Source organism: Roseovarius sp. BRH_c41, assembly GCF_000961715.1.
GTDB lineage: Bacteria > Pseudomonadota > Alphaproteobacteria > Rhodobacterales > Rhodobacteraceae > Roseovarius.
Genome location: NZ_LADY01000037.1, coordinates 57,297 through 172,639, shown reverse-complemented (window position 1 = coordinate 172,639; position 115,343 = coordinate 57,297). Strand labels below are relative to the sequence as shown.

The window sequence follows — 115,343 nt, the reverse complement described above, 5'->3', positions numbered from 1 at the left end:
TGTCAGGTTGGCACCAAACATGTCTTCCACAATTACTGTTTTAGAGTTTTCATCCGTCTGATCGTAAACGCGAAGCATTGCTTTGGCACCTTGAAATGGTCGGTAGGTTGCGAGCTCCGCTCCCTAAAGAAAACGACAACCAAAGGAAGGTGGCATTTTTATGTCGAACAACTTCGGATTGCAGAACCTGATTACTAGGCAGCCGACTCATAAAACTCGATCCACAGTCTGACCGACGCCAGTTTGATCATCGACAGGAAGTTGCGTGACGTCTTTTCGTATCGGGTTGCGATACGACGGAACGAGGCTTTCAGCCTGCCAAAGAAACGCTCGATTTTGTTGCGTTCCCGGTAGATTTCAGCATCGAATTCGGCGGGCAGTTTACGGTTTGCCTTGGGAGGGATCACGTCGATAGCACCCTGTTCCCAGATCATGTCCCTGATCCAGTCTGCGTCATATGCCTTGTCCGCGAGCACGTGTTGACCAGGCTGTAGGTTGGCGAGCAGCGTCTTGCACGGCGGCGCGTCATGGGCTTGACCGGGTGTCAATTCATATCGGATCGGCAGCCCATCCTGATTGGTAAGTGCATGTATTTTCGTCCCTAATCCGCCCCGTGAACGACCTAAACAGCGGCGCGGGTCTTTTTTTGAGTGTTGTGGCGGAATGATGCGCGCGCACGCTGGTCCCGTCGACCATCACCATGTCAACGTTATGCGCGTCGGCGATGGCGTCCATGATCCGGTCCCAGTGGCCCGCATAACTCCACCGGTTGAAACAGTTGTAGACCGTGGTCGGTGGGCCGTATTGCTCTGGTAGATCAGCCCAAGGGATGCCGGTGCGCAGGACGTAGAAAATACCGTTGATCACGCGGCGGTCATCAACCCGCTTCTTGCCCCTTGTCTTGTTGGGCAAGACCGCCTTGATGAATTCCCATTCAAGATCGCTCATGTCTGATCGTGCCATTTGCATCCTCCCGCCCGATGTTCGCCCGGGAGTGAATCACAAACCTATACAGTTAAACAAGAATTAATGGGTGTACTGCCTAGTGAATTGAGTCAAAGAGAAATCCTTCACCGTTCTCAAATGTCGTTTCAACGATGATGCGCACTTCCACAGCTGGATGAACGCGCGCCGGGGTGGACTTCTGGTCCCGGATGCGGCAAAGCGCTGGACTTGACTGCACCCCGCTTGCGCCAGCTTCTCTCTTGTACCGATCCCATGAGGCTAATTGGCATCGTCAAGTTGTCGGAGTTCCCGGCAGCGAAAGCCAGGGCGTTTGACCTCAGGCCGCTTTCAGCTCACGCGTGATGTCGTCACAGACCCAATGGGCGTCGGCTCTGGTCTGGCGATAGGCGGCGGCTGGATGTGTATGGCGGCGCGGGCGAAAGACGGTTTGGACCTGATCATGAGCGGAAAGAAATTGCTGGGCTTGTTTTGGCGATTTGAATCTTCCCATGATCTTTTCTCGTCGTCGGGTGGGGCGGTGCGATCCTTCAGATCGATTGTTGAGACCTTTATGGCTGCGGTGCTCGATGCCCAGAGCGAGGTCTTTCAGGGCGGCCCCGTAGCTTCGAAGTTTGTCCGTGACAACAACTCGCGGTTGGCCAAAGGTCTTGAACAGTTTGCGGAAGAACCGATTTGCGGCGTGGCTGAATGAGGATGTCCAGCACATCGCCATTGCTATCAACAGCGCGCCACAACCAATATTTCTTCCCGTTGATCGGAATGACAACTTCGTCGAAGTGCCATTTGTCCGCCGCCGCCGGACGATCCCGCCGGATCATTTTGGCATATTGCGACCCGAATTTTGCAACCCAAGCGCGGACCGTTTCATAGCTGACCACCACACCGCGCGCGGCCAGAAGGTCCTCGACATCGCGCAAGCTCATTGGAAATCTGAAATATTCCCAGACGGCGTAGGCGATGATTTCAGAAGGGAATCGATGCCCTTTGAAAGCGCCGGATTGCTTGGATTTGGTCATGAGGATACCTACCCCCACGGGCGCTGCCCCGCAACTTGACGATGCCCGCTGGATCAATCCCGAACTTCACGGCTGGTGGGTTGGGCGGGATTTTCACATAGCCGTCGATGTCGCGACAGGCGCATTGAAGCACTATGAAAGTTTCCTGCGCCACTTCCACGCTTGTTACCACCCTCAATACAACGGCAACCAACCAGTCATCCACCCGCAGCCTGCCGGGATCGCGGTGACAGACACGGGCGCGACGTTTGTGGGCTGGCACGCGATCACACTAATCCGGGTAGGTTTGGACCCAACTGGGCAGATGCGCGTTTACTTCTTCAATCCCAACAATGACAGCGGACAAGATTGGGGCCACGGTATCGTTGTCTCGACACAGGGCAGCGGAGAACGGTTCGGGGAAGGTTCGCTACCCTTCGAGGATTTTGCCGCTCGGCTCTACTTGTTCCACGATGACGGGCTGACGCCCCTTCCGACAGTGCCGGTGCCGGACGACCAGATTGTTAGTATCGCGACCAAAGGGCGAAAAAGCTGGGCTGCTGGCCGTATCGATCTTTGTCCGACAACGCCCCAGTAAAGTGATAGTGCAGGCCTCATCCGCAGACTTGCGATTGAAGCCCGGGCGGAGATCTGCGCCTGCGGAGTGCCGCATACGCAGAGGGCTTCAGTAGGTCTCTACGACTTCGCTATATTCTCCACGCAACTGGATGGTCATCGTGATAGGCGCGCTGTCCCGGTTCCGCCAGAACCACCCGTGGTCACCGGCAAAGGGCGCTTCGATGCTGCCTTCGCCCGAAGTCTGGCCGCTGCCACGCTCATAGTCGACCGATTCACCGCCGCTGTGAGCGTGCAGGTCAAAGTTGACCCGCCCTCCGGTTGCAGTCCAGGAATATTCGGCCACGTTTCCGGCTTCCATCGTCATCTTGATTTCAGCAGTGCCGTCGGGTTCCAGAACGAAGGTTACGGTGTCCTGCCTCGTCTGCTGCGCGTCCTGCGCGTAGGCAGTTCCGACGAACAGGCCGAAGACGGCGTCGATAACGCTGGAGGACTGGTCCCGTGCACGCTGTTCGTCGAGCAAGCGATCCGCCTCGGCTTCTTCGGCAAGCTGGACCTAAATCTCCCCCATTCCCTTTCGTGCATTTTGTCGGGTGAGCAGGGTGCCAGAGCGAGAGACCACGGTGGTAGAAACGGCCCAAGCTATCAATTGGTCGCTCCGTCGGGTCCCATGACTGCCCTATGTCGACAATCTCCTCCGCGCAGCCGATCAATTAAACGCCGCTTCTCTGCTTAAGCCCAGTGTAAAGAGCATTCAGATCTCGATGCGGATCGCGGACAAAGGCATGCCGTCTCCATGCTAGGAATTGTTTACGGTTATTCAGCATCTAAGCCTATTGTCAGTCCGTCTGTGATCATCTTTCATAATTTGTCTTAATAACTCAGTATCCATGTCCGCCACAAACCCACAAACCCACAAAACCACATTTATTCATTTATGGGTCACGGTGGGTCTTGCCGGATGGGTAGCCAATGATGGTGCCTATGGCCGGATCAACAATTTTCTCAAAGTCTTCTTGCAGCCCTTGCGTTTGGATTATTGCAAGAATGCGAATTTCTGCGTCCGGGCAGACAACCCGAAGGAGTTCCGCGCAAGCAAAGCTTGTTCGCCCTATGGTCACAACATCATCCACGATGGTGATCTTGTTCGGCCCGAAGAACGGTCTCTCCGCCTCGATGCTTTCCAGGTAATAGGGACAGACGAACGCCGGGAATTGCTTGTTAGGCGCTGCGTCTTAGCGCTTGCGCCTCGAACCTTCTTAGCGTGTAACGCGACAGATGGTAGTCGTTATCCTCGCTCTCCAGTTCTGGGAACAGCGCTACGATCTCGTCGCGCTCAGTCGGGTTGACTGCGTTGAGCGATTGCGGGCCGGGGTAAAGGCTCTCAACAGGGCTTGCTTCGGCAAAAATGATCTGGTGCCCATCGAACAACAAATGCCAATATTCTATAGTTTTGAACGGGACGATGCAGATTGTGTCGTCATCAACCAAGTGTTTGGCGGCCACCAGCACCTGAGGTTCGCCAAAGAGCAATTCGGCATGTGCTCCCGAAACCAATATACGGTGATTTTGCGAAACCCAGAGATCTCGCACATTGCCAATTGCCCCGCGCTTTATGCGCACCGGTGCGTTCGCGCAGACCCCCGCAACGGAGGCGCCGCCAATCCAACGAATTGGTTTTGCGCCCTCATCCATTGTGTTGACCAGATCTCCCACTTGCAGCGTTTCAATAGATTGCGGACCTGTGGGCGTCTCGATCAGAGTGCCGGAAACAAAGCATACGATGCTGTTCTCGGCCAGAATATTGAGTTTACTGGAAAAACTTCCGTCGGATAGTTCGCCTTCGGCTATGACGCCATCCCCATTCAGGTCGATATCCTCATTGGTGGGCACCTTGAGAGGGCCATTTGTTGAGGCCAGAGTGCCTAGGATATCGAAGCCGGCCACAACAGCCATCTCTCCAAGGATGGGCGCAGATGGGTCGATCGAGGTTAGTGATGATGCGTTGAATTCCAGATAGCGGTCGCCCATCGTATTGCGCCCAAAATCGATATCCGCTCCGCCGCCAGCTGGAGACGTGTATTCGTATTTTGCGATATCGTAGAAATAATCCGAGGCATTATCATACACCGTTATGCCCACAATCACCGAACCGTCATTTAGCACGCCACCCCCATCTACGCCCGTTACGTTGTAAACGACGATGTCATCGCCCTCAAAGACAGCCATGCCATTATGGATCATCAACTCGCCACCACCCTTGGCGTTCGAGTTTGTTTGCGGATCGCCAATGATGCTGAATCCGTTCAACAATAGCCTTGTATCGGCCATAACTTCTGTTTTCCGCCTCAATTGCCCGCGTCTTTTGCGCGGTTTTATTTATATTTCCACCCTCGACTTCGAGCATTACGGCAAAATAATGGCGCAATTAAGGCGGCATCCATTCATGCTTTAGCGCAGCAGACCGATGGGACCAGATGTTAGGTGTTGGTTGCGCGACCAAAAAATTCTGACGCGCCGGGCGCGGACTTGATCGAGGTATGCCCCGGCATTTCCGGTGGGCTTTCGATCGGGACGGATTTAGGTCAGGAAAAGGAGGACTTGCTATGACCGGGGCAAAGGTATTGTGTGACTTTATGCAAACACTGCTTTGGGCGGTCCTATGCGCGAGCCACGCAGAACGCAGATGGGTGACTGGATCAAGACGATTATCAACGTCGTGTTTGGGGTATTGGTTGTATTGGTAGCCGACGGCTCGGCGCGGCTGGTCACAACTGAATTTTGGCCACTTGCAGTGGTTATGCCTGTCCTAGTCGCAGGGCTAGTCCTGTTCGAGAAGGGGTTCAACGGATTGATTGATTGGGGATTTCCAAGCGAGGTTCAGCCTGCGCGCAAGTCTAAAGCGCAAGGTTTTGCACGATTTGCGCGGCTTCTGAGCCTTCCAGTCGGCATCGCGATCGGTTTAATCTTGGCACTTTTCGGTTTGACTGATGCGACCCTTGCGATGGTTTGATATTTTGCATGGATCTGGGCTCGCTCACCGTTGCAATTGGAACAACTGTCTGACCTCAGCACCCGTGGGACAGATTTAAGGATTTGAACCAAGGATGAATTTTGCCCAATCATCCATCATCTCGCGCCGCTTATCCAACATATAAGTGCGCCTAGAGGCACGCTCCACGTCGCTAGCTATGGTGTGTGCGAGCGCAATCTCTGCCATGTCGCGTGGGTAGCTAGTGCGCTCTGCTGTCCAGTCGCGGAAACTGGATACTGTCAATGGAGGCTCCGGCTTTGACACAGCTTTAGTTAATTCCACTTTTACCAACGCCGTGATCACGGAAACGTTAGAGGGATTCACAATCTCTGATGCCGACGGCACCGACGAATTTGTGGGCATTGAGCAGTTCATGTTTTCGGATATGATGATTGCTGCGCAAGACTTGATCGAAGAGCCTTTTGTTCCGGATGTCATTGTCACCGGAACTTTGGGGTCAGATTTCCTCGCCGGCACTCCGGACAACGACAGTATTACAGGTGGTGATGGCGATGATTCCATCCCGGCCGGCGATGGCAACGATTTCGTCGACGCGGGCCCAGGCAATGACCAAGTTGGCGGTGGTTTTGGCAATGACACCATCATTGGCGGCGATGGCGATGATGTGATGGGTGCCGGCTTTGGCGTTGACAGCGTCTCGGGCGGCCTTGGCAATGACGTGGTGGCGGGCGGTGCTGGCAAGGATACGCTGGATGGCGGTGATGGCAATGACAGCATGTCCGGGAGCTTTGGCAACGACCTTATCCGTGGCGGAGACGGTGCGGATGATATTGGCGGTGGCACAGGGCGTGACACGATCGACGCGGGGGCGGGTAACGACCGGGTCGGTGGCGGGGAGGGCGACGATTTAATCTCTGGCGGTGCGGGCAATGACTTCCTTGCAGGCGGTGGCCGCAACGACACCATCGACGGTGGCACGGGCAATGACACTCTCAATGGTGGCGCTGGTAATGATGTAATGACCGGTGGAGCGGATGCGGATCAAGTCGTGTTCTCGGCGTTCTTCGATGGCGAAGCGGATGTGATCACCGATTTCGAGGATGGCATCGACCGCTTCTTCATCCGGATTGTGAACCCTGACACGGGTGAGACTAACATCAGCAACGGTAACAACTGGCTCCAGGGCTTTGTGGCGGCTTTGGGGATCGTCGATACAGCTGCAGGGGCGCAGTTGAACGTGAACGGCAATACCATTCTGGTCGAAGGCACCGCGGCGGCGAGCCTCACTGTGGATGACTTCAGTTTCTTGTGATGAGTAAGAAACCCGCCAGGCTCGGCTGGCGGGCACGATGAACCAGAAGCTCACATGTGCTCGCGTGCTTCCCAATGCCCTGACACGAGAGAGGTAAATCGCCTCTCTCATTTATAAGGACCGCTAGACCAGTTGGGCCATTGGGACCAAATGAACCGGATGAATCTGAAAAATGCATTAGTTTCAATGCGGTCCAAGTGGTCCAACCGGTGCAAGCCAAAGCTAACAAATTTCAAAGTTATCAATTCTTAAGAAGGCACGTCGTTTCAGGCATCCGCGTAAGCAAGGTCTCGATCCACAGGAACAAAGTTCAATTTGGAAGTCTTAGCCGAGGAATGGCTCGATTTCGCGGTATAGACCTCTGCCCAAACGCGTGGGAGCGGAGGCTAAGAACCTCAAAAGTGGTTATTTGGTCTTCCGCGCACGTGCAAAAGTGTTACCGATAGAAACATTTGGCACCATGACGGCTGAAATAGCCGCAACCTTCCGATCGACTATAAAGTTCAGTCTGCATTGACCATACCTAGGACCTCGGCGACGAGAGGATTTGGAAACCGGCGTCGCAGCGTGACGGCAAGAAACCACTCTGATATGCTCTGGAGCTGGGCGCGCTCGACCAGTAGGCCTGAACGAAGTTCGTCTTGCACGACTATCGGCGGCAATACCGCAAGGCCAGCACCTGCCCGAGCCAGAAGGCGGAGCGTGGCCATATCGTCGGCCTCGGCCGCAATGTGCGGCACGACGCCAAGGCGCTCGATCAAACCATCAAAGGCCGCGCGTAAGGCTGACTCCGGTGTTGGCAGGATCAGCGGTTCGCTTGTCAGCAGGGCGGTCAGCGATAGTGGAACTGCCGTATCGCGCGGAAATCCGACAACGCTGACTGGCTGTTCCGTCAATGCCTGCACAAGATAGGGGCTTGCAGCGTCGCGGGCAGGCGCAACGTTGGTCAAAACAATGTCAAGCGACAAAGCCTCAAGCCCACGAATTAGATCGGATTGTGCCCCCGAGCGAAGCACCAGCTCCACATCCCGCCGCCCGATTAGCGGTGTGACAAAGCCGATCAGGAAATTGCGCGACAGCGTCGATAGCGCTCCGACGCGCAACGCCCGGCGCACATTTCCTGATTGGGCCAACGTGGCGGTCAAATCATCCGCGGTGCGAAATATCGCCTCCGCATGATCGAGCGCAATACGCCCCGCTTCGGTCAGCAGGAGGCCGCGCCCGCGACGTTCAAAAAGATCGTGGCCAAGTACCGTTTCTAGTGTGCGAAGCTGTATCGAGACGGCCGATTGCGACAGGTTCAGTGTCCGTGCCGCACCGGTTAGTGTGCCATCTCGTGCTACGGCGCGAAAGAGCCGGAGATGGTGCAGATTCATCAAGGTCTCACTTCTAAAATATAGAACGATATGAATTAAAATATGAATTTTTATTCATGCATGGCAAGCCGTATTCCTGCGCAAACGATTTGCACAGGAGATCAGTCAGATGTTTCTGCCGATATTTTCGCTCCTTATGCCGCTTGCGGTTCTGTTGACGGCCTTGCTGTTTATCGCCCGGCCGGGCCGCCGCCCGGGGCACCTGCCGCGCGTTGCGGAGGCGGCGACGCTTGTTGCTCTTGGGATTGCGGGCGCAAATCTTTTGCAACTCTTTGCCGCTGGATCCCTGAGCCTCGCGATGGCCAACGGTCTAGTCCTGCTGCGTCTGGATGCGATCAGCGCCACAATGGCAGTGCTCGTAGCATTTGTGGGCTGGGTCGTGGTGCGGTACTCCCGCACCTACCTTGATGGTGAGGCACGCGAAGGCGCGTTTCATGGCTGGATGCTTGTGGCGCTGGCGGCGGTCCTGACCCTTGTGCAGGCGGGCAGCATGGTGGTTCTGATAGCAGCCTTCGTCGCCGTCGGTCTTGTGATGCGGCAACTGCTGCTTTTCTACTCCGAACGGCCTGAGGCGCGGCGTGCTGCGGCCAAGTTCACACTGGTCTGGGGCGCGGGAGACGTGGCGCTGATCTTGGCGGCGCTGCTGCTGGTATCGGCCTTTGGTACATTGAACGTTGCTGCACTGAATGAGGCAGCGGCGGGTGGTCTGCCCATAGTGGCGCAAATTGCAGTGGCGCTGTTGGTGCTTAGCGCCGCGTTCAAAACTGCCTGCTTTCCGCTGCATGGCTGGCTGACGGAGGTTATGGAAGCGCCCACCCCTGTCTCGGCGCTGCTACATGCGGGCATCATCAACGCGGGTGGCGTGCTGTTGATCGTCACTTCCGGCCTAGTTGAAGCCAGCCCCGGTGCGATGGCCGCCCTAGTCCTACTGGGCGGCTTCACGGCGTTGTTTGGCAGCGCGGTCATGCTGACGCAAAGCGCTGTCAAGACCGCGCTGGCTTGGTCGACTGTGGCGCAGATGGGCTTCATGCTGCTGCAATGCGGCCTAGGGCTATGGCCATTGGCGCTGCTGCATATCGTGGCCCACTCGATTTACAAGGCGCATGCTTTTCTCGCGTCCGGGTGCGCCGTTCAGGCGGTGGTGCAAGTTCGACTTCCTGGTGCAATCGCCGTTCCAAACCTGCGCGCGGTGGGGCGGTCTTTCGCTCTGGCACTGCTACTCTATGCCGTGGTGGCGCTTGGCTTTGGTTGGGCGGTTGGCCCGAAATCCGCGCAGTCCCTTGCACTCGGTGCCATCCTGATCTTCGGCGTGGCCTATCTGGTGGCCCAAGGGTTGGCAGATGCGGCCCCGCGCGCGCTCACCCTGCGCACGGCGCGCGCCTCGCTTGGCGCGGCTGTCGCCTATTTCTTCTTTCAGACCTTGGCCAAGCTGCTCTGGGGGCCGCACCTGCCTGCAGCACCCGTGCCAGGGCCGCTGGAATGGGCAATGATCGTGCTGGCAGTGGCCTCCTTCGGGCTTGTCGCCGTGGCGCAGGCGCTGTTCCCGCTCTGGGCACATCACCCGGCAACGGCGGGTCTGCGCGTGCATATCGCAAACGGACTTTATCTAAACGCACTGCTTGACCGCGCTATCGGCGGTCTGAAAACCGGCAAGTCAAATTGATTTCATCGAGGAAACTAATAACATGTTTTTGAAACACAGCGAAATCGAACCCGCGTCCGTGTTGCACGTTCTTAAGAGGGCCGCAGCTTCGGCGCGCGCTATCCCGCCGGCGTTCCCTTTGGATGGCACTGTTGCTGTCAATCCGTTTCTCGGCCAGTTAAACGAGGATTTGCCCCATGCAGCCGCACGATTGGCGCGGGTGGCGGGAGTACGGCTAACCGCGGCGCGCACTGAACTGGCGGCCAAGGTCAAGGCAGGCGTCATCACCGATGATGATCTTGCTGCAGCACTTTGGTTTAGCACATCGCCCGTCAAGCCCGTTGATCTGGCGTTGTTGAAGGCCAAATTGGCGACCGAAAGTCCGGCACAGCAGGCCCTGCCGACAGTCGCCGACCTTGCAGCAAAAGTGACCGGAACCGATTGGCCTGCCGTGATCTCGCGCAGCTTCGGGCTCTGGGCTGCAGGGCATTTCGACCGGGGGCAGGCGTTCTGGACGCCCGCACCTGCTTTGGGTGCCTTTGCGGCCTGGCGGGCTTGGGCTACGCATGACATGACACCCGAGATCGCCGGGTTGAGCTGCTTTTGCGCCCATGTGGCGGCAGCGCCTGACACATCGGAGTGTGCCGTCCTTCGGGCAGCCACCGCACTTGATTTGACGGAGGATGCGGCAGAGACGGCGTTCCACCGGCTGTTGATGGATCTTGGCGGCTGGTCGCAACACGCACGCTGGCTGTCGTGGCAAGCCGAGATGGCGGGCGGTTTGGACGAGACGCTGACGGACCTGCTGGCGATCCGTTTGATCTGGGACGAAGCCCTGCTGGCGCATTTCCCCGAACTAGCGGATGAGTGGCATAGGACGGTCGCTGCCCATGCCGCGCCGATTGCCCCGACTGCGGATCAGGTTCTCGACGCGATCCTTCAGGATGCGGCGGAACGTGCGTATCAACGGCAGCTGTCCGGGATGCTCGCCAAGCCCAAACGAGTCATCGAACGGTCCGCCGTGCAGGCGGCCTTTTGCATCGACGTGCGCTCCGAGGTGTTTCGCCGCGCGTTCGAGGCGCAGAGCCCTGAGATCGAGACCATCGGTTTTGCGGGTTTCTTTGGCCTGCCATTGGCGCACAAGGTGCAGGGCACTGATCTGGCGCGGGCCCATCTGCCAGCACTGCTTACCCCAGCGATTACCACCTCAAGCCATGGCGACGCCGCGACCGAAGACGAGTTCCGTATCGCCGCCCGCGCCACACGTGCCTGGGGTCGGTTCCGGCAGGCAGCGGTGTCGTCCTTCGCTTTTGTCGAAGCGGCAGGGCCTTTATATGGGTGGCAACTGGTCAAGGATGCTCTGGGGCTCGGGGCTAAGGGTCTGACGCCTGCGCTTGCGCCGCATGTCGTCGGCGGGCTGACAGCGGCGCAAAAGGCCGATACCGCTGCGGCGGTTTTACGTGCGATGAGCCTGACCACGGGTCATGCGCGACTTGTGCTGCTGCTTGGCCACGGGGCACAGATGACCAACAATCCCCATGAAAGCGCCTATCATTGCGGGGCCTGCTGTGGTCAGACCGGGGAAGTGTCGGCGCGGGTTTTGGCGACGCTGCTCAATGATCCGGAAACTCGCAGGGGCCTGTCCGAACGTGGCCTTGAATTGCAAAATGACACGCTGTTCATGGCCGGGCTGCATGATACCGTGACGGATGATATCACCCTCTATCTTGACGGGACCGAAACAGATCACGGTGCAGATATCGCGCAGGCGCAGAAATGGCTGAAGGCGGCTGGCGTCATGGCACGGAAAGAGCGTGCCTTGCGCCTGCCGGGGGCCACGCCACAGACGATTGCTGCCCGTGCGTTGAACTGGGCAGAGGTGCGCCCCGAATGGGGCCTGGCGGGCTGTGCGGGATTTATTGCGGCATCGCGTGGCGTCACATCGGGGTCTGACTTTCAGGGGCGCACTTTTCTGCACAATTACGACTGGAAGGCCGATAAGGATTTTTCCACACTTGAATTGATTATGACTGCACCAGTCGTCGTCGCAAGCTGGATCAACTTGCAATACTATGGCTCCGCCGTGGCGTCTTCGGCATTTGGGGGTGGCAACAAACTGATCCACAATGTTGTCGGCGGTATCGGAGTGCTGCAAGGTAATGGAGGCATCTTGCGTCCGGGCCAGCCTTGGCAGACGATCCACGACGGTGACAAGATCATGCATGACCCGCTGCGCTTGTCTGTGATGATCGAAGCGCCGAAAGAGGCGATCATCGATATTTTGGACCGTCACCCACAGGTGCGTGCCCTTTTTGACAATGGCTGGTTGCATCTTTTCGTGCTTGATAATGGCCATGTCGCAGCGCGCTACCAAACCGGCTTGACGTGGATCAAGATGCAGAATCCTGTCGAGGCGACATGACATTCCCTCCAACGGAAACCACTCCATGCCTGTGGGAAAAGATCAGCAACGCGGGCGTGATCCAGATCGAGATGTCGAAATCGCACGAGACGGCGCACAAAACCAAGGGTAAAATAAACTTGAAAGCGAGTCGTGATGACCATGTTCCGGTATAATTCAATCGGAGAGAATGCAGAGTTCATGTACCGGACTTGCATAGCTGGGCTGCTTTATTTTGTAGCGTTGACAACGTGCGCGATGGCTCAATATGGCGGGCTGCCCATTTCTCAAGGCACTCTGAACTATGACCAAGTCAATAAGCTCACGTCTGGCCAATCCTTGACCAATCCAGCATTGGGACAGTCCACGCATTTCAAGGATGGAACCCATGCTTTCAAATATGAGGAGCATTCTCAAACAGTCTTAGGGGTTTTTGAGGTTAATCCGGATGGCAAAGTCTGCGTCGATTTTAAAAGCAACACCAACCGCTGCGGTATCTTCCTGAAAGACCGCGGTCTATTCTTTCTGATCACCAAAGAGGGAGACCGCTTTCCGGTGCATTTCGAATTGAACGTCGACTAGCCACACGACCTCGCATGAGGTTACCTGCGGTGACCTGTGGAAGGCTCCAGTTCCGCAATGGGAATAGCGTTAAGCCCACCCGTGATAAGCACTAAGAAGGCAACGACCATCGCGGCCGACCCCAAGTGCATGGGCGCACAGGTGGGCATGACCAGTGTCCTTCATACTTGGGGATCCGCGCTGACCTATCATCCGCATCTCCACATGATCGTCCCCGGCGGCGGCCTGTCGCCAGACGGCGCCAGGTGGGTCGCCTGCCGCCCGGGGTTCTTCCTGCATGTGCGGGTGCTATCGCGGCTGTTCCGACGCTTGTTTCTGGAAGGGCTGATGGATTTGCACCGCGCAGGCCAGCTCACCTTCTTCGGCGATCTCGCCAGTTTGTCAGAAGCAAAGGCGTTCGCTACCTGGCTCGCCCCATTCTGCAAATCCGAATGGGTAGTCTACGCCAAGCCACCGTTCGGCGGCCCGGAGGCGGTGCTGGCTGACCTGAGCCGATACACCCACCGGGTCGCGATCTCGAATGCGCGCTTAGTCAGTGCCGATGCCCAGACCGTCGCTTTCCACTGGAAGGATTACCGCATCAAATCTGGCGACCGGCAAAAGGTGATGCGGCTGGCCACGCCGGAGTTTATTCGCCGCTTCCTGATCCAAGCCCTGCCTGACGGCTTCCACCGCATCCGGCACGATGGTCTGCTGGCAAGCGCGACCCGCAGGGCCAACATCACAAAGATCTGCGCCTTGCTCTGCGTCCAGTGCCCGGGCAAGGGTCACCGCGTCGGAACCCGAAGCCGACATCATCCCATTCACCCTGCGCGAACCATGCCCCTGTTGCTGTGGCCCCATGCGCGTCATCGAGATCTTCGGCCGCGGGCAAAAACCAATGTCGCGCGCGCCGCCACAGGAGCAGGCCGCATGACACACCGCCTGTCAGATGCCAGACAACGCCAGCGGCTGCGCCCCGCAGACCCGGTGACGACAGGCTGTGCCCATGTTCATTCGGCGCAACGCACGGCAGCAGTCACTCCAGAACAATCAGCTATGTTTGGAGCATCGAACTCGTTCGCGCCCGTCTCAGGCACCACGCACACCATCAGCCGTGCCACTGATACAGGCGGTGCCCCGACGTCTGCACACTTTCCCCATAGGTCGATCCAAGACCCCCGCGGCTTCCTCCTTGGGAGGTTTTCCAAGGAGGGTCGTGGTCGCACCAATGCGCAGCGTTCCGCTGCGACCCGCACCAGAACACCTTCACCAGAGCCGCCGTTGGAGGCAGAGGTCTGCGCTGCTGTGCGGCTTCACCAAACTGGCCGTTCGTGCACTGCACAGCATTTTCACGGGGTAGATGACCGCAGTGCGGGACTTTCCTGCCTCTTGCTGCGACAGCTCGGTCGAGGTTGCGCCTGTCGGGGGACCGCTTCTGGCGCAGTCACTCGGCGGCTGAGTGCAGTTGCTCAGGCATGACCCCCTCTGCCGCGGCTTCCGCGCGCAACCAGTTTCGAAATGCGGCGATCCTCGCGTCATCCGCGCGTGCTTCGGGACAGGCGATCGCGTAGATCGCCATAGGAGACGTTGTCACGTCGAAGAGTCGCTGTAAACGCCCTGAAACGATTGTGCGGCGGACCATGGCATCGTAAGCCAGTGACACGCCCTGATGCTGCTCGACCATGGTCGTCGCAAGCTCGCAATTTGGGTACGTTGGCCCGGGCGGCAGGTCAGCGCCTGCAAGGCCCGCTGCGGCAAACCATTCGTGCCAGGCATCGTCCGTCTGGTCGTAGAAGAGCGTGAGGCGCAGCAGATCCTCTGGGTGCTGCACGTCCTCACGCTCCCGCAATGCCGGAGAGATGACCGGATACCGGGACGAGGCCATTAGCGGCGCGACGCGCAAGCCGGGCGTCGGGCGGTCAGACCACTGGATCACGACGTCCGCGTCGTTGGTCGCGAAGTCGAGCGACGGCGCGCCGTTCGAGACCCGTAGCCGGATGTCACTGGCAAATTCAAGCTTGGGCAGGCGAGGCACCAGCCAGCGCGCCGCAAAGCCCGGCGTCGAGAGAACGCGCACGGGTTGTGGCGCCGCGCGCACGGCCTCTGTCTCTTCTATGAGCGCGTCCAGCAGGTTGGTGAGCTTTCCGGCATAGGCCTCGCCCGTGAGGGTGAACGCGATACGGTTGCCCCAACGCTCGAAAAGCTGCGTGTCGAGGAAACCCTCCAGAGCCTTTATCTGGTGGCTGACGGCCGAGGGCGTCAGGCACAACTCGACCGCGGCGGCCTTGACCGACATATGCCGTGCGGTGGCCTCGAAGGCGCGGACGGCTGCGAAGGGAGGAAGCTTGCGTCCCATCTCTCTGCCTGAACTGAGCTAACGCGTGGCTGAAAAGTGATCGTTCGGTCTCGTAACAAACACAGGGTAGCATGAGACTACAGATTCTCAAAATCAAGCAAAGGAGGGAATGATGCTCCGCTCCATTTTCGCCGTGGCACTCGCCACGGCCCTGATAGCCCTTTGCCCGACGCAGCCGCGCGCCGAGAATGAACCGGGTTCGTCGGTTACCTGGTTGCTACACGCGGACAGCATGACCACACTCGTCTACTCGCTCGATGCATGGCTCGATGAGCAGTCCCCCTGGCCGCGGCGCCATATAGTCCCACGCGTTCGCCTCGTTAACAAGTGGCAGGCGGCGGCAAGGCAGGGTGCAACGGGAAGTTTTCAGCATGGTAGTCTTCGGGGTCTCTATGACCCGGACCGCTCCGAGATCCTGTTGGTGCGCCCCTGGGACCCGCGCAAGGCAGTGGATGTTGCCGTCTTGCTGCACGAACTCACTCATCACCGGCAGGCGCCGCATCACTGGTATTGCCCGGCCGCACAGGAGTTGCCGGCCTACCGGCTGCAAGAGCAGTGGCTTTCGGACCATGGCCATTCCCTTGATGTGAACTGGGTGGCCGTAGTTCTCGACGCCGGATGCACTCCGCGGGACTTCCATCCAGAATGAACGGCCGGATGGCGCAGAGAAGGACCTGCGTCGCGCTCTAATGCAAGGATGGGGAATTTCGGGCCAAGCAGTCTCGGCCATTGTTTTCCGCTCCAAAAGTCGAGCGCATTCCGGGTCGCCATGATCTGATCCCAAACTAAACTTGCACATGAGTTCTCTTTGCGACGCACGTTTAAAGCGCTTGAGGCGATCACAAATTCCAACACCGGGTCGTTCGCAAACGATGCTCTTCGCCGAGTAGACGAATGCTCGCGGGCGCGCCAAAGTCAGTTTGGGCTCCAAACTGCCTTGCGGCAGCACAGCGCTCGAGAAACAAAAGCCTCGGCGTCAAAATAGTCCATAAACTGGCCACTACTAACGACTAGAATGCGGTGCTGCTGCGTGTCGCCGGCCTGCGGCGCCGGGTCGCCAGGGCGAGGGTCAACGCACGCTGGACAGCGTGCAGGGCATCGCGCACATCGCGCCGGGTCAGGCAGTCACGCGCTGCTGGACCGTTCAGGGCGGCGTCGGATGGATGGTCTGTCCCGAACAGGGCAGCTAACTGCGCTTTTTCCATGGCGTTTAGACCCTGCACCACCATCGGCCCCAGCAGCAACGATTCCGACATGCAGCCGTTGGCCATTACAACTTCGTGGCGCGCACAGGCGAAATGCACCCAGGTGATGGTGCGTTTGCCTGCCATGAACCGAATGCCGGGCAGGCCAGTCAGCGCCTTGGCGGGGACAAAAATCTCGTGTGCGAATGGGCCGTCGATCTGGCCCTGTCCGCCGACCAGTATGCGGTGCTGTGGCGACACGATCAGGTCATACGCGGGACGGCCGGGGCCAAGTGAACCTGCCTTGATCAGCACTGGTTTGGCATCTGGCTCGACCTCTTCCAGCGGTTGTTTATTCACGCGTGTCCAGAGAATTTCCTGCGAGCCATTGTCCAAAGTCATCACGTAGTCGCCGGGCTGCAGGCTTTCAACCTTCTTGTGGCCTGTCAGGGTCAGGATATCAGTGCCCTCGGCGTAGCAGATGAACACCTCTGTCGGCGATGTGTCCACAGTGGTCAATGCAATCGCACCATTTCCGAACTGGTTCATCAGGGCCATCGTGCCCGAGCCATCGGTGACAAAGAAAAACCGTTCGTTACTGCCGTTTATGATGACAGAAATCACAGTGATCTGGCTTCCTTCCAAAGGGTTCGGTACCTTGCCATTATCAAAGGGCAACGTGCCCGTCTGTTCCACAATGAAATTGTAGGACGTGCCGTTGATGATCACAGTGGTGTCAGGATCGATGCCCCCACCATTTGCCTCAAGCACAACATCACCCGTGAGTCCGCTATCGAACGTGATGAGCGTGGTAGGCTGCTGTGACGTATTTTCGACATTCAGCGCCGCGTTGTTTGCGCTCGAACCATCGCCGCGCGCATAGAAGCTTAGGGTTGTCATGGTGCTTGCCCGTTCTGGATCATTGCTCTGCCTTCGCAACAAATTGACCACAATATTCGGTGAAATCAGGGCAATAAGACGTTAAATTCAGGTGAACATGGGGCAAAGTCTCTGGGAGTCGCGGACTTGCAGCAACGAAGCGGCCATTCAATACATCGCGCAGAACTTTAGATAGGGTTGATGCCCCCGTGGCTGAGAGAACTGATCAGCTGCTGCAAGAGTATATCCATCGCTCAATCCATCAGGTATGCGTCTCGTAGACCGTATCATTTGCAAGGAATCGGGCTTGCCCGCTGCCGCAACGGTGCCATTGGTCAGCACCGCTGCAAGATCGGCGCCATCGAGCGCGAGTGCCGCGCTCTGTTCGACCAGAAGTACGGCAAGCCGTCGGCCTTCGGTTCTTCAATGACTTCAAAAGTCTGGTCGACTTCCTCAGATCAATCAATGGGTACACACGGTTCCGACCAAAATAGTGGCTGCGCTTATGCCGAATGAGGTTTCCAGGCTCTCGCCGAAGAGGCCGAGCCACGCCTCTTGGGCGCGGTAGGCAACAACTTCGCGTTCAGCCGGGCAGGCAAAGCGCATGTCGCCGACCGCCTGGAGGTGGTGCACCATTTCATGCACGAGGACGGAAAGATCGGCAGGGGTGTTACCAGTCCAGCTATCGGAAAGGTAGATCGTGCGGGCAGGGTGGTCATAGAGGGCTACAACGTCCCCAGGGCGTAAGACTGTTTCAACACCGTAACGCATCTCGACCAATTCAGCGTCAGGCACGGTAATAAGGACGGGTGGTTTCGTCGAGACCGCGAGATCGAAATTGGTGGCAAGCCACAGCATCAAAGTGTCAAGCACGGACGGTGCATCGCGCGGCGATGCGGCAGTTGCTGATCCTGCAACGGCGACGCACAGAGCGAGGACGGCGGGGCCTTTGCATAGAATTTTCATGGTGGTCCTCCATATATGGCCGTGGACTGACTAGGGCCACAGCTCCTGCAAAAAAGGACGTGAGTCATGAAACTGCGCTGAAAGAACCCTGAAATTGTGCTATAATTCATAATTGAGCGCTCTGGAGCCTCCACATGAACACGTCAACGACCATTCGCTTTGGAGGGTTCGTCCTAAACCGGGCGCGCGGGTGCTTGGAGGACTCTCGGGGAGACGAGCGGTTCCTGCGCCCGAAGTCATACCGCCTGCTTGAGGTCTTGCTGGACCGACGCGGCAAGCTGGTCAGCAAGGATGATCTGGTTCGCGAAGTGTGGCCGAATGTCTTCGTGTCAGACGATTCTCTCGCGCAATGTGTCAGCGACGTGCGACGGGCGCTTGGGGCAGAGGGTGCAGGTTTGCTGCGCACTGTGCCGCGGCGCGGCTATGTACTGCTGGACGAGCATGCAATCCCCGAATGTCCGCTTAAGATGCGGGGCAGACCTTGGCAATTTCTGGCCGTAGGCCGGGTCGCAGCCATCCTCGTGGTTTCTACCGGACTCTGGTCGCTGGCGCCCAAGCCCGTAGAGGTAACTACGGCCGTCACGGAAGACGTGTCGATACCGGCCGAGGGGCGGGCCGAAGCATTGCTTGACGCGCGCGACTGGCGCAAACGCGAGAACAATGACGAGGCGCGCGTGCTACTGGAGGCGGTACTTAGGGAGAACCCAGATAATGCGGACGCATGGGCGAGCCTTGGTCTGACGTATTGGCTTGAGGTCCGACATGTGGCTTGGGGCGGCGGAAGGCGCGAAATGAAGCAAGCGGTTGATATGGTGGGGCGTGCCATTGCCATCGGCGGCAGCGCTCGTTCGCACCGATTGCTCGCGGAAATGCGCCTTTTGGCCCCGTTTCCAGAGATGCGCTCACCGGTGGATGCACTTGCAAATGCGCGGGCGGCGGTGGCATTGGACCCCAAGGACGCCGACAACCTGGCCGTATTGGCGCGAGTTCTTGTGCTGACTGGTCGCGCCAAAGAAGCGGTTCACACCATCGAGCAGGCGCGACAGGGCGACCTGACAGAGCCCGATTGGTACCGAGAGATTGCGGGACTAAGCTATCTGCTTGTCGGCGAACCTTCGCGTGCGGTTGAGGAATTCGGACCGCTGCATGGTGCGGGAACCTTTGTCAGCGCGCGATGGTGGCCGGGCTGGCTGCTGGCGGCAAGTCTGGCTCATGCGGGGCACGTCGAAGACGCGACCATGGTCGTTCGCATTGCGCAGAGGGGCCGGCCTATACAGGATTTAGCGGACATCAGCCATTCCCTGACCGGCTTTGCTGACAAAGCGGGTCTTAATGTTGTTTTGGACGGGCTCAGGATGGCCGGGGTTCCAGACTGAATCTGTCAGTCGACATAGGCGCGCTTTTGCCAGTCGCTGTAGCCCTCTTGAAACACAAGATACTCCTGCCATGCAATAGCAAGAAGGGGATCGCGCGACGTGTCTTCGGCAATCACCTCCTCCCAGGCTTGACGTAGCGCGACAAGGGTATCCTTTGGCCATGAATGCAGCTCAACGCCCGCAGCGCGGAACCGCGCCAATGCATTGATCTGCTCCATGACTGCAACAGAGGCTGTCCACGCAATCGTCTCATTGCACGCCGCAGTGATAGCTGTCCTGTGCTGATCCGAGAGCGCAGCCCAAGAGCGCTCGACCACGAGAATCTCAAGCGGGGTAGCAGGCTGCTGCCATCCGGGAAAGTAAAGGTGCCCTGTTACATCAGCGATCCCTAGCTCTGAATCGATTGAGGGTAGCGAGAACTCGGCCGCGAAGATAAGACCTGCCTCGAACGCCGGACGGATTTCCCCTGCTGGCAGTTCGTAAGCAATTGCGCCCAACTTACGCAAGACGCGCGCACCGTAGCCGAAGCTGCGCATAGCCAGCCCGTTGAGATCGTCGGGCCCAGCCATCGGCGTTGTGAACCACCCACCGCCTTCGGCAGGCAGGGAGCCGCAATACAGGCTCTTGAGACCGTGACGGGCATAAATTGCATCCAGCGCTGCCGCGCCGCCGCCTTCCTTCATCCATGCGGTGAATCCCGCTGGATCGGGGCCGAAAGGGAAACCGCCAAAGATTGTTAGCGCAGGGTCCTCGCGATGGTGATGCCCAGCAGTCCCCCAAACCGCATCAACGAGACCGGACTCGAGGGCGCCGAACGTGTTCTGATCGAGCACCATCCGATCATGCACTTCAATGACGAGGCTTCCGCCAGACAACTGCTTGACCTTCTCCGCGAAATAAGTTCCGGACTCACCGAACAGCTTCGGGTGAAGCAGACTATTCATTCGCCAGTTCAGCGTTTTTTCCTGACCCGTTGCCGGTTTTGCCGAAAGTGAGCCTGCAAGGATTAACGTGGCCAGAAGTGTAATCCGGAACGACGGCATCAAGATGTCCTTAAATTGCTTCGATGGCAAAGAAGACCTCACTGTCGTCTGACAATAGCATGAAGAAGAGAAAGCTGGGTATTAACTTTCGGATCTGAGTCTCACTATGGCTGATTGGGACTGTTGCATGACGAGTGGAACGATAGCTCCTAAAGACAGCGTCTGACATCACATGCAACATCGGCAGCGAAGATCGGCAAGACCGGAACTAAGGGTCAAAAAACGATTCCTTTGCAAAGCTTTAAGGTCTGCCGACATCGGTACTTCGTCATCCGATGCTTACTTGTTGCGGCTCGCCTACAACGCCGCATCCTCCAACTGTTCCCGGTCCGGAAGTTCGCGCACGTTTTCCAGATCTACGGCGACGAGAAACTGCTCCGTGGTCACGAAGGTGTAGGGCGCACCACGTCGAGGGAACCGTGGCCCTGTTCCAATCAGCCCTCGCGCATGCAGCCGTCCGATCAGATCGCGGCTGATCTCCTTGCCGAAGATGTCCTTCAGCCCGTCGCGGGTGATAGGCTGGTGGTAGGCGACAGCGGCCAACACCGCGACGTCGAATTCGCTCAGGTCGAGTAGCTGGTCGCCGACATCCGCCGCAGCGCGGATCGCGGGCGCGTAGGCGGGTCGGGTCCGAAACATCCACCCACCCGCCACTTGGGCGATCTCGAACGCCCGGCCGTCCAGATCCGAGACGAGGTCTTCCACCAGAAGATCGACCGAGGTCCCCTGCCCAACAACCCGCGCCAGATCCTCGCGCGACACGGGCGAGACCGAGGCAAAGAGCACCGCTTCGATCCGGCGCATCCATTCCCGCCAGCGTAGTTCCGGCGGCAGGTGCCACTGTACCCTAATAAACCGGATTCTACGGATTCAGGCCCGTTTTTGCACTTTCTGTACCCTTAATAGCAATAATTCCACAGCCTAAGACGGGCGGCAGCTATAGACGATCTGCCCACAAAACGAGGCCAACTAGGTCCGCCTTTTTCAACGGCCAGTCGATGTTATCCACAGGTCGAACGGTATGGCAGTTAAGGGTGCAATATTGGAAACAGGGGTACAGTATGAGAAATAAAGGTACAACTCGTGACTGAAAACAAACGAAAATTTCAGGCAAGATTCTGATCAATTAGGGAACAATGACACAAACCAACAACGCCCACTTCATCGTGGTCATGGGTGCCGTGATCGCCTGTGAGTTGGCGGGGCACAGGTCCCGCGCCGCCCACTGGATGGCTGTTTTGCGCGACCATCGTCCCGATGCGCGGACGTCGCATTTCCTCAATGCCTTGCCATTCGTTGATCCTGCCTTCCGCGGCAAAGTCATCGCCGCACTCAGGTCGGCAGGGTTGCCGGACTGATCTCGTAGCCTCGCTTCTCTGAATGTGAGTTTGGTCACATTGTCGGACCGGCAGGCGGGTCGCCCCGCCTGCCGAGCGTCTCAGTTGTTGGCGGTCAGCGGGTCAATGATTTGTGGCACTTCAGTGATCCGCGAAATCGGGATGCCGCTCAGTTCGGCATGTTTGCGGATCGAGTCCTCGCCATCCGCAAGATAGACACAAAAGGTCTTGTTGCCAGCCACATAACTGTGCTGCCACTGGATTGCAGACCCGATGTTGCTGAGCGCCTGATTGGAGGCTCGCGCGGCGCCGCAGAGTTCGGTCACTGAAAAATTCCCGATGCCGGGGATGTCGCGTTCGATCATGAAACGTTTGAGAATGGCCATGTTCGTGTCCTCCTTGGGATGCCGTGGCGACAGGTTAGGCCTGCGCCGCGGGAACTCATAACCAAATGTTCTTTAGTATGATGAAGGCAGGCTTTAGCAGCAGCCTTGTGAATTTATCGGGGTAAAGATAAACTTTATCAATGACCGCCGCCTCGCATCTAAAATCCCTTCAAGCCTTGGAAATGGCAATCCGGGTCGGTTCACTGACCGGCGCAGCCGACCGTCTGGGCATTACGCCTGCTGCGGTGGGCCAGCGCGTCCGCGCGCTGGAAGAGTATCTGGGCAGGGATTTGCTGTTGCGGGGCCGGTCAGGGCTGTCCCCGACTGCCGACCTGCAGCACGCTCTGGCCGATCTGAAGGTCGCTTTCGCGGCCCTGGACCGGGTGACAGAAAACCTTGATTTCCAACGGGTCTCAGAGATCCATATCGTGGCAGATCCGGATTGGTCAGAACTCTGGCTGCTGCCGCGGTTGGCCGCATTCCGAGCGGAAAACCCGAATATCCTTTTCTGCATCAACGGGGCTGGGGACGTTCCGCTACGCCTTGGAGCGCCAGATTGCCGGATCGAATACACCGATCCCGGTCGCGGTGAGGAGTTGTTCCGCGACCGTCTGTTGCCGGTGACTGGTCCTGACAATCTGCGAAGGATGGCGGATTGGGACTCGCAGATGCCGCTGGAGGGGATGCCCTTCTTGCATCTTGAGGCACAGCGCGACGACCTGCGGCGGCCTGGCTGGCCGCAATGGGTGGAAAAGTTCGGCAATCGTCGCGATGGTCCCGGGCGCGGAGTGCACTACCGCCACGCCCGGTTGGCGCTGGAGGCAGTTCGCCAGAATGTAGGCTTTCTGATCTGCGGTCTTTCGCTGGTGGAGGACGACCTGGCACAGGGGCGCATCGTCCTGCCCTATGCGGCGCAGCAGAGCCTTGCAGCACCTTTGCCCTATGTTCTGACGGTGACCGCACATGGTGCCCTGCGCCCGCAGTTGCAGCGATTCATCGACTGGCTGCGTGGTGAGGCAAGGTTGACCCGCCATAGTATTCTTCGCGCTACGGAAGAGAGCTGAATCGTCCGTGGATCAAGCCCCACTGACCCTGCCTTGGATAGTCCCATTACACTGGTTTGCGCATTCTGCCGTGTTCGAGTGGGCCTTACAAAATGGCCTGATCAAGAACCGCAGCGGACCAACTCCGGTTTCCTCTTCTTGCCTATGGGCACTGATACACCTGTCGGAAGCTTTCAGAACCCGTGGCGGCGCAGTTCGGCGACGATCAGAGATCTGGAGGCCGTATCCTGCGTGGGGAAGGCGGCAAGATAGTGTGCGGCCGTCGCATCTGCCTTGCGCCGACGCACCTCTTGCCGCCAGCGGGCAGCCTGATCGTGGCGCCCGGCCAGACCATTGGCAGCAACCGCTATCATCGCAATCAGGTAATGAGCGCCGGGCGTGCTTGCGGCCTTGTCGCCCAAGCGGGAGGCGCCGAGGTAGTCGCCGGTCTGCATCAGCATCTGCGCCCGGACCCCGTGAAACCCGTACAGCAGCGGATCAAGCGGACTGAGTTGAAGGGCGATGTCCAACCCGGCCCCGGTCGCCGCAGCATCACCTGCCAGCATCGAGGTCAAGGCTGAGGAATAGAAGCCCTGCGCATAGTTCGGGTTCAGCGTGGTGGCCCGGTCAAGCCACCCTGCGGCCGAATCCAGCTCATTGGTCAACCAGTAGGAACGCCCCATGGTGAAATTCGTGAACGGATCCAGTGAGTCCAGCTCCAGCCCACGTTCGGCATGGCATCGAGCAGCCCGTGTAGCCGCTTGTACATCTGGGCCTAACTGCAGAAATGCCTCAAGAAAACTGGTGAATGACAGCCCGGCATGAGCACGAGCAAATTGCGGTTCCAGCGTTACGGCCCGCTTAAAGCAACCCTTTGCTCGCAGGTTGTCCTCACCCGTAAACCGATACAGATGTTGCAAACCAAGATGGTAGTTCGCCCAAGCATCCAGTGTCTCGATCCCGGCCATCTGTGCAACCCGCGCTTCATTCAGCGGAATGTAGACCTCAAGCGCTGTGACAAGATGCGTGACGATCTGAAAACGCAGATCGTCGATGTTGTCGATCTGCGCTACCAGACGATCCCCCCAGATAACTTCGTTCTTGCTGCTGTCCGAGAGTTCAAGCGTCACGGCGAGGCTGCGATTGTGGGCCTCTATGATGCCGGTCAGGACATAGCGTGCGCCCAAGGCAGTGGCGACATGATCAAGGTTCGGCTCGGGGTCACGGAACCGGAAAGACGAGCCGCGCGCGATCACCGCCAGCCAGCGCATGCACGATAGCGCCTGGATGATCTCACACGGGATCGCCTCGGCCAGAATGGCAAGTTCGGGGGCTAGGGCGAGCGCGCGAAACGGAAGGATAGCAATCGACGGCCTACCAGCTAGCGGACCCTTCGGTTGGGCGATCTCCCGTGCCGCGGGTTGCGCGGGTTGTGTTTCCACAACCTCTGCCACGAAACGGAATCCCCGGCCGTGAACGGTGCGGATGATCGTCTGGCCTTCGCCATTATCGTCAACTGCGCGGCGCGCCGAACGGATGCGGCTGGAAATGCTGGCATCCGAAACTGCCCGTCCCTGCCAGACCTCTGCCACGATTTCGTCCTTGGTCACCATGCGGTCGCGGTTGCGCACCAGATGGACCAGCAGGGCAAGCACCTGCGGTTCGAGGCGCACGGACTCGGACCCGCGCGACAATTCGAACCGTTCGGAATCAAGCCGGAAGGCGCCAAAAATCCATGTCATGCGTCAGAATACCGCAGAATCATGCGTTTCTACACGAATTCTTCAGGAACCGGTCAAGCATGCCCTGACCAAGAGCGTAACCTTGATGAGAGAGCGGGGCATTGGGCCGCGCACACCGAAGTGAAAGGGCCTGGGACATGGACGCCATGACAATTCGGACGACCAAAGGGCGTGGGATGCTTTATGACAGCATTCTTGAAACCGTAGGTGACACGCCTGTGGTGCGTATCAACAACCTCGGCCCGCAGGGTGTGCGGCTTTACGTCAAGGTTGAGGCGTTCAATCCGGCAGCCTCGATCAAGGACCGACTTGCGCTGAACATCATCGAGGCGGCAGAACGGACGGGGGCGCTAAAGCCTGGCCAGACCGTCATCGAGGCCACAAGCGGAAACACCGGAATCGGTTTGGCTATGGTTTGCGCGCAAAAAGGCTATCCTCTGGTAGTAACCATGGCCGACAGCTTTTCGGTCGAGCGGCGTCGGCTGATGCGAATGCTGGGGGCAAAGGTCGTGCTGACGCCGCGCGCGCAGAAAGGCACCGGCATGTACATGAAAGCCGCAGAACTGGCGGAAAAGCACGGTTGGTTTCTGGCCCGCCAGTTCGAAACCGCCGCGAATGCCGACATCCACGAGGCGACCACCGCGCGCGAGCTTATCGGCGACTTTGCCGGGGACCGGTTGGACTATGTGGTGACCGGTTATGGCACCGGCGGTACGGTGACTGGTCTTTCTCGCGTCTTGCGCCGCGAGCGTCCAGAAACGCGGATCATCCTGACCGAACCTGCCAACGCGCAACTGATTGGCAGTGGAATGGCGCAGGAGCGCGGAGTCGGTGGCGCGCCGACCGCCAGTCATCCCAGTTTTGAGCCGCATCCCATTCAGGGCTGGACGCCGGATTTCATCCCCAACGTCTTGCAGGAATGTCTCGACAGCAGCGGCTATGATGAACTGATCCCGGTTAAAGGGGCCGACGGTGTGGCTTGGGCGAAGAAACTGGCGCAGCGCGAGGGAATTCTAACCGGTATTTCGGGCGGCGCTACCTTTGCCATCGCGATGAAGGTTGCCGAGCGAGCGGAGCCGGGCTCGGTGATCCTGGCGATGCTGCCCGACACCGGCGAACGCTATCTGACGACACCACTTTTTGCCGACATTCCCGAAGACATGGACGCGGAAGAGGTGGCGCTGTCGCAATCGACGCCCGGAAATCAGATGGGCTGAAGCCGCCATAGGGAAGGAGCTGGACATGACTACTCAGGAAACCAACTTCGCCGAAGAGACGCTTGATCCCACCGATTGGGCTGCCACGCGGGCGCTAGCGCACCGGATGGTCGATGACGCCATAGACCATCTGGACGGGGTTCGCGAACGGCCGCTTTGGCAAGAGATGCCTGCCTCGGTGCAGGCCGGTTTTGCCGAACCGCTGCCACAGGGACCGCAGCCTCTTGAAGACGTTTATTCTGACATCACCGCCAGTCTGATGCCGCATCCGATGGGCAACATCCATCCACGGTTCTGGATGTGGTATATGGGGGCCGGAAATTTCACCGGCGCTTTGGGCGATTTTCTGGCGGCCATCGACGGGTCGAACCTCGGCGGCGGGAACATGGCGGCCAGCCAGATCGACCTGCAGGTGACGGACTGGATCAGGGACATGATGGGCTTTCCCGAAACGGCCAGCGGCACTTTGGTCACAGGCGGATCCATGGCCAACATCATCGGGCTGATGGCGGCGCGCAATGCCATGGCCGGAGTCGATCTGCGGCAATACGGGGTGGACGCCATGGCGCAGCCCTTGCGGTTCTATGCCTCGGATCAGGTTCACAGCTGTCATTTCAAGGCGATGAACCTGCTAGGGTTGGGCAAGGGTTCATTGTGCAAGGTGCTTTCGGGTGACCAGTTCCGCATGGGCATTGATGCACTGAAAGAACAGATCAGAACCGATCGTGGTCAGGGCATCAAGCCAGCCTGTGTAATTGCAACGGCGGGGACCACCAACACTGGGTCTATCGACGATCTGTCCGCCATCGCTGATCTTTGTGCCGCAGAGGGGCTGTGGATGCACGTCGATGGCTGCATTGGTGCCTTGATCTCCATCGCACCGGACAACCGCCATCTGGTCGCAGGGATCGAACGGGCAGACTCGCTGGCACTAGATCTGCACAAGGGGCTTCAGGCTCCCTTCGATGTAGGATGTGCCCTGGTACGTGACCGCCGACAGCACAGGTTGACCTTTGCCGAAGATGCCGAATATCTGCAAAAGATGTCGCGCGGCATTGCGGCTGCAGAATTCCTGCACGACTACAATCTGGACACTTCGCGCGGGTTCCGAGCGCTGAAGATCTGGATGATGCTCAAGGAACACGGGGTTGAAAAGTTCGGGCGGCTCATCGATCAGGGCATTGCGCAGGCGCACTATCTGACAGAAAGGATCACGCTTGAACCGATGCTGGAACTGATGGCACCGACTGTGACCGACGTCGTTTGTTTTCGCTACAATCCGGGCGGACTTGACGAAGCCACGCTGCGCGATCTGAACATCGAGATCATGTTGTGTCTGCAGGAAGCCGGCATCGCGGCAGTATCCGACACGACCATTCACGGTCACCACTGTCTGCGTGCAGCCATCTGCAATCACCGCACGCGGCGGACGGATCTCGACCTTCTGGTGCGAGAAACCTTGCTGATCGGCGGCAATCTGGTGGTAACATCGAACCAACGGGCGGCAATTGGTTGACAGAGGCTTTTCAAGAGCTGGTCGGTCACAAATGCAATTCACAGTCATCTTGGAAGCAGGAGGACCAACATGGGCTACTTCGATCTGGGAACCTGGTCACGCAAGGTCACAACGGACAACCCCGAGGCGCAGCTTTGGTTCGACCGCGGGCTGAACTGGCTTTACGGGTTCAACCACGAAGAGGCGATCATCTGCTTCGAAAAGGCTCTGCAGTTTGACGTCGATTGCCTGATGGCACACTGGGGCATCGCCCACTGCATCGGACCTAATTATAACAAGCTGTGGGAGTTCTTCAGTCCCGAAGAAAAGGTTGCGGCGCTGGACCGGGCGCACCTTTCGCTGAAGCAGGCAGCAGCCGTAGCTGACCGCGCGACGCCTGCAGAGCATGCCATCCTGATGGCCCTTGCCGCTAGGTTTCCAACCGATCCTGCGATAGAAGATTATGGTCCATGGAATGACGCCTTTGCGGACGAAATGCGCAAGATTCATGCCGCCTTTCCGACCGATCTGGACGTGACCGCGCTCTTTGCTGAGGCACTAATGAACCGCACGCCATGGAAGCTCTGGGACCTGCGGGCGCGCGGCCCTGCCGAAGGAGCCTCGACGGTGGAGGCACAGGCCGCGCTGGAACGGGCCTTTGCCAACGATCCCGCAGCATGGGACCATCCCGGCCTATTGCACATGTATATCCACCTAATGGAAATGTCGCCCACACCCGAAAAGGCGCTGCGCCACGGGGATCGACTGGTAGATCTCGTTCCGGATTCTGGCCATCTGGGGCATATGGCAACCCATATCGACGTGCTGTGTGGCGATTACCAAAATGTCATCTGGCGCAACGTGCGCGCAGTGGCCGTTGACAGAAAGTATTTCGACCATGCGGGGGGTGAGAATTTCTACACGATCTATCGCATCCACAACTTGCATTTCGTGATCTACGGCGCAATGTTTCTGGCCCGCCCGACCACCGCGCTGGCAGCGGCAGCCGCCCTGCGCGAAACCCTCCCCGAGCAAGTGGTTCGCTTTATGCCAGAATTTTTTGAGGCGTTCATCGGTATGAAGTTTCATGTGCTGGTCCGCTTTGGTCGCTGGCAGGAGATTCTGGACGAGCGGCTTCCGACCGACCCCGCGCTCTACCTTAACACCATGGCATTGCTGCACTATGCCAGAGCGGTTGCCTTGGCCAATCTTGCCCGTCTTGACGAAGCCCGCGCTGAACGTGACGCCTTTGCAACCGCGCAGCGCGCCGTGCCAGATGACTGGATGATGTTCAACAACCCCTGTTCAGCCGTCCTGTTGGTGGCCGAACAGATGATGCTGGGCGAACTGGCCTATAAGTCGGGGCAAACCGAAGCGGGCCTTGAGCACCTTCGCGCGGCGGTCCGGTTGGACGACGGGATGCTGTATGACGAACCTTGGGGCTGGATGCAGCCCGCCCGTCACGCCCTTGGTGCGTTGCTTATGGATGCCGGGCAGTATGCCGAGGCCGAGGTGGTGTATCGGGCCGATTTGGGTCTGGACCAGACCCTGCCGCGTCCCTGCCAGCATCCCCGCAACGTGTGGAGTCTGCACGGGCTGGATGAATGCCTGCGCAGACGGGATGAAACCGTCGAACGGCGGCATATCGGGCTCCAGTTGGACCAGGCCATGGCAAGGGCCGAGGTCCCGATCCAGTCGTCTTGCTACTGCAGGTCCAAAAAGCTGCCGCGTACCGCCGATCCCGCGACGATCAATAGGGTAGAACCTTTGACACGGTCAACCTAGAAAGTCGCCGATGCAGGTATGCTGTCCCCCGCAAGGGGCAATTGCCTGCCAACGCCGCCAATTGAAGCGCTCTGCTTGACTTAGACCGCGTGAATACTGGCAAGTTCCGCATTACTGCTCAGGCGGGTGCCGTCGCCGAAAGCAACGTCATCGTTACGGGCACCCGCAAGCCAAGATCCGTCTCGAAACGTCTGAAGCCCGCATCAATATCGGCAACGATTGCAGACGCTTGCGCCGCAGTGGCCCCTTTTGCTTCCATGATGCGGGCCGCAGGTCCCAGCGAGCCGACGCTGGATGCCGCTTCGGCCGCAGTGCCGCGCGTTTCGAGGATCACTTGCATCGGATCGGCGCGCACGTCGACCCAGCCCGCTGATGTGAGGAGAGCCACGGTTCGGTCTGCGTTCGCGAATGCCAAGGGCCCCGGTGCATCCGGATCTGAGGCGATTGGTCCCAGGTGCCGGATTGCGGCCCCGGTCGGTATGCTAAACCATGGATTTTCGTCCCCTCGTCGCCAGACAACAGCCGAAAGTTGGGCACCGGGCCGTGCTGCGTGAAGCAGGTTCGCAAAGGCCGCAACAGGATTGCCAAAGAACATCACCCCCATCCGCGATACAATTCTGTCAAATGAGGCGGGCATAAAAGGATGTGTCTGTGCGTCCGCAAGCAAATACTCGACATGGGCGCTCTGCTCAGAAACTGCGATGGCCCGTGCCGTGTCGAGCAACTTTTCAGAAATGTCCACGGCAGTCACGCCGCCGCCACCACCTGCCAAAACAGCCGCTCTGCGCGCAACCGATCCACTGCCGCAGCCGACATCGAGCACCTGCATCCCTGGCCTGATCGCAGCTCGCGCGAGAAGGGGCGTATTCATCGGCGCGTGCAGAGTTTCGAGGTCTGTCTGGAAGGTCACCCACTTGTCACCAAAGTCAGAGTTCCAGAACTGCCGCTGCGCTGCGTTGGGTTCATCAGTCAATGCAGACCTCCGTGAAAGAACCTTCCAGCCAATCCGGGAGGTTCGCCCTGACGCTGATGAGTAGTCTACCACAGATCCGTTGGTGTTGTGTTGCTATATGTTGCGGAGCGAGCCGGTAGGTGCCTTCGGGACAAGGTCCGATGGAGGCTGGATGTTCCGGGGGGTAGTGTCCGAGGACGTGGTGCGCGACCGCAAACACCCTGAACGGGGATATCGCACCTAACTCGGCGTAATCCAGTTTGCCAACAGGTTCGGCCGAAACCGACTTGATGCCGCTGTAGTGAGCCAAGAGCATCGTCAGCACATCATAACGGGGAGTCTGAACGGTAGTGTCGCAAATTTTGCAAGACTTTGAAAAGGCTCACCTTCGGACATGACTATCCCGCGAGCACCGCGAACTGCTGAAATGCGGGAAGATCATTTGCCGCAAGTTGGCGCTTTCGGATCATGTGGTCAACCTCGATGCCAGCGATGGTCGCGGCAGCAGAGTGGAAGGCCTTGAAGCCCATCATGGGCCCAGTGATCCGCTTGATGAACCGGTGATCCTGTTCAAGAATATTTTTGAGATATTTGACCTGCCTGATCGTGACTATGTGCCCCGTCCCAGTGAATTTCAAGATCACATTTACGGCCATCAGGCCAGCCAGGTTTGCGCCGCTCTTGTCGATGCGCACCCGGTCCGGCCCACCGTTTCTGCCGATAGCCTGCTTGAAAAACCTGCGAGCCGCTGCCAGATCGCGGCGCTCTGACAGCATGAAATGAAGAGTTTGGCCGTTCCGATCGACCGCGCGGTAGAGGTAAGTCCATTTGCCCCGGACCCGTATGTATGTCTCGTCCATCCGCCAGGAACTCGCCGTAGCTCGTTTCCCGGATTGGGCATTTTCCGCAATCAGTGGCGAGAATTTCACCACCCAGCGGTTAAGCGTCGCATGGTCAACGACGACACCACGTTCCGCCATAATCTCTTCAAGGTCGCGATACGACACCGCATAGCGAACATAGAAAAATACCGCGTACAAGACCACGGCCTTCGGGTAGTGCACGCCTTTGAAATCTATCGCCATTCTGTCCAACCCGCGCAATCGTTTCTTCCGACCGTGCTCTGCAATATCGCCTGTCCAGCTGGAAGCGGAATAGTTTGCGACACAGCCTTTGCGAGGCATTCCCAAATTAATGCAACGGACCCTACTGAGGCGCCTCCTCAAGATTGAGCCAGTAGCGCGTGTACCTACGCTCACCTGTGCGCCTGAATGCCTCCATCTCAACAAGGTCTTGCAGATCCCTTGTCGCCGTTGCACGCGAAGTACCGGTAATCGAAATGTAGTTCTCGGCGCTTAGGCCACCTTTGAACCCTTCTGGTCCTTCTCGGAACATCCGCTTGATCGCCTTGGTCTGCCGCTCGTTCAGGTTGTCCCGGTGCCTGTCATAGAAATGTGCTTTCGCAATGAAGAAGCCGACACGATCCAAAGTGACTTGCTGCGCTGCAAGCACCGTTTCGGCAAACCACACGAGCCAAGGTGTGACATCCAATATCTTCTGGTGCCGTTCAAGCTGGTCATAGTAGGCCTTCCATTGCCGTTCGATTGTGAAGGCAAGCGCGATCAGGCTTGGCTGTCCGATATTCTGAGCCAAGGACTTTTCGGCCAGGGCCCGACCCAAGCGACCATTCCCGTCTTCGAATGGATGGATGCTTTCGAAATAGAGGTGGCTCAGCCCAGCACGCGTCAGTGCCGGCAATGGGTCACTGGTACCCGGCGCCGTCCTGCTGAACCAGTCGACATAACGGTCCATCTCGTCTGCAACCTGCGCCGAAGGCGGCGCCTCAAAATGTACGACCGGACGATCAAGACGGCCAGAGACGATCTGCATGGCTTCTTCGTGCTTGCGATAGGACCCGATTGCCTCCAGCCGTTTGTCGAAAGACAAGAGCATCTCATGCCACCGAAAGAGCGTGTTATGTGTAAGAGGCTCGGCATAAGTTGAGTAAACATCGACCATCATCTCGGCTACGCCCTGTTCTCGAGGCCTGTTCGGATAGCTGTCCGGTGCCAATCCGAGTTGTCGGCGAAGCGAGGATTGCACGCTGAGCCGATCGAGCATCTCACCTTCGATGGCGCTGGTCTTCATGGCCTCATCGCTCAGCAGATCAATGCGGAGCTGATCACGTTCTGACGGGCTGACATGGTGAACCGCTCCCAGGATTTCGCCTGACGACAGCAGAAAACGTTGTTCAAGCGGCGCCAATGCTGTCGCGTCATACCGAAAATCCGGCCAGTTAGGTAATTGCCAATTCCATGCCATGAGTTATAGACGTCCTTTCTATAACTCAAAAATAGATCACTTTAGAGCCATAGAAGTCAATCCTATACCTCAACAAGCGCAAGAATGTTTTTGCGGGTACTCTCACATGTCCACTACTGGCCCGACAGCTGAAGCCAAAACAAGCGAGCATTTTCGGCAAATCTGGAGGTAGCGTCCGTCAAGGTGGTGTAATTTTCCAGATGGCCTGAGGTCATGATCAGGCGGCTTTCGTTGGGTGTTGTCAACTTAACTCGCCGGCCGCGAAGAGATGGCCGGTCTTGGAGCGTCAGATGCTCGCGGCCTCCTTCCAGGCGTCGAAGGCCTCTATTCTGTGATAGCGTGTTGCGTTTGCGGAACGGCGGCGGGCAGGTATTGAGAATCGGTTTCTGGCGGCAGACTGGCATGTCACAAACCGTTGCAACCCGCCCGGAGAGCGAAACCCTTGCATGCACCGCTCTCGTTTTCGAAACGGCAAATGGCTGTTCTCGGCCCGATTGTTCAGGCCTTTGTGGGAGCGATGTTCAAGGCCGGACGCGATCTCGCGTCTGGCCGCACCGTAGGAGCGCAGCTTGTCCGTGACGATCCGTTTGGGCAGGCCAAACCGCTTGATCAGCGCTTTCAAAAGACGCTTTGCGGCACGCTTGTCGCGCCTAGATTGCAGGATTTCCTCAAGAACGATCCCCTCTTGGTCAACCGCGCGCCAGAGCCAGAATTTCCGCCCCGGGATCGTCACCACAACTTCGTCGAGATGCCAGACATCCCCCGGACGCGCCTGCCGCCGGCGCAAGTTTCGGGCGATCTGCGGGGCGAATTTCGCCACCCAACGCCGGATCGTTTCGTAGGAAACATCAATGCCACGCTTCAGGAGCATTTCCTCGACTTCGCGCAGGGAGAGGTTGAAACGGACGTACAGCCAAACCGCGTGCGCGATGATCTCTGGTGGAAAACGGTGGCGCTTGTAGCTGACGATCATGCTCATGCGCAGCAACTACGCAAAATCTCCAACGCTTCCACCAGGCCAAAGTTAATGTGACAATGCCGTCGGTCAGACTGTGGATCGAGTTTTATGAGTCGGCTGCCTAGTCAGACCGAGTGAACGATCCAATTCGCAGGATTGATGCCATTTGTCCTCTGTTCCGTGTCCTGTTCGGAAGTCTTCGGGTCAAAGGCATGCATCCGCGCCCTAATCCAGCACGCGCGCGACTGCGCCAATCAGGTCCAATACCTCTCGCGTCTCGCGGTCCACGCGGTAGACATAGTCGCCAACGCGGTAGTAGGTCTCGTTCGGGTTAAGCCCATAGCGCCCTGGATTTCTGATGATCCAATAGTCGTCAAAGATCACGTCGCCGCGCCCGTATCTGCGGACTTGGCCAGGCGGCACGCAGGGTGGGTTTTTCTTGGCCAGACCGGGAGGGCAATCCGCGGCTCTTACAAAGCCGCTAGATTGTCCCTTGCGGGAATTATGATTTCCCGCTTCTGCAGCGAGCCCAAGACAGGCCACCGCCGTTGCCGCGATCAAAATCGGAGAATGTCGCATGATGTTACTCCCGCTCATTTACTGTGTGGCAAAGATAAGCATTCTGCCGACAAGCTGTCCCTCAGCTTAATACGCGTCAGCGGAAAAGGGCCTATTGATCAATCAGCCGGGTCCGTGGTCATAAACTTCTGCAGCCTGAAGAGCATAGCTGCCCCCGTCTCCGTGATCAATGCGCTCACAATTGGCGTCCGCGGTCGCTTTAGGTTCACTCCTGACAATCCTGGGTGTCCTAGACATCTAGCCGCCTGCGCCACCGCGATGCCACGCCAGACAGTCCCCGCATGTGTGTTCAGCCCTCCGAAACCCTGACGTTGACCGGCAATCTGTCGGTTTTGCTTTCGCCCTCATTCTCGGCCGCAATCAGCGTGATGATTTTGATGCTGGTGCTGTCGTCCGCACCCCCCTCCGGAAGTCGCAGCCTGGCGCGGGCCGAGGGGCTCAACCCCAGTTCGGCCATGAAACGCCCCATGATCTCCAGCTGCTTGTTGGCGACCGTCAGCCAGGGCGATTGCTGGACATAGCCCGAGGGCGTCTTGATCAGCGCAGGTCCCTTGGCGAGATGCTCCTCGGCCTCCACCCAGCGTGCCCAGGCCTGACAATAGGCCGCCAGTGCGGCGCGATCGGTCACCGACAGCACACCCATCCGGTAGAGTGGGTGTCACTGTACCCTAATAACCCGGATTCTGCGGATTCAGGCCCGTTTTGGCACTTTCTGTACCCTTAATAGCAATAATTCCACAGCCTACGACGGGCGGCAGCTATAGACGATTTGCCCACAAAACAAAGTCAACTAGGTCCGCCTTTTTCAACGGCCTTTCGATCTTATCCACAGGTCGAACGGTATGGCAGTTAAGGGTGCAATATTGGAGATAGGGGTCCAGTATGAGAAATAAGGGTACAATTCGTGACTGAAAAAAACGAAAATTTCAGGTAAGATTCTGATCAATTAGGGTACAGTGACACTAGCTTTGGCAGCGGCGGCTAGCCAATACGGCGTCAGCGAACCCCTGATGCGGATGCGGCTCAACGCGACGGGCGCCCTTAAACGCTCCAGAGCATCGGCCTGGAGATAGCTTGGGCCAAGCGTTCGCTGGATAGCCGGCCTATACTGCGTCGATGACTCCCGCATCTTCCAACTGCTCGCGATCGGGAAGTTCGCGTAAGGACGCCAGCCCGAACGCGACAAGGAAGGCATCGGTCGTCACAAAGGTATAGGGTGCCCCGCGCTGCGGCGACCGCGGCCCTGTTCCAATCAGCCCTCGCGCATGCAGCCGTCCGATCAGATCGCGGCTGATCTCCTTGCCGAAGATGTCCTTCAGCCCGTCGCGGGTGATAGGCTGGTGGTAGGCGACAGCGGCCAACACCGCGACGTCGAATTCGCTCAGGTCGAGTAGCTGGTCGCCGACATCCGCCGCAGCGCGGATCGCGGGCGCGTAGGCGGGTCGGGTCCGAAACATCCACCCACCCGCCACTTGGGCTATCTCGAACGCCCGGCCGTCCAGATCCGCGACGAGGTCCTCGACCAGCAGGTCAATCGACGCCCCCTGCCCAACCACCCGCGCCAGATCGTCGCGCGGAACCGGCGAGGCCGAGGCAAAAAGCACCGCCTCGATCCGGCGCATCCATTCGCGCCAGCGCAACTCTGGCGGCAGGTCGATCAACTCCTGGTCAAGCTCCGGTTCAGAACGATCTTTGGCCATCGCTACACCCCGTAGAGCCGGAAGGTGTCGCGCCCGGTCAGCTCGCGAAGAGCGCCCAAGTCCACCAGCCGGTCGCAAAGCCGCCGCGCGGCGCGATCCGGCAATGGCAGCGCCGAAGGCGCAATAGCATCGCGGGTCAGGAACATCTCGACCGCGTCGCCAGCCCCCTTGGCCCGGAGCTTGGGTGCGACCGCCTTCAGATGCGCCGCCCGACGCGCGAGGTCGGCGGCCTGCCGCACGGCCACGACCACCGAGGAGAGGAGCGCCCGATGGCAGGCGAGCCTCAAGTCGTCCCCACGCTTGCGCAGGTCAGCGCGTTTCAGGCCCGCGGCCAGCAGCGGCACGAGACGATCCCAGCCGAGCGCCTGAGCCAGGGTCGCATCCGCGAGGATCAGCCCTGCTACATCTGCGCGCGGCGCCTCGCGCAGCACCGCATCCAGCACCATCGCGGCACGGGTCACGGGCGCCCCCTGCCCCGCATCTAGCGACGTCGCGATCTGATCACCCTGAAGTTCAGGCAGCGCCCGGACCAGAGATTTCACGGTCACCGGCCTTTCCGTGGCGCGACGCCACGCCAGACATGTTTCACCTGCCGGGCCGGGCAGGTCGCCGGGGCGCAGCAGATGGACCGAATCGCGCAACTCCCCTGCCCGTTCCGGCCGACCGGAGAACGCGACACAAGCCTCTGCTGCGCGGAGCGCGAGCCTGTCCCGCAACAAGGTTTGGGGGACACAGTCCCGCCCCAACACCAGATGCAGGTGGGCCAGCGCGGCGCCCGACAAAAACGCCACATCTTCAAGGGGCTCAACACGGACCGAGGTGACCCAGGCGGGCATCCGGGGTAGCGTGTCTAGGTCGCTGATGTGATCGGGGCGGGCAAATGTCATGCCGGAAGCCTACATCGTTGCGGCGCTTTCTACCACCAAATAGCACATAAACCGCCCCACCTTACAGCTCCTCCCTACGTCCAATAAGTTTGCATTATCGGACACAATGCACATAAGCTCCGACGCATGAGCAAAACACCTGAATACCTACCCTCAGAGGTCGAGAAATTGAAGTCAACGCCCCATGATCCGCCAAACCATGACGCGCGCAACGAGAGAGAGCCTCCTGACCGCAATACCATCGCCCTGCCCGCCCACGTCGCCGGATCGGGAACGCTCGACCGCCTCGTGGACACCGCCCGCGACTATGCCCGCGCCGCAGCTTCGGACAACACGCTGAAGGCCTATGCTAGGGACTGGGCGCATTTCGCGCGCTGGTGCCGAATGAAAGGCGCCGAGCCGCTGCCGCCCTCGCCCGAGATGATCGGGCTCTATCTGGCCGACCTCGCGTCACCTTCAGGAAAGGCTCCTGCCCTATCAGTTTCCACGATCGAGCGCCGCCTGTCGGGCCTTGGATGGAACTACGCACAACGGGGCCTCACCCTCGATCGCAAGAACCGCCACATTGTCACGGTCCTGGCGGGGATCAAACGCAAGCACGCGCGTCCGCCGGTGCAGAAGGAAGCCATTATGGCCGAAGACATCCTCGCGATGGTGGGCACCCTGCCCTATGATCTGCGCGGGCTGCGAGATCGCGCGATCCTGCTCTTGGGCTATGCCGGAGGTTTGCGCCGATCGGAAATCGTCAGTCTTGATGTGCACAAGGACGACACATCAGATTCCGGCGGCTGGATCGAGATGTTCGACAAGGGCGCCCTGCTGACCCTCAATGCCAAGACCGGCTGGCGCGAAGTCGAAATCGGACGCGGCTCGAAAGAACAGACTTGCCCCGTATATGCACTCGAGCAATGGCTGCACTTTGCGAAGATCGACTTTGGCCCGATCTTTGTCGGCACCTCCCGCGATGGCAAGCGTGCTTCGGAAACGCGGCTCAACGACAAACATGTAGCCCGGCTAATCAAGCGCACCGTCCTCGACGCCGGCATCCGATCCGAGCTGCCCGAGAAAGAACGACTGGCGCTGTTCTCAGGACACAGCTTGCGTGCCGGCCTCGCCAGTTCGGCGGAAGTCGACGAACGCTACGTCCAGAAGCAGCTGGGGCACGCCACGGCCGAGATGACCCGCCGCTACCAGCGCCGCCGTGACCGGTTCCGGGTGAACCTGACCAAGGCAGCGGGACTATAGGTCGACATTTCTGAGAGCAGCCAACGCCGCGACATGACGTGGAAGATCACTGCGGGAATGCAGGATATCAACGATGATGACCGCGTCCGGCTGATCCAAGAACAGCAGGAAATGCTCCCCTGCCCTCGCGAACCGCAGATCGGCCGCATCATCGACCAGAACCGCACAGCTTCTGCTATGCGCTTGACCATTCAGGATTGCCTGACAGCGGGTGAGCAGTTCCGCTTCATAAAGGTCTGCCTGTTTGAGCCCGAATTGTTCGATCGTCCATTTGGCAATCTCGACCAGACTGGCCTCTGCGCGACGCGTCAGCCGAAGGGATCGGCTCATGAAGATGCGTGGGCTTGCCGAAATGCCCGCCGGATCGCGTCGTCACCGCTACCTTCGGCAAAATCGCCCGCCTTTGCCTGCGCCAATCCCTCGAACAACCCCTGTCGGATACCGGCGAGCTGGGCTTCTTCCTGCTCCAGCAGACGAAGCCCCGCGCGCATTGCCTCACTGACGTTCTGGTAACGTCCGGACGCAACCAGTGCCTGCACCAGCTGGTCTTGGGTTTCGGTCAGAACGACATTGCGTGTCACCATTTCTCGGCCCTCCATCATTGGCAATATATGCCAACACACCACATCGATCAAGATCAGGCGGCCTGCCCGCTGAGCCTGCCGTAGAAGCTGCGCTCGAGATGCAGCTCCCCTGCCCTGGCCTTTTCGACCATGCCACGCAGATATCCGCCCGGCGAGGAAACTTCTCCCGCGCTGTGTTTCTCGAAGACAAGCGCGAATGCTGCCGTTGCCACCTGAGTGCCCATTCGGTCCTGCGCCACGTTCCACGCGTGTTCTGAGATCCCGATCATTGGCCTAAGTTGCCCCGCAACCCGGTGCAGATCGCCCCAATCCTTCAGGAACCCACCCATATTGCGCGCCCAGGATGCGAATTCCGGACAGGCTTGCATGATTGTGGGCAGATCGAGCGCCGTGCGCTTCTTCCGCACCTCGGCAACCCATTCTTCCAGCTCCCTATCAACCCGATCCTCGGTCTGAGCATTGGGCACCACGGTCGCCGCTTCCTCTTTTTCAGAGGAATTACGAGTTACAGGATCAAGTTGATTTGTAGTTAGTATATGAGGTTCAGAAATGACCTCCCTGGGGTTCATTTCTTGAGTCTTATCGAAGACTTGTGCTTTGGTTTCGGGGGTGTTTTCCACAGGCTGGACGACCTCAGTTGCCTTGAGATAGGCGGCCTCGACCCGCTCCTGAAGCTCCCTGAACCACGTCAGCAGCCGTGCCAGCTGATCCGAGGCTTCATGGCGGCGAGGAAGTCGATCCAGAAGCTCAGCAAAGAGACCCGTGAACTGTGCCCAGGGCCCGCGCAACGTGCTGCTGACGGCGGCTTCGATCCGTGCGCGGATCATCCGGCGCGCGACCGTGATCTGACGTTTCAGGCGCTGGCAGAGCTCGCGTTCAGCCTGCAACTCGGCATGAAGCTCCTCGAACTCCTCGACGCGGGCTGAAAGCGGCGACAGATCGAAACCATATGCCTCGATGATGCGGCCATCAGCGTCTCTGCGGCCCCACCGCTTGCCGTTGGGACTGTCCTGGAAAGAAATCACACCGATCTCGGCCAGGCGCCGTGCGTGGCGCTTGAGCGCAGAGAGCGAAAATCCTGTCTGCTCCATCAGATAGGCGTTCGACGCCCAGACGATCGGGCGCCGCCCCTCCTCCCAGTCCTGAGCCTGGGTAAAGGCTCCGAGCGTGTCGAGGAGCATCATGTCTCCGGCCTTGAGGCCGATGTATGCACCAACCCGCTTCACAGCAACGAAAGCCCGCGTTTTGGGTACAGCTACTCGTTCACCGGCTTGGGCAAGCTGCTCTGCAATGCCAAGACCCGGTGTCGGCTTGCGCCAACCTGTATGTTTCATGCCTGTTTCTCACCTCCAGTTATGTGGAGGCAAAAGAAAGCCCTTCGCCGAAGTGGCGTTCTTGTTGACAGTAATTCGCGGGAGAGATATCGTCTAAGCGACCAAACTTTTCAGATTAGCTCTCAGGCCACGCTGCTTGGGGGCTTTTCTTTTGCCTAGATCATTGTTCTGACTGCTCCTCTTTCGTCGCGAGGAATTCACTGTACAGCTGATCAAGCCGGCCCGAGAGAAAGTCCCCGAACTCGGTCGAATCTTGCGCCGTGAGTGAAATGCTGAATGCCTTTCCGGACCGGCCGATGACGCCTTTGATGCGGCCTTTGCCGGCGGTCCAGGTACGTTTCTTGGGCGTGGCACGCGTTTTTCGGCTTTTCGGCGCCCTGCCCGCTTCTGCTAGCTTGCTGTGCAGACACTCGAAGCGTGCATCACTGTCGAGGCCCTGAAAACCGTCGAACTCCAAAGCTCCTTTGAGGATCTTCTCATTCTTGGGCTCCGCAGCCAGCTTCTTGAAATCCTCCCAACGATCACGCCCGATCTGCTTGGCAGGGCCAATCTGTTCGATGACGTGCCGCGGGACGTTCTGCGCCACTGAAAGCATGCGCGAAAGCAAAGTACCATCAATGGTCAGGGCGGACTGGATCACGTCCTTTGCTTGCCCCATATCCAAGAGGCTCTTCGCAAATAGGGCCTTCTCAATAAAAGAGAGATCTGCGCGCGCAGTGTTTTCCTGCCCCTGAGCAAGTATGTGGGCCACATCGTCCATCGGCTTTACAACTGCGCGAACCTTACGGCCGAGCGCTGATGCAACTCGCACACGGCGGTGCCCAAAGACGATCATGTAGCGACCATCTGCTTCTGGATGCGGTCGAAGCAATACCGGTGTGTCCTGGCGACCGGCCGCGATCGATGCTTTCAGTTCGTCGAAAGCAACATCGTCATCACTAAGCCGATCCGAAACAAATGATACATCGATTAATTGCGGATCGATCTCGACAATGGTTTCGCCCTCAAGGAGACGCTTCGAGTTCTCCGCAAGGCTATCAATCGAAACCTTCATCGATTTCGAAGCGCCGCGCATTGCGTATCCGGAGCGTCCGGAATCCTTGGGTTGCTCTGGCGAGCCTGCCATTACGCTCTTCAGGAGGTCTTTGCGAGCCATCAAGCCATCTCCACTTCGTTAGAATCCAACCGCCCCGCAGCCCACATTTCGACAGTTGCACGGCTGTCAAAGTTAGCGCTCTGCACGGCTGTCAAAACCACAGTCATTCTCGCCCCCAAGCCTTGTGGATCAGCTCGGCAATTTCGTCGTTCACATCATTCAACGACGTTACTGCACGGTCATAAGTAGTCCGCACGAACTGAGACCGCTCAACTTCGTAAAGCGTCTGTTTGGTGATCCCAGCGTCAGAGATCGCCGTCGATTTCAGTACAGGAGCCGAAAGCATCTGGTTTGGAAACATCGCCTGGAGGAACCCGACCATCTGCTTTTGAGGGCCATCTGTTGGCTCAAACCGCGTTACGAGGTAGCGGAACCACTTCAGGCGCATGTTTGCTCCGGCATCACGGATCGTCTTCATGATCCCACCCAGCATCAAAAGAAACTGGCTCATCGACATGACGTCCAGCATCTGAGGATGGACCGTCACAATTACCGAGGAAGAAGCCGTCAGAGCAGTGAGCGTGAGGTAGCCCAGCTGAGGAGGGCAATCGATTACGACCACGTCATAGCGGTCATCAACTTCGCCGAGCGCCTTGGATATACGAGTGAAGAAGGTGCGGCCCTCATGGGGATCGCTGCTCGTCAAGGCAACCGGGGTATCGTATTCGTACTCCTGAAGTTCGAGGCTTGCCGGAACGATGTCTAGGTTTGGGAAGTTTGTCGGTCGGATTACTTCAGAGATAGGCTTTCGCTCGTCATCATACCGGAGTGTCTCATAGAGCGATGGCACGTTGTCGAGTTCAGGCTGAATACCGTGCAAAGCTGTTAGTGAAGCTTGAGGATCCAAGTCGATCGCAAGAACGCGATGGCCCTTCAGCGCCAAATGCTGAGCTAGATGAGCTGCGGTAGTGGTTTTTCCGCTGCCCCCTTTGAAGTTTACGACAGACACAACGTGCAGTTCTTCGCCAGGCTGTCGATAGGGGACATAACGGCGCTTTCCGGGACGACCATGCTTGTCCAGATAGGCTCTCAGTTCCAGCATTTGCTCAGCCGAGTAGCTGCGCCTGCCGGAAGACGACGTTTCGGGCTCGGGACCTTTGCCCTCGAGGTGAAGCTTCTTGATGGTCGACTGGGTCACGCCGAGATAGAAGGCAACCTCTGCCAATGAAAACTGACGTAGACCTTTTTGGGCATCCGGAGGATACTGCTCCTGCCGCAACATGTTGAGGCGGTCAGAAATAAGTTCTCCCTGTTGGAGAATGATTTCATCGAAGGGTTGGTCCTTCGTATCAGCCTCAAAAGACCGTTTTCGCATCTGACTGCCCTCTAAATATCGCTTTTTCAGCGATTTCGCTCATTAAAGTGTCATCTACACGGAAAAATGAGTCTTAACAACGATTTTCGCCCGGCAGTTCGACCTTGCCCAATCCGTTAGCGGGCCTAGATGTCTCGACAAACTGTAGCGATCGTGAAAAGTAGCCACCCAATATCTAGGGAAGACTGTCACAAGCTCGGATGTGCAGACACCTAGAGCTTTGCGCAAGATCCACCGCAGCCCTTTGTTTTTATTTTATTTTCGCCCCCTGCACGGCTGTCAAGATGCAAGGCGCTCGAAGCCTCAAAACGCTAGGGGGACCACGAATATGTCTGCTCCAAAACGGATTGAGTCCTAATCACCTTGCGCCCAATCAGTGATCAGTTGCTTCCACCAAGCGCACCACCCACTGTGCACCAACATGCAGGCAATGCCTGTCAGTGCAAAGGGAAACAGAGGAAATCGGCTGGGTTGCCCCAGCCGATTCTTTGCGTCACGCGGCGTCTTTCGGCCCCCAGGGGATGACGGCCTGCAGGGACAGATCGTCCTGGTTCGCGGCCTTGCCGAGGTTGGCGTTGAAGCCGTGGTCGCGGATGGTCAGCGTGTAGTAGTCGGCGCCGGTCTCCTTGTTCTGCTTCTTCCAGATGCCGCCGCATTCGACCAGCTTGCCGCGCGGGGAGCGGCCGAGGACGCGGTGCGTGGGGGCCATCGGATTCGTGCTCGCGACGGGTTCGACCGTGATGTCGAGGTCGAAGGTCAGGGTCGAGATAGAGCCGACGCCCTTGGCGGTCTCAAAGTCGGCGCTGGTGAATTTGATGCAGTTCGTGGTCATTGCTCTTCTCCTTGTTTGCGTTGCAATGATGGTCACCTTGCAGCTGGCCAAGGTCCGGCCACACCGAAGGCGAAGCGCAGCGGAGAGGGGCAGGCGCCGGTCTTTTTGCCTCGCGAGGAATGGCCCGCAGGGCCAGGGGAAAAAGATCGGCGACAACCTTTGTGGACGGGACGACAGCTGCGACCAGCATGTCATGCAACTCAGACAAAAGGAGAAGTGCGGTACCCGCGAATGGGAAATGGGGGAACTGCGGATTAAGATGCGGCGGGGGCCTCGGTCCACTTCCAAAAGAGCCTGAGAATGACGTGGGCCAGACTTCAAAGTCGCGCCCCCGGGATGGCTTGTCGCGACCAATGTCTTCGCTAGCTCATCCATGATGCAGATGAGCACTCGATTCACTCAGAGCTTAGAACGAAAGGCCGCCTCGTTACGTGACACCGCAACCATCCAATCGCACGAAATGACAAACCGGCCGGTCGGATCGATCATTCTGTGCGACGGTACACATAGCCAGGGTATGCCGACCCAACTGACCGCGCATTCCAGTAGGCCCCGGCAGCCGTCGCCGACTTGCCCTTCCAGCGTGCATGCTATACGTCATTGACACATACGCCGCCGAAACCTATTTAGAACTGACAATGACGCGATTGCAGAGAGTGGTCGAACTGCCAGAATTCCAGAGGCGCGCCAAGGCAATCATGTCGGACCAGAAACGCGAGGCGACGATCAACTTCATTGCCGCCAATCCGGAAGCGGGCATCTCTCTTGGATGCGGGCTACGCAAAGTCTGAATCCAAGAGAGGGGAGTGGCAAGAGTGGCAGCTTCAGGACGGTGTATGTCTTTGGCGGGACCCATATGCCGATCTTTCTGATCACGGTCTTCGCCAAGAATGAGAAAGCCAACCTGTCGAAGACCGAACAGGCTGCGGCGGTAGCGATGAGTAAGTCGCTTGTCGCGAAATATGGAAACGCAACATGAGTGCATTTGAATCCGTATCCAAGGGCCTGGAAGAGGCTCTGGCCTTCGCGAATGGCGATTTGGCAGGCGCAAAAGTGCATGAGGTTTCCGTTGCTGAGGTCGACGTCGCCGAAGTTCGGCAACGGACTGGCCTATCCCAGGCAGAGTTCGCCAAGAGCATTGGCGTCGCGAAAGGCACGCTCCTGAACTGGGAACACGGGCGTCGGCAGCCGACAGGCCCGGCACAGGTTCTGTTAGCACTGATCGCAAAGAAGCCTTCTGTGGTTCAAGATCTCCTGCGCGGCGCGTGAACCGGGGCCTAAGCCCCGATTCTCTTGATTCGAATCCCGAGTTTGCGAGCCTTGTCGACGATGTTCTCGGTGATCCCGGAGCCCGGCGTTGCGATCAGACCCTGCGGCATGGTCTCGAGCATCTTGTCATTGCGCTTGAAGGGGGCCGCCTTGCCGTGGCTCTTCCAGTCGGGTTTGAAAACCACCTGAGTGACACCTCGGGTATCGGCCCAACGGGCCGCGATCATCTCGGCGCCTTTCGGCGTGCCCCCGTGCAAGAGCACCATGTCAGGGTATTTCGCAAGGGTGGCATCGAGGACGGACCAGATCAGATCGTAGGCCTGATAGTCCCCGCCCGAAAACGCAATCCGTGTGCCTTCGGGGCAGTGCACCTCGGTCTCCTTGCGGCGCTTGGCGGAAAGATAGGCCCGACTGTCCACCACGGCGGAGGTGAGGCCGCGATGCGAAACCTTGGATCCGGTCCGGGGCAGCCAGGGCGAGCCTGTCGCGGCCGAAAAGCGGTCCACGGCCAGATCGCGCATCTGCTCGAAAGCGTTGCGATGGTCCCAGAGCTTCAGCCCGATCATCTGGAGGCGCTCAAGCTCGACCGAGGCGACCTCGGAGCCGTCCTGTATGGCCAGGCTTTCTCGGACCTCGAATTCATTGTCGTCCAGAAGCTTCTGGATATGGGTGAGCCGGCGATGGAAGATAGAGGTGAGGGACCAGAGCATCTCTTCGAGATTGTCTTCCAACTGGCTACCAGTGAGGAGACCGATGGTGGTGTCAAAGAGGTTCGCCATGGCGAGTTCGACCTCGTCGGGCTGGGGCAGGGGGCGATGATCGGTCTCGCCGGGTCCCGGTGTTGCGCCATGAAGTGCCAAGTGGTCGAGGATGGCGGAGGTCACACCGGTTTCATCTTGGATGTCTGTCTGGTGGGGCATTGTATGGTTCCTCTGTTTGATCTGACCCGATTTGGATGGGGCGATAAAAGGACCGGCGGCGCCCGGGCCGCATCCGTCAGGATCGGAGCGCAGCGGAGAATGTGACCCGGGCCAGAAAATTGTTCCCGCGAGGAATGGCCCGAAGGGGCAGGGGAATTTTCTGGGTCGGGGCGCATTGCTGCCCGGGCGAGGAGCACTCAGCTCCGACCCGCCGGTCCATCGCTCCCCTTATCCAAACGGGATCAGATCGAACCCGCGGAACTTTTGCCACCTCAGTCATCACGAGAGGAGACTGGCGCTCACCCGTCCTCGATCTCCAGACCTTGCGCTATCATGGCACCCAAAAGGGACTGCCGCAGCGCGTCTTTGCCAAATGCCTGCAAATCGTCGTTGAAATCCTCCATGCTCGGCACGAGATCACGACAGGCAATTCCAAGCGATTCCAGTTGGTTACGCAATCTCACGGATGCGTTACGTCCAGCCTCGTCGTTATCCCGCGCAATCCAGACCCACCTGATACCCCGCGGTGGGTTGAAGAGGCCGAGATGTGTGGCGGTGAGACAGGAGGCCAGGTCGAAATCAGGCAGAGCCGTGCCGACCGAGAGGGTGTTCTCGAGACCTTCGCCGACAATGAGATCAGAGCGCGTCTTGCCGGACCAGAAGCGGATGGCATGGCCATGCAGCTGCCCGAGGATCCGTTTCGGACTCTCGATCGAGGTCAGGCTACCGGTGGACGGGTCGAGATAGAAGCGCGCGCATCCGGTGATCTGGCCACGATTGTCGGTGATCTTTGCCAGCAGGGCAGGGACCCTTCGCGGCAGATCGGCATCGTAATCGTCCCGCCGCAGGAAGACCCGCGGATGATAGCGCAGGGCCGGGCCGAGCCGTGTGATGCCACGCCCCTGCAGATAGGTGGCGGCCAAGGTGCTAAGAACCGGCTTGCCAGCGGCAAAGAGCTTTCGCGCCTGCGCGCTGCGTTTGGCAGAGGCTGCATCCGGGCGCTCAGCCCTTTGGGTTTCACGAGGTCCGGCGGGGTAGGATGCCTCGCCGAGAAAGGACCGGGCCTCCCTCAGCGTTTCCTTGAGCGTGAGCGACCCAAGCCGTTCATGCAGCAGGTCGATCAGATCGCCATATTCACCCGTCGCATAATCGGTCCAGGACCCGGCCTTTCGCCCGCCTTCCGCCTGGAGCCGGATGGCAAGGCTCTGGCCTTTCGTTCCCGAGGTGTCGCCAACCTGCCAATAGTTGCCCTGCTTGCACCCCTCGGGGAAATACTGGTGGCAGAAACTCTCGGCACAGTCCGCAAGATCGGCCGAGAGGCCCGCGATGCTGCGCCGCGCGGTCATGCGGCAGCCTCCGCTACGCTGGCGCCAACCGGATGCTCGGCAAGTACACGCGCCAGCACATCGATGCCATCTCTCGGGATGAACACCCGCGTCCTCCACTGGATCACCTCGGTGAAGCAGCCCATTGATTTCAGACTTGGCAAGGCCGAACCCGTCGCGCCGATCAGTTCAAGTCTTGGCTGCCCCATGACCAGAGAGCGGCGCAACTGGTAACCGCCGAGCAGGTTGAGGGTCGTCCTGGCCTCTATCACCGCTGATAAGACCTCCTGCGGCGTCATCTCGATCTGGCAGTCGAGCCCAAGACGCGCATAGACGTTCAAGAGCTGGTCCTGGCTGACCAATCGACCGATGGCGCGTTCCCCATCCTCGGTCTGCAGGCGGTAGATGCGCATGTTGTCGGCGGGCAGCTGGTCCCAGATCGGCAGGATGAGGCCGCAGATCAGCGTGATCTTCGAGGTGGTGAACTCCGGCACCGCGTCGACCTCGGCCTGCCAAAGGTGCTCGAACATCGCGTCATCGATCTCTTCCCAGTGCGAGGTCGAGAACTCGCTGGCTGCGAGGATCTCGGTTCCCATGGGCCGCAGCAGCTTCACGCGCAGGATCGGAACACCATCCTCATCCATGAAGGCCGGCGCCTTGACCATCAGCGCCGCGCGCTTGGAGATCTTGTTCCAGCAGAGCGTCGCGCCGTCCGTGTTTGCGCAGATCGATTTGACGCGGGGCAGGGTAAGCGGATCGTTGCGATCCGTGCGCTGCACGGTCAGGGCGGTTGCAGTCGCCCCCGTCACCTCATGCTCGAAGATCACCTTGCGATCAACGATCTCGAACTTCTCGGCGCGCAGGGTCTCGAGGCCGACATCCAGCGTACCTGCCTGCCGCGCATCCTCGATGATGGCCGAGAGGAACCCGCCAAAGGCCTCGAAGATCGCGTCCTGCATGTCGATCCGGAGAGCCAGACAGCGATTCAGAAACTGCTGGATCGGCGGCAGGTTCTCCTTCATCGTGCCATCCGCCTCATCGAGCATTAGCCCGGTCATCTCCTGGAATTTCGCATAGGAGCAGGCCTCGATCTTGCCCGCGCGCAGCTTGTAGAAAAACTGCCGCAATGCGGCCCGCGCATAGGGGCTCTCGAGGTTGTCTCCGGCGCGGAACATGTTCTGCCCACCGGTCTCACGTTGCCCCTTGGTGATCGCGCCAAGCGTGTCGAGGCGACGCGCGATGGTGGAGAGAAACCGCTTCTCACCTTTCACATTGGTCGCCACCGGCCGAAAGAGCGGTGGCTGCGCCTGGTTGGTACGATTGGTGCGCCCGAGCCCCTGAATTGCATTGTCGGCTTTCCAACCAGGCTCGAGCAGGTAATGCACCCGCAAGCACTGGTTCTTCACGCCAAGATCGGCGTGATAGCTACGCCCCGTGCCACCGGCATCGGAGAAGATCAGGATGCGCTTGGCATCATCCATGAAGGCTTGGGTTTCTCCGAGATTGGAGGAGGCGGGGCGGTTCTCGACCTTGAGCCGACCTTCCCGCGTTCTCACGATGCGCCGCTTGCGCCCTGTGACCTCAGCCACAGCATCGCCCCCGAAATGCCAGAGGATCTGATCAAGCGCGCCCTGCACCGGGGCGAGGGCACCCAGATGTTCAACCAGATCGTCCCGCCGCCGCTCCGCCTCGCGACAAATGATCGCGTTGCCACTCGCATCGAGGGCCGGGCGCGAGCGCAGATCGCCGTTCTCGTCGGTGTAGGGTTCAAACAGCTGCGTCGGGAAGCTATGCATCAGGTAGTCCATGATGTTCTCGCGCGGCGTAAAATCGACCTGCATATCGTCCCAGTCCGAGGGCGGGATCTCTTCGAGGCGACGTTCCATCACCGCCTCGCTGGTCGAGACCACCTGAATGACGGCGGAATACCCCGCCGCCAGGTCCGCTTCGATCGCGCGGATTAGCGAAGGGCATTTCATGGCGGTGATGAGATGGTTGAAGAAGCGCTGCTTGTTGCTCTCGAAAGCCGAGCGTGCGGCGGATTTTGCCTGAGCGTTCAAGGTGCCGGTCTCGGAGGAAATGCCAGACGCCTGAAGGGCTGCCTCGAGGTTGGTGTGGATGATCTGATACGCATCGGCGTAGCTGTCATAGATCGCGATCTGTGCGGGTGAGAGCTCATGGACCAGCATTTCGTATTCGACCCCGGCGTAAGAGAGGGATCGCGCGAGATAGAGCCCAAGCGCCTTCAGGTCGCGGGAAATCATCTCCATGGCGGCAATGCCCCCAGCTTCCATCGCAGCGACGAACTCCGCCCGCGTCACGAAGGGGAAATCCGCCGTTCCCCAAAGCCCGAGGCGTGAAGCATAGGCGAGATTGCCGACGACCGTGGCGCCGGTGGCCGAGACGTAAACGACGCGTGCATCAGGCACGGCATTCTGCAGGGCGAGGCCCGCAAGACCTTGCTGCGATGCCTTCTTATCGCCGCGGTCAGACTTTTCGCCAGCGGCATTCGCCATGGCGTGGCTTTCGTCAAAAGCGATCACGCCTTCGAACCCCTCACCGAGCCAGGACGTGACCTGATCGAGGCGGGAGGCTTTGCCCTCCCGCTCGGCTGAGCGCAGTGTAGCATAGGTGACGAAGAGAATGCCTTCGAGGAGGTGGATGTCGCTGCCCTGGCGGAACTTCGAGAGTGGCACGATATCGCTCTCACGACCGCCAAGCGCCATCCAGTCGCGCCGCGCATCCTCGATAAGCTTGTCGCTTTTCGAGACCCAGACAGAACGGCGGCGACCCTGCAGCCAATTGTCGAGGATGATGCCCGCGACCTGCCGACCCTTACCGCAGCCGGTGCCATCGCCCAGGAACCAGCCCTTGCGCAGACGGAAGGCACCCTCATCGTTCTCGGCCGCCGCCATCAGATGGCCTTCGATCTCGCCGCGCTTGAACCAGCCCTTGAGATGCGTCTCATGCGCATTGCCCGCATAGATGACGCTTTCCAGCTGCGGCGCAGAGAGTAGGCCGTCGGCGACGAGGGACTTCGGCAAGACGGGGCGGTAGGACGGCACGGGCGGCGGGACAGACGCCATGGCAGCGGATTGCACCAGCGCGGTTGGATGCTCCGCCGCGCCGTCGATCCGGATCGACTGCAAGTCGTAAGCCTCGTAGACCGTGTCCTGCAGCGCTCCTTCCGGTTCCCTCCAGGCTTTCGGCATGTAGTCGAGCGGGGCCTTCTCGATGTCATCGAAGAGATGCTTGCCGCGTTCCTCGGCGAGGGCGCGGGTTTCCTTGCGGGCGGCGTTGCGTAAGGCGTGCAGGTTGGTACGGGTCGGGCGCGGTGGCACCGAAAGAGCAGAATTGGTGAGGCAGGGCGGGGGGCAGCGGCGTTCCGGGCAATGAGTGAGAACTGCGGAGAGAAGATCACCCGTTGTCGCGCAGATCGGATAATAGGCGGCCTCGCAGTCGACCGGTGCGGTCTCTTCAGCACCAGCCAGCCGCTTGTCGATCACCGTCAGCCGCGTGTCGATCGTGGTCCCATGCCGCGCGAAGATCCTGCCGTCGATGGCCGCGGAAAACACCACATCGGCGCTTTGTGCGATCCGCTGGAATGTCGACTGTAAGGATTTCGTAGAGGGCCGAAAGCTCTCGCCCGTGATGACGACAAGCCGCCCTCCCGACGCAAGACGTGCCAGCGCGGACAGAACATGCAGGCTGGTGGCCTGCCTGAACTTACCCTCGACATGGTTCGCAGCTGAAAATGGCGGGTTCATCACGATGACCGAGGGCGCAACTGAGCGGTCGAGCCGGTCGTCGATCGAGACGGCATCGTGGTTTGACACGTTGGCCTCGGGAAACAGGTGCCCGAGCAAGGCATGGCGGGTTTCGGCAAGCTCGTTGAGCGCCAGACGTGCGCACGCAATTCGGGCGAAAATCGCCAGCATGCCAGTGCCGGCCGAGGGTTCGAGCACCAAGTCGCCCCCGCGAAACCCCGCCGCCTGCGCCACAATGGCCGCGAGGGGCAAAGGGGTCGAGAACTGTTGCAAGCGCACGCTGTCCTCAGAACGCAGCGTGTGGGAGGGTGCCAGACCGGCGAGACGCTCGATCATGGAGAGGAAAGCCTGCGGTGAGGCCGCCTGGCGCTGCATCAGCGCGCCGTAGCGCGAGAGCATCTGGATCTGCGCGACTTCGGCGGCCTCATAGGCGTCCTTCCAGACCCAGGCGCCGCTGGTGTCACTGGCGCAGAAGGCCTCTGCCATCGCGGCGCGTAGGGCGGCGGCGTCGATGGTCTTGCCAGCCTCGAACAAAGGGACGAGTTCGGTAGCAGCCTGCATCAGGTTTTGAGCAAAGCCTGCAGCCTCGGTCAGGGCAGGGGCCTCCGCAAGACATGCAAGCGGGACAGAATGGGGGTGAGCGTTCATCGGCAATCTCCGGGGTTGAGGGTTGGCCCCGAGCCCCGCGCGCACTCTCTCACCCGGGAGGGGTCACACCTCCCGCCCTGCCTCTCGCTCTTTCATGGCAAAGCCCCGGCGCGTCTTTGGCCGGTGTCAGGTCGGCCGCAGATGGCGCGGCACGTCCATGGATTGATGCAGCACCCGGATCACAAATATCCTGTTCGGGCCCACCTCGTAGAACACGAGGTGTCGGCCCGTGATCAGTTTCCGCGCACCCTGCAAGAGATCGGAACAGTCAGACCCCATTAGGGGATTGGTGATCAGCCCCTTCAGGGCACGCTCGATGTCGTCGAGATAGCGGTCCGCCTGCGCCGCGCCCCACTGCCCATGTGTCTCGACCCAGATGTCGACGAGATCGGATTTTGCCGCCTGGGAGTAATGGATGTCACGCATCAGATGCGCCGGAGCGGCTCCGCGCCTCGCGCTTGATTGCGTCCATGTCGAGCGGTCCGGCGTCGCCGGATCGCTTACCCTCCATCAACGCAACTCGAAGCCGCGCCCGCTGACCTTCCTGCTCCTCCATCAGACGCAAAGAGGCACGAATCAACTCACTGGTTGACCCGTAGCGCCCCTCTTTCAGCATCAGGGCGATAAATTCGTCCCAATGGGGGCCAAGTGTCACGCTTGTGCTTGCCATGCTCACCTCCGAAATACGCATGGATAAGATATATGAGTATCGCGAGCGTTTCAACTCGGGGGCGGGCTTGCGCCTTGTTCTTCGGCGACGGCTCTGCGTCCCTCCGGCAAAATAAGGTGGTCCAGCTCATAGTCACCGAAGAAGCCCCAGCAGGCGTCGACCTCCTTGCCGTCCCGCTTGATGACATAGCCATAGACCCGCCCGGCAAGATAGGCGTCGTAGCTGACGATTTCGGCGCGTAGAATGTCCTCAACCTTTTCGCGCAGCGTTTTGGTGCCGCGTTTCACACGGAATTCCGTCCGGACCGCTTCGAACGTTACGTAGACGTAGCCTACCTGACCAGAATCCCACGGGCAGTGGAACGCGATGGTGTTCATCGCGAGGCCGGAATGGTCGTAAAGAAACACGGGCAAGATGATCGCCTTGCGCTCCGCGCGCTCGCGCAGCTGGTCCATCGAGAGATCGCTCTGATCCGAAACACCCGCAAGATCGCGCAGGAACGCTTCGGGGCTTTCGAACAGGTGACTGTCACCCAGCCTGTATCGGCGATGCCAGCAGATCAGCGTGCCGAGGTTGGACCACTCCCGTGGGCTTTCGGGATCGGGGTCATGGAAAATCTTGATGGTGTGGCCGGAATAGGCCTCCTCATAGACGGGGTCGTGCATGTCGATGTCCTTTTTTGAAACGCAATCGACCCGCCAGGCCGATAGGGGCGCAGGCGGGGCGATCTGGATTGGATGAGTTGGTTGGTGAGTTTGCTCCCCGGCGGATCAGGCGGCGGCGCGGTTCTGGCGGTGCTGAACGTGCTCGACCGAGACTTTCAGAAGCCAATCCTCGAAACCGAGAATGGTCTGGTGACCCGCAACCGCCGCGACCCATGCCGCACGCGGATCGCCGACGATCTGGGTCGGATCGTTGTCGATCAGGCTGCGACCGAAGTGACGTTCAGCATCATAGATCCCAACGGTATGATGTTTGTGGGCTCTGTGAACAAAGAGACCTAGGTGCTCTTTGGATGAGTCGAACCAGTCATGCACGAACTGATAGTCATCTGGGACACCGCCAAACTTTCGGGCTGAGCTTTCGGCGTGGTGGAGGGGATGTGCCATATCAAAGCCCCTCGTGTTCGGTGGTGTTGGTCTCGATGTAACGGTTCGAGTGGCTGACATCGATCTTGTCGGTCTCGAGCGCCCAGGTGAGATCGCCATAGCCGCCCTCGTTGTTCTCGAACACGGGGCTGAGCGCATAGGCAAAGTCCCAGCCGAAATCTTCGACGCGGCGACGCAGATCTTCTGTCATAGTGATCGTTTCAGGGGCCACGACGACGTCCTAGACATTGCCGGAAGCGCCATAGCCCTCGTAGTGCACCTTGATGCTAGTCACGCCGAGGGCGCACAGCTCGGCAAGTAGAGCGGCTCGGGTCTCGACCCTCCGCTCGGCAGCACGTTGCTGGGCTTCCAACATCTGCGCGTAGAAATCATTCACTTGTGTCAGGTCGTTCATCCTTTGGAATCAAGGGAAGGGGAGGGCGACCGTTGCATCAGGTCGCCCAGGAGGTTTCCTGCGGGTGGCTTCAGGCCGCGGCGTCGCCGCGTTTCTCAGCCGTCTGGTCAACCAGGTTGAAATAGAGGTTCTCGGTCGCGCGCTTGAACCCCGGCGGTTTGCGCGGGGCGAGGCAGCGCACCGAAGCGCTGCAGCTCTCGCCATGCTCCATCGCAAACTGCGTCACCTGGTCGATCAGGTCATCCATGCCCGCGGCCTGGATGCGTTTTTCGGGGTAACTCGCCATCATCTGGAAATGGGTGACGACGAAGGCGCCGTCGCGATGCGCGGGATAGAGGGTGATCTGGTAGTCGAGTGTCTTGGCCATCTCTGGTCTCCTGCCGCGGGCGGAGCGCGATCATCGCGCCCCTTGAAACCCGTCAGCAGGAAAGGACCGCCCTTTGTGCAAGGGCGGTCCGAGGGTTCATCAGGAATGGGGCCGGGTCAGTATTCCGACGGCAGAAGCAGAGTCAGGACGCGGCAGGTTTGCGCGGGATCGGAGGGCTCAGGGGAGCCGAATTGATAGTCCACGTCGTACAGATCAAGTTTGAACCAGACCGTGGTCCCATCGAGGTCGATGACCCCCATCTCGTGCCAACCATAGGGATCGCTGTTAGCGTTGAACGCGTCAAACGAAGCGACACGGCGGGTGAGAGCAAGCTGGGCTTCAGGCCCAAGCGCTGCAACGCCGCGCGTCATGACGAACTGGCCCTGTGGTGCATCTGCGACGGGGGTGACCCCAAGGATGGAGCGGCGAAAGACGTCATTCTGAGCGGCGATCAGTGCGGCTTCCTTGACGGGATCGATATCGAGTGTGGTGGTCATGAAATTTCTCCGCGACGGGCCAGCCGATCCTACACCGGTTGATTAAAACCCGTCAGCGGGAAAGGGCCGCCCTCTGCGCGAGGACGGCCCATGGGTCAGTCAGGATTCAGAGCAGCACCAAGCGCTCAGGCTGCGTCGCCTCTGAGAAAGGCGGGCAATACTTCCGGTTCGTCATCCATGTCAGACATGGCATCTTCACCGGGCTCGGCTCCGCCCGGATCGGTTTTGCCCTCATCGCTCTGGGGATCGAAGTCAGCATCGGACGTACCTGCAAACACCATCCCGTCGGGCAACCAGCGGGTGGTCTTGGCCACCGTCGCCGCGCCAAAGCCTTCAGTCTCGCCTGCCGTTTCTGCAAATGCCCGCTCCATCGCGGCCGCGAGATCGCCTTTGCGCTCGCGATTGCGGTCCTCGGCGTAGTCGTCGCCGATCAGATTGCGCGCCGTGGCCACCGCATGACCCTTGTTGACCCGGCCCCAGTAGTTCTGCGCGGTTGGTCGCCAGCAGGCCGCCACATCAACGTCGAGCCGCGCGCCGATCGCCTCGATGATCGGGGAGGGGCGATTGTCGGTGTTGAGTTGCGGCTTGACCGCCAGACCCCCCGCCCAGGCGAAAAGCGCCTGCTTGTCCGCAATTGGCAGCGCCGACATCGCCCGGAAGTCCTCGGGTTTATCGAGCTTCATCCAGTCCGTGGCAAGGTCCTGTTCCAGCGCCTCGAGCATCTTCTGGGCGACGGTATCGGCATGCAGTACCTCGCGGTTCTGCGCCTGGAAGGGACGGATCGAGATGTCGAGCGCCTCGTTGTTGTAGGACCGCCCAAGCGCCTGTTCGCAGAGTGCATAGAGCATCACATCGAAGGCCACCTCGAAATCCGCCGCCAGATGCGCCCGCAGTATGTGCTGGCGGGTTGCACGCAAATCGTCAGCGAGGCTCGCCGAAATCCCATCCGCCTTGCGCAAGGTAGCGGCCGGATCGGAGGTCGGCACCGGCGACGAAGAGGTCGGCGGCGTCACGTGTGGGCGGGCAGGGGAGGGGTCATCACCCGCGTCAGCACGATCTTCGCCCGGCTCGGTCGCAGCGGGGATATCTTCTGGCCGTACGAGGCCTTTTTCGACACGCAGCGCCCCGTCATGACCGATGGTCAGAACCACGCCCGCGATGGCACGGTCTTCGTCCGCGTACGGCTGCCGTTCGCGCTGCAGGGCTTCGATCTCGCGCAGGCGCGGCTCGATGGCGTAATATTCTTCGGTTTCAGCGTCGGTCCAGTCCTCGCCGTCATTCTGTGCCGCCAATTCTTCTTCGCGGGCGATGAGGCGTTCTTCCTCTGCAAGCAGGTCCGGATGGGGATCAACATCCTGCGGATAGACCCGCCCGAAACTGCGAAACGCGCCGTAATCCACCGAGAGGTGAACCTCGACCCATTTCCACTCCGCCTCAAAAGATTTGGCCACAGCCTGTAGCTTCTCGATGGCGAGGCGTTCCAATAGGTCGGGGTTTTCCATATGGGCGCTGGCGCGATCGTCGAAGAGATCGCGCAAAAGAATGCCACCTGCCGCCTCATAGGCTTCGATGCCGACAAAGCGCCCGAGGGCCGAATTCGCGGAATGCGCGGTCTCAGTCAGCTGGCGTTTGATGCTCTGAGGATGGATGTGATAGGTGCCCTTCACTGCATTCCAGACTGCCAGCTGGCGATCATGGTCATCCGTCAGCGTGAAAGCCATCACGCATTCGAGGGTCAGATCGCCCGCGCGGAATTGCCCGATGATCTCTGGCGCGACACGGGCGAGTTTGAGACGACGGCGCACCAGGTCGACGGAGACGCCGAATTTGAGCGCGATCTCCTCCTCGCCGCGACCCTCGCCGATCATCTTGTCGAAAGCTTCGAACTGGTCGGCCGGGTGCATCGCCGTGCGCTGGAGATTTTCCGTGGCGGAGGTGAGGATGGCGTTGCGCTCATCCTCGACAAGGCAGGGCACCGGGTGGTCTCCAGGGATCACACCGTCTTCGGCGAGCTGCTTCAACGCCTTCAGGCGGCGACCGCCCGCATCGACCGCAAAACGTGTCTCAGACAGCGCGTGAACCACCAGGTTCTGCTTGATGCCTGTCTCGCGGATGCTGGCGAGAAGTTCAACGTCATCGCTGGCGCTGGCGGCGACCTTGCGGACGTTGAGCGGACTCGGCTCCAGCTGGTTGAGCGGGATCAGGCGGATGACGGCGGCACTTTTAGATGTAGCCGATCCGGGGGCTTCGGTCTTCTTCGCGGTGGCGGGTTTCGAGCGGGTCTTGGCCATGGTCAGGATCCTTGTCGCGCCGGACCCGGATGAGCCTCTCTCTATCCTTTCAAGCCCGGCAACCGGGCTTCCCTTTCTCTGGCTCGATCCAACGTTGGCGCGGCTTATGCTCTATTGGGGTTGGGGACGGCGCATACGGCACGGTTCACTGTGCCCTTAAGCATGTGATATTCCATGATGGTCATCATTGACGCAAACTGGACCGCCTTACGGACAGTTGGTTTCATTCTGGTCGAGACGGCACAGGTCCAGTCCCGCCAAGACAAGCTGCTCGAACCGCCGAGCTGTTGCGGTCAGGCTTCGGCGTCTTGATCGCAACAAATAGAAACGCCTTCTCAACGACAGGTCCGTGATCGGTAAAAATGCGATCCCGGGGTCGTTGAACAGCCGCACGGCATTTTCCGGCAATAGCGCGATGCCGGTCCCCGCCCGCACTAGGCAGAGCTGCGCAATGGTCGAATGACAGTGCAGCCCACCAGTCTTCAGCGCCGCGGGCAGGTCCGGCGCCTCAACAATCAGGCGGGCCGTGCCGGTGCCAGGGTCAAGGTGGATCAACTCAGTCGGATCAATCTCGGCTAGGTGAAACCAGGTCGTCTGGCGCGTGTGGCGATGCCCGGCTGGACAAGGCGGCCCGATGCTGTCGCTGGCGATTTCGGTCTGCTCTAAATCGGGAGAACTGCGCGCGCGACCCGCCAGCGCAAGGTCGAGCCGCCCATCAGCCACCATATCAGTCAACGTTTCCGCAATATCGTCATGCAGGGTCAGTTTCACTTCAGGATGATCGGAACGAAACTGGGCAATCACGGGCGCGACCAGTGGCGAGATCATCGACGGTGTCGCCCCAACACGCAGAATACCCCGCGTGTCTCCGGCAGCCTGTCGCGCACGGACAAGCGACTGGTCCAGCGCCTCTAGCAACGGCGTGGTGTCCTCTAGGTGTTCAGTCCCGGCATCTGCTGAACCTGATCTCGCGGGCGTAAGCGATATCTGATATGCTCAACCGCTATTGGATTTATATGTCACCTATGCCCTAATCAGAATTCTCGAGGAGATTTCTGGGAGGAGAAACCATGCTTCGTATGAATTTTTTGACCGCAGTTGCAGTCACTTTAGCGGCGACATCCGCACAGGCGGATGTTCAGCTTTCGGTGGCGACCGGTGGAACAGGGGGCGTTTATTATCCCCTCGGCGGCGGCGTCGCCGAAGTCATCAACAATAACATTGACGGCTATTCGGCGACCGCAGAAGTTACCGGCGCATCGGTGGAAAACGTCAGCCTCGTTGCCTCGGGTGATGCAGACCTGGCTTTTGTTTTGGGAAATGTTGCCATACAAGCTTATGGTGGAGCAGGCCGTTTCGAAGAGCAGGCCGTTTCGCAGCTACGTGCTGTTAGTACCATCTACTCCAATATGATCCAGATCGTCGCCCTAGCTGACAGTGGCATTACCTCGCTGGACGACCTGCGCGGAAAGCGCGTGTCAATCGGGGCACCCGGGTCGGGAAACGAGGTGAACTCTTCACAAGTTCTCGGCGCAAATGGGATCACCTACGACGATTTCGACGAACAGCGCCTGAACTTCAACGAAACCGCCGATGCACTTGGTAACGGCGACATCGATGTCGGCATCTGGAGCGTGGGCGCTCCTACCTCCTCGATCCTCAACCTGTCCACGGTGCATGACATCACGGTTGTCCCGCTGACCGACACGCAGATCGATGCGGTCATCGCCAAATATCCCACTTATTCGCGTACTACCATGGCAGGCGGTACATATAAGGGTCTGGACGCAGACATGGCCGTGCTCGGCATCCCCAACGTTCTTGTCGCTTCCGCAGAAATGGATGAGGACGAGGTCTATCAGATCACCAAGGCGATTTATGAAAACCTCGGCGATCTCCAAGCAGTGCACCCAGCGGCAAAAGAGACTTCGGTTGAACTGGCCATGGGCTCCACACCGATCCCTCTGCATCCCGGCGCGATCCGCTATTTCGAGGAAATCGGGGCGACCATTCCCTACAAGCTTCGTCCGTGAAAGCACAAAAATGGGGGCGGTCGATGACCGCCCTACTGTTTCTGGTAGCCTCTGCTGTCCCGGCGAAACCTGACCGGCTGCTCATCACTCGGATATCTTCTGGCGAAATCCTCGCGGACTTTGATGCGCCTCAGGGAACCCACTGGAGCATTCTCTGGACCCATTCCGTCGATGGATACGAGGTCGAGGATGTCTACGAAAACCGGGCGGGCCGGCTGATGCTGGTGCGGTCACACATGCCGGATTTCGGTGCCGGACTGGGCCATATTCCCGGACGGGGACGGCAGGTGTCGGACGGTCAGGGCGGCTATTGGATCGAGGAGATCGACGAAGCCGTTCCGGGCGATGCCTATGTGCTGCGGACCGGGCGCGCCAATGTAAACCACCGGCTGCGTGCACCGCACTTTGAAATTTCCCTCACCGCGTTCGGAGCACATGAATCCCTTCAAGTCGCGCTAGTGCCGGATGAATGAAAGTTGAATCACCACATGGAAAAACCAGACCAAAGCCCCGTGTTTGTTCTGCGCGTCATTGCCGTGGTCGGCATCGCCCTGTCCCTTTTCCAACTCTATTCCGCCGGCATCCAGCCGCTTGGACTATTCTATCAGCGGCCGATCCATCTCGGCTTTATCCTGGTACTGTGCTTCCTGATCCACCCGTTGGCCGCATCCTGGACCAAAGTGCGGGAGCTAGCTTGGTGCATTGATGCCCTGTTGATCGCGGGGTCGGTTGTTGTCGGGCTTTGGCTGCCGGTGAACCTTGAGACTATCGCCAATGCCATCACCCCCCGCACTATTGACATCTGGGTCGGCATTGCGACGATTGTGCTCGTGCTTGAGGCTGCGCGCCGGGCCGTCGGCCTGGGGATGTCGATCATCGGCGCGGTCTTTTTGGCCTATGCCTTCGCCGGACGCCGGGGCGAACTGCCTTGGCTCGCCGACTGGCTGCCCGGCATCCTGAACCACCGGGGCTTTTCGCTGGAGCGCGTCGCCAGCCAGATGACATTAGGCCAGGAAGGGATCTATGGCATACCGCTTGGCGTCGCGGCGACCTTCGTGTTCATCTTCGTGCTGTTCGGCGCGGTCCTGGAAGTCACCGGCGCGGGCAAATTCTTTATTGACCTGGCCTATGCCACGACAGGCCGGCAGAGGGGCGGACCGGCGAAGGCAGCCATCGTGGCCTCGGCCGGCATGGGCTCGATCTCTGGCTCGGCCATTGCCAACGTGGTGACGACCGGCGCCTTCACTATCCCGCTGATGAAAAAGCTCGGCTACCGCCCTGCCCAAGCCGGCGGGATCGAGGCTGCAGCCTCGACCGGGGGGCAGATCATGCCGCCGCTGATGGGCGCAGGCGCCTTTCTGATGAGCGAATTCACCCAGGTACCCTATATCCATATTGTGGTCATCTCGATCTTCCCGGCGTTCCTCTACTTTGGTGCGGTCTACCTCTTGGTGCATATCTCGGCGGTGAAGTTGGGTATAAAGGGCTTGCCGGCCAGCGAATTGCCGCAGACCCGCAAGGTGCTGGCCGAGGGCTGGCACTTCCTTTTGCCGCTATTTGCGCTGGTCGTCCTGCTGGTAGCCGGCTATTCTCCGATGCGCGTGGGCTACTACACGATCCTTCTGGTGGCCGCTGCCGCTGCCGCGCGCGCGCTTTGGCACTTTGCCACCGATGCCCCGACTAGCGCTGGCTTTGCCGCTCTAGTGAAACAGGGGATCGCGACCACGCTCAAAGCACTGGAATTGGGGGCGCGCAGTACCGTGGCAGTCTCGGTCGCCTGTGCTGTCGCGGGGATCATCGTGGGTGTGGTCGGTCTGACCGGGCTAGGGCTAAAATTCAGCGCAATGATGCTGGCCCTGTCGCAGGGCAATCTGCTGATCGCTCTGGCGCTGATCATCGTGGCCAGCCTGATCCTTGGCATGGGGCTGCCCGTCACCGCCGCCTACATCGTGCTGATCATCCTTGTCGGCCCCGCCCTGACCGAGGAATTCGGTGTACCGCTGCTGATCGCGCACTTGGTGGTCTTCTGGTATTCGCAGGATTCCAACGTGACGCCCCCGGTGGCTCTGGCGGGCTTTGCGGGCGCGGCCATCGCCGGATCGAAACCGTTGGAAACCAGTGTGCAAGCTTGGAAGTTCGCCAAGGGCCTGTATTTGATCCCTCTCTTCATGGTCTATAACGATCCGATTATTCTGGGTGGTCCGATCCTCTTGGTGCTGTGGAACGGTCTGCTGGCGATCGTCGGGCTGACGGCGTTTGCGGCCGTGCTTGAAGGCTACCTGTTCGCGCCCGTCCCTCTCTGGCTGCGCCTCAGTCTGCTTGGCGGCATCGTCGCGGTCTTCTGGCCCGCTCTGATGATCGAGGTCATGGGCGCCGCGGTCATCTTCGCGGGACTGGGATGGAACTGGCACGTGAGCCGCAGGCAACAGCCGGCCCCTATCGGAGACACTGCTTGATATCGCCCCGTGACATCATCGTTCCGGCGGAGCACATCCGCCAGAACGGAAATTGCGCCTCAGCTAGGCTGAACCGTCGCCGATGCGGTAGCTTATTGGGTGTCGGTCACATGCTCAAGCCAGTCGACGGCGTCCTCACCTTCTGGACTTTTCTGCATCGCAATATGCGTCACGCCAGTGTCGGGTCGTGCGACGTGCCAGTGTTTCTCTCCTTGCGGGATCCAAATCCGGTCGCCCGCAATGATAATCTACGGCTGTCCCTCCCAGACCTAGATCATCCCAAACCCGGCCGTGACATAAAGCGTCTGCTGCATAGGATGCGTATGCTAGGCCGTGCGTGCGCCAGGTCCGAAGATGACAAGGTTCGCTTTCAGCATCGCCGGCGCGGGGGCCGAAACGATCGGATTCTGCCAGACCGTGCCGGTAAAGGCCGAGGCAGGAGCCCGGCGCGTTGGCACGCTGCCATTGGGTGTATTGTACATGTGAATTCTCCGTTGAGATTCGGTACCAACCTGACTCCGGTAGAGCGGCACGTTCAGCAGGCGATCTGCCCTGATCACATGAAACCACGCCTCTCCCCGCCGAAAGGACGACCATGACCGATCTTACGCAATTTGATGCCGATATCGCAGGGATTATCGGCGCGGCGCATGTGCTGACGGCGCAGGCTGACATGGCCGGGTACGTCGGGGACTGGCGCGGCCGCTACCACGGGCAGGCCCGTGCCGTGATCCGCCCCGCCAGCACCGCCGAGGTGTCCGAGGTGGTCAAGGCTGCGCACCGCCATGGTGTCCGGATCGTGCCGCAGTCAGGCAACACGGGACTGGTCGGCGGCGCTGTGCCGGACGATGCCAAACGCAGCGTAGTGCTGAGCCTGTCGCGGATGCGGACGGTGCGGGAAGTGGATCTGGACAACAATTCGGTCACCGTCGAAGCCGGCCTGGTCTTGGCAGAACTGCGCGATCTTGCCGCCAGTCATGACCGGCTGTTTCCGGTGAACCTTGGCGCGGTCGGCAGTGCGCAGGTTGGCGGGCTTGTCTCGACCAATGCGGGCGGTACCGAGGCGCTGCGCTACGGCACCATGCGCGACCAGGTGCTGGGGCTCGAGGTCGTCCTCGCGGATGGTCGTGTGCTGGACGGGCTGCGCGGGCTACGCAAGGACAATTCGGGCTATGATCTCAAGCATCTCTTCATCGGCACCGAGGGGACGCTTGGAATCGTCACCGCGGCTGTGCTGAAACTCTGGCCGCGGCGGATGGCCTCATCCACTGCCTTGGTCGCTCTGCCTCACCCCGAGGCCGCGACCCGTCTTCTGAGTGCCTTCTACGCGCGGATCGGCAACCGGGTCGAAAGCTTCGAGCTGATCAACCGAAGCCAGATCGAGACCGTTCAGAAGCACTGTGCCGAGATCACTAGCCCCATGCCTCTGACCCATGACTGGTACACGTTGATCGAAATCTCCGACCCAGCCCGGCTGATGGATTTGAACGCCGCGATGGTGGAGGTGCTGGGCAACCAATTCGAAGACGGCACGGTCAGCGATGCGGTCATTGCCCAGGATCTGACCCAGGCCGCCCGCATCTGGGAGATCCGTCATTCGATTTCCGAGGCGAACAAGGACGAAGGTTTCACGGTCTCGAACGACACCTCCGTCCCGGTGTCGCGGCAGCCTGCCTTCCTTGCGCGCGTGACCGCGGACCTGATTCGGGACTATCCACAGGCGCTGTGCAATCACTGCGGTCACATGGGGGACGGCAATGTCCATGTGATCGTAGTCTTCCCGCACGGGACGTACGACTACGACTCATGCGACGATCTTGGCTTTGCGGTCAACCGCATCGTCCATATGGCCGCGCTTGAATTCGGCGGCAGCATCGCGGCGGAACATGGCATCGGACGAATGCATGTCCGCAGGCTGGCCGAAACCAAAAGCCCCGTGGCGCTGGATCTGATGCGGCAGATCAAGCGCACGCTGGACCCCGAAGGCACGCTGAACCCTGGCAAAATCCTGGCCCGCTACGAAGGCTGACTGCGTGGCACACTGGTGGTTGACGAGAAAAAGGGCGCCACATGCGGGCGGCCCTGTCTGGCCCGGGTCAGCCCGGTTCAGCGCACGACGTAGACCGACACCTCGGCATGCCGGACCACGCGCGCTGCGTTCGGCCCCAGAAGATAGTCCCGGATGTCGGGCCGGTGCGCCCCCAGAACGATCAGGTCAGCGCCTTCTTTGCGGGCGACCTCAAGCACTTCGTGATAGGTGGTGCCGACGCAGACGATGTGGCGGACCTTTGTGTTGACTTCTTCGCCCAGAACGGTTCCAACCGCCAGCGTCAGCAGGGTGCGGGCCTGTTCGCAGGCCTTTTTCATGTGGTCGGCCGAGAAATACCCGCCGACCATGCTCATCCCGAAATCTGGAATGACGGTCACGACGTCCAGCTGGGCCCCGTCCGCCTGCGCCAGCTTTGCCGCTTCGCGCAGCACCTTCGCTTCGCTGTCCGCCCGGCTGACGTCGATTGCGCAGAGAATGACCTTGCTCATGCCGTCTGTCCTTCCGTTGGCCGGGGCTGAGCCCGTGCCCTTCGCGATTGTATCCCCCAGATCAGCGCCAGCAGCAGCAGAGCGGGGATAAAGATCAGTTCCTTCGGCAGCTGGGCAACCGGGGATTGAACGGACGTCATCTGCACGGGATCGTCGCCGTAGAAGTCGAACTGCCCCAGCTGCTCCGCAAGAGCGGTGCCAAAGGCGGGTTCCTCAAAGATCAGCGCCTCACCTTCGACCCGATAGATCAGTCCAAGCGCCTCCAGTCGGCTTTGCCCGTCCGCGCCCTCGGGCACGGTCACGGCAAGCGTGGTCTGCGTCGGCTGGAAGGTGTCGAAGTCCTGTCCCGAGATCCCCAGTCGCAGCATCGTCCCCGGCTCGGCCTGACCGATGACCTCGACCAGCTGAACCGGTTCGGCGCTTGCATAGGGTGGCTGGATCCGGTCCATGAAGACCCCCGGCCGGAACAGGGCAAAGGCCAACAGCAGCAGCACCACGGTCTCCCAGATCCGGGACTTAGTGACAAAGTACCCCATCGTCGCGGCAGTGAAGACCAGGATGCCGATCGTGGCGATGACAAAGACGAACAGCCCCTGCGCCCAAGTCACATCTATCAGCAGCAGGTCGGTGTTGAAGATGAAGGCAAAAGGCAGTGCAACTGTCCGGAGGCTGTAGAAGAACGCCGTGAACCCGGTGCGGATTGCATCACCGCCGGACACCGCTGCTGCGGCAAAGCTGGCCAGCCCAACAGGCGGGGTCACATCAGCCATGATTCCGAAGTAGAAGACAAAAAGATGCACGGCAATCAGGGGAAAGATAAGCCCGGACTGGGCTCCTAGTTCGACCACAACCGAGACCATCAGTGACGAGACCACTATGTAGTTGGCCGTGGTCGGTAGGCCCATGCCTAGTATCAGCGACAAGATTGCGACAAAGATTAGCATAAGGATGACACTTCCGCCGGACAGGTAACCGACAAAGTCGGCCAACACCTGGCCCACTCCAGTCAACGAAATGGTTCCAACTATGATGCCTGCGGTGGCGGTCGCCAAGCCAATCCCGATCATATTGCGGGCCCCAGCGATCATTCCGTCGATTAAGTCGCGGAAACCTTCTCTAAACAGCGCTGCGTAGCCGGCCTGAATGCGGAAGAAAGCTTTTAGAGGCTTCTGCGTCAGCAGAATAACGAACAGCAAGCAGATAGCCCAGAAAGCGGACAAGCCGGGCGATTTGCGTTCGATCATTAGGAAGTAAACCAGAACTACAATCGGCATCAGGTGATAAAGTCCGGTCTTCCAGATCCGGGCGAGGTCAGGAAGTTCGACGATATCCGCATTTGGATCGTCAGGTTCCAGCTCGTCATCTTTGGCAGCGAGCCAGACCAGGAAGACATAGATTGCAATTAGCAGCAGCGACAGCACCCAGCCCGCCGCTTGGGGGATCAGATCGACAATCAACCCGACCGGGAACTGAGTCGCATAGCACAGCGCCGCAAATCCGATGAAGAAGGCGGCCATGCCTCCGATGGTGCGGCCAACGGAGACAACCTTGTTGCCGAGGGTCGGCAAGTTGTTCTTCACCGCCTCGAGATGCACTATGTAGACCAGCGCGATATAGGAAATGATGGCCGGAACAAAGGCATGCGTGATGACCTCTAAATACGATATTCCCACGTACTCCACCATCAGGAAGGCCGCGGCCCCCATTACGGGAGGCATGATTTGGCCATTGACCGAGGCGGCAACCTCGACTGCGCCGGCCTTTTCTGCCGAGAACCCAACCCGTTTCATCAGCGGGATGGTAAAAGTGCCGGTAGTCACGACGTTGGCGATGGACGATCCCGAAATCAGGCCCGTCGCGGCCGATCCGACGACCGCCGCTTTGGCCGGGCCGCCGCGCAGGTGGCCAAGCGCCCCGAAGGCCATCTTGATGAAATAGTTACCCGCCCCCGCCTTGTCCAAAAGCGCCCCGAAGAGCACGAAAAGGAACACGAATTTCGTGGAAACTCCCAGGGCGATGCCGAAGACACCTTCCGAGGTGATCCACATATGGCTCATCGCCTTGCGCAGCGACGCGCCCGCCCACTGGATCTGGTCGGGCACCACGTCCGATGACCCGAAGAACACATAGGCCAGAAAGATCAGCGAAAGCACGACCATGACCGGACCAAGCGTCCGGTAAGCGGCGATGAACAGGAAAACCAGGCCAGCCAGCGCGTACCAGGCATCGGTCTGGGTCGCCAGCCCGCCGGTCGCGGCGATTTTTTCGTAGAAGATATAACCATAAAGCGCCAGGAAGGCGCCGCCCGCGGCCAAGATCCAATCATACCACGGCACCTGGTGGCGAGGGGCCGATCTGAACAGCGGATAGGCTATTGCCGACAGGAAGATCGCAAAGGCCAGATGCACTTGCCGGTCGTTGTTGATCAGTGACCCGGGAAGGATATAGGGCGCGACCGGAGACGCCAGCGCCACCTGGAACAGCGACCACAGCAGGGCCACGGCGGCGACCGCCTTGCCGATCGGCCCTCCGATCGATCTTGCTCCGCTGTCCGAAGAGCTGACGAGTTCCTGCAGTTCTGCTTCGCTGAGTGCTCGGTTGTCGCGTTCTACCATGGTGCCCCTGCCTACCCGGTTTTATGCTGAAAGAGCCCGGCCGGAAGGCAGTCCCGATCAGGTTTGACGACGAAACGGGAGGGGAACCCCTCCCGTGCCTGCAACGTGGCGGATTACTCCAACCAGCCCCGCTCGCGGTAGTACTTCTCAGCACCGGGGTGCAGCGGCGCGGACAGGCCCGCGCTGATCATCTCGTCTTCTTTCAGCGTCGCGAAGGCCGGATGGAAGCCGCGGAATTCCTCGATGTTGTCGAAGATCGCCTTGACCAGAACATAGACGGCCTCGTCCGACACATTAGCCGAGGTCACCAGCGTCGCGCCAACACCGAAGGTCGCGGTGTCGGCATGGGTGCCGGCATACATGCCTCCGGGGATCGTTGCGGTCCGGTAATAGCTGTTTTCGGCAACAAGGGCGTCGACGGCGTCGCCCGCCACTTCGACCATAACGGCCTCGCAGGTGGTCGTGGCTTCGGACAGCGACCCGGCAGGGTGGCCGGTGGTCATGACAAAGGCGTCAATCTGGTTGTCGCAGAGCGCGGCGGATTGCTCGGTAACCTTCAGTTCTGTCGCCAAGGCGAAGCTGTCGGTCGTCCAGCCCTTTTCGGCCATCAGCGTGTCCATGTTGGCACGGGTGCCGGACCCAAGCGGGCCAAGGTTCACACGCTTGCCTTCCAAATCGTCAAAGTTAGTCACGCCGGCATCGGCGCGGGCGACAACCGTAAACGCTTCGGGGTGGAGGGCTAGCACGGCGCGCAAACCTTCGAAGGCGCCCGCTTCCTGGAACTGGTCGCTGCCGTTGAAGGCGTGGTACTGCCAGTCGGACTGGGCGATTCCGAACTGCAGTTCGCCTTCGCGGATGGTGTTGATGTTGTAGATCGAGCCGCCGGTAGATTCCACGGAACAGCGGATGCCATGTTCCTTGCGGGTCTGGTTTACCAGACGGCAGATCGCGCCGCCGGCCGGGTAATAGGCACCGGTTACGCCTCCGGTGCCGATGGTGATGAATTCATCTGCATGGCCTGCACCAGCAGAGAGCGTGGTGGCAAGGGCCGTCGAAACAGCAACCGTCTTGATGTAGTTCATTGATATTGTCCTTCTGTTGGAGATTTTACTGGAAGTGAGTTGACCGAACCCCCGAGTTTCAGGTCGTATTCTGACCCATTCGAGGAATGAAAAAAGGGAATGAAATTTTAGAGCTACATTCCCTTTCGGAATTAAAAAGCGAAGCCTGCGGACCGGGGATCAGACGCGATCCCAAGACCGCCGTGTCCAAAAGGATTCTCTTGCCCGCTTGCTACAGCTTCAGCGCAGGACAAAGGGATTCGGGACCCCCTCAGCCAGGTTGATCCAGACGCATTTGGTTTGCAGGAACTCATAGATCGCGTCCTGTCCATTCTCGCGCCCAAGCCCGCTTTGCTTGTAGCCGCCGAAGGGCGCCATGAAGCTGACGGCACGATAGGTGTTCACCCAGACCGTACCGGCCCTGAGCGCATTCGACATCTTGAACGCTCGGCGGATCGATCCGGTCCAGATGCCCGCAGCCAGACCGTAGATCGTGTCGTTAGCGATCCGGATCGCGTCCTCTTCGTCCTCGAAGGGGATGATCGACAGGACGGGACCAAAGACCTCTTCCTGCGCGATCCGCATCGCATTGGTCACATCGCCAAAGATCGTGGGTTCGACAAACCAGCCATCGGCCAGATCAGCCCGGTCGGGCACCTTGCCGCCCAGCAGACAGGTTGCGCCCTCGTCCTTGGCCACTGCGATATATTCGAGTACCTTCTGTCGCTGCGGACGGGTGGTGATCGGCCCGACTTGCGTAGCCTCATCCATCGGATTGCCAAGCTGCGCGGTGGCGGCAAATTCGGTCACGCGCTGCGCGACTTCTTTGTAAATCGACCGCTGCACCAATAGACGTGATCCGGCGATACAGCTCTGCCCCGAGGCCGCGAAGATCCCCGAGATCGCCCCTTTGACCGCATCGTCCAGGTTGGCATCGTCGAAGATGATGTTGGGCGACTTGCCACCCAGTTCGAGCGAGACGTGCTTCATGCCCTTCGCCGCTGCCTGGTATACGGCCTTGCCGGTCGCGTCACCGCCAGTAAAGGCCACCTTGGCCACCTTGGGATGTTCGGTTAGCGCGGCGCCGATTTCGTGGCCATAACCCGTTACGGTGTTGACGACACCATTGGGGAAGCCAGCCTCCTTGAACAGGGCAACAAAGGCTAGGGTCGAGGCCGAGGTGAATTCGGACGGTTTGATCACGGCCGTGTTCCCAGCCGCCAGCAGCGCAGCCAGTTTCCAGGTCAGCAGCAGAAGGGGCGAATTCCACGGGGTGATGCAGACCACCACGCCAAGCGGTTCGTGGCGGGTGTAGGTGAACATGTCAGGTTTATCCGAAGGCAGCACACCACCTTCGATCTTGTCGGCCAGACCGCCGAAATAGCGATAGTACTCGGGCAGGTACCGCACCTGCCCCAACATCTCGGCGCGCAGTTTGCCGTTGTCGCGGACCTCAAGCGTCGCCAACTTCTCGGCGTCGCGCTCGATTAGATCGGCCAGTCGGTGCAGCAGCTTGCCACGTACAGTAGGGGTCATCGAGGCCCAGGGGCCGCTGCTGCCTGCGTCAAAGGCCGCCGCTATGGCGGCCTCTGCGTCCTGTGTGGTCCCCTGGGGGATCTGCGACCAGACCTTCCCGGTAAAAGGGTCTTCGCTGTCGATCCAGCGACCCGAGCCATTGGCCAGGGTTTCGCCGTTCACGATATTTAGGAACTGTTGCATGGTCATGGGATCAAATCGGCTGAAAGCCCAAGGCGCCACGGAAGCGGTTCTTGATGTGCACGCCATCGCGCGACGGCAGAACTCGGGGCTCGTTGCCCGGCTTGATCTTGAGGACCGCCAGACGCAGTCCGCCGCAGGTTTCCAGCGAATCGCGGAAGTCTGGCAAATCAGCCTCATCCGTGATGCACTGTGTATGCGGGAACCCCATGGAAGCCGCGATCTGATCGATCGCGATCCCGCGTCCGGCATGGCTTTCCTGCATACCTGTTTCGCCAAAATGACCGTTGTCCAGAACGGCAATCGTCAGGTTCGCAGGTTTTTTCAGCGCAACCGAGGCCAAGGCACCAAGACCCATCATCAGTTCACCATCACCGGTGATGACTACAACGGGGCGTTCAGGCTGCGCCATGGCCAGACCAAAACCCACGGTCACCGCCGACCCCATGGCCGCCCAGAGGTAATAGTTATTGTCATGATCGCCGGCGGCCATCACGTCATAGGAAGCTGAACCCAGGCCGGTGACGACCAGCATGCGGTCACGGTTTTCGAGCAGGCCAGCAACAACTTCGCGTCGCGGCAGCGTGCCGCCCTTGATCACTTGATCCATTCTTTTTCTCCGATCAGACGCTGGCTGAGAAGCAGTGCAGTCGCGCTATCGCCGTTGAAAGCCATGGTGGCGGCCCCGTGCAGCAGGGGCTCCACATCTTCGGGGTGGTCAGCCTTCCAGGTCATCACGCCCATCTGGCGCAGCGTACCTTCGGTGGCCTGCCCCATGGGGTTTTGCCAGCCATTGAACTCTGCCCATTCGCCGCGCATCGTCACGACCATCAACAGCGGAAAACGCGCGCAGGCCTGCAGAGCCAAGGTGTTAATGCAGTTGCCCACGCCCGAAGACTGCAGCAGAAGCGCGCCGCGCTGACCGCCAAGCCATGCGCCTGCAAGATACCCGATACCTTCCTCTTCTGTGGTCAGAACCACGGATTCGATGGAATTATCGGCTTCTGCCATACGGATGGCGACCGAATGGCCCGCATCCGGAACGTAAACGATATGTTGAACGTCGTGGCGCTTCAGAACATCGAAAACGTTCTGCTGCCAGTCCGGGCTTGATCGCTGATCAAGTGCCATTGTGCACCTCCCAAGTTTTGACTTGGCCAGGTTAAGCTCTCTTTCCTAGTAAAGAAAATAATACTAGTCTCTTTTAGATATCGCAGAATTAGATACCTTGAGGCTGATCTGGCTCCAGCATTTTCCCACCCCATTTGTTCGAGGCCACCAGTTCGGCTGAAATAGTGCGGAATAGCACCCCAGCATATCGGGTCGCAGGTTGGACCGGGCGGTCTGTCGGGAAGCACATGACCACGCGCCTATGCGGCTTCGGGTCCAACAGAGGAGCCACCTCAAGACGTCCCTTTAACATTTCCTCGTAAATCGGGGCCAAAGGCAAGAAGGTCACACCGAACCCCACTTTCACGAGGTCAAGCATCGCACGCATGGAATCGGCCATAATAGAGGCTTCGATGCGCACACCAGCCAGTCGCGCGCAGTCATCAACAATTTCTCTTAGGGCATGTCCGCGTGCCGGAAGTACAAAGCTCTCGCCAGATAAATCCGCAAACCGAACGGGTGTATTCATATCTAGGCCATATCCAGGTCGACCGACCAAAAAGAGGTCTTCAATGACAACGGGCTCGACCCTCAGCGCTGGAGACGGCGGAGGATTATATCCTGCCACAAGATCAAGCTCTCCTTTCTGAAGCCAGTCCACAAGGTATGAGCTGAACGCCGTTTTGAACTGGATCTCCAGCTTGGGATGGTCAGCCCTGATCCGCTTGGTGAGCTCTGGAATCATGAACTCACTCATAGTTGGAGTCAGGCCGATCCGGATCTGACCACGAAATGTCAAACCATCATCTGCCGCAATGGTTCTGATCGTTTCAGCTTCACCCATGATGCGTGCAGCAGCCGCAACAATCTCTTGTCCGATCGGTGTAACGCTCATGCCCCGCCCATGCCGTGCAAACAGGCGGACTTGCAGTTCTTCCTCAAGCAGCCGGATCTGACGACTAAGTGCAGGCTGGACTGTATTGAGACGCTCAGCCGCCCTGCTGAGTGAGCCCAACTCGGCTACATGAACAAGTGTACGGAGCTGAGTTATATCCATTTGCTATCTCCCTCTTAAGCGACGATAGCAGATTGGCAATCTAGTAGTAACCATCTTCTTTTCTGGGACGCCGCGCTCTAGCCAGACAAAAGTCGAGCCCCTGCCCAGGTCTCGGCTTCAATCAGGTCGGTTACGACATGTCGCAACAAATCCGCTACGACCATCTGCGCCCGTGTTACAGGACGCCCGGTTGGCAAGATCAAATAGACCCGTCGACGTAAGTCATCTCCTTCGATCTGACTGACCGACAGCGTGCCAGCGTCCCGTTCTGCCCGCACCGCATGGGCGGGCAGGATTGACGGACCGAACCCATTCGCCACCAGGCTTTTGATATTGGCGTAGGAATCGATTTCGATCGCTACCCCTGCGGTGACACCGACTGACTGGAACTTTTCGTCGATTAAGTCCCGCAATCCATGTCCCTTACTGGGCAGGACCATAGACTGCCCCGCCATCGCTGCCAGAGGCAAGCGCGCGGCCATGTCGCTGTCTGGGTTCGAAAGTATCACAAGGTCTTCCTCCAGCAAAAGATCAGACTGAAACCCCGGGAACCCGATATCGCGATAGAGAATGGCCAAGTCGACCCGATCTTCAGCCATCCAAGCGGCGATAAAACCGCTCATCGCTTCAGCAATGTTGATTGTTATCCGAGGGTAAAGCTTGTGTGCGGCGGCGATCAACGGAAGCGATACCATGGAGCTGATCGTACCTGGCAAGCCAATACGCACGACGCCTGAGGGATTGGAACCCAATGTGCTGATGTCATCGATCGTGCGAGACATCTCATCCAGGATGCGGCGGGCGCGCTCGGCCAGCAACAGCCCGGCCTCGGTCGGTACCACACCACTGCGTTGCCGCAGCATCAGTGGCGTTCCTAACTGATCCTCAAGTTTTCGCAGCTGTTGCGAAAGCGCCGGTTGCGCCACCCCCAAGGTCTGCGAGGCAGCGGTAATCGATCCCTGTTTCGCAATCTCCAAAAAATATCTCAGCTGCCGTGCGTCCAGCATGTCCCACCCCATACCGCTAGCGTATGGGAGAGATAGTAAACATATATTTGTCTAATGCCAGTGTTTACCACTATCACGTCGCAAACTAATCACGGGAATCCAGCCATGAATTTTTTGACCGACGACTACCAGGACATCCGCGACGGCGTAAAAGCCCTGTGCACCCAGTTCCCCGCTGAATATCATCGCAAAGTGGACGAGGAAAAGGCTTACCCCGAAGCCTTCGTCGATGCGCTGACGCAGGAAGGCTGGATGGCCGCACTGATCCCTGTTGAATACGGCGGGTCGGGCCTTGGTCTGATTGAGGCCAGCATCATCATGGAAGAGATCAACCGAGCGGGTGGAAACTCTGGCGCCTGTCACGGGCAGATGTACAATATGAACACGCTGGTACGGCATGGATCGGAGGAGCAACGCCAGAAGTACCTGCCCAAGATTGCCTCTGGAGAGCTGCGGCTTCAGTCTATGGGCGTGACCGAACCCACAACCGGCACCGACACCACCAAGATCAAGACCACCGCCGTCAAGAAGGACGGCCGCTATGTCATAAACGGCCAAAAGGTCTGGATCAGCCGGGTGCAACACTCGGATTACATGATCCTTCTGGCGCGTACGACACCTCTTGCCGAGGTGAAGAAGAAATCCGAAGGCCTGTCGGTCTTTCTCGTCGATATTAAAGAGGCCATGAAATCGGGCATGACGGTCCAGCCGATCCCGAACATGGTCAACCACGAAACTAATGAGCTGTTCTTTGACAACCTTGAAATCCCCGAAGAAAACCTCATCGGAGAGGAAGGCAAGGGTTTCAAATACATCCTGACTGGGCTGAACGCCGAGCGCGCGCTGATCGCGGCGGAATGTATCGGTGACGGCTATTGGTTTACCGATAAAGTCACCGCTTACGTAAGTGAACGTCATGTCTTCGGGCGCCCAATTGGGATGAACCAAGGCGTGCAATTTCCCATAGCCGAGGCCTTTATCGAGGTCGAGGCCGCCAACCTGATGCGCTACAAGGCCTGCGCACTCTACGATGCAGGCCAACCCTGCGGGGCCGAGGCGAATATGGCCAAGTATCTTGCCGCTAAGGCAAGCTGGGAAGCGGCCAACGCCTGTATTCAGTTCCACGGCGGGTTCGGTTTCGCCAACGAATACGACGTCGAGCGCAAATTCCGTGAAACGCGTCTCTATCAGGTCGCGCCGATCTCCACGAACCTGATTCTGTCCTACGTCGCCGAGCATATCCTCGGCATGCCGAGGTCGTTCTGATGCTGCCGCTCGAAGGAATTACGGTCGTTGCCATCGAGCAGGCAGTCGCCGCTCCATTCGCAACGTCCAAGTTTGCGGACGCAGGGGCCAAGGTGTTCAAGATCGAGCGCCCCGAAGGCGACTTTGCCCGCGGATACGACGATGTAGCCAAAGGGCAATCGAGCTATTTTGTCTGGCTCAATCGTGGCAAGGACGCGGTAACGCTGGATCTCGGCTCGGACAAGGGAAAGGAGGCGCTCGAAGACCTTCTCGCCGACGCAGACGTCCTGATCCAGAACCTGAAACCGGGGTCTCTGGCGAAACTCGGGTTTGGAACCGAACGGTTGCACCGCGATTATCCGCGTTTGGTCACCTGTTCTATTTCCGGCTACGGCGATCATGGCCCGATGGCGGACCGCAAGGCCTATGACCTCCTGATCCAAGCCGAAAGCGGCCTTTGCTCGCTGACTGGTGGACCGTCCGAACCGGCTCGTGTCGGCATTTCCATCGTCGACATCGCGACAGGCGCGACGGCATACGCGGCCATTCTCGAAGCGCTGATCCGTCGTGGTGTCACGGGGCAGGGCGCCGACATTTCGGTGTCGATGTTTGACGTCATGGCGGACTGGCTGACCGTCCCGCTCCTGAACCACGAAGGCGGCAAGAGCCCGAAACGCATCGGTCTGGCGCACCCGTCGATCGCGCCCTACGGCGCGTTCCAGCCCAAGTCCGGCCCCGCGATCCTGATCGCGATCCAGAGCGACCGCGAATGGCGGATGCTCTGCCGCGATTTCATCGGGGACGAGGCTTTGGCCAACGACCCGAGGTTTGCCACCAATGTCGCCCGCGTCAACAACCGCGCAGAAACGGATGCGGTCGTCGCGGCAGCCTTCGGCAAGATGGACTCCGCCGCAGCGCTCGAAAGACTGTCGGCCACAGGTATCGCCTTGGCATCGGTCAACGACATGGCCGGTCTGTCCGAGCATCCGCACCTGCGTCGTATCACCGTCGACAGCCCGAACGGACCTGTCAGCTTTCCCGCGCCTGCCGCGCGTTTCGTCGGCGAAGTGCGCAGCTACGGCGCCGTGCCCGCCTTGAAACCTCTGGAGAATTGACGATGCAAATCGATATCGCCAAGCTGCAAGGCTGGATCGGGCGCGAGCAAAAAGACAGCGAAGTTCTCTCGACCATGCTGGTGCGGCAGTTCAACGCCACCTTTGATCGGACCTCCGGCACCGAGCAGGGGGACGAGGCGCCGCTCTTGATCCACCTGTGTCTTGCTCAGCCGACCGCGCCCATGTCTGAACTCGGTCGCGACGGTCACCCCGCTCTTGGCGGCTTTTTGCCGCCGGTGCCTCTGCCGCGACGGATGTGGGCCGGTGGCGCCTTTACCTTTCACAGCGGGATACGCATCGGCGAAGAGGTTACGCGCCATTCGACGATCACCGATGTCCAGCTGAAAGAAGGCCGCTCGGGCGCATTGTGCTTTGTCACGGTCCAACACGAGGTCTCCGCCAATGGCCGCGCCGCGCTGAGTGAACGTCAGGACATCGTGTATCGCGACATCCCCGCCGCTTCGCAAGGTAAGCCCAAGGCCGAGCCCACGCCTGCGGCGGTCGGAGAGCATACGCGGGTCGTGGAACCGCACCCGACACTGCTTTTCCGCTATTCCGCGCTGACCTTCAACGGCCACCGCATCCACTACGACAAGCCGTTCTGCATCGCTGTCGAAGGGTATCCCGGTCTCGTGGTGCACGGCCCGATGCAGGCTACCATGCTCTGTCAGTACGCAGCAGATCTGCGTGGGCAGGCACCGAAGACCTTTGCGTTCCGTTCGCTCTCGCCGATCTTTGACAACGCCGATTTCACGGTGAACGCGGCGGAGGAGGGCGATGCGCTCAAACTCTGGACCGCCCGCACCGGCGGCCCCGTTGCAATGGAGGCGACGGCACAATGGTAAGCTCTATCGCAACGCCGCTTTTCGTGCCCGCTTCCAAGCCCGAGCGTTTCGTCAAGGCCGCAGCCCGCGGCGCGGATGCGGTGATCCTCGATCTCGAAGATGCCGTCGCCGCCGCAGATAAGGATACGGCCCGCGCCGCGCTAAATGCGGAGTTCACCGATTTGCCGGTGATCGTGCGCATCAACGCAATCGGCACGCCGTGGCACGCGGCAGACCTTGCCGCAGTCTCTGGCAAGGGATTTGCCGCTGTCATTCTGCCGAAATCCGAAACCGCCGAAACGGTGGCGCAGGTTGTTGCCGCCCTGCCGGGGCTGCCGGTCATCGCGCTGATCGAGAGCGCGCTCGGCCTTGCCAATGCGCGCGCGATCGCAGCGGTTGACGGGGTAGCGCGTCTGGCGTTCGGCTCGGTCGATTTCTGCGCCGATCTAGGATGTGCGCATCTGCGCGACATCCTGTTGCCCGCGCGCAGCGAACTGGTGCTTGCTTCCCGCTTGGGCGGTATCGCCGCTCCGATCGACGGGGTCACGGTCCAGCTCGACGATCCCGCGGTCACCCGTGACGACGCGGGCCATGCCCGTGATCTCGGTATGACCGGCAAGCTCTGCATCCACCCCAAACAGATCGCCGAGGTCAAACGCGCTTTCGCCCCGTCCGAAGACGAGATTTCCTGGGCCAAACGCGTCCTTGCTTCGGGGGACGGTGCGGTCGCTGTGGACGGTGCCATGGTCGACGAGCCTGTGCGCATCCGTGCGCGCGCGATCCTCGCCGCCGTACCGGAGTAGGGGTCGTGACGCTTCCGCAGCTCATACTCCTTCCGGGTCTTTTGAACGACACCGATCTGTGGCGCGATCAGGTGGCCGATCTTGGTGACTTGGCACGGCCCGAAGTGGCCGATATTACACAAGGTACGACACTGGAGGCTCTGGCCGAAGATGTCCTCGCCCGCGCCGAGGACAGATTTGCGCTTGCGGGCTTTTCATTGGGCGGGATCGTCGCGCTCGAGATCATGCGGCGTGCGCCCGAACGGGTGAGCCACCTCGCACTGCTCGATACGACGATGCTGCCGGATGATCCCGACCGTGCCGCCGAGCGCGACAGGCTGGTCGAAACCGCAAGGTCCGATGGCAAGTTCCACGGGTTCGGCGAACGGCTGCTGCGCTGCTATCTCGCGCCGGAAAATCTGAAGAACGCTGCGATAGCGGACCGCGTGCGCGCCATGACGGAGCGCCTCGGCCCCGATGTGTTCGTCCGCCAGAGCCTGATCGCGCGTCCTGACAGCCGCGCTTCTCTCGGCGATATTACTTGCCCTACCTTGGTCCTGTGCGGAGAACATGACGCTTGGACACCGCCGGCCATCCACCGTGACATGGCCATCGCCATTCCAAACTCGCTGCTCGTCATCGTGCCGGGAAGCGCCCACCTCACTCCGATAGAACGGCCCGGCGCCGTGTCGCGAGCGCTGCGTGCGCTACTTGCGCGCAAGAGCGATTGAAGACTCTCTCCCCAACTCGAATGAGGACCACCGATGAAGATATTAGTGCCCGTGAAGCGGGTGATCGATTACAACGTCAAGGTTCGCGTTAAGGCGGACGAGACGGGTGTCGATCTTGCCAACGTTAAGATGTCGATGAACCCGTTCGACGAGATCGCGGTCGAAGAAGCCATCTGTCTGAAGGAAGCTGGCGTAGCCAGCGAGGTTGTCGTCGTGTCGATCGGCGTCAAGCAAGCGCAGGAAACGCTGCGCACGGCTCTGGCTATGGGCGCGGACCGCGCGATCCTTGTGACCGCAGCCGATGACGTGCACACGGATATCGAGCCGCTGGCCGTCGCCAATATCCTGAAAGCCGTTGTTGATGAAGAACAGCCCCAGATCGTTCTGGCCGGAAAACAAGCCATCGACAACGACATGAACGCCACTGGCCAGATGCTGTCGGCGCTGCTGGGCTGGTCCCAAGCGACCTTCGCCTCCGAGGTCAAAGTTGAGGGCGACGCCGCCGTTGTGACCCGTGAAGTTGATGGCGGTCTGCAGACGATCAAGGTGCAACTGCCCGCGATCATCACCGCCGATCTGCGCTTGAATGAGCCGCGCTATGCGTCGCTCCCGAACATCATGAAGGCTAAAAGAAAGCCATTGGACGAAAAGACACCCGCCGATTACGGCGTCCATGTTACGCCGCGCCTGACTGTTGTGAAAACATCGGAACCCGCCGTCCGCGAAGCCGGCGAAATTGTTGGTTCCGTGGACGAGCTAGTGGCGAAACTCAAAGAAGCGGGGGCCGTGTAATGTCTGTACTTCTTCTTGCCGAAGTAACCGATGGCGAGCTAGCGCTGGACGCCACCGCCAAGGCTGTAACCGCCGCCAAGGCAATCGGCGATGTGACCGTTCTGTGCGCGGGGGCGTCGGCCTCTGCTGCGGGTGCGGCTGCCGCCAAGGTCAACGGTGTGGCCAAAGTTCTGGTCGCCGAGGACGCGTCGCTGGGCCATCGTCTGGCCGAGCCGACGGCCAATCTGATCGTGTCGCTGGCCGGAGACTACACCCACATCGTGGCGCCCGCGACGACAGATGCGAAAAACATCCTGCCCCGCGTTGCGGCCCTGCTGGATGTGATGATCTTGTCGGATGTGACCGGTGTTGTTGACGCCGACACGTTCGAACGTCCGATCTATGCCGGTAACGCCACCCAGACCGTGAAATCGGACGATGCGACCAAGGTCATCACCTTCCGTACCTCGACGTTTGACGCGGCGCGTGAGGGTGATTCGGTCGCTGTAGAAACCGTTTCGGTCGCTGCGGTGCCGGGCCTGTCCGAATGGGTCGAAGACAAGGTCGCGACCAGTGATCGCCCCGAACTGACCTCGGCCAGTATCGTCGTGTCGGGCGGTCGTGGCGTCGGCTCGGAAGCAGACTTTGCGCTGATCGAAAAGCTGGCCGATAAACTGGGCGCAGCGGTCGGTGCCTCGCGCGCTGCCGTCGACAGCGGCTATGCCCCGAACGACTGGCAGGTCGGTCAAACCGGCAAGGTCGTCGCCCCCGAACTATATGTTGCCGTCGGCATCTCGGGCGCGATCCAGCACCTTGCAGGCATGAAAGACAGCAATATCATCGTCGCCATCAACATAGACGAAGAGGCCCCCATCTTCCAAGTCGCAGACTACGGCCTCGTCGCAGACCTGTTCGACGCTGTTCCGGAGCTTACGGAGAAGATTCGGGTCCCATAACAACCGTGCTGCATCAGAGCTTTGCGGCTGTGGGAAGCATCATTCTCCCCTGCTTCCCGCGTCCGGGCAACATTGCCCGGACGCCTCCTCCAAAGGAAAACTATTTTGTTCGACAGAATCCTGATTGCCAACCGTGGCGAGATCGCAATCCGCGTAATGCGCGCGGCTAACGAGATGGGGAAGCGCACAGTCGCGATCTATGCCGAAGAAGACAAGCTTTCACTTGATCGTTTTAAGGCGGACGAAGCCTATCGTATCGGTGAAGGGCTTGGTCCGGTTGCTGCCTATCACTCTATTCCGGAGATCATTCGGGTGGCGAGGGAATGCGTCGCCGATGCGATCCATCCTAGCTATGGCCTTTTGTCCGAAAACTCCGACTTCGTCGACGCCTGCACCGCCAACGGCATCAGGTTTATCGGTCCCAAAACCGAAACCATGTGCGCGCTTGGCGACAAGGCCTCCGCCCGCCGCATCGCGATTGAGGCTGGCGTGCCGGTCATTCCCGCCACCGAAGTTCTGGGCGACGATTTCGACGCCGTCACCGGGAAAGCCGCCGAAATCGGCTATCCCTTGATGCTGAAAGCCAGCTGGGGCGGCGGCGGTCGCGGCATGCGTCCGATCAACGGCCCCGAAGAGCTTAAAGAAAAGGTTCTGGAAGGCCGGCGTGAGGCCGAGGCCGCATTTGGCAACGGCGAGGGCTATCTGGAAAAGATGATCACCCGCGCCCGCGACGTCGAGGTGCAGATCCTCGGCGACAGCCACGGTCAGATCCATCACCTGTTCGAGCGCGACTGCTCGGTCCAGCGCCGCAACCAGAAGGTCGTCGAACGCGCCCCCGCGCCCTATCTGTCCGAGGAATAGTGCGCCGAGATTTGCGAGCTTGGCAAAAAGATCTGCCAGCACGTGAACTATGAATGCGCGGGCACTGTCGAGTTCCTGATGGAATGGAAACCGGCAAGTTCTAATTCATCGAGATAACCCCCCGCGTTCAGGTGGAACACACCGTGACCGAGGAAGTGACCGGCATCGACATCGTTCAGGACCAGATCCTAATCGCCGAAGGAAAGACCCTGGCCGACGCCACCGGCGCATCTAGCCAGGCCGACAGCACGCTGCGTGGCCACGCCCTGCAAACCCGTGTGACGACCGAGGATCCAACCAACAACTTCATCCCTGATTATGGCCACATCACGCGCTATTACTACAGCCTGCTGACCAAGGTCACCGCATGGGCGCCGACACCGGAAAAAGCAATCCACCGCATGGACCGTACCCTGCGCGAGCTCCGTATTCGCGGCGTGTCCACGAACATCGACTTTGTGATCAACCTGCTGAAGCAACCGACCTTCCTGTCGAATGAATATAGCACCAAGTTCATCGACACGACGCCAGACCTGTTCAACTTCAAGGCCCGCCGCGACCGCACAACCAAAATCCTGACCTATATCGCGGACACCAGCATGCGTGATGGCCACCAGTCCCTGCTGGCAACGCAGATGCGGTAGATCGACATGATCAAGGTCGCCCCCGCCTATGCTGCCAACCTGCCGCAGTTGTTCTCGGTCGAATGTTGGGGCGGCGCGACGTTCGATCTGGCCTATCGCTTCTCGCAGGAATACCTGTGGTAGCGCCTGCGCGACATCCGCGAGAAGTTGCCGAACCTGCGGACGCAGATGCTGCTGCGTGCCTCGAATGGGGTTGGCTATACCAACTATCCCGACAACGTGGTGCAGGCCTTTGTCAAACAGGCCGCCACCAGCGGCGTCGATGTGTTCCGCTTCTTCGACAGCCTGAACTGGGTGGAAAACATGCGCGTTGCCATGGCCGCGGTGATTGACACGAACAAGATCTGCGAAGGCACGATCTGCTATACCGGCGATCTGTTCGATCCTGAACGTTCCAAATACAACCTGAAATACTATGTCGCCATGGGCAAAGACCTGCGCGACGCCGGTGCGCATCTTCTGGGTCTGAAATACATGGCCGGTCTGTTGAAACCGGCGCAGGCCCGCGTGCTGATCAAGGCCCTGAAAGAAGAGGTCGGCCTGCTGATCCACTTCCACACCCATGACACCAGCGGCGTGTCGGCTGACACCGTTCTGGCGGCAGCGGATGCAGGCGTTGACGTGGTTGACGCGGCAATGGACGCTTTCTCGGGCGGCACCTCGCAGCCCTGCCTTGGCTCGATCGTCGAGGCGACTAAGCACACCGATCGCGACACCGTTATCGACGTCGGCGCGGGGCGCGAGATCTCGAACTACTGGGAGGCCGTGCGCCACCAGCACGCCGCGTTCGAGGCCGGTCTGGAAGCCCCCGCTACCGAAGTGTACCTGCACGAAATGCCCGGCGGCCAGTTCACCAACCTCAAGGCACAGGCCCGTTCCATGAGGCTTGAGGAACGCTGGCACGAGGTCGCACAGGCCTATGCCGACGTGAACATGATGTTCGGCGGCATCGTCAAAGTGACCCCCTCGTCCAAGGTTGTTGGCGACATGGCCCTGATGATAGTCAGCCAGAATCTGACCCGGTCCGAGGTCGATTTGCCAGCGCCTCAATTCAACACCGCGCAAATGTTTCCGTTACAACACACCCGAGGAAGTCTTCGAAGCCAACCTGATGGAAATCCAGAACTGGCTGAGCTAAAAGAACAAAGCAGAAATTGCGCTTCAGCGTGAGTTCACAGCCGCTTGGCGCTCGTCGGCTACAATCCCGGACCCGAGGCGGTCAATCGCCACGACGGCATTTTCCTTGCCGAGAACCCATGGCCCATGCGGCGAAAGTGTCCGCCGCGATGCTGCGCCTGAGAGGAGAGATTGCGTGAGAAGACCTGAGACAGTGACCGCCGTTGCGGCGGCACTGCTGAACGACGACATCCTCGGCCCAGGCGACCGCTGCGCCTCTAGCACCAACCGCAAATTCGAGGGCCGACAGGAGCCGGGCGCCCGCACCCACTTGATGAGCCCCGCCATGGTCGCCGCCGCGGCGGTCAGTGGGCGACTCGTCGACAGCCTCAGCCTCGGAAGGGCCTCCTGACATGACCGAGTTCCTGCGCGTCACCGGACCCGCCGTTGCCCTCATCGCGCCCAAGGTCGGTACCGACATGATCATGATCATGCCGAAGCAGTTCATGAATGGGATCGACCGGGCAGGGCTTCCGGATCGGGGCAGTGCAGAAGGACGCGCTGATGCGGGGGCTCTACGCCGTCCGGCTAAACGCTGGAGAACGCCGATCAAATAAGAGCCTTCGAAGCGGCGCATTTCGTAGCCAACGCCCGGCTGATTCCGTCCCGGACGTGAGCACCAACGCCGGGCACGAGTTGGTCAACCTGATGACCGCAGCCTCTCGATTCGAGGCATGGCCTCGCTCTCGGCCAGGATCATCTCGAGGAACTCGCGAACGTAGGGCCGGTCGGCGGAGATCGCGTTGACCTTGGCATAGTAGCCGCGGTCGATCTGCAGCGGGGCATCGAAGATCGGTTGCAGCCGGCCGGTGGAGACGTGGTCGCGCATTAGGTGATGCCATCCCAGCACCGCGCCCCGCCCGGCAATCGCCGCATCCACCAGCAACGGGTAGTTGTTGCTTGCGATGCTGTAGGGCCGGCTCGGTGGCGGGCATCCTTGCGCGCGGAACCAGTCGCCCCATGACAGCGGGAACCACCCGATCGCCTCCGAGTGCCAGTGCATCGGGTGCAGGTCAAGCAACTCGACGCGGTGCAGGTCTTCCGGCGCGGTGATCGGACCGAACCGCTCCAGGAACCCAGCACTGCACATCGGCTCCGTCACCTCGGCGAACATGTAGTAAAGCGTTTCGCCCACCTCGCAGCGCTCGTTGCCGCAGATGATCGACACGTCCACGTCGTCGAAGTTGCGCAGGCGGTCGTTTTCGTCGGAGGCGAGTAGGACGAAACTGACATCTGGATGCGCCGCCTGGAACCGCTCCACGAAGGGCGTGAGCCAAAGCGCCATGCTGGCCGTAGTGCCGCTGACGGTGATGGTCTCCACGCTGTCCTGCTGCCTGACTTCGGCAATCGCATCGCAGAGCCCGTCGAGCCCGGCGACCACGGCGGACAGGATGCGCTGGCCATCGCCGGTGAGCTCCAAAGCGTTGTGCAGCCGCTTGAAGAGGGCCACCCCGAGAGCCTTTTCGAGACCCCTGATCTGCTGGCTGATGGCGGCCGGCGTCACGTTCAGCTCGTTGGCGGCAAGGGTGAAGCTTAGGTGCTTCGCCGCCACCTCGAAGGTGGCGAAGGAGCCCAGGGAAGGAAGGTATCGCCGCATGTTCGCCATGCCATAACGTTAGCAATCATTGGCGGGCTACTCAAGCGCGCTACTCGCGGCGAGCCTGCCACTCCTTCCAGCGCAGCGCAACCTTGGCACCAATCGTGGAGAGTGGCGGTGGCGGCAGACGGGACGGGGCGCCTTCAGCGGCGAAGAAATCGGTAATCTCGGATGTGACCCCGCTGGCGGTTTCGGCGGCGCAGATGCCCGTCAGCGTGCCGCGCGCCGTGCCCAGACCGTTTTGGCAACAGGCGGCAAACACGTTGCGCTCGATCTCGCCGGTGACCGACACGTTATTGCGCGACAGGCAGAGATGCCCTGACCAGACATGCTCCATCTTCACGTCGGAAAGCTGCGGAAACCGCGCGTCGAACTTCTGGCGCATGATCCGGGTGGCGCGGCGCATCTGGCCTTCGGTGGTTTCCATGCCGGGGCGAAACTCGGCGCAGGTGCGGGTGACGATCCGGTTGCCGCCCTGGCCGTTGTCGATACGGCGCATGGTGGTGCCCATCGGATCGGCTGGGGTGATGCCCCAGCGGGGCGTGCCGCCGAGGCGACGCAGAGCATCGGGGCCGAGCTCTTCGGTCATGCTCGCGAAGAGGAAGACATGCATCAACCGGTTGCGGGCAAAGCCGAAGCTTTCGAGGTGGCCGTTGTTGGCCAAGATCAGCTTGCCGGCGGAGACAGCGCCACCCGGCGTGGAGACGCGCCAGCCGTCGCCTTCGCGGTGGAAGGCGGTGACCGGGCTCTCCTCGCAGATTTGAACGCTGCGCGTGAGGCCGGCGGCGAGTCCGCGCACGTATCCGGCAGGCTGCAACATCACCGTGCCGGGGGTGAACAGGCCCGAGCGGTAGTAGCGGCTGCCGGTCAGCTCGGCCATGCCCTGGGCATCAAGCATTTCGCAGGGCTCGCCCAGCGTGGCGAGATGTGCGGCGTAGCTCAGGTTCTGGTCGTGGCTTGCCTCGCACGCGGCGCCGTTGGTCTTGCCAGCCGGATCGAAATAATTGGCGTCGATCCCGTAGTCTTCGACCGCCGCGCGGGCAAAGGCGATGGCCTGGCGATTCAGCGCTGTCTGGCTGCGGTCTTGCGCGGCGCTGTCGCCGGCGTAGTCCTCAGAGGTTAGGTTGTGCGGCAGATCGATCATGAAGCCCGAGTTGCGCCCTGCCGCGGCCTCACCGATCCGCCCCGCCTCGAGCACCAGCACGCGACGCCGAGGATCGAGTTGAACCAGCCTGCGCGCCGCCGAGAGCCCGGCGAATCCCGCCCCGGCGATCACCACGTCGGCAGTGCTGTTGCCGTCGAGCTGGGGCAGGGCGGGGCTTTCGCCCAGAATAGCGTTCCAGGCTGCACGACCGGCGTGTTTCGGCAGGCGTTTGGCGGTGTAGCTGCTCTTCATTCTTGCACCCATGGCTAACTGATCTTGGGGAGCGGGGGACAAACTGACCGCTCCCGGCCCGCCCGGATAATGCCCTGCCGCACCCATGTTGTCAGGCGACTTCGCCGTCAGCCGGATCGCTGGTGTCGATCCAGATGGTCTTCAGCTGGGTGTACTGGTCGTGGGCGTGGATGGAGTTGTCGCGCCCGCCGAAGCCAGACTGCTTGTAGCCGCCGAAAGGGGTAGAGATGTCGCCCTCGCCGAAGCTGTTGACCGTCACCGTGCCGGCGCGGATCGCGCGCGCGCCCCGGATCGCGCGGCGGGCGTTGGAGGTGAAGATCGAGGCGGCGAGGCCGTATTCGGTGTCGTTCGCCACGGCGATGGCCTCGTCGAAGCTGCTGACGGTAATGACCGATAGCACGGGCCCGAAGATCTCCTCCTTCGCCAGTACTGCGTCGTTGCTGCCGACATCGACGATGGTCGGCTCGACGAAGGCACCGCCGCTGTCCTTGCCACCCATCAGGATCTGGCCCTTGTCGGCTTCCTTGAGATAGCCGCAGACCTTTTCGAAATGGGCCTTTGAGACCAGCGCGCCGACGCGAACGGAGGGATCGAGCGGATCGCCGACGTTCCACTGGCGGGAGGCGGCCTGAACACGGGCGAGCAGGTCGTCCTTGATCGCCTCGTGAACGATCAGCCGGGAGGCGGCGGAGCAGTTCTCGCCCATGTTCCAGAACGCGCCGTTGACGACGTGTTCCGCCACGCTGTCGAGATACTCGGCGTCGTCCATCACGATGCAGGGGTTCTTGCCGCCCATCTCCAACACCACTTCCTTGAGGTTGCTGTCGGCGGAGTAGTGCAGGAAGCGACGGCCTGTGACGGTGGAGCCGGTGAAGGACACCATGTCCACATCGGGGTGACGGCCGAGCGGTTCGCCCACGGCCGAACCGCTGCCAGTGACCACGTTCAGCACACCCGCGGGCACGCCGGCCTCGTGCGCCAGCTCGGCCAGGCGCAGCGCCGTGAGCGAGGTTTCGGCGGCGGGCTTCACAACCAACGAGCATCCGGCGGCCAGCGCCGGGCCGATCTTCCAGGCCATCATCAGCAGCGGAAAGTTCCACGGAAGTACGAGGCCCACGACTCCCACAGGCTCGCGCACGATCATGGCGATGTGGTTGTCGGAAGCCGGGGCAACCTGGTCGTAGATCTTGTCGATCAGCTCGGCGTGCCACTTGATGCAATGGATGGTCTCGGGCACGTCGACATTGGCGCAGTCGTAGATCGTCTTGCCACTGTCTAGGCTCTCCATCACCGCCAGCTCATGGGCGTTGCGGGTCAACACCTTGCAGAAGCGGATTAGCACGTCCTTACGCTCGGAGGGATGCAAGCGCGACCAACGGCCATCCTCGAAAGCCTCACGGGCCTTTGACACGGCAAAATCCACGTCCTCCGCCGCGCAGGCCGCCACGTCGCCCAGCTTGACGCCGGTAGCCGGGTTTACGGTCTCGAAGGTGTTGCCCGAGGTCGCGGGCCGGAAGCTGCCGTCGATGAAGGCATTGCCGGGAAGGTTGAGGGAGGCGGCGATGGCCTCGTATTCTTCGCGGGTCAGTAACTCGGTCATGATCAATTCTCCGCCTTGATGGCCGCAATGGTGGTCTTGAGGGTTCGGATGACCTGTTCCAGCTCGCGCTTGTCATCCTTGTTCAGCCCGCGCAGCGGTGGGCGCATCGGGCCGGTCCGCAACCCGGCGAATTCGGTGCCATGCTTGACGCACTGGATGAACTTGCCGCCCTGCTCGAGCACCCGCATCAGTGGCATCATGGCGCTCATGATTCGGCGGCCCTTGGCGAAATCGCCTTGCACCGCGCAGGTCTCGTAAAGGAACACGTGCTCCTCGGGCAGGAAGTTGGAGCCAGCACAGATCCAACTGCGGGCACCCCAGGCGAAGAACTCGAGCGCCTGATCGTCCATGCCGCAGGACATCTGGATGTGCGGGTAGTCGCGGGCAAGCAGGTGCACGCGGTTGATGTCGCCCGAGCTTTCCTTGATCCCGATGAAGTTGCGCGACCGGCAGACCCGGTTGAGGAATTCCTCGCCCATCTCCACGCCCATCCGGCCGGGGTAGTTGTAGAGGATGATCGGCAGGTCGGCGGCACGGTCGATGGCCAGTGCATTCAGCGCGTTCTCGTGCTCGGTCGGCACCGAATAGGGCGGCGTACCAAGCAGCAGTGCGTCGGCGCCGATCTCGCGGGCGCCCATTGCCAGTGCAATCGAATCCGGGGTGCGCATCGCGCCGGTGCCGACGATCAGCGGTAGCCGCCCCTTGAGCTGCTTGCCGATGAAGGCGGCCAGTTCGAGGCGCTCTTCGACGGTCTGGGTGTAGTTCTCGGCGGTCGAGCCGCCGGAGATCAGCCCGTGGACGCCTTTCTCGACCAGATGCTCGACGATATCTGCAAGCGCGTCATAATCGACATCGCCCCCGTCATCGAACGGTGTCACGATTGGTGTGTAGATCCCCTCGAGGGTGAACCTGAACAACATGGTATTGCCCCTTCTTGCGGTTGAAAGCGGTTTCGGTTGACGGCTGGGCCGCCGGGAGTTGAGGCCAGTCCTGCGTCGCGCCGGGCGGGAGCAGGACCGGGAATTTGCGGCTACTGGACGAACCCGAAGAGCCGCGGGAGGAACAGGGCCAGCGGTGGCCAGTAGGTTGTGACCAGCATGACAGGGAATGCGGCGAACACCATGAAATAGACCGCCGGTGTGATCACTTCCGACATGCCCACCTTGCCAACCCGGCAGGCCATGAAGAGGATGGGTGCCATCGGCGGGCTGTTGGCACCGATCACAACGCTGGTACCGATGATCGCCGCAAAGTGCACCGGGCTGACGCCGATCTCGGCCATGACCGGCACCATCAGCGGGCTGATGATCGCAATCAGGCTCACGTCATCCATGATCATGCCGAGCAGGATCAGAAAGACGTTGACCATCAGCAGGATCAGGATCGGGCTGGAGAAGGTGCCGAGCAGCAGGTCGGTCAGTTCCTGGGGAACCCGCTCGAAGGTGAATATCCGGCTTGCCACGAAGGAGAAGACTAGGATGATCATGATCAGGCCGGTGGTGGTGGCGGCCTCGATCATCGATTGCGCGATCTTTTTCAGCGTCAGTTCGCGATAGACGAAAAGCCCGACGGGGATCGCATAGCAGACCGCTACGGCAGCGGCCTCAGTCGGCGTGAAGATACCGCCATAAATGCCGCCAAGGATGATCACTGGCAGGAATAGTGCTGGCAACGCGCGCAACCCGGTGGTGCGGGAATCGGCGAGGCGCTCGCGGAAAGACGGCCTTTCATCGTTGCCGCCGAGGTTGCGGTTGACGTGGAGGATGTTGAGCACCGACAGGAAGATCATCAGCAGGATGCCCGGCCCGATGGTGGCCAGGAAGCAGGCCGCGACCGACTGGCGGGTGACCACCGCGTAGAGGATCATGGTGATTGACGGCGGGATCAGCAGGCCTAGCAGCGAGGAGATGCCCAGGAGGGCGCTGGTGTAGCCGCGGGTGTAACCGTGCTTTTCCATTGGGTCGATCATGATCGAGCCGATCGAGGCGACGGCGGCGGAGGCTGTTCCGGAGATTGCGCCGAAGATGCCACAGGCCACCACCATCGAGGTACCCATGCCGGTCTTCGAGCGGCCCACCATGGCCTCGACGAACTCGACCAGACGGCGGGCGATACCGCCCAATTGCATCAGGTAGCCGGTCATCACGAAGAGCGGCAGGGCCACGAGTACGACCGAGTTAACCGACCAGAAGCCTGTGGTCATCAGCGCCGAGACATCGACGTCGTAGGCGATGGAGAGGATCAGCGTCATCCCCGCAAAGGCAAAGACGACGGGTACGCCGATCATCATGAGGACGACGACGGCAACGATTGCAACGATGGCACCCATCTCGGATTACTCCACTTCTGCCGACGGATCGCCGGGCTTGATGGCCTTGCCGGTGATCTCGAGAACGAGGTCACGGGTCAGGTAGATAACGAAGAGAATCGAGGCGACGAAAAGGCTCGACTGCGAGACCCACCACGGGATGCCGAAGACAGGGGTGGACTGCCCGCGCGACAGGCCGAAAGACAGCAGCGACCAGGCCCACCAGACGAACATCATCGCCACGCCCAGCGAGATCGCCGTGGAGAGTAGCGCGGCGCCTCGGATGACCCTGGGGTTCGAGGTCATGACGCCGACGAAATCGGCGGTCAGGTGCGAGCGGTCACGCGAGGCCAGCGAGGCACCGAGCATGTAGAACCACATGATCGCCAGCAGCATGATTTCCTCGAGCCCGAAGATCGGGGCGCCGAGGAAGGCGCGGCTGACGATGCCCACCACCAGCAGGACAGCGACCATCAGGCCGACGACCACGAGGATCGGGTGGACGATCCGCACGACGATCCGGTCGAGCGTTTTCAGGACATTCAGCATTGGTCTCCTCCCCACTGCCGGACCGCGAGACCCGGCGGTACTAAGGGACCGCCGGGCGATGTTTTCGACTTACTTCGGAACCGAGGCGTTGGCGCGGACAGTGTCCATGATCTCGGCGCCGAGGGCGTCTTCGACCTGCGGCCAGACTTCGGCGCGGACACGCTCGACCCAAGCGGCCTTCTGCTCGGGCGTCGGGACGATGTATTCCATCCCGACCTCCTGCGCGGCGGCGATCCACTTCTCGTCCTCGGCCCGGGCCTCGGTGAACTGCTTGTCAATCACCGCCACGGCTGCGTCCTCGATGATCTTGCGATCCTCGTCCGAGAGCTGCTCCCAGGTGTCGCCGTTCATCAGTAGCGAGTAGGAAGAGAAGTTGTGGGAGGACTGCACGAAGTAGTCGAGCTGGTCGCGGAAGTACTCATAATCCCAGAAAATCACGTTGGAGCTGTCGCCATCGACGACCCCGGTCTGGATCGAGGTGTAGACCTCGGCCCAGTCGATCGGCACCGCTTGGAAGCCCATGGCTTGCACCGTCTGAGGCAGCGGGAAGATCGGCTGCGAGCGGACGCGCAGGCCCTGGGCGTCCTCAAAGCTGGTGGCGTAGCGGCCCTTGGTGGCGATGCCGCCGAAGCCCTCAGGGAAGGGGCCGAAGTATTTCAGGCCGATGTCCTGGTAGACCGGCTCGATCACATCGCGCACCCAGCCGTCCTTGCCGAAGGAGGAGATGGCATCATCCCAGTCGAGCACGAGGTAGGGGATATAGTTCACGCCAATTCGCTGGTCGTAGGAGGTTTGCGGCCAGGTGATCATCATGTGGACGTTGCCCTGCACGAGCTGGTCGAACAGTTCCTGCTGGCCGCCAAGCTCGCCTTGGTAGAACACGTTGACCTCGATGCGGTCGTTCGAGTTCTGCTGGATCATTGAGGCCCAGTCCTGCATGGCCTTGCCAAGCACGGAGTCGCGGTCGCCGGCTTCGCTGGTGAGCACCAGGGTCATGTCGGCGGCGGATAGCGGCGCAGCCAGCGCGGTCATGAGCGAGGCGACGGAAACGAGGGTCTTGTGGTACATGCGGGTCCTCCCAAGGGCAGTTTCGTGACTTGAAATCCGCGAAATTCGGATGGGTTTTGATGCTGTTTCAGACCCCGATTCTTCAAACGAGAATATCGTGGGGCTTGGTTAAAGGGATTCCTTTTGCCGCAGGTGCGAAATGGTCAAACAATTGATTAAAAATCAAAAAAATGCGCCCGCGCCGGGGGTCCGGACGAGCGCAGCAGGCGGGTGTCGTCGAAACGTGGCACCCTCAGCACTCTGGCAGGTTGACAGCGATGCCCCCCTGCGAAGTCTTTGTACTTCGCGCTCATGTCGCGCCCGGTGTCACTGGGGAGTGGAAAGAACGTGGGGTTCAGGCCGCTTCAAGTCGACCGGCTGAAAGCCTACCATCCAAGACAGCGGCTCTCACCGTCGCCACACGGTGAGCCCCGCGCGGAGACCAGCGCATCCTCTGCTTTTTGCCCATGCGGGTGTTGGCAATGTCAATCACAAGGCCCTCGGCCCGGCATGTCGATACCGCTCGCCCTTGCTGCCTAAGCCTCGCATAGTTGGCGACGGCGGGCCGGTTGTATTCGAGGTATGTCCTCAACTCCATGGCGCGAGAAACTACAGAAAATGCCGCATCGCGCCGGGCGCCGGTTGAACTCTTGCGACTATGCATTCCAATCCTGACCAAGGCCGCGAGTGCCTCCAGCGCCCGACCTGTTTATCCGTCGCAAACACGCCAACGGAGGTTATGTACAAACGGTAGAACTTCGTCGGCTTCAGAGCTTTCGTGGCATGACAACAAGGTTTGACAGGTGGTTTCGACGTGCCTGATTCGGATTGAAATGTGCCGCCAGTTGAGAATGTGATTTACACCAGCTCCAATGGCGTTCCGCACCAGACGGGGCAGCGCGGGATCCCCATCTGAAAGAACGTTCACTTGATCACTCTCCCGCCACCCGGCTGCTGCCTGGTTCGTTCGCATGCACGCCAGTGGATGATCAGTGCCGGACAGGCTCAGCCCAAACCGGCGTTTTGTGCCTGCTCCGTCCTCCATCGCACCCACGACGGCCTCGGAGTTTCTTCTTTGATACTCGGGTCTTGAACGAATGTAAGCACTATCAAGAAATACTGAAATCTCACGGCTTCCATGCGCATTCGTGTTGGCAACCAATTCATTCAAGCCGTCCTCGAGACGGTCAGCCACGGAAGCAAGGCGGTTTCGGATTGTCATGTGGTTTTGCCGCGGACAAGGTGTCAGCATGTTCAGAAGGCGCGCCGCCTCGCGAAAGCTATGCCGCGCTGCAAGTTCCGCTTGCAGCCGTTGCAGCTCGGGTGTCGCCCGGGTTCGCAGCACTCGGGTCAGCGGTGAGTACGCAGCCCTGATTTCCGGATGTCCTGGCAAGCCGCACCTGCACATCCGGACCCGTGGTACCGCAACCGTGACGCGCCCAAAGAGCGTATCGATGCGGCGCTCTCGACGATCATGGACGGGAAGATAGCTCCCTGTCCAACTTCTGAAACGCGAGCTAGTCGTTTATGTGCACCAATCGACACAGTCTCAGGTCATAACCAATCTGGAGAGCCAGCGGCGGCAATACGATCTTGCCCCCGCTCTCTCTTCGAAGCAGCTCAATTGCTAGCCGATGATGCGAGAATGCGCTTCCGGATCGGTGAGGCCGCGTCTGTCAGATCGGACTGAATAGCATGTTTCGCCGCTTCGGCGTTTCCTTCGCGAACCGCCTTGATCGCCGCAGCGTGATGAGCATACCCAGAGCTCGAAAGCACTCCGCTGCGAACGATATTCATCAGCGGTCCGTATCGCATCCACAATAGCTCGATCATGTCAATCATGTTAGCGTTCCCGCTCGCGGCGTAGAGTACGAAATGAAACTCTTGGTTCTTGCGCAAATACGATTTGAGATCGTCTGTGCGCGCCAAGGTCACCATTTCAAAGTCGATCTGCTCCATTTGGTCTGCAAGCTCGGGATCAGGTTTCAAGGCAGCCAAACTGGCGGCTTCGCCTTCGAGCAGCAAGCGAAGTGGCAACAGGGAATCGAGGCTTTCCAAGGTCGCTCGCGGGATGCAAAGCGACCGACGTGGCGGTGCTTCCATGGCCTTGGCGGCCACAAGCCGGTTGGTTGCCTCTCTGATCGGCATCTGACTGGTTCCGAATGCCTCAGAAAGTTGATGTAAAGTGATCTTCTGACCCGGCTCAAACTCACCGATCATGCAAGATTGCTTCAGAGCGTCGTAAATATACTCCAGGTCCGAGATCGGACGACGCGCATCGAACTGGGGTAGGGTGTTTCGTTTGTTCACTGTCGTGCCCTCTAACGTGCCACTGTCACCAGATGTGCAGGCCTCCAGACGACCTACTCCGAAATATTCCGCTTTTTCAACTGTCTGCACACGTTTCGCAAGCATTGTTGAAAAAAGAACTTGACCAAATATGCTTTTTGATCAGATATCATATAACTCAGTTTGTGGAGGAACGCAACTTGGACGACGCTCAGATCAGGCATTTTGAAGAGCAAAAACCCGTTGCAGTGATTGGGGCAGGACTCATTGGCTGCAGTTGGGCGTCGCTCTTTGCGGCTTCGGGGATGGAGGTCCGAGTTCACGATCCGCGGCCTGACACCTCCCAACTGCTCCCTGCATTCTGGGAAGACGTTCGCCCGACTTTGAAGCTGCTCGGCCATGATTTCGCCGAAGCGCACACACCGAACTTCGTGATCTGCGATACCGTTGCAGAGGCAGTCGAAGGCGCCTGGCTGATCAAGGAATGTATTCCAGAACGGCTGGATCTGAAGCAATCGCTCTACGCCCAGATCGAGCCAGTGCTTGCCCCCGATGCCATCGTGGCGACCAGTTCCTCTGGGTTGAAGCTATCAGATCTTCAGGCGTTTTGGACCGACCCCTCGCGGCTGATCATTGCTCATCCGTTCAATCCACCGCACCTGATACCGCTGGTCGAACTCTACGGCAACGACCTGACTGCACCGGACATCATACCCCTTGCAAAGGCCTTTTTTGAAGGCTGCGGCAAGGTCACGATCACGCTGAAACGCGAGGTGCCCGCCCATGTTGCCAATAGGCTGCAGGCGGCGCTGTGGCGCGAAGCAATTCACCTGGTTACCGACGGGGTTGCAAGCGTCGAGGATGTGGATACGGCCGTCTGGGCCGGGCCGGGGTTGCGGTGGGCCATCATGGGTCCGCACATGCTGCTGAACCTTGGTGGCGGCGAGGGCGGCTTGCGCGCTTACGTTGGCCAGTTTGCCGATCACTACGCTGAATGGTGGGATGATCTGGGCAGGCCGCAACTAACCCAAGACACCGTCGACGCGCTGGTGGAAGGCATTTCGCAGGAAGCGGGATCGCGGGATTACAGAACGCTTCGGGCTGAGCGCGACAGCCAGATTCTCGCGCTGCTCCGGTCTATCCGCCCCAATCTACGACAATCCGCTGGTGCCACACCGGTCTGAAACGATCTTTTCGAAGGACTTGCCCATGAAACGCAAAGTTGTGCTTACCTGTGCCGTGACCGGGGACGGACCAATCCATCCCAAATACCCGGACTATCCAGTGACACCGGAACAGATCGCGCGCAACTGTCTGGATGCCGCGGCGGCTGGGGCGTCCGTGGTCCATATCCATGGTCGAAATCCTGAAACGGGTGAGGGCGACCGCTCACCGGCCGTCTTTCGCGAAATCGTCGAGCGGGTGCGGGCCGAGAACCCAAACATTGTCGTCAACCTGACCACCGGCATGGGCGCCACCTTCGTGCCCGATCCCGAAGACGAAGCGCGCGCCCATCCTACGACAGACGTTGCGAGTGCCCGCGAACGCGTTCAGCATGTGGTCGAGCTGCGCCCGGAGATCTGCACGCTGGACGCTGTGACGATGAACCTCGAAGGCGGGATCGCCGGGGCGCCGGATTGCGTGTTCATGAACACGCCTGGAACACTGGATCGAATGGCCGCCCTGATTCGCAACGCGGGCGTCAAGCCGGAGGTCGAGGTCTTCAATCCCGGTGACATACTGCTCGCGAATAAGATGGTGGCGGAAGGCCTGATCGAGCGGCCGCCGCTGTTCCAGATATGTCTCGGCGTCAAATGGTCGGCCCCGGCAGATGCCAGAACCCTGCTCTACATGAAGGATCTGCTGCCCGCAAACGCAAGGTGGAGCGCCTTTGGCATTTCGCGCTGGCAGATGGACATGGTGGCGCTTTCCACCGTGTTGGGTGGCCATTGCCGGGTCGGACTCGAGGACAACATCTATCTTGAACGTGGTGTCTTCGCGACGAATGTGCAATTGGTCGAGCGTGCCTCCCGGGTTATCCGGGATCTGGGCTGCGACGTCGCCACACCCGATGAGGCACGCGAGATCTTGGGTCTGCGCTCCGCTGCCGCTGAACTGGAATCGGCACAATGAGCCGCCTGGTCCTGACCCATGTCTTTCATCCCTGGCATTGCGACCATTTCGGCCATGTCAACACGCGCCACTATGCGGCGGCGTTCGACGATGCGACCTTTGCATTCTGGGCCGGACTCGGTGTGGGGCAGGGTTCCATCGTTCCGGTCACTGCAAGGCAGATGATCACCTACCAGACGGAATCGACCTCGGGAACCGTTGTATCGATCCACGCGAAACCCGTCAGGGTTGGCGACAAATCCGTGACGCTTGAATTCGCAATGTCGGATCTCGCGGGCGGGGCACTGGCGCATTTCGAAGTAGTCGAAGTATTCTTCGACAATACTACACGCCAGAGCGCAAAGATGCCGGAAAACGTCCGTGCTGCCCTCAACGCACTTGCCGAAGCGGCTAGCTAGGCGAATTGATCCAGTCCTTGGGCCGCCATCAAAGGGAGAAAGCGCCGCAGCAGGCATAGAACAACAGCCCGCAGAGGCGCCCCCAACATCGTCAGGTGACAACAGTAGGGCAAATACCACAAACCAAAAAGACCATTCTCACAAGGGAGACGAAGATGACCAACGATATGAGATCACTTTTTTCGCGCCGTGCTTTTCTGAACCGCAGCGCGTTCGCCGCCATCGGCCTTGCCGCCCCGTCGCTGATCACAACGCGCGGCCTTGCTGCCGAACCGGACGTGATCCGCATGGGCATGGTGAACCCGCTCGAAGGCGAGTGTGCCCAGTGGGGTATTCCGATAGTCCGCGCCGGCAAGATGTGGGCCGACGAACATAATGCAGCGGGCGGCATCCTCTGCGGGGACGGCGAGCGTCACCGCATCGAATATTCGGCCTACACCAACGTTTGCTTTTACCCGAACGAAGAACTGAAGGCATTTCGCAGCGCGATTCTGCAAGATGATTGCAAGTTCATGTTTCAAACCTATACGCCGGCATCGCGTAAGGCCATCGCCCGGCTGGCAACCGAATCCGGCGTTCTAACGAACAGCTATGGCGGCGGGTTCATGTCCGCTGATTTCCCATATCTGATGGGCGGCATTACAGGATCGCCGACCGCATTCCTTGGTCTTGTATCTCACGTCCTGGAACAACACTCAGACGTGAAACGCGTGGCGTTGATGTTTACCGACAACTCGTTCGGCCATGCCGGACGGGCCTACACGGCTGCAGGCTGCGCGCCCTACGAGGCCGATGGGTCGCTGGAAGTGGTTTATAACGAGGTCTTCGATCCGGCCACCACCGACTTTTTCCCACTGCTGGAAGCCGTTCTGGCGACGAAACCGGACGCCATTTTCTATTCCGACCTGCCTCCCGGCAAGCAGGCCATCCTGCTTGAAACCTCACAGGCCCTCGGGTTCGATGGCATCTGGATGTCGCATTCCTGGGATCTGCCGCAGATCGCGCAGCGCGTCGATCTCGTCAACCTTGAAGGCCGGGTCTACAGCGGCTTTGGGGTCGATGCGTCGGAACCAACCTTTTCGGCGAAGGCGCATCAGATGTACCAGAACTATGTCGAACAATTTGGTGCTAGCGAGTGGATCGGCTTTGCCGGTCTGACCTATTCGGCCATGGCCAGCCTTGATCAGGCTTTTGCGGAGAGTCCATCGGTCGATCCCAGGGACGTGATGGAAACGGTCTACGGCATAAAGGAAATGGATCATCCGATCTATGGCAAATCGCAATGGTCCGGTGTCGATATTTTCGGTGTGGACCATCACCTGCTGACCCCGACACCGAAATATGTCGTATCTGGCGGTGATCTCGCGCTCTCCGGCGTGGCCGACGACGGGGCATGGTGGGCCGAACACAAGGCAGCGGCGCTGCCCGTTCTCAAGAAATACGGCGCGACCGAAGTCTGATCGCGTTCAATCGAAACTCGAGCGGCGGACGTTGGGGATGGCCCACCGCCGCCAACTGGAAAGGAACCTCTCAAATGGCGAGAGACGATATTCTTATACCCCCGTACAAGACTGAACTCTTCGCAGAACCCATTCATGCGGAAGAAATCCAGAACCTACCTGGTGCGCTCGACAAGGGCGATGAAAACGTTGACCCGGTGACCTTTTCCATCGTGCACGCGCGTGTCGAAGGCATCATGACCGAAATGACCGAGACAATCCTCGCAACCGCCCGGAACCCGATTTTGCACGGCGCCAAGGACTTTACCTGCTGTCTGCTGGACACCTACGGCGCCTCGATACTGTCAATGGTGGACTGTATCCCCGTTCACGTCGGAACCATGAGCCCGCCGCTGCGTTTCGTGATCCGTGCCTTCGGCGACGACATCAAGGAAGGTGACGTTTTCTTGAACAACGCCTCCTTTGCTGGTAACAGCCATGTGGGCGATTTCACGATGTTCGCCCCGATCTTCTATGAAGGCAAACTGGTGGCTTGGGCCTGCTCCAAGTGTCACCTGCTGGATATCGGCGCGCATGTGCCCACCTCGATGGATCCTTTCGCCAAGGACATCTATGAGGAAGGTTATCACTTCCCGGCAGTACGCCTTTGCCGCGATCACAAGCCGATCACCGACATCATCCGCTTCATCGCCTACAACTTCCGTTACCCGCAGCAATGGCATGGCGACTTTCTTGCCCAGCTGTCCTCGCTCTGGGTGGCCGAGAGCCGTGTGCAGGAGATGTGCAAGCGTTTTGGTTATGACACCTTCAAGGGCTGCATGACCGAAAGCCTGAAATATGGCGAGCGGGCCATGAAAGAAGCGATCGCCAAGTTGCCCAAAATTACTGTCACCGAAACGCTCAAGTCGGAATGCTTCAAGGGCTATATCGACGAACCGCTCGAGTTCAAGATGACCCTGACTATCGACCCGGACGAGGGCTATATCGACTTTGACTATTCGGAGATGCCTGACCAAATCGACTTCTCGTACAACCTTAGCTACGCGACATGTCGCTGTTCCGCAGTGCAGGGCACGCTGCCGATCCTGCCGCCGGATCTGCCGTACAACTCTGGGGCGCTGGACCGTATCCGTGTGAAACAGCGCGTCGGTTCGATCGCGGGCATCCCAAGCTGGCCAATTGGCACCGAGGTCGCAACCGTCGGCCTGAACGACGAGGTCACGAACCTCGTTTTCAAGACATGGGCCAAGGTTCTGCCCGAACGCGCACTTGCGGGCATGGGCGAGCATCCGGCGGCGAACCACACCGGTGCCGGCGTCGATCCGCGCAAGAACAACCAGCCCTACGGGCACCTTCATTATCTTGCTGCATCGGCGGCCGGTGCGACCGAGGGCTTTGACGGTCTGCCGCACATGTTCGGCCATTGCATCATGGGCAACATGGGCTACGAAAGCCTCGAGATCCATGAGCAGTCGCTGCCCCGGATCATCTGGGAAGTGAAGGCCGAGACCGACTCTGGCGGCGCGGGCAAATGGCGCGGCGGCATCGCGATGTCGCACCGGCTGCAGCCCATCGATCATGACATGCAGTTGATCTATTGCGGCACTGGCCACACCCACCCGGCCTTTGGTCTGTTCGGTGGCGAAGGCGGCACCGTGGCGGACCACTGGCTGCTGGACAGCAAGACGCTGGAGGAGGAAGCTCACCTCGAAAACATGGGCGAAACCATCTGCAAGCGTGACCAGCACTGGTACGCCAAGACCGGCGGCGGAGGTGGTTTCGGCAATCCACTGGAGCGTGATCCCGAAGCGGTGCGTGACGATGCGCGGGATGGTTTCATCTCGCTCGACGCGGCCCGAAACGTCTACGGGGTCGTACTCGACACCAAACCTGAACTCTTCGCGGTGGATGTCTCCGCGACCGAAGCACTGCGCGCCGAAATGGCCGCAGTTTCGTCCTGAACCCCAACGGAGGACCAAGAAAATGGCTTATCGTATCAGTGTCGACGTTGGTGGCACTTTCACAGACCTCACCATTGCGGAGTCTGAAACCTTCACCCAACTCGGGCGGCACAAGTCGCCCACCACACCTGAGGACCGGTCCATCGGCATCCTCAACGCCATAAACCTTGCGGCGGAAGAACTGGGCCTGACGTTGAACGAGCTGCTGTCGGAAACCTCGGTCTTCTGCCACGGCTCGACCACGGCGACGAACACCATTCTCGAAATGTCTGGCGCCAAAACCGGACTGATCTGTACCCGCGGCACAAAATACACGCTCTGGCGCGGTGAGGGCCGCCGCCAGACCATGTTCAACTACAAGATGCCGCCCAATATGCCGTTGATCCGTCCGTACCTGTGCCGCGAAGTGACCGAGCGGATCGACAGCGAGGGTAATGTGCTCCTGGCGCTGAACGAGGAAGAGGTCCGCGCCGAGGTTCGGCAACTCAAGGAATGGGGCGTCGAGGCGATCGCGGTCTGCACCATGTGGTCCATCGTCAACGATGCACATGAAAAGCGCATCGGCGAGATCATCGAAGAGGAATATCCGGGCGTCGACTACTGCCTGTCTTCCGACGTCCAGCCGATCATCCGCGAATATTTCCGCACCTCCTGTGTGGTGCTGAACGCCATGCTTCAACCCAAGGTGACGCGCTATCTGAACGGGCTTCAGGGTAAGCTGGAAGACCGCGGGTTCAAGGGGGAAACTCTCATCGTCGTTTCGAACGGTGGTGTCGTGCCGATTGCCGAAGTTGCAAAGAAGCCTGTCTTCATGCTCTTTTCCGGTCCGTCAATGGCGCCGGATGCCGGCTATTACTTCAGCGAAATCGAGGGCCAGAAGAACTGTATCACCGTGGACATGGGCGGCACAAGCTTTGACGTGTCCACCGTGCTGGATGGCCAGATTACCACGACCAAGGATGGCCGCATCCTGAACTATCCGACCGGTGTCGCCTCGATCGAGATCGCGACACTTGGTGCCGGGGGTGGGTCGATCGCGACGGTGGACAAAGGCCTGATCAAGGTCGGCCCACGCTCGGCCGAAGCGGTGCCGGGACCAGCTTGCTACATGCGTGGCGGCACCGAACCAACGGTGACCGACGCCTATGTCGTCCTTGGGTATATCCAGCCAAAATACTTTCTGAACGGCCGGATGTTGATCGACCGTGATCTTGCCGTCAAGGCAGTGAAGGAGCATGTTGCCGATCCGCTTGGGATCTCTGTCGAAGAGGCGGCCTTCGGGATCACCCAGGTGGTCAACGAGAACATGATGGGAGGTATCCTCGACATGACGATCCGCCGTGGTGTCGATCCGCGCGAATTCGCGCTGGTGACCGGCGGAGGCGCAACATCGGTCCCGGTGTCGTTCCTTGCCAGGGAACTGGGCGTCAAGAAGGTGATCATCCCGCGCGAAACATCGGTGCTTTGCGCCTTTGGTGCCAATAACGCCGCCATCGCCATGAGTGAAGTCGTCTCTAAATACTCGGACACCGCAGATTTCGATTTTGACGGGGTGAACGAAGCCCTGGCCGGGATCACCGGCAAGGGCGCCGGCTTTCTGACCCGGATGGGCGTCGCACTGGAGGACCAGAAATTCGAACTGTTCGTCTCAGCCCGATACCCGATGCAGACGACCGAGCTGGAGATCCCGATCACATTGGACGATGGCGAGATCACTCCGACCAAGCTGGACGAGATTGCCAAGGCATTCCACGATGCCTATCTCGCGCGCTACAAGACCAACGATCCCGCATCCGAGGTCGAGTTCCTGATGTGGCGCAACCTTGCCACGTTCCAGCGGCCCAAGGTGGTGCTCCCGACGCAAGAGCGCAGCAACGCGTCTCCTGATGCCATTGCATTACTGTCCACGGGCAAGGCCTATTTCGGCGGAGGCAACTTTGTCGGCACGTCGGTTTATGACGGGTCCAAAATCGAGTTCGGCATGGATATTCAGGGACCGGCCATCGTGGTGCTGCCTGACACGACCATTGTGGTGCCGCCTTTTGCCGAACTGACGACGCGCGAACACGGCTATTTTGTAATGAACGTCGATACGGAGCAAAACTCTGAAGGGGCAACCGAGTCCGCACTGGAATGCGTGTGACAAATATTCGGGCAGCCCGCAAGAACTGCCCGGTCCATCAGTTTTGTCGGAGGCCGATATGCCAGATATTAATCTCGTCCAGCTGCTCTTCAACTTCCTGGCGCTCAGCGCATCCTATAGCCTGTTCGCCGTAGGTCTCGCACTTGTCTTCGGGGTGATGAGGGTCGTTAATTTTGCACATGGCGAGTTCTTCATGCTGGGTGGTTATTCGATTTGGCTTCTGCTGGCGGCCTTTTCGGGTGCGCCGCTCTGGGCGGTGTTCCTGATGGCGGTAGTGGTCGGTCCGATCATCGTCGGGATCATCGGTGGTGGTATAGAACGGATGATCTTTTGGCCTTTGGCCGACGATGCGTTCAACGGTTTCATCGCTTCGCTTGGCCTCTCCTACGTCTTGCAGGCTACGGTCGCGATCAGTTTCGGTGTGGTGTCCAAGAGCCTGCCGGTTCTCATTCCCGGCCAGATCGAGATCGCCGGAGCGATCCTGACCTGGCAAAGGGTGATCGTCATCCTTGGAGCCGTTCTCACGATGGCGGGACTCTGGTATTTCCTGAAACATACCCGAGGCGGGCGCGCCGTCCGCGCGGCCTCGCAGAATCGGGGCGCGGCAGTGTTGCAGGGCATCAACCTGCATCGCGTCAGCTTCATGACGATGGCAATCGGTGCAGCAATGGCCGGCCTGTCCGGTGTGCTGATGGGGAGCGTGCTGAATATCGGGCCTTACATGGGTCTTGAGGCGATCTGGAAGGCGTTCATAGTCGTGATCGTTGGCGGACTCGGCAGTATCAGTGGCGCGCTTGTCGCCGCCCTGCTGTTCGGGTTTATCGACAGCGTGGCAAGCACGTCGGGCTATGGCCAGTACATTGTCATCATAGACACAGTTATCATGCTGGTGGTCCTCGCCTTTTTTCCACGTGGTCTTCTGGGTCGGGAAGCCCCTACGCTGGAGCAAGGCGCGATCAAGCGGTTTCCAACCATCCTCCCAGTAAAGACGATACAGGTCATCAGCTTTGGCGCGATTGCGTTGGCTCTGCTGGTGGCTTGGCCCTTCGTGGTTGACGGCTACTTGTTGGGTGTCGGGGTGCTGTTCCTGATCAATCTGCTACTTGTCATCAGCTACCGCACGATTACCTCAATGGGCGGCTGGTCGTTCGCGCACATCACGATGCTGGCGATCGGAGCTTATACCATGGCCATCCTTCAAACCCAGTTCGGTATTTCGTTCTGGCTGATATTGCCACTGTCGGGCATCGTCGCCGCGATCATCGCGCTTGTTATCGCGTGGCCAGTAATGCGCACACGGCAGTTCTACTTTTTTCTCAGCACCTTTGCTGCTGGAGAAGCAATCCGTCAGTGTTTTATTCAGTTTAAAGGTACCTTCGGAGGCATCGAAGGCATCCCGTTTCTGTCACCGCCGTCCAAGGTCCTTGGTCTCAGTTTCTTTGATCCGGTGAATTTCTATTTCCTGGTCCTCATTATCGTCATGATCTGCAGCGGCATCCTTTATACTTTTGACCGGGGACGAACCGGACGGACCATTGTCGCGATGGCCGAAAACGAGAACCTGTCGCTGGCGCTTGGCACCAATGTCTGGGCACTCAAGACGCTGGCGTTCTGCGTCGGATCGTTCTTTGCTGGGATCGCGGGCGCGCTTTTTGCCGGATACAACGGCTTTGTCGCGCCAACGGATTTCAGCACTGGCATGATGTTCATGGTCATCGCGGCGCTGGTCATCGGCGGCAACCGGTCATTTCTCGGACCGATCTTCGGGCTGGTTCTGCTGACGGTTCTGGACGAGTTCCTGCGTGATCTGTCGCAACTTGTGCCACTGATCTACGGAATGACGATCATCCTGACAGTGCTCTTTCTGCCGCAAGGGCTGGAAGGTCTTGTCCGGCGTCTGTTCGCCTCCCAAACCGCGCTGCAGGCCTCCGGTGACAAAGGAGTTTCCCATGCTTCACGTGCGTGACCTGACCCGCCGGTTCGGAAGCCTGACGGCACTGGACGCGGTAAGCTGCGATATCGCCAGCGGAACGATCCATGGGTTGATCGGACCGAATGGCTCTGGAAAGACGACATTCTTCAACTGTGTCACTGGGTTCCTGAAACCGACATCGGGCAGCATCAGTTGGCAGGGTCAGGACATAACCAACTTGCCGCCGCATCGTATCGCGCGGATTGGCATTGCTCGCACCTTTCAAAACACGAGCAACTACGGAAACTTCACGCTCCGCCAGAATCTCGTCCTGGCCAGCCGCAACCGGATAAAGTCGCCTGCTTTGGCAAGGATGCTGAACTTGCCGTCTGCACGGCGTGAAGAGGCGCTGCAGGAACATGAGGCCGATGCACTGCTCGAGCGGTTTGGTCTGAACGACTTGGCTGATGTCCAGGCAGCGGACCTGCCGGGTGGAACGCAGAAGGTTTTGGGGGTTGCGATCGCGCTTTCGACTGGACCGCAGCTACTGATGCTCGATGAGCCGCTTGCCGGGCTGAATTCCGGAGAGAAGGTAAAACTTATGGAATTGCTGCGTGACATCCGGATGGAGGGGCAAACCATCCTGATCATTGAACACGACATGAAGGCTATCATGCAGACTTGCGACCAGATCACTGTCCTGTGCTATGGCGAGAAACTGGCGGAAGGCACCGCGAGCGAAGTCAGCCGGGACCCCGCCACGATCCGGGCCTATCTCGGTGAGGAGGCGTGATGCTGGAAATCAGGTGTCTGCATATTGATTATTCCGGGGTCATTGCCGTCGAAAATGCTTCGCTTGATGCCGCGGCTGGACAGATCACCACGATTGTCGGGGCGAACGGTGCTGGAAAGTCCTCGACCCTCAAGGCCATATCAGGCCTTGTTCGACCGGCGCAGGGTGAAATCCGGTTCAAGGGGGAATACCTCAACGGCAAGTCGCCAGAGCAAATCGTCGACATGGGCATCTGCCATGTGCCTGAAGGCCGGGGTTTGTATCCCTACATGTCCGTGCTCGATAACCTGCTCGTCGGTGCGCACCGGCGGAAGGACAAGGCCGGAATCCGGGACGATCTCGACAAGGTGTTCGACTATTTCCCCGTCCTCAAGGAGCACCGGCATCGCATCGCCCGAAACTTCTCCGGCGGGCAGCAGCAGATGATTGCTATCGGGCGCGGCATCATGAGCCGCCCGGATTTCTACCTGTTTGACGAACCCTCCATTGGGCTTGCTCCGCTGATAACGCGTGGGGTGCTGGACACGATTTCACGCATCGCGCGAGAGGAAAATTGTGGCGTCCTTCTGGTGGAGCAGAACGCCAAGCTCGCTCTGGACGTGGCAAGCTTTGCCTACGTGATGGATCTTGGTGCGATCACACTGTCAGGCCGGAGCGCTGATCTTGCCGCCAATGAAGAAGTCCGCCGTGCCTATCTGGGGCTCTGATGTCCTGTTGGGCACCACTCTGCGAGCCGCAGAATGTGAGGTCAATGCTGAATTCAGGTAGCTTTGGCTGGTTAAATCGGGATGCCTAAATTGGGGTATGATACACAGCGGCTCTGCAGTCGATCGGCGACACGATGAGCCTGCAGAATGGAGGTACAACTGTCCAGGGGACCGGCGCAGCCGTTTTGACGGGCTGCGCGATCAATGGGTGCATGGGCGTACTTTACGTCTGGAGCCTGTTCGCCCTTCCTCTGGAAACCACGCTGGAAATATCGCGCGCCGACGTGAGTGTGGCCCCGTCTCTTGCCTTGGGGTTTTTCACCTTCGGGATGGTGGTTCACAAAGCTTTGATCGACTGGTTTGGCAGGCAAGCCATGTGTTTTATCGCGTTCGCCCTCGCTGGTGGCGGTCATTTACTATTTGGCCTCCTGCCAGGGTATTCAACCCTGTTGACAGGATACGGCGTGCTGTTCGGCCTCGGGGCTGGACTGGGCTATGGCATCGCGCTATCGCTCGCCAGTGGTAGTCCTGACCGGCTCAGAGCCGTTTCCATCGGCCTCGTCACGTCTTGTTTTGCGCTCTGCAGTGTCGTCATTTCGATCACACTCGCCCCGACAGTCCGCGATGTGCCCGCGGAGACGATTTTCACATTCATCGGTCTTGGCCAGTTGACCATTGGCGTGATTGCAAGCCTGCTCATGCCGCGCGCCGCCAATGGCCCAGGCCATTCGCATATCCCGCAACTCCGCTCTTTCCTTACCTCGATGACATTCCTTGTCATTGCACTGTGCTTCTTTGTCATATGCTTTGCCGGATTGCTGGCTGTCGCGCACATTACCAGCATCCTGCAGGAACAAAGGTTGCAGTCGACCTTGGTCGACCTCGGGCCCGGATTGCTGACGTCAGGATATATTCTCGGATGTCTCACAGGTGGGAAATGGGTGGATTTTACCACGGGCCGCCGAGCACTGATTGGGGCGCTGTTGATAAACTGTGCTGCCCTGCTGGGGCTGCTCTCACCCTCTACCGCGGTCATTCTGGTGTCGACTTTTGGCATCGGCATAGTCTTTGGGTCCACCGCATCGCTGGTGCCCGTGGCGATCGGCGAAGCCTTCGGCACTAAGAATATCGGAATGGTTTACGGTTACATGATGATTGCCTACGGACTCGCCGGAATAGCCGCGCCGTGGATTGGCGGGTTGCTGTATACCTATTCTGGCAGTTACAGACCGAGTCTTTCTTTGTGCATAGCCATGATAGGCGCTTGCATCTTCGCAGTTTGGTTTTGGCGTCTCCCGCGTCCGAAGCATTGATTCTCGCAAACAGAGTCGTCGGAAGCGTAGAGTGCCACAAAGCGTGGGGCAATAATGCAGCCATTGTGGTTTGAGAATATTAGGGGCTGTTGACGTTCAGGATTTCTATTTGGTGTGAGTTCTAATTCAAGGTTGCAAACAGAGGAGAGCAGCCTTGACCCGTCATGTCTTGACCGACGCCCAATGGGCGATCATCGAACCTTTCTGCCTTGGCAAGGCCACAGATCCCGTCCAAACCGGACGCGCTTCACGTCTGTTCATGGAGGCTGTGTTGTGGATTGTGCGAACCGATGCGCAATGGCGGGAACTGCCCGTCGAATTCGGGAAGTGGAATTCTGTCTTCAAGCGGTTCCGGCGGTGGGTGAAAGCTGATGCTTTCTACAACATGTTCAGAACCTTGGCTGCGGACGCCGACTTCGAATACGCGATGATTGACGGTTCCATCGTCAAGGCCCACTGCTCCAACCAGGGCGCAAAAGGGGGACTCAGAGCCAGGCCATAGGACCCTCGCGCGGCGGCATGACGACGAAGATCGTTGTCCTGACCGACGCGCTTGGCAACGTTGTCTACTTCCGCCTGTTGCCGGGTCAAGCGCATGACCTGCGCGGCGTGCCGGAGCTGACCGACACGCTCACCGCAGATCACCTGCTAGCAGATCGCGCCTTCGATGCCGATTGGCTCCGAACCGCGCTGTTCGAACAGAGCATTACACCAGTCATCCCGCCGAAACCCAACCGCCGCTTTCCTGCCGAGTTCGACAAGGAAACCTACAATTGGCGGCATCTGATCGAAAATTATTTCGGAAAGCCCAAGGAAAACAGAGGCATCGCCATGCGCTCATGCAAGACCGACCAGAGCTTCAAGGCGTTCATTGCACTAGCCGCATTTATCATTCAACTCAGATGAACGTCAACAGCCCCTAGTTCAGCGCTGGATAGCATTGCTCGAATTCGCCGCGCAGCGTACGCGATGTTTCAAGCGTATTCCCTTGGGTAATGTGGTCCAAAGCTCCTGGTCGCAATCAACCAATGAGTTAATCCAGAAAGAAATGGCGGCACCTTGACACGATGCCGCCATTCAAAGCTCGAGTCTTCAGACCTAGGTCACTCCATGCTGCATTCTGCAGCGAAGGAGTCTTTCATGGCCTCAACGATTACACCATCCGAGACCGCGATGAAATTGCCATTGTCGTCCTTTTGAACGGTCGCAAGATACATGTTCTGAATTGGGTGGTTGTTGTTGTTGAACTCGAAATCGCCGCGAACAGATGCAAAGTCTGCTTTGCGAATGGCTGCTCTGAAGGCGTCGGTGTCTTCGACATGCCCATCCACCTCGGCAACCGCACTGTCGATCAGACGAACGGCGTCATAGGCCATCGCGGCAAAATCCGACGGCGGCGTCCCATATTTGGTCTGGAATGCATCGACAAACTCCTGGTTGGCATCGTTGGGCAGGTCGATCGTCCACTGGGCGGCGCTTTGCAGGCCAAGGCCGGCTTCGCCGATGGCATTCAGGGCCGCTCCGTTGAAATAGGTGAATGCACTGAAGAGCGGCGTGCTTTCTTTGAGCCCGGCCTGGGAGTATTGCTTGACCCATTGAATACCGAGACCGCCGGGATAGAAGACGAACACAGCGTCGGGCGCTGCGGATTTGACCTGTGTCAACTCGGCCGAGAAATCGTTCTGTTCGAGCGGAGTATAGATTTCGCCGACAATCTCGCCGTCATAGGTTCGTTTGAAGCCGGCGAGCAGGTCGCGACCGGCTTGATAATTGGGCGCCAGAATGAATACCGATTTCACCTCCTGTTGCGACAGATGAAGACCGACGGCTTCGGCCAGTTGGTCATTCTGGAAGGGAATGGCAAAGTAGTTTGGATCGCAGTTCTCACCCGCAAGCGGGGCAGGGGCCGGATTGGGGCTGATGACAATTTTCCCAGCACGCGTGATCGGACGGTGGATGGCCATCATCACATTCGAGAACGAAGAGCCGATGACGATATCCACGTTCTCCGAACGGGTCAGACGCTCGGCTGCTTCCTTGCCGACATCCGGCTTGCGCTGATCGTCCTCGTAGACGAATTCAGCGGTTTGACCACCCAGCTTGCCGTCGAGAAGTTCCAGAGCCAGATCGGCGCCTTTTTGCATCTCTTCCCCGAGGATCGAGCCGGGGCCGGACAGGGACAGGATTAATCCGACCTTGACCTTGCCTTCTTCGGCTTGGGCCCCTGCCACGAAGCCTCCCGCGACGAGCGCAGAGAGAGCGAGAAACTTAGTTAGTGAGGTTTTCATTTTGCCGTACTCCCATGGCCATTCATTTTTATTCTCATTGTATATAATTATACTCCGTTGCTCAACATACAGTTTTTCCGGATGTGAGAGAGTTATCTTCATCGCTCGACACCGAAACCGCCGCCGCCCGGTGTCTCCATGATGAAGACATCGCCCGGACTGACTTCTGCCATGTCGTTGCCTTTCAGAGTCAGCAGTGTGCCATTGGCGCGTTCGATCGCGTTTCGTCCGATGGCGCCCGGCCCACCGCCCTCTGCGCCGCGGGGTGGCACCTTGCGGTGAGAGGTCAGCACTGTCGTGGTCATCTCCTCGAGGAAGCGCAACCTGCGACGAATGCCGTTGCCTCCACGATGGCGCCCGTTACCCCCCGAGCCGCGGCGAATCGCAAATTCCTCAACGTGAACCGGAAAGCGCCATTCCAGAACTTCGGGATCCGTCATACGGGTGTTTGTCATGTGCGAATGAACGGCGTCGGTCCCGTCGAAATCCGGGCCTGCGCCAGTACCGCCACAGATCGTTTCGTAGTTCTGGTAGGCTTCGTTGCCCCAGATGTGGTTGTTCATGGTGCCCTGGGACCCCGCGATCACACCAAGCGCGCCATAGAGGGCATCAGCGAGGGACTGGCTGACCTCTGTGTTGCCGGCGATGACGGCGGCGGGGTATCTGGGGTTGATGAATGTGCCTTCGGGCACGATCAGATGCAGTGGCTTCAGGCAGCCTTCGTTCAGCGGAATATCGCTGCCGACCAGCGTGCGGAAGACATACAGCGTGACCGCCTGGCTTATGGACACAGGCGCATTGTAATTGCCGCTGTCCTGTTTGCTCGTACCGCTGAAGTCGATCGTTGCCGTGCGATTTTCACGGTCAACGCGAATCTGCACTTCGATTCTTGCACCGCTGTCGAGTTCATAGGTGTTTTGCCCGTCGGTCAGCTTGTCGATGACCCGGCGCACGCTTTCTTCGGCATTGTCCTGAACGTGGCGCATATAGGCCTGAACGACCTTGATGCCGAATTGCGCCAGCATCTTGCGCACCTCACGAGCACCGGTTTCATTGGCGGCCATCTGTGCAAGAAGATCGGCAACATTGTTGTCGATGTTGCGGCAGGGATAGGGACCCGAAGCCAAGAGCGCGCGGGTTTCTTCTTCGAGGAAACGGCCCTGATCGACCATTTTGAAGTTGTCGATCAGAACACCCTCTTCGTCGATATGGGTGCTGTCAGGTGGTGCAGAGCCGGGAGTGCGCCCGCCGATGTCCGCATGGTGTCCGCGCGAACCGACATAGAACAATATCTCTTGCTCCGCCTCGTCGAATACGGGGGTGATGACCGTCACATCGGGTAGGTGAGTGCCGCCATTGAATGGTGCGTTCAGCATGAATACATCGCCGGACTTCATCTTGCCGGCGTTCTCCCGGATCACGGTGCGCACTGATTCGCCCATCGACCCCAGATGCACGGGCACATGCGGGGCGTTGGCGACCAACCCGCCTTCTGGGTCGAAGAGGGCGCAGGAAAAGTCGAGCCGTTCCTTGATGTTCACCGAATAAGCGGTCTTGGCCAACGTGGCCCCCATCTGTTCGGCGATCGACATGAATAGATTGTTGAACACTTCCAGCATGACTGGATCCGCTGTCTTGCCTACGGCCTCTGAGTTATGCCTTGGCAAGACGCGTTCAAGAATCAGGTTCTCATAGCCATCCATGCGTGCGCGCCAGCCCGGTTCGACGATGACCGTACCGGTCGGTTCGCTGATAATCGCGGGGCCATCGATCTGGCTGTGCTCGCCCAAGACGATCCGGTCATAAAGCGGCGCAGCATGAAGGGCACCTGCGGCAACCATATCGACCGTTTCGACAGGTTCCGGGGCGCCTTGGCGCTTGGCCGCTTCCACGTCCGGCAGATCGGGGCGTACACCGATAGCCTCAACTGTCAGCGCCTCGAAGTAGACCTGCCGGTCGGGATCGGAAAATCCATACAGTTGGCGATGCTCTGCCTCGAAGGCCGTGCGCATGAGATCGTGATCGGATAGCTCGACCTCCAGCGTCTGGTGAGATCCCGCATAGCGCAACAGGGCATGCGTAATATGGGAAATATCCGGTTCTGCGGTGCCCTGACTCACCAATTCAGCCTTTGCCTCTGCCAGCATGTCAGCGGCAAATGTCTCTGCCTTGATGCAGGCCTCGGGCGTCAGGGGCCGATCAAACTGGCTCTGACGAAGGGCGCGTACCTCGGCTAGACCCATGCCATAGGCCGACAGGACGCCAGAGAAGGGATGCAGGAACACCCTTGAGATACCGAGCGCGTCGGCCACCAGGCAAGCATGCTGCCCACCGGCACCGCCAAAGCAATTAAGGGTATAAGCCGTCACGTCATAGCCGCGCTCGACGCTGATTTTCTTGATCGCGCGGGCCATGTTCTCAACCGCGATTCGCAGGAATCCTTCTGCGATGTCCTCTACAGGCATCGGGGCGGCACCCGTGTCTCGAGCGATCTTTTGCGCCAGTGTCACGAATTTCTCTTGTACAGTTTTCAGATCCAGAGGCTCATTGGCCTTTGGCCCAAAAACCTTGGGAAAATGAGCCGGTTGCAGCTTGCCCAGAAGAACGTTGCAGTCGGTCACGGTAAGTGGACCGCCGCGACGATAACATGCCGGCCCCGGGTTCGCCCCGGCGCTCTCGGGTCCGACCTGAAAGCGGCCGTCACGGAAAGAAAGGATGGACCCGCCCCCTGCCGCGACGGTGTGAATGTTCATCATCGGGGCACGCATGCGCACCCCGGCAACCTCGGTTTCCAGGCTGCGCTCGAAGGTTCCGGCGTAGTGGCATACGTCCGTTGACGTGCCCCCCATATCAAAGCCGATCAACTTGTCAAAGCCCGCCTGTTCCGCGGTTTTGACCATGCCGACAACCCCGCCTGCGGGGCCTGACAGGATGGCATCCTTGCCCTGGAAGAGCCCGGCATCCGTGAGCCCGCCGTTTGACTGCATGAAGAGCAGCTGCTTGCGGTCGCGGCCGTCGGTCCCGGCAGCCAGAGCATCATGCACCTGCGCTACGTAGCGCCGGAGAATGGGACTTAGATAGGCATCGACCACCGTCGTATCGCCGCGGCTGACCAGTTTCATCAATGGAGAGGTGCCATGGCTGGTCGAGATCTGGGTAAAGCCAATTTCGGCGGCAATCTCGGCCGCGCGGGCTTCATGAGCGGGCGACTTGTAACCATGCATGAAGGCAATCGCCACTGCACGGATTCCATCGTCGAACACGGTCTGAAGTGCGGCGCGGGTCGCGGTTTCGTCAAGCGGTCTCAAAATTTCGCCATCTGCCGCGACGCGTTCTGAGATTTCGATGCTGCGTTCATAGAGCATTTCCGGAAGCTGGATATTAAGCTCGAAGATTCGGGGGCGGTTCTGATATCCGATGCGCAACAGATCACCAAAGCCTTTGGTGATCAAAAGCACCGTACGGTCGCCCTTGCGTTCGAGCAAGGCGTTGGTGGCCACAGTCGTACCCATTTTGACGGCCTCAATCACGCCGTCCGGGATCGGCTCGCCCGGCGCAAGGCCAAGTGCGTCGCGAATACCCTGAACAGCGGCATCCTTGTAATTTTCCGGGTTCTCTGAAAGCAACTTGCGCGTTTCCAGACTTCCATCAGGACGCTTTGCAACGATGTCCGTGAAGGTGCCGCCCCGGTCTACCCAAAATTGCCACATCTCGGAACTCTCCAGTCATTCTGTTGGCGATTAGATGGCGCGCCAGTGGTTTCCGCCCATTAGGATCACGCGGGTCTGGGCAAGGTTCGGCATGCCATGCTATATATTTATACGTCATGTATAAAATTAGTAAACGAGAATTTTATCGTCTTTCCTGAAGAGGCTTTTTCTTGACGGGTGGGTGGAGCTATGCCATCGTATTAAAATACGTATCGTATAAAAAGGATCGAGACATGCGTGGCTTTCTTATAGAGCAATACGGAGCGCCAACGACTCATCGGCTTCAGGATCTGACGGATCTGACGCCAGGCGCCGATGAAGTTCTCATAGAAAACCATGCAATCGGATTGAATTATCCCGATGCGCTGATGGTGCAGGGCAAGTACCAGAAACGCCCGGAGCCGCCCTTTCGTCCGGGTCGCGACTGTGCCGGTGTCGTTTTGGCCGTTGGCAAGAATGTCACCGAGTTCAAGCCCGGTGATACCGTGGTGGCGCAAGTCTTTACGGGCGCGTTTTCTGAGCAGGTGCTAGCCCCTGTGTCGCGTGTTTTCGATAGGGCCGAGAATGTTTCGAGCATTGATGCGGCTGGTGCTATTACCGTCTTCAATACAGCATTCGTCGCCGTGTCGATCCGGGCGGGAGTAAAGAAAAGAGATCGCGTCGTCGTGACAGGCGCCGCCGGCGGGGTAGGGCTCGCCGCGGTACAGCTTGCCTATGCGCTCGGTGCGGAAGTTCTTGGAATCGTCTCCTCAGAGGATAAAGCGCAAGTGGTGCGTCAGACGGGTGCTGATGCGTTGATTGTTGCGGACCGGGAAGAAGAGGCCGTGAAGCAGACCTTCAAGGATAAGGTGCGGACCCATTGGGGGGATGACAAAGGTGCAGACGTGGTCATCGATACCGTCGGCGGTACGATGTTCATTGCCGGGCTGCGCGCATTGGGTTTTGCAGGCAGACTCGTGATCGTCGGCTTTGCCAGTGGTGACATCCCGTCAGCCAAGGCCAACTACTTGTTGTACAATAACCTTACGGTCATGGGGGCCCCGCTGGATATCCATTTTGACTTTGCTCGGGACCAGATTCGTGGTGGTACGGAATGGTGGCTGAGCCTGCTTTCCGAGGGCAAGGTCAGTGCAAATGTCAGCAAAATCTTGCCTTTTGATCAGCTGATGCAGGGTCTCCAGGATATTCTTGATCGCAAGGTGACCGGCAAACTGGCGGTGGACGTGAGGGCGTGATGATCTCCGCGCTCGAAGGCCATGGAGAGCCGTTTCGCCAGGATGATCGCTTGCTGGCCTTCATTGCCGACATCCAGATACACAAAAGTGATACTTGCCTTACCTTTGATGTTTCGTTGAAAGATGAGGCGCTGAACCCACTCGGCATCCTCCACGGCGGCGCATTGGGGGCTCTGTTCGATGTTGCGATGTACGAAGTTGCCAAGCGCTGCGGTGAAATGGTGACAGTATCGCAAGAGACCAAGTTTCTCTCAGCCATTCGTGCCGAAAGGCCTCTTCAGATTGTGGCAGAGCCATTGCGTCTGGGGCGAACCTCAGCCTGTTGTACGGCGCGGGCTGTTCAAGGTGAAAAAATCTGTGGCTTCGCGACTGCCCAATATGCACGCATTGAGGTGCGCGCGACATAAGCGACTGACCTTTGTGCTACTAAGGAAGACCGCGGTAGCCGCGCACGACGGGGAGAAATCATCAAATGATGAGCCTAATTGCAGAGCAGCTTTTGAACGGAATCCAGCTGGGTATTCTGCTGTTCCTGATCGCCGCCGGGCTCACATTGATTTTTGGTGTGATGGACTTCATCAACTTGAGCCATGGTTCCCTGTTCATGATGGGCGCGTATTTCTCGGTTCTGTTCCAAAGCCTGACGGGAAGTTTTTTCTTGTCGATCGGGTTCGCGGCAATCGCCGTTTTCGGACTTGGGATGCTTCTTGAGATTCTGCTTGTACGAAGACTCTATGCGAGAAGTCACCTCGATCATGTCCTTGTGACCTACGGCCTGATCCTGATAGCCAATGAATCGGTTATCCTGATTTGGGGCAGTGTCCCGATCTTCTCCGGTATTCCAGACGCATTGGCCGGACAGGTGCCGCTTCCATTTGGAATTGACTATCCTGCATACAGGCTGGTGGTAATTTTAGTGGGCATGCTGGTCGGATTGTTACTCTTTGTTCTGATCCAGAAGACTCGGATCGGTATGCTCGTCCGCGCCGGAGCAACCAACCGGATTATGGTTTCAGTGTTGGGCGTCAATATTTCGCTACTTTACACGCTCGTTTTTGCTCTTGGGGCTTTGCTGGCCGGGCTGGCCGGGGCGATGGCCGGGCCAATCCTGTCTGTGCAGCCGGGAATGGGCGAAACGGTGCTGATACTGTCCTTTGTCGTCGTCGTGATTGGTGGTCTCGGGTCCATTCGCGGAGCGTTGCTAGCCGCAATGATTGTAGGATTGATTGACACGATGGGACGCGCATTTTTGCGCGACATCCTCAGCACGGTGGTTTCACCTCAGGTAGCCGGAGAGATGGGGCCGGCGCTGGCCTCGATGCTGGTTTATATCCTGATGGCTCTCATCCTGTTCTTCAGGCCGGAAGGGCTGTTGCCCCTGCAGAAAAGGAACTGAGCCATGGGCGCGTCATCTCTCAGACTGGAAACGTTTGCCGTTCTATTTGCAATGGTGGCTGTCGGACCGGCGGTGGCGATCGTCTCGGGTGATGTGTATCAGTTGGCCGTTTTCGAGCGGGCGCTGATCTATGCCGTGGCGGCGGCGAGCCTCAACATGATCCTGGGATTTGGCGGCATGGTCAGCTTTGGTCACGCCGTATATCTCGGCCTAGGCTGCTATGCGACCGGTGTGCTTGCGAACGCGGATGTCACTTCGGCATGGATTCAGTTGCCGACGGTCATTGCGGTAGCTGGCCTTGCAGCCCTGACCATAGGTTTGATCGTCCTGCGAACCTCTGGTGTCTACTTTATCATGATCACGCTGGCACTGGCGCAGATCTTTTATTTTCTCGCCGTCAGTTCCTCCTATTTCGGAGGGGATGATGGAATGGTGATTTATGAACGCACGACGCTTCTGGAGGGATACGATCCGTTCGACAGCTGGCAGTTCTATGGGTTTGTTGCGGTGGTTGCATTGTTCTGCATCCTCGCGATCAACCATATCATCCGCTCGGATTTTGGCCGTCGATTGGTCGCTTGCCGCGAGAACACTACGCGCGCGACAGCGCTCGGGTTCAATGTCTTTGCAATTCGGTTGACGGGCTTTGTACTTGCTGGGGTTTTCTGCGGTATCGCCGGCTTTCTACTGGCCAATCAGACCGAATTCGCCACTCCTGGGTATGCAAGTTGGCAGCGCTCTGGAGAACTCCTGGTGGTAGTTATCCTCGGTGGTGTCGGGACGCGCTTTGGTCCGGTCTATGGGGCTTTTGCATTCGTACTCCTCGAAAGCGTCTTGTCGAGCTTCACAAGTCACTGGCCGATCCTTTTCGGACCGTTCCTCATTCTGGTCGTGATCTTCTTTCACCAAGGGCTGGCCGGACTTGTCAATCAGCTGTTCTCAGTCAGGGTAAAAACGGAATGACCCATATTCTGAAACTCGAAGACATTTCTGTCAGCTTTGGTGGGATTCACGCGCTCCGCGGTGTGAATCTGAAGCTCGGCCATGGCAGCATTCACGCGCTGATTGGCCCGAACGGCGCGGGCAAGACGACGCTGGTCAGCGTCCTGTCCGGGGAACTGCGACCCAATTCCGGTCGCGTCTATTTCGATGGGCGCGACGTCAACCGAATGACTACGCATGTACGCGCGCGGCTCGGACTAACCCGAACCTATCAGATCACGGCGCTCTTTCAGCATATCACGGTGTGGGAAAACATTCTTCTGAGCCTGAAAGCGCGCGATGTGCCAGAAGTCTCTGCGACACAATTGCTACGTGTCCATGCCGAACACTTTTATGCCAGCGAACTGGCGGATATTCTCAAGGATTTCGGACTTGAGGAGAAAGCCAGAGTGATGCCGTCTGCCCTGTCGCATGGTGACCGGCGGCGGCTTGAATTGGCAATGGCGATCACATCGAACCCGACAATCCTGTTGCTGGACGAGCCGCTGGCCGGACTCAGCAATGCGGACGCAGCTGAACTTGTCTCCTTGATCCACAAGAGGCTCAAGGGTGATGTTCCAATCCTGTTGATCGAACACGATATGGATGCGGTTTTTGATCTCGCGGATGAGATCACCGTACTAGTGGATGGCAAGGTCCTGATGACTGGAA

103 protein-coding genes and 7 pseudogenes (2 of these 110 cut by a window edge) are annotated in these 115,343 nt (G+C 59.4%); 49 read left to right on the top strand and 61 right to left on the bottom strand.

Going from position 1 to position 115,343, the window contains the following annotated elements:
- The 3 genes and pseudogenes from VR71_RS12130 to VR71_RS24975 all read right to left on the bottom strand — a co-directional run.
- On the bottom strand, positions 1-78 hold the beginning of the coding sequence (locus tag VR71_RS12130; protein WP_045684219.1) for a calcium-binding protein. Its footprint begins 2,379 nt before the window's first position; only the first 78 of its 2,457 coding nucleotides appear in the window; it begins with the start codon at positions 76-78; its stop codon lies off the left edge, out of view.
- A 116-nt stretch (positions 79-194) separates the two neighbouring features.
- Positions 195-963, bottom strand: a protein-coding gene (locus tag VR71_RS24980) for an IS5 family transposase (protein WP_296430323.1) whose coding sequence is annotated in 2 segments (ribosomal slippage) — positions 195-642 and positions 641-963 — 771 coding nt in all. Because the reading frame shifts where the segments join, the coding sequence is not laid out codon by codon here.
- A 319-nt stretch (positions 964-1,282) separates the two neighbouring features.
- Positions 1,283-1,982 (bottom strand): annotated as a pseudogene (locus VR71_RS24975) (IS6 family transposase).
- Here VR71_RS24975 and VR71_RS12110 point away from each other — a divergent pair.
- Positions 1,981-2,559, top strand: coding sequence for a hypothetical protein (locus VR71_RS12110; protein ID WP_045684212.1), 579 nt, complete (start codon positions 1,981-1,983; stop codon positions 2,557-2,559). The pseudogene VR71_RS24975 and the gene VR71_RS12110 overlap by 2 nt on opposite strands.
- 87 nt (positions 2,560-2,646) lie before the next feature.
- Here the strand turns inward: VR71_RS12110 and VR71_RS12105 are convergent, their stop codons facing one another.
- From VR71_RS12105 to VR71_RS24965, 3 genes are all read right to left on the bottom strand, one after another.
- Positions 2,647-3,060, bottom strand: coding sequence for a hypothetical protein (locus VR71_RS12105; RefSeq protein WP_296430317.1), 414 nt, complete (start codon positions 3,058-3,060; stop codon positions 2,647-2,649).
- Positions 3,061-3,472: 412 nt separating this feature from the next.
- Positions 3,473-3,670, bottom strand: a complete 198-nt coding sequence (locus tag VR71_RS24970) for a hypothetical protein (RefSeq protein ID WP_296430315.1) — start codon at positions 3,668-3,670, stop codon at positions 3,473-3,475.
- An 88-nt stretch (positions 3,671-3,758) separates the two neighbouring features.
- On the bottom strand, positions 3,759-4,868 hold the full coding sequence (locus VR71_RS24965; protein WP_296430314.1) for a Hint domain-containing protein: 1,110 nt from the start codon (positions 4,866-4,868) through the stop codon (positions 3,759-3,761).
- Positions 4,869-5,223: 355 nt separating this feature from the next.
- Here VR71_RS24965 and VR71_RS12095 point away from each other — a divergent pair, with 355 nt between their 5' ends.
- Together VR71_RS12095 and VR71_RS12090 are read left to right on the top strand one after the other, a co-directional pair.
- Positions 5,224-5,550, top strand: a complete 327-nt coding sequence (locus VR71_RS12095; protein ID WP_045684210.1) for a hypothetical protein — start codon at positions 5,224-5,226, stop codon at positions 5,548-5,550.
- A 457-nt stretch (positions 5,551-6,007) separates the two neighbouring features.
- A pseudogene (locus tag VR71_RS12090) lies at positions 6,008-6,844 on the top strand (calcium-binding protein); the annotation flags it as partial.
- A gap of 503 nt (positions 6,845-7,347) precedes the next feature.
- Here VR71_RS12090 and VR71_RS12085 read toward each other — a convergent pair.
- Entirely contained in the window at positions 7,348-8,220 is an 873-nt protein-coding gene (locus tag VR71_RS12085; protein WP_045684207.1) for a LysR family transcriptional regulator, read from the bottom strand.
- Between the two features lie 109 nt (positions 8,221-8,329).
- Between VR71_RS12085 and VR71_RS12080 the strand changes: the two genes are divergently transcribed.
- The 4 genes and pseudogenes from VR71_RS12080 to VR71_RS24955 all read left to right on the top strand — a co-directional run.
- Positions 8,330-9,883 (top strand): proton-conducting transporter membrane subunit, encoded by a 1,554-nt coding sequence (locus VR71_RS12080; RefSeq protein WP_296430312.1) that lies wholly within the window; start codon positions 8,330-8,332, stop codon positions 9,881-9,883.
- Positions 9,884-9,905: 22 nt separating this feature from the next.
- On the top strand, positions 9,906-12,284 hold the full coding sequence (locus VR71_RS12075; protein ID WP_045684203.1) for a YbcC family protein: 2,379 nt from the start codon (positions 9,906-9,908) through the stop codon (positions 12,282-12,284).
- A 135-nt stretch (positions 12,285-12,419) separates the two neighbouring features.
- Positions 12,420-12,845 carry a hypothetical protein gene (locus tag VR71_RS12070; RefSeq protein ID WP_296430310.1) on the top strand — a complete coding sequence of 142 codons (426 nt, stop codon included), beginning with the start codon at positions 12,420-12,422 and terminating at the stop codon, positions 12,843-12,845.
- 105 nt (positions 12,846-12,950) lie between these two features.
- Positions 12,951-13,761: pseudogene (locus VR71_RS24955) on the top strand (transposase); the annotation flags it as partial.
- A 510-nt stretch (positions 13,762-14,271) separates the two neighbouring features.
- On the opposite strand, the gene VR71_RS12060 reads toward VR71_RS24955, so the two are convergent.
- Positions 14,272-15,183 carry a LysR substrate-binding domain-containing protein gene (locus tag VR71_RS12060; RefSeq protein WP_045684197.1) on the bottom strand — a complete coding sequence of 304 codons (912 nt, stop codon included), beginning with the start codon at positions 15,181-15,183 and terminating at the stop codon, positions 14,272-14,274.
- 112 nt (positions 15,184-15,295) lie between these two features.
- Here VR71_RS12060 and VR71_RS12055 point away from each other — a divergent pair, with 112 nt between their 5' ends.
- Positions 15,296-15,832: a DUF6647 family protein gene (locus VR71_RS12055; RefSeq protein ID WP_296430309.1), complete on the top strand. Its 537-nt coding sequence runs from the start codon at positions 15,296-15,298 to the stop codon at positions 15,830-15,832.
- A 361-nt stretch (positions 15,833-16,193) separates the two neighbouring features.
- On the opposite strand, the gene VR71_RS24950 is transcribed toward VR71_RS12055, so the two are convergent.
- Positions 16,194-17,267, bottom strand: coding sequence for a Hint domain-containing protein (locus tag VR71_RS24950; protein WP_296430307.1), 1,074 nt, complete (start codon positions 17,265-17,267; stop codon positions 16,194-16,196).
- Between the two features lie 441 nt (positions 17,268-17,708).
- Positions 17,709-18,212 (bottom strand): DUF6647 family protein, encoded by a 504-nt coding sequence (locus VR71_RS12045; protein ID WP_296430304.1) that lies wholly within the window; start codon positions 18,210-18,212, stop codon positions 17,709-17,711.
- Between the two features lie 134 nt (positions 18,213-18,346).
- Here VR71_RS12045 and VR71_RS12040 point away from each other — a divergent pair, with 134 nt between their 5' ends.
- Positions 18,347-19,588, top strand: coding sequence for a winged helix-turn-helix domain-containing protein (locus tag VR71_RS12040; protein ID WP_045684193.1), 1,242 nt, complete (start codon positions 18,347-18,349; stop codon positions 19,586-19,588).
- Positions 19,589-19,593: 5 nt separating this feature from the next.
- On the opposite strand, the gene VR71_RS12035 is transcribed toward VR71_RS12040, so the two are convergent.
- Together VR71_RS12035 and VR71_RS12030 are read right to left on the bottom strand one after the other, a co-directional pair.
- Positions 19,594-20,631 carry a TRAP transporter substrate-binding protein gene (locus tag VR71_RS12035; protein ID WP_045684285.1) on the bottom strand — a complete coding sequence of 346 codons (1,038 nt, stop codon included), beginning with the start codon at positions 20,629-20,631 and terminating at the stop codon, positions 19,594-19,596.
- A 297-nt stretch (positions 20,632-20,928) separates the two neighbouring features.
- Positions 20,929-21,435 carry an SMC-Scp complex subunit ScpB gene (locus VR71_RS12030; RefSeq protein ID WP_296430302.1) on the bottom strand — a complete coding sequence of 169 codons (507 nt, stop codon included), beginning with the start codon at positions 21,433-21,435 and terminating at the stop codon, positions 20,929-20,931.
- 332 nt (positions 21,436-21,767) lie between these two features.
- On the opposite strand from VR71_RS12030, the gene VR71_RS12025 reads away from it, so the two are divergent.
- On the top strand, positions 21,768-21,989 hold the full coding sequence (locus tag VR71_RS12025) for a hypothetical protein (RefSeq protein WP_009819859.1): 222 nt from the start codon (positions 21,768-21,770) through the stop codon (positions 21,987-21,989).
- A gap of 80 nt (positions 21,990-22,069) precedes the next feature.
- Here the strand turns inward: VR71_RS12025 and VR71_RS12020 are convergent, their stop codons facing one another.
- On the bottom strand, positions 22,070-22,354 hold the full coding sequence (locus VR71_RS12020; RefSeq protein WP_009819858.1) for a DUF4242 domain-containing protein: 285 nt from the start codon (positions 22,352-22,354) through the stop codon (positions 22,070-22,072).
- A gap of 140 nt (positions 22,355-22,494) precedes the next feature.
- Here VR71_RS12020 and VR71_RS12015 point away from each other — a divergent pair, with 140 nt between their 5' ends.
- The gene (locus VR71_RS12015) at positions 22,495-23,418 is read left to right on the top strand and encodes a LysR family transcriptional regulator (protein ID WP_045684188.1); all 924 of its coding nucleotides are present in this window, start codon (positions 22,495-22,497) and stop codon (positions 23,416-23,418) included.
- Between the two features lie 173 nt (positions 23,419-23,591).
- Here the strand turns inward: VR71_RS12015 and VR71_RS12010 are convergent, their stop codons facing one another.
- Positions 23,592-25,139 (bottom strand): winged helix-turn-helix domain-containing protein, encoded by a 1,548-nt coding sequence (locus VR71_RS12010; RefSeq protein WP_045684186.1) that lies wholly within the window; start codon positions 25,137-25,139, stop codon positions 23,592-23,594.
- Between the two features lie 137 nt (positions 25,140-25,276).
- On the opposite strand from VR71_RS12010, the gene VR71_RS12005 reads away from it, so the two are divergent.
- The 3 genes from VR71_RS12005 (at position 25,277) to VR71_RS11995 (ending at position 29,636) form a co-directional block, all read left to right on the top strand.
- Entirely contained in the window at positions 25,277-26,356 is a 1,080-nt protein-coding gene (locus VR71_RS12005) for a PLP-dependent cysteine synthase family protein (protein ID WP_045684184.1), read from the top strand.
- Between the two features lie 25 nt (positions 26,357-26,381).
- The gene (locus tag VR71_RS12000; protein ID WP_045684181.1) at positions 26,382-27,872 is read left to right on the top strand and encodes a pyridoxal-dependent decarboxylase; all 1,491 of its coding nucleotides are present in this window, start codon (positions 26,382-26,384) and stop codon (positions 27,870-27,872) included.
- Between the two features lie 69 nt (positions 27,873-27,941).
- Complete coding sequence (locus VR71_RS11995) at positions 27,942-29,636, top strand: hypothetical protein (RefSeq protein WP_045684179.1); 1,695 nt, start codon at positions 27,942-27,944, stop codon at positions 29,634-29,636.
- Between the two features lie 118 nt (positions 29,637-29,754).
- On the opposite strand, the gene VR71_RS11990 is transcribed toward VR71_RS11995, so the two are convergent.
- The 8 genes from VR71_RS11990 to VR71_RS11950 form a co-directional block, all read right to left on the bottom strand.
- Positions 29,755-30,609: a methyltransferase domain-containing protein gene (locus VR71_RS11990; RefSeq protein ID WP_045684177.1), complete on the bottom strand. Its 855-nt coding sequence runs from the start codon at positions 30,607-30,609 to the stop codon at positions 29,755-29,757.
- Positions 30,610-30,986: 377 nt separating this feature from the next.
- Complete coding sequence (locus VR71_RS11980) at positions 30,987-31,673, bottom strand: IS6 family transposase (RefSeq protein ID WP_045684173.1); 687 nt, start codon at positions 31,671-31,673, stop codon at positions 30,987-30,989.
- A gap of 121 nt (positions 31,674-31,794) precedes the next feature.
- Positions 31,795-32,910, bottom strand: coding sequence for a Fic family protein (locus tag VR71_RS11975; protein WP_045684171.1), 1,116 nt, complete (start codon positions 32,908-32,910; stop codon positions 31,795-31,797).
- Positions 32,911-33,196: 286 nt separating this feature from the next.
- A complete protein-coding gene (locus VR71_RS11970) occupies positions 33,197-33,889 on the bottom strand; it encodes an IS6 family transposase (protein ID WP_045684169.1) in 693 nt (230 codons plus the stop codon).
- Positions 33,890-34,093: 204 nt separating this feature from the next.
- Complete coding sequence (locus VR71_RS11965; RefSeq protein ID WP_045684283.1) at positions 34,094-34,447, bottom strand: hypothetical protein; 354 nt, start codon at positions 34,445-34,447, stop codon at positions 34,094-34,096.
- Positions 34,448-34,736: 289 nt separating this feature from the next.
- Positions 34,737-35,090, bottom strand: coding sequence for a phage terminase small subunit P27 family (locus VR71_RS11960; protein WP_296430300.1), 354 nt, complete (start codon positions 35,088-35,090; stop codon positions 34,737-34,739).
- A gap of 460 nt (positions 35,091-35,550) precedes the next feature.
- The gene (locus VR71_RS11955) at positions 35,551-36,147 is read right to left on the bottom strand and encodes an SMC-Scp complex subunit ScpB (RefSeq protein WP_045684167.1); all 597 of its coding nucleotides are present in this window, start codon (positions 36,145-36,147) and stop codon (positions 35,551-35,553) included.
- 2 nt (positions 36,148-36,149) lie between these two features.
- A complete protein-coding gene (locus VR71_RS11950) occupies positions 36,150-37,034 on the bottom strand; it encodes a DUF1403 family protein (RefSeq protein WP_045684165.1) in 885 nt (294 codons plus the stop codon).
- Between the two features lie 126 nt (positions 37,035-37,160).
- Here VR71_RS11950 and VR71_RS11945 point away from each other — a divergent pair, with 126 nt between their 5' ends.
- Positions 37,161-38,279 (top strand): tyrosine-type recombinase/integrase, encoded by a 1,119-nt coding sequence (locus VR71_RS11945; RefSeq protein ID WP_045684163.1) that lies wholly within the window; start codon positions 37,161-37,163, stop codon positions 38,277-38,279.
- Here the strand turns inward: VR71_RS11945 and VR71_RS11940 are convergent.
- From VR71_RS11940 to VR71_RS11915, 6 genes are all read right to left on the bottom strand, one after another.
- Positions 38,274-38,609, bottom strand: coding sequence for a type II toxin-antitoxin system RelE/ParE family toxin (locus VR71_RS11940; RefSeq protein ID WP_045684160.1), 336 nt, complete (start codon positions 38,607-38,609; stop codon positions 38,274-38,276). The genes VR71_RS11945 and VR71_RS11940 overlap by 6 nt on opposite strands.
- Entirely contained in the window at positions 38,606-38,863 is a 258-nt protein-coding gene (locus VR71_RS11935) for a type II toxin-antitoxin system ParD family antitoxin (protein ID WP_045684158.1), read from the bottom strand. The genes VR71_RS11940 and VR71_RS11935 overlap by 4 nt, the downstream gene beginning before the upstream one ends.
- A gap of 53 nt (positions 38,864-38,916) precedes the next feature.
- A complete protein-coding gene (repC, locus tag VR71_RS11930) occupies positions 38,917-40,197 on the bottom strand; it encodes a plasmid replication protein RepC (protein WP_045684156.1) in 1,281 nt (426 codons plus the stop codon).
- 160 nt (positions 40,198-40,357) lie between these two features.
- Entirely contained in the window at positions 40,358-41,353 is a 996-nt protein-coding gene (repB, locus tag VR71_RS11925) for a plasmid partitioning protein RepB (RefSeq protein ID WP_045684154.1), read from the bottom strand.
- A 103-nt stretch (positions 41,354-41,456) separates the two neighbouring features.
- Entirely contained in the window at positions 41,457-42,668 is a 1,212-nt protein-coding gene (gene repA / locus VR71_RS11920; protein WP_045684152.1) for a plasmid partitioning protein RepA, read from the bottom strand.
- 493 nt (positions 42,669-43,161) lie between these two features.
- On the bottom strand, positions 43,162-43,500 hold the full coding sequence (locus VR71_RS11915) for a DUF736 family protein (RefSeq protein ID WP_028957482.1): 339 nt from the start codon (positions 43,498-43,500) through the stop codon (positions 43,162-43,164).
- A gap of 638 nt (positions 43,501-44,138) precedes the next feature.
- Between VR71_RS11915 and VR71_RS24945 the strand changes: the two genes are divergently transcribed.
- The 3 genes from VR71_RS24945 (at position 44,139) to VR71_RS11905 (ending at position 44,769) form a co-directional block, all read left to right on the top strand.
- Positions 44,139-44,291, top strand: a complete 153-nt coding sequence (locus VR71_RS24945; RefSeq protein ID WP_296430298.1) for a hypothetical protein — start codon at positions 44,139-44,141, stop codon at positions 44,289-44,291.
- A gap of 65 nt (positions 44,292-44,356) precedes the next feature.
- Entirely contained in the window at positions 44,357-44,479 is a 123-nt protein-coding gene (locus VR71_RS24940; protein WP_296430297.1) for an addiction module toxin RelE, read from the top strand.
- A complete protein-coding gene (locus VR71_RS11905) occupies positions 44,476-44,769 on the top strand; it encodes a helix-turn-helix domain-containing protein (RefSeq protein ID WP_045684146.1) in 294 nt (97 codons plus the stop codon). The genes VR71_RS24940 and VR71_RS11905 overlap by 4 nt, the downstream gene beginning before the upstream one ends.
- An 8-nt stretch (positions 44,770-44,777) precedes the next feature.
- Here VR71_RS11905 and VR71_RS11900 read toward each other — a convergent pair whose 3' ends face one another.
- From VR71_RS11900 to VR71_RS11845, 13 genes are all read right to left on the bottom strand, one after another.
- Entirely contained in the window at positions 44,778-45,689 is a 912-nt protein-coding gene (locus tag VR71_RS11900) for a DUF2493 domain-containing protein (RefSeq protein WP_045684144.1), read from the bottom strand.
- Positions 45,690-45,988: 299 nt separating this feature from the next.
- Positions 45,989-47,035, bottom strand: coding sequence for a toprim domain-containing protein (locus VR71_RS11895; protein WP_045684141.1), 1,047 nt, complete (start codon positions 47,033-47,035; stop codon positions 45,989-45,991).
- Complete coding sequence (locus VR71_RS11890; RefSeq protein ID WP_045684139.1) at positions 47,032-51,429, bottom strand: strawberry notch-like NTP hydrolase domain-containing protein; 4,398 nt, start codon at positions 51,427-51,429, stop codon at positions 47,032-47,034. The genes VR71_RS11895 and VR71_RS11890 overlap by 4 nt, the downstream gene beginning before the upstream one ends.
- Before the next feature lie 126 nt (positions 51,430-51,555).
- Positions 51,556-51,855: a type II toxin-antitoxin system RelE/ParE family toxin gene (locus VR71_RS11885; protein ID WP_045684137.1), complete on the bottom strand. Its 300-nt coding sequence runs from the start codon at positions 51,853-51,855 to the stop codon at positions 51,556-51,558.
- On the bottom strand, positions 51,848-52,099 hold the full coding sequence (locus VR71_RS11880) for a type II toxin-antitoxin system ParD family antitoxin (RefSeq protein ID WP_045684278.1): 252 nt from the start codon (positions 52,097-52,099) through the stop codon (positions 51,848-51,850). The genes VR71_RS11885 and VR71_RS11880 overlap by 8 nt, the downstream gene beginning before the upstream one ends.
- A 50-nt stretch (positions 52,100-52,149) precedes the next feature.
- The gene (locus tag VR71_RS11875; protein ID WP_045684135.1) at positions 52,150-52,764 is read right to left on the bottom strand and encodes a hypothetical protein; all 615 of its coding nucleotides are present in this window, start codon (positions 52,762-52,764) and stop codon (positions 52,150-52,152) included.
- Positions 52,765-52,869: 105 nt separating this feature from the next.
- Positions 52,870-53,208, bottom strand: a complete 339-nt coding sequence (locus VR71_RS24935; protein ID WP_296430295.1) for a hypothetical protein — start codon at positions 53,206-53,208, stop codon at positions 52,870-52,872.
- Between the two features lies 1 nt (position 53,209).
- Positions 53,210-53,419: a DUF6878 family protein gene (locus tag VR71_RS24930; RefSeq protein ID WP_296430293.1), complete on the bottom strand. Its 210-nt coding sequence runs from the start codon at positions 53,417-53,419 to the stop codon at positions 53,210-53,212.
- A 9-nt stretch (positions 53,420-53,428) separates the two neighbouring features.
- Complete coding sequence (locus VR71_RS24925; protein ID WP_296430291.1) at positions 53,429-53,602, bottom strand: hypothetical protein; 174 nt, start codon at positions 53,600-53,602, stop codon at positions 53,429-53,431.
- A gap of 70 nt (positions 53,603-53,672) precedes the next feature.
- Positions 53,673-53,969, bottom strand: coding sequence for a hypothetical protein (locus VR71_RS11860; RefSeq protein WP_045684131.1), 297 nt, complete (start codon positions 53,967-53,969; stop codon positions 53,673-53,675).
- Between the two features lie 116 nt (positions 53,970-54,085).
- Positions 54,086-54,466, bottom strand: coding sequence for a DUF3768 domain-containing protein (locus tag VR71_RS11855; RefSeq protein WP_045684130.1), 381 nt, complete (start codon positions 54,464-54,466; stop codon positions 54,086-54,088).
- Between the two features lie 125 nt (positions 54,467-54,591).
- Positions 54,592-56,757, bottom strand: coding sequence for a ParB/RepB/Spo0J family partition protein (locus VR71_RS11850; protein WP_045684127.1), 2,166 nt, complete (start codon positions 56,755-56,757; stop codon positions 54,592-54,594).
- 207 nt (positions 56,758-56,964) lie between these two features.
- Positions 56,965-57,675, bottom strand: coding sequence for a LysR substrate-binding domain-containing protein (locus tag VR71_RS11845; RefSeq protein WP_296430288.1), 711 nt, complete (start codon positions 57,673-57,675; stop codon positions 56,965-56,967).
- Between the two features lie 152 nt (positions 57,676-57,827).
- On the opposite strand from VR71_RS11845, the gene VR71_RS11840 reads away from it, so the two are divergent.
- From VR71_RS11840 to VR71_RS11830, 3 genes are read left to right on the top strand one after another with little or no spacing between them, the layout of a single operon-like run.
- Complete coding sequence (locus tag VR71_RS11840; RefSeq protein ID WP_045684124.1) at positions 57,828-58,790, top strand: TAXI family TRAP transporter solute-binding subunit; 963 nt, start codon at positions 57,828-57,830, stop codon at positions 58,788-58,790.
- Between the two features lie 23 nt (positions 58,791-58,813).
- Positions 58,814-59,263, top strand: a complete 450-nt coding sequence (locus VR71_RS11835) for a DUF1850 domain-containing protein (RefSeq protein ID WP_045684121.1) — start codon at positions 58,814-58,816, stop codon at positions 59,261-59,263.
- A 15-nt stretch (positions 59,264-59,278) separates the two neighbouring features.
- Positions 59,279-61,246, top strand: coding sequence for a TRAP transporter permease (locus VR71_RS11830; RefSeq protein ID WP_045684119.1), 1,968 nt, complete (start codon positions 59,279-59,281; stop codon positions 61,244-61,246).
- Between the two features lie 326 nt (positions 61,247-61,572).
- Here the strand turns inward: VR71_RS11830 and VR71_RS25560 are convergent, their stop codons facing one another.
- Positions 61,573-61,728 carry a hypothetical protein gene (locus tag VR71_RS25560; protein WP_367118653.1) on the bottom strand — a complete coding sequence of 52 codons (156 nt, stop codon included), beginning with the start codon at positions 61,726-61,728 and terminating at the stop codon, positions 61,573-61,575.
- A 113-nt stretch (positions 61,729-61,841) separates the two neighbouring features.
- Between VR71_RS25560 and VR71_RS11820 the strand changes: the two genes are divergently transcribed.
- Positions 61,842-63,275: an FAD-binding oxidoreductase gene (locus tag VR71_RS11820; RefSeq protein ID WP_045684117.1), complete on the top strand. Its 1,434-nt coding sequence runs from the start codon at positions 61,842-61,844 to the stop codon at positions 63,273-63,275.
- 77 nt (positions 63,276-63,352) lie between these two features.
- Here VR71_RS11820 and VR71_RS11815 read toward each other — a convergent pair whose 3' ends face one another.
- The 8 genes from VR71_RS11815 to VR71_RS11780 form a co-directional block, all read right to left on the bottom strand.
- Positions 63,353-63,784 (bottom strand): universal stress protein, encoded by a 432-nt coding sequence (locus tag VR71_RS11815; RefSeq protein ID WP_045684115.1) that lies wholly within the window; start codon positions 63,782-63,784, stop codon positions 63,353-63,355.
- Positions 63,781-66,399 (bottom strand): TRAP transporter permease, encoded by a 2,619-nt coding sequence (locus VR71_RS11810; protein ID WP_045684113.1) that lies wholly within the window; start codon positions 66,397-66,399, stop codon positions 63,781-63,783. The genes VR71_RS11815 and VR71_RS11810 overlap by 4 nt, the downstream gene beginning before the upstream one ends.
- Positions 66,400-66,512: 113 nt before the next feature.
- Positions 66,513-67,481: a TAXI family TRAP transporter solute-binding subunit gene (locus VR71_RS11805; RefSeq protein ID WP_045684111.1), complete on the bottom strand. Its 969-nt coding sequence runs from the start codon at positions 67,479-67,481 to the stop codon at positions 66,513-66,515.
- Between the two features lie 219 nt (positions 67,482-67,700).
- Entirely contained in the window at positions 67,701-69,179 is a 1,479-nt protein-coding gene (locus VR71_RS11800; protein WP_045684274.1) for an aldehyde dehydrogenase, read from the bottom strand.
- A 10-nt stretch (positions 69,180-69,189) separates the two neighbouring features.
- Positions 69,190-69,786, bottom strand: a complete 597-nt coding sequence (locus VR71_RS11795) for a thiamine pyrophosphate-dependent enzyme (RefSeq protein WP_045684109.1) — start codon at positions 69,784-69,786, stop codon at positions 69,190-69,192.
- Entirely contained in the window at positions 69,774-70,307 is a 534-nt protein-coding gene (locus VR71_RS11790) for a thiamine pyrophosphate-binding protein (protein ID WP_045684107.1), read from the bottom strand. The genes VR71_RS11795 and VR71_RS11790 overlap by 13 nt, the downstream gene beginning before the upstream one ends.
- Positions 70,308-70,395: 88 nt before the next feature.
- Positions 70,396-71,343 carry a LysR substrate-binding domain-containing protein gene (locus VR71_RS11785; RefSeq protein ID WP_045684105.1) on the bottom strand — a complete coding sequence of 316 codons (948 nt, stop codon included), beginning with the start codon at positions 71,341-71,343 and terminating at the stop codon, positions 70,396-70,398.
- A 77-nt stretch (positions 71,344-71,420) separates the two neighbouring features.
- Positions 71,421-72,350 (bottom strand): LysR family transcriptional regulator, encoded by a 930-nt coding sequence (locus VR71_RS11780; protein WP_296430286.1) that lies wholly within the window; start codon positions 72,348-72,350, stop codon positions 71,421-71,423.
- Positions 72,351-72,455: 105 nt separating this feature from the next.
- On the opposite strand from VR71_RS11780, the gene VR71_RS11775 reads away from it, so the two are divergent.
- The 11 genes and pseudogenes from VR71_RS11775 to VR71_RS11730 all read left to right on the top strand — a co-directional run bounded on the left by VR71_RS11775 (position 72,456) and on the right by VR71_RS11730 (position 82,012).
- Positions 72,456-73,616, top strand: a complete 1,161-nt coding sequence (locus VR71_RS11775; RefSeq protein ID WP_045684103.1) for an acyl-CoA dehydrogenase family protein — start codon at positions 72,456-72,458, stop codon at positions 73,614-73,616.
- On the top strand, positions 73,616-74,710 hold the full coding sequence (locus VR71_RS11770; protein ID WP_045684101.1) for a CaiB/BaiF CoA-transferase family protein: 1,095 nt from the start codon (positions 73,616-73,618) through the stop codon (positions 74,708-74,710). The genes VR71_RS11775 and VR71_RS11770 overlap by 1 nt, the downstream gene beginning before the upstream one ends.
- Before the next feature lie 2 nt (positions 74,711-74,712).
- Positions 74,713-75,555: a MaoC family dehydratase N-terminal domain-containing protein gene (locus VR71_RS11765; RefSeq protein WP_045684099.1), complete on the top strand. Its 843-nt coding sequence runs from the start codon at positions 74,713-74,715 to the stop codon at positions 75,553-75,555.
- Positions 75,549-76,337, top strand: a complete 789-nt coding sequence (locus VR71_RS11760) for a CoA ester lyase (RefSeq protein ID WP_045684097.1) — start codon at positions 75,549-75,551, stop codon at positions 76,335-76,337. The genes VR71_RS11765 and VR71_RS11760 overlap by 7 nt, the downstream gene beginning before the upstream one ends.
- 5 nt (positions 76,338-76,342) lie before the next feature.
- Positions 76,343-77,047, top strand: coding sequence for an alpha/beta fold hydrolase (locus VR71_RS11755; RefSeq protein ID WP_045684095.1), 705 nt, complete (start codon positions 76,343-76,345; stop codon positions 77,045-77,047).
- 33 nt (positions 77,048-77,080) lie between these two features.
- Entirely contained in the window at positions 77,081-77,839 is a 759-nt protein-coding gene (locus VR71_RS11750; RefSeq protein ID WP_045684093.1) for an electron transfer flavoprotein subunit beta/FixA family protein, read from the top strand.
- Entirely contained in the window at positions 77,839-78,774 is a 936-nt protein-coding gene (locus VR71_RS11745; protein WP_045684091.1) for an FAD-binding protein, read from the top strand. Before VR71_RS11750 ends, VR71_RS11745 begins: the two co-directional genes overlap by 1 nt.
- A gap of 156 nt (positions 78,775-78,930) precedes the next feature.
- Positions 78,931-81,314: pseudogene (locus tag VR71_RS11740) on the top strand (biotin carboxylase N-terminal domain-containing protein); the annotation flags it as partial.
- A pseudogene (locus VR71_RS24920) lies at positions 81,307-81,417 on the top strand (IS30 family transposase); the annotation flags it as partial. The pseudogenes VR71_RS11740 and VR71_RS24920, both read left to right, overlap by 8 nt.
- A 216-nt stretch (positions 81,418-81,633) precedes the next feature.
- Positions 81,634-81,807: pseudogene (locus VR71_RS11735) on the top strand (aconitase family protein); the annotation flags it as partial.
- Position 81,808: 1 nt separating this feature from the next.
- Positions 81,809-82,012: a hypothetical protein gene (locus tag VR71_RS11730; RefSeq protein WP_045684087.1), complete on the top strand. Its 204-nt coding sequence runs from the start codon at positions 81,809-81,811 to the stop codon at positions 82,010-82,012.
- 83 nt (positions 82,013-82,095) lie between these two features.
- Here VR71_RS11730 and VR71_RS11725 read toward each other — a convergent pair whose 3' ends face one another.
- The 9 genes and pseudogenes from VR71_RS11725 to VR71_RS11685 all read right to left on the bottom strand — a co-directional run bounded on the left by VR71_RS11725 (position 82,096) and on the right by VR71_RS11685 (position 92,367).
- The gene (locus VR71_RS11725; protein ID WP_296430284.1) at positions 82,096-83,052 is read right to left on the bottom strand and encodes a LysR family transcriptional regulator; all 957 of its coding nucleotides are present in this window, start codon (positions 83,050-83,052) and stop codon (positions 82,096-82,098) included.
- 49 nt (positions 83,053-83,101) lie between these two features.
- Positions 83,102-84,448: an FAD-binding oxidoreductase gene (locus VR71_RS11720; protein ID WP_045684081.1), complete on the bottom strand. Its 1,347-nt coding sequence runs from the start codon at positions 84,446-84,448 to the stop codon at positions 83,102-83,104.
- 91 nt (positions 84,449-84,539) lie between these two features.
- A complete protein-coding gene (locus VR71_RS11715) occupies positions 84,540-86,048 on the bottom strand; it encodes an aldehyde dehydrogenase (RefSeq protein ID WP_045684079.1) in 1,509 nt (502 codons plus the stop codon).
- Between the two features lie 2 nt (positions 86,049-86,050).
- Positions 86,051-86,968 carry a dihydrodipicolinate synthase family protein gene (locus tag VR71_RS11710; RefSeq protein ID WP_045684077.1) on the bottom strand — a complete coding sequence of 306 codons (918 nt, stop codon included), beginning with the start codon at positions 86,966-86,968 and terminating at the stop codon, positions 86,051-86,053.
- Positions 86,969-87,078: 110 nt separating this feature from the next.
- On the bottom strand, positions 87,079-88,377 hold the full coding sequence (locus tag VR71_RS11705; protein ID WP_045684075.1) for a TRAP transporter large permease: 1,299 nt from the start codon (positions 88,375-88,377) through the stop codon (positions 87,079-87,081).
- A gap of 6 nt (positions 88,378-88,383) precedes the next feature.
- Complete coding sequence (locus tag VR71_RS11700; RefSeq protein WP_045684072.1) at positions 88,384-88,905, bottom strand: TRAP transporter small permease; 522 nt, start codon at positions 88,903-88,905, stop codon at positions 88,384-88,386.
- 69 nt (positions 88,906-88,974) lie between these two features.
- On the bottom strand, positions 88,975-89,973 hold the full coding sequence (dctP, locus tag VR71_RS11695) for a TRAP transporter substrate-binding protein DctP (RefSeq protein ID WP_045684070.1): 999 nt from the start codon (positions 89,971-89,973) through the stop codon (positions 88,975-88,977).
- 334 nt (positions 89,974-90,307) lie between these two features.
- Positions 90,308-91,453 (bottom strand): annotated as a pseudogene (locus tag VR71_RS11690) (ISKra4 family transposase); the annotation flags it as partial.
- 119 nt (positions 91,454-91,572) lie between these two features.
- On the bottom strand, positions 91,573-92,367 hold the full coding sequence (locus VR71_RS11685) for a GntR family transcriptional regulator (protein ID WP_045684068.1): 795 nt from the start codon (positions 92,365-92,367) through the stop codon (positions 91,573-91,575).
- Positions 92,368-92,441: 74 nt separating this feature from the next.
- Here VR71_RS11685 and VR71_RS11680 point away from each other — a divergent pair, with 74 nt between their 5' ends.
- The 11 genes from VR71_RS11680 to VR71_RS24910 all read left to right on the top strand — a co-directional run bounded on the left by VR71_RS11680 (position 92,442) and on the right by VR71_RS24910 (position 105,967).
- On the top strand, positions 92,442-93,425 hold the full coding sequence (locus tag VR71_RS11680) for a 3-hydroxyacyl-CoA dehydrogenase NAD-binding domain-containing protein (protein WP_296430282.1): 984 nt from the start codon (positions 92,442-92,444) through the stop codon (positions 93,423-93,425).
- Positions 93,426-93,450: 25 nt separating this feature from the next.
- The gene (locus tag VR71_RS11675) at positions 93,451-94,374 is read left to right on the top strand and encodes a 3-keto-5-aminohexanoate cleavage protein (protein WP_045684066.1); all 924 of its coding nucleotides are present in this window, start codon (positions 93,451-93,453) and stop codon (positions 94,372-94,374) included.
- Positions 94,371-94,772, top strand: coding sequence for a thioesterase family protein (locus tag VR71_RS24915; RefSeq protein WP_296430280.1), 402 nt, complete (start codon positions 94,371-94,373; stop codon positions 94,770-94,772). The genes VR71_RS11675 and VR71_RS24915 overlap by 4 nt, the downstream gene beginning before the upstream one ends.
- A gap of 155 nt (positions 94,773-94,927) precedes the next feature.
- The gene (locus VR71_RS11665; RefSeq protein WP_045684064.1) at positions 94,928-96,232 is read left to right on the top strand and encodes an ABC transporter substrate-binding protein; all 1,305 of its coding nucleotides are present in this window, start codon (positions 94,928-94,930) and stop codon (positions 96,230-96,232) included.
- A gap of 74 nt (positions 96,233-96,306) precedes the next feature.
- Positions 96,307-98,193 carry a hydantoinase B/oxoprolinase family protein gene (locus VR71_RS11660; protein WP_045684062.1) on the top strand — a complete coding sequence of 629 codons (1,887 nt, stop codon included), beginning with the start codon at positions 96,307-96,309 and terminating at the stop codon, positions 98,191-98,193.
- A 22-nt stretch (positions 98,194-98,215) separates the two neighbouring features.
- The gene (locus VR71_RS11655) at positions 98,216-100,336 is read left to right on the top strand and encodes a hydantoinase/oxoprolinase family protein (RefSeq protein ID WP_296430278.1); all 2,121 of its coding nucleotides are present in this window, start codon (positions 98,216-98,218) and stop codon (positions 100,334-100,336) included.
- Positions 100,337-100,379: 43 nt separating this feature from the next.
- Positions 100,380-102,302 (top strand): ABC transporter permease, encoded by a 1,923-nt coding sequence (locus VR71_RS11650; protein WP_296430277.1) that lies wholly within the window; start codon positions 100,380-100,382, stop codon positions 102,300-102,302.
- Positions 102,286-103,041 (top strand): ABC transporter ATP-binding protein, encoded by a 756-nt coding sequence (locus VR71_RS11645; protein ID WP_045684057.1) that lies wholly within the window; start codon positions 102,286-102,288, stop codon positions 103,039-103,041. The genes VR71_RS11650 and VR71_RS11645 overlap by 17 nt, the downstream gene beginning before the upstream one ends.
- Positions 103,041-103,748, top strand: a complete 708-nt coding sequence (locus VR71_RS11640; RefSeq protein ID WP_045684055.1) for an ABC transporter ATP-binding protein — start codon at positions 103,041-103,043, stop codon at positions 103,746-103,748. Before VR71_RS11645 ends, VR71_RS11640 begins: the two co-directional genes overlap by 1 nt.
- Before the next feature lie 134 nt (positions 103,749-103,882).
- Positions 103,883-105,061, top strand: coding sequence for a nitrate/nitrite transporter (locus tag VR71_RS11635; RefSeq protein ID WP_045684053.1), 1,179 nt, complete (start codon positions 103,883-103,885; stop codon positions 105,059-105,061).
- 154 nt (positions 105,062-105,215) lie between these two features.
- Positions 105,216-105,967 (top strand): IS5 family transposase gene (locus tag VR71_RS24910; protein WP_296430275.1). Its coding sequence is split into 2 segments (ribosomal slippage): positions 105,216-105,546 and positions 105,546-105,967, totalling 753 coding nucleotides; the frame shifts between segments, so codons are not numbered across the junction.
- Between the two features lie 197 nt (positions 105,968-106,164).
- On the opposite strand, the gene VR71_RS11620 is transcribed toward VR71_RS24910, so the two are convergent.
- On the bottom strand, positions 106,165-107,451 hold the full coding sequence (locus tag VR71_RS11620) for an ABC transporter substrate-binding protein (RefSeq protein ID WP_296430272.1): 1,287 nt from the start codon (positions 107,449-107,451) through the stop codon (positions 106,165-106,167).
- The gene (locus VR71_RS11615) at positions 107,448-111,059 is read right to left on the bottom strand and encodes a hydantoinase B/oxoprolinase family protein (RefSeq protein ID WP_045684044.1); all 3,612 of its coding nucleotides are present in this window, start codon (positions 111,057-111,059) and stop codon (positions 107,448-107,450) included. The genes VR71_RS11620 and VR71_RS11615 overlap by 4 nt, the downstream gene beginning before the upstream one ends.
- Before the next feature lie 233 nt (positions 111,060-111,292).
- On the opposite strand from VR71_RS11615, the gene VR71_RS11610 reads away from it, so the two are divergent.
- From VR71_RS11610 to VR71_RS11590, 5 genes are all read left to right on the top strand, one after another.
- Complete coding sequence (locus VR71_RS11610) at positions 111,293-112,294, top strand: NADPH:quinone oxidoreductase family protein (RefSeq protein ID WP_296430270.1); 1,002 nt, start codon at positions 111,293-111,295, stop codon at positions 112,292-112,294.
- Positions 112,294-112,701 (top strand): PaaI family thioesterase, encoded by a 408-nt coding sequence (locus tag VR71_RS11605; protein WP_045684042.1) that lies wholly within the window; start codon positions 112,294-112,296, stop codon positions 112,699-112,701. Before VR71_RS11610 ends, VR71_RS11605 begins: the two co-directional genes overlap by 1 nt.
- A gap of 65 nt (positions 112,702-112,766) precedes the next feature.
- Entirely contained in the window at positions 112,767-113,690 is a 924-nt protein-coding gene (locus VR71_RS11600; protein ID WP_367118652.1) for a branched-chain amino acid ABC transporter permease, read from the top strand.
- Positions 113,691-113,762: 72 nt separating this feature from the next.
- Positions 113,763-114,653, top strand: a complete 891-nt coding sequence (locus VR71_RS11595; RefSeq protein ID WP_296430268.1) for a branched-chain amino acid ABC transporter permease — start codon at positions 113,763-113,765, stop codon at positions 114,651-114,653.
- Positions 114,650-115,343, top strand: the 5' portion of a protein-coding gene (locus VR71_RS11590; RefSeq protein ID WP_045684038.1) for an ABC transporter ATP-binding protein. Its footprint extends 68 nt past the window's final position; only the first 694 of its 762 coding nucleotides appear in the window; its start codon is at positions 114,650-114,652; the stop codon falls past the right edge of the window. Before VR71_RS11595 ends, VR71_RS11590 begins: the two co-directional genes overlap by 4 nt.

Coding starts and splice junctions, on each gene's coding strand:
- VR71_RS12110 (WP_045684212.1), top strand. CDS start 1,981: ATGAGGATACCTACCCCCACGGGCGCTGCCCCGCAACTTGACGATGCC.
- VR71_RS24965 (WP_296430314.1), bottom strand. CDS start 4,868: ATGGCCGATACAAGGCTATTGTTGAACGGATTCAGCATCATTGGCGAT.
- VR71_RS12095 (WP_045684210.1), top strand. CDS start 5,224: ATGGGTGACTGGATCAAGACGATTATCAACGTCGTGTTTGGGGTATTG.
- VR71_RS12085 (WP_045684207.1), bottom strand. CDS start 8,220: ATGAATCTGCACCATCTCCGGCTCTTTCGCGCCGTAGCACGAGATGGC.
- VR71_RS12080 (WP_296430312.1), top strand. CDS start 8,330: ATGTTTCTGCCGATATTTTCGCTCCTTATGCCGCTTGCGGTTCTGTTG.
- VR71_RS12075 (WP_045684203.1), top strand. CDS start 9,906: ATGTTTTTGAAACACAGCGAAATCGAACCCGCGTCCGTGTTGCACGTT.
- VR71_RS12070 (WP_296430310.1), top strand. CDS start 12,420: ATGACCATGTTCCGGTATAATTCAATCGGAGAGAATGCAGAGTTCATG.
- VR71_RS12060 (WP_045684197.1), bottom strand. CDS start 15,183: ATGGGACGCAAGCTTCCTCCCTTCGCAGCCGTCCGCGCCTTCGAGGCC.
- VR71_RS12055 (WP_296430309.1), top strand. CDS start 15,296: ATGCTCCGCTCCATTTTCGCCGTGGCACTCGCCACGGCCCTGATAGCC.
- VR71_RS24950 (WP_296430307.1), bottom strand. CDS start 17,267: ATGACAACCCTAAGCTTCTATGCGCGCGGCGATGGTTCGAGCGCAAAC.
- VR71_RS12045 (WP_296430304.1), bottom strand. CDS start 18,212: ATGAAAATTCTATGCAAAGGCCCCGCCGTCCTCGCTCTGTGCGTCGCC.
- VR71_RS12040 (WP_045684193.1), top strand. CDS start 18,347: ATGAACACGTCAACGACCATTCGCTTTGGAGGGTTCGTCCTAAACCGG.
- VR71_RS12035 (WP_045684285.1), bottom strand. CDS start 20,631: ATGCCGTCGTTCCGGATTACACTTCTGGCCACGTTAATCCTTGCAGGC.
- VR71_RS12030 (WP_296430302.1), bottom strand. CDS start 21,435: ATGCGCCGGATCGAAGCGGTGCTCTTTGCCTCGGTCTCGCCCGTGTCG.
- VR71_RS12025 (WP_009819859.1), top strand. CDS start 21,768: ATGACACAAACCAACAACGCCCACTTCATCGTGGTCATGGGTGCCGTG.
- VR71_RS12020 (WP_009819858.1), bottom strand. CDS start 22,354: ATGGCCATTCTCAAACGTTTCATGATCGAACGCGACATCCCCGGCATC.
- VR71_RS12015 (WP_045684188.1), top strand. CDS start 22,495: ATGACCGCCGCCTCGCATCTAAAATCCCTTCAAGCCTTGGAAATGGCA.
- VR71_RS12010 (WP_045684186.1), bottom strand. CDS start 25,139: ATGACATGGATTTTTGGCGCCTTCCGGCTTGATTCCGAACGGTTCGAA.
- VR71_RS12005 (WP_045684184.1), top strand. CDS start 25,277: ATGGACGCCATGACAATTCGGACGACCAAAGGGCGTGGGATGCTTTAT.
- VR71_RS12000 (WP_045684181.1), top strand. CDS start 26,382: ATGACTACTCAGGAAACCAACTTCGCCGAAGAGACGCTTGATCCCACC.
- VR71_RS11995 (WP_045684179.1), top strand. CDS start 27,942: ATGGGCTACTTCGATCTGGGAACCTGGTCACGCAAGGTCACAACGGAC.
- VR71_RS11980 (WP_045684173.1), bottom strand. CDS start 31,673: ATGGCGATAGATTTCAAAGGCGTGCACTACCCGAAGGCCGTGGTCTTG.
- VR71_RS11975 (WP_045684171.1), bottom strand. CDS start 32,910: ATGGCATGGAATTGGCAATTACCTAACTGGCCGGATTTTCGGTATGAC.
- VR71_RS11970 (WP_045684169.1), bottom strand. CDS start 33,889: ATGAGCATGATCGTCAGCTACAAGCGCCACCGTTTTCCACCAGAGATC.
- VR71_RS11965 (WP_045684283.1), bottom strand. CDS start 34,447: ATGCGACATTCTCCGATTTTGATCGCGGCAACGGCGGTGGCCTGTCTT.
- VR71_RS11960 (WP_296430300.1), bottom strand. CDS start 35,090: ATGGGTGTGCTGTCGGTGACCGATCGCGCCGCACTGGCGGCCTATTGT.
- VR71_RS11955 (WP_045684167.1), bottom strand. CDS start 36,147: ATGGCCAAAGATCGTTCTGAACCGGAGCTTGACCAGGAGTTGATCGAC.
- VR71_RS11950 (WP_045684165.1), bottom strand. CDS start 37,034: ATGACATTTGCCCGCCCCGATCACATCAGCGACCTAGACACGCTACCC.
- VR71_RS11945 (WP_045684163.1), top strand. CDS start 37,161: ATGAGCAAAACACCTGAATACCTACCCTCAGAGGTCGAGAAATTGAAG.
- VR71_RS11940 (WP_045684160.1), bottom strand. CDS start 38,609: ATGAGCCGATCCCTTCGGCTGACGCGTCGCGCAGAGGCCAGTCTGGTC.
- VR71_RS11935 (WP_045684158.1), bottom strand. CDS start 38,863: ATGGTGACACGCAATGTCGTTCTGACCGAAACCCAAGACCAGCTGGTG.
- repC (WP_045684156.1), bottom strand. CDS start 40,197: ATGAAACATACAGGTTGGCGCAAGCCGACACCGGGTCTTGGCATTGCA.
- repB (WP_045684154.1), bottom strand. CDS start 41,353: ATGGCTCGCAAAGACCTCCTGAAGAGCGTAATGGCAGGCTCGCCAGAG.
- repA (WP_045684152.1), bottom strand. CDS start 42,668: ATGCGAAAACGGTCTTTTGAGGCTGATACGAAGGACCAACCCTTCGAT.
- VR71_RS11915 (WP_028957482.1), bottom strand. CDS start 43,500: ATGACCACGAACTGCATCAAATTCACCAGCGCCGACTTTGAGACCGCC.
- VR71_RS24945 (WP_296430298.1), top strand. CDS start 44,139: ATGACGCGATTGCAGAGAGTGGTCGAACTGCCAGAATTCCAGAGGCGC.
- VR71_RS24940 (WP_296430297.1), top strand. CDS start 44,357: ATGCCGATCTTTCTGATCACGGTCTTCGCCAAGAATGAGAAAGCCAAC.
- VR71_RS11905 (WP_045684146.1), top strand. CDS start 44,476: ATGAGTGCATTTGAATCCGTATCCAAGGGCCTGGAAGAGGCTCTGGCC.
- VR71_RS11900 (WP_045684144.1), bottom strand. CDS start 45,689: ATGCCCCACCAGACAGACATCCAAGATGAAACCGGTGTGACCTCCGCC.
- VR71_RS11895 (WP_045684141.1), bottom strand. CDS start 47,035: ATGACCGCGCGGCGCAGCATCGCGGGCCTCTCGGCCGATCTTGCGGAC.
- VR71_RS11890 (WP_045684139.1), bottom strand. CDS start 51,429: ATGAACGCTCACCCCCATTCTGTCCCGCTTGCATGTCTTGCGGAGGCC.
- VR71_RS11885 (WP_045684137.1), bottom strand. CDS start 51,855: ATGCGTGACATCCATTACTCCCAGGCGGCAAAATCCGATCTCGTCGAC.
- VR71_RS11880 (WP_045684278.1), bottom strand. CDS start 52,099: ATGGCAAGCACAAGCGTGACACTTGGCCCCCATTGGGACGAATTTATC.
- VR71_RS11875 (WP_045684135.1), bottom strand. CDS start 52,764: ATGCACGACCCCGTCTATGAGGAGGCCTATTCCGGCCACACCATCAAG.
- VR71_RS24935 (WP_296430295.1), bottom strand. CDS start 53,208: ATGGCACATCCCCTCCACCACGCCGAAAGCTCAGCCCGAAAGTTTGGC.
- VR71_RS24925 (WP_296430291.1), bottom strand. CDS start 53,602: ATGAACGACCTGACACAAGTGAATGATTTCTACGCGCAGATGTTGGAA.
- VR71_RS11860 (WP_045684131.1), bottom strand. CDS start 53,969: ATGGCCAAGACACTCGACTACCAGATCACCCTCTATCCCGCGCATCGC.
- VR71_RS11855 (WP_045684130.1), bottom strand. CDS start 54,466: ATGACCACCACACTCGATATCGATCCCGTCAAGGAAGCCGCACTGATC.
- VR71_RS11850 (WP_045684127.1), bottom strand. CDS start 56,757: ATGGCCAAGACCCGCTCGAAACCCGCCACCGCGAAGAAGACCGAAGCC.
- VR71_RS11840 (WP_045684124.1), top strand. CDS start 57,828: ATGCTTCGTATGAATTTTTTGACCGCAGTTGCAGTCACTTTAGCGGCG.
- VR71_RS11835 (WP_045684121.1), top strand. CDS start 58,814: ATGACCGCCCTACTGTTTCTGGTAGCCTCTGCTGTCCCGGCGAAACCT.
- VR71_RS11830 (WP_045684119.1), top strand. CDS start 59,279: ATGGAAAAACCAGACCAAAGCCCCGTGTTTGTTCTGCGCGTCATTGCC.
- VR71_RS25560 (WP_367118653.1), bottom strand. CDS start 61,728: ATGTACAATACACCCAATGGCAGCGTGCCAACGCGCCGGGCTCCTGCC.
- VR71_RS11820 (WP_045684117.1), top strand. CDS start 61,842: ATGACCGATCTTACGCAATTTGATGCCGATATCGCAGGGATTATCGGC.
- VR71_RS11815 (WP_045684115.1), bottom strand. CDS start 63,784: ATGAGCAAGGTCATTCTCTGCGCAATCGACGTCAGCCGGGCGGACAGC.
- VR71_RS11810 (WP_045684113.1), bottom strand. CDS start 66,399: ATGGTAGAACGCGACAACCGAGCACTCAGCGAAGCAGAACTGCAGGAA.
- VR71_RS11805 (WP_045684111.1), bottom strand. CDS start 67,481: ATGAACTACATCAAGACGGTTGCTGTTTCGACGGCCCTTGCCACCACG.
- VR71_RS11800 (WP_045684274.1), bottom strand. CDS start 69,179: ATGCAACAGTTCCTAAATATCGTGAACGGCGAAACCCTGGCCAATGGC.
- VR71_RS11795 (WP_045684109.1), bottom strand. CDS start 69,786: ATGGATCAAGTGATCAAGGGCGGCACGCTGCCGCGACGCGAAGTTGTT.
- VR71_RS11790 (WP_045684107.1), bottom strand. CDS start 70,307: ATGGCACTTGATCAGCGATCAAGCCCGGACTGGCAGCAGAACGTTTTC.
- VR71_RS11785 (WP_045684105.1), bottom strand. CDS start 71,343: ATGGATATAACTCAGCTCCGTACACTTGTTCATGTAGCCGAGTTGGGC.
- VR71_RS11780 (WP_296430286.1), bottom strand. CDS start 72,350: ATGCTGGACGCACGGCAGCTGAGATATTTTTTGGAGATTGCGAAACAG.
- VR71_RS11775 (WP_045684103.1), top strand. CDS start 72,456: ATGAATTTTTTGACCGACGACTACCAGGACATCCGCGACGGCGTAAAA.
- VR71_RS11770 (WP_045684101.1), top strand. CDS start 73,616: ATGCTGCCGCTCGAAGGAATTACGGTCGTTGCCATCGAGCAGGCAGTC.
- VR71_RS11765 (WP_045684099.1), top strand. CDS start 74,713: ATGCAAATCGATATCGCCAAGCTGCAAGGCTGGATCGGGCGCGAGCAA.
- VR71_RS11760 (WP_045684097.1), top strand. CDS start 75,549: ATGGTAAGCTCTATCGCAACGCCGCTTTTCGTGCCCGCTTCCAAGCCC.
- VR71_RS11750 (WP_045684093.1), top strand. CDS start 77,081: ATGAAGATATTAGTGCCCGTGAAGCGGGTGATCGATTACAACGTCAAG.
- VR71_RS11745 (WP_045684091.1), top strand. CDS start 77,839: ATGTCTGTACTTCTTCTTGCCGAAGTAACCGATGGCGAGCTAGCGCTG.
- VR71_RS11730 (WP_045684087.1), top strand. CDS start 81,809: ATGACCGAGTTCCTGCGCGTCACCGGACCCGCCGTTGCCCTCATCGCG.
- VR71_RS11725 (WP_296430284.1), bottom strand. CDS start 83,052: ATGCGGCGATACCTTCCTTCCCTGGGCTCCTTCGCCACCTTCGAGGTG.
- VR71_RS11720 (WP_045684081.1), bottom strand. CDS start 84,448: ATGAAGAGCAGCTACACCGCCAAACGCCTGCCGAAACACGCCGGTCGT.
- VR71_RS11715 (WP_045684079.1), bottom strand. CDS start 86,048: ATGACCGAGTTACTGACCCGCGAAGAATACGAGGCCATCGCCGCCTCC.
- VR71_RS11710 (WP_045684077.1), bottom strand. CDS start 86,968: ATGTTGTTCAGGTTCACCCTCGAGGGGATCTACACACCAATCGTGACA.
- VR71_RS11705 (WP_045684075.1), bottom strand. CDS start 88,377: ATGGGTGCCATCGTTGCAATCGTTGCCGTCGTCGTCCTCATGATGATC.
- VR71_RS11700 (WP_045684072.1), bottom strand. CDS start 88,905: ATGCTGAATGTCCTGAAAACGCTCGACCGGATCGTCGTGCGGATCGTC.
- dctP (WP_045684070.1), bottom strand. CDS start 89,973: ATGTACCACAAGACCCTCGTTTCCGTCGCCTCGCTCATGACCGCGCTG.
- VR71_RS11685 (WP_045684068.1), bottom strand. CDS start 92,367: ATGCTTGCGAAACGTGTGCAGACAGTTGAAAAAGCGGAATATTTCGGA.
- VR71_RS11675 (WP_045684066.1), top strand. CDS start 93,451: ATGAAACGCAAAGTTGTGCTTACCTGTGCCGTGACCGGGGACGGACCA.
- VR71_RS24915 (WP_296430280.1), top strand. CDS start 94,371: ATGAGCCGCCTGGTCCTGACCCATGTCTTTCATCCCTGGCATTGCGAC.
- VR71_RS11665 (WP_045684064.1), top strand. CDS start 94,928: ATGACCAACGATATGAGATCACTTTTTTCGCGCCGTGCTTTTCTGAAC.
- VR71_RS11660 (WP_045684062.1), top strand. CDS start 96,307: ATGGCGAGAGACGATATTCTTATACCCCCGTACAAGACTGAACTCTTC.
- VR71_RS11655 (WP_296430278.1), top strand. CDS start 98,216: ATGGCTTATCGTATCAGTGTCGACGTTGGTGGCACTTTCACAGACCTC.
- VR71_RS11645 (WP_045684057.1), top strand. CDS start 102,286: ATGCTTCACGTGCGTGACCTGACCCGCCGGTTCGGAAGCCTGACGGCA.
- VR71_RS11640 (WP_045684055.1), top strand. CDS start 103,041: ATGCTGGAAATCAGGTGTCTGCATATTGATTATTCCGGGGTCATTGCC.
- VR71_RS11635 (WP_045684053.1), top strand. CDS start 103,883: ATGAGCCTGCAGAATGGAGGTACAACTGTCCAGGGGACCGGCGCAGCC.
- VR71_RS11620 (WP_296430272.1), bottom strand. CDS start 107,451: ATGAAGATAACTCTCTCACATCCGGAAAAACTGTATGTTGAGCAACGG.
- VR71_RS11615 (WP_045684044.1), bottom strand. CDS start 111,059: ATGTGGCAATTTTGGGTAGACCGGGGCGGCACCTTCACGGACATCGTT.
- VR71_RS11610 (WP_296430270.1), top strand. CDS start 111,293: ATGCGTGGCTTTCTTATAGAGCAATACGGAGCGCCAACGACTCATCGG.
- VR71_RS11605 (WP_045684042.1), top strand. CDS start 112,294: ATGATCTCCGCGCTCGAAGGCCATGGAGAGCCGTTTCGCCAGGATGAT.
- VR71_RS11600 (WP_367118652.1), top strand. CDS start 112,767: ATGATGAGCCTAATTGCAGAGCAGCTTTTGAACGGAATCCAGCTGGGT.